This is a genomic window from Streptomyces sp. NPDC047974 (genome assembly GCF_040653375.1).
In the GTDB taxonomy this organism is placed as follows: Bacteria; Actinomycetota; Actinomycetes; order Streptomycetales; family Streptomycetaceae; genus Streptomyces.
The window spans coordinates 281,735-397,077 of sequence record NZ_JBEZNU010000001.1; the positions used below are offsets into that span (position 1 = coordinate 281,735).

Genomic DNA, 115,343 nt, shown 5'->3' on the forward strand with positions numbered 1-115,343 from the left:
CGCTACCTCACCGACACGTACCGGGAGTTGTACACCCGGACCATCACGGAACCCGGCATGGTCTTCCCCGGTTACCTGACGGTCTTCCTGGGGTTGCGCCGGCCCTTCCCGGACGGCGAGCCCTGCACCACGTACCTCCTGGAGGACGCGGTCGCGCAGCGGCTCACCGGCATCCGGCACCCCAGCGTCAACGTGCAGTTCCGCAGCCGCCACTACCCGGAGCTGTCGCCGCCGGGCACCTCCGTGGTGTACGCCACGTACTTCTGCGACATCGCGCCGTGGCGGGAGCTGAGCACCGGTCCGGAGCGGTCCACCCGGAACCGCCGGGGCGAGGAGCTGCACACGCTGCCGGTCGGGCGCGGACGCGAGTACCAGCGGGCCAAGCGGCAGGTGCGGGACACGATCGTGGACTTCCTCGACGAGCGGCACCCCGGGCTGCGGGACGCGATCGTGGTGCGGGACGTGTCCACCCCGCTCACCCAGGTCCGCTACACCGGCAACCACGACGGCACGGTGCTCGGCTGGCAGCCGTTCGTGGACAGCGGCGAGACCGTGGAGAAGGAGGTCAAGCGGCACGGCCCGGGGCTGCCGGGGCTCGCGGACTTCTATCTGTCCGGCGTCTGGGCCACCACCGGCGGCCTGATCCGGGCCGCGGCCTCGGGACGGCACGTCATGCACTTCGTCTGCCGCGACGACGGGCGGTCGTTCACCGCCTCCGTCGACGACAGCGCCCCTCTCCCCGTCCAACTCATCGAACCCGCAGGAGCGACCCCGTGAAGACCGAGAAGTGGATCGTCAGCGAGCACAACGACGGCGTGCCGGACGTGGACCGGATGTACGTGAAGGTGGTGGAGGAGCTCGACACCGACCTGGCCGAGGACGAGATGCTGCTGCGCACGCGGTACGTCTCCGTCGACCCGTACCTTCAGGGGATCGCCCTGGACACCCCGGTGGGCGACCACATGGGCGCCGACTCGATCATGGAGGTGCTGGCGGCCGGACCGCGGGCGATGTTCGGCGTCGGGGACCTCGTGCAGGGCTTCGGCGGCTGGCGCACCCACCTGGTCGGCAACGGCACCGAGGCGCTGTGGCAGACCGGCACGTTCCCGATGGTCTTCCCCGCGTACCGAAAGCTGGACCCGGCCCACTACGACGAGGCGCTGCCGCTGAGCACCGCGCTCGGCATCCTCGGGGGCGCCGGGATGACCGCGTGGGGCACCCTCACCACCTTCCTGGCCGTCCGGCCAGGCGACACGGTCCTGATCAGCGGCGCGTCCGGCGCGATCGGCACGCTGGTCGGGCAGCTGGCGAAGCGGGCGGGCGCGCGGGTCGTGGGCACGACCGGTTCGCCGGAGAAGGCGGCGCGGCTGACGGCGCTCGGCTTCGACGCCGTCGTCGTCTTCCGGCACGGCGGGGACCCGGCGCAGCTCCGCGAGGACCTGGCGAAGGCGGCTCCCGGCGGCGTGGACCGGTACTTCGACAACCTCGGCGGGGTCATGACCGACACCGTCTTCACGATGCTCACCGTGGACAGCCGGGTCGCGGTGTGCTGGCAGTGGTCGAGCCAGGTCGGCGGCGAGTGGAACGGGCCCCGGCTGCTGCCGTACATCATGTTCCCGCGCACGACGATCCGCGGGATCTTCGCGCTGGAGTGGTTCACCGAGGACAACTGGGCGGCGCTGCACGCCGAGCTGGGGCCGCTCGTGCGCGCCGGCGAGATCCGCTACCAGCAGACCGTGCACCGCGGCTTCGACTCCATCCCCGCCGCCTACCGCAGCCTGTACACCGACCGCGCGGCGTCCTTCGGCAAGGTGCTGGTCGAGCTGTGAGGCGCGGCCACACCCGGGCGCTCACGGAGGGCCCGAGCCCGGCCGACGCGCACGAGCCGGTCCTGCCGTACCCCGACGGCTGGTTCTCGGTGGCGTTCTCCACGGAGGTGGTGCGGGGGGCGCTGCTGACCCGGCCGCTCCAGGGCGAGGACGTGGTGCTCTACCGGCTCCGCGACGGCGAGGTGCGGGCGGTCCGCCCGTACTGCCCGCACCTGGGGGCACACCTCGGGCTCGGTGCGCTGGAGGGCGACGAGCTGCTGTGCCCCTTCCACCGCTTCGCCTTCGGCCCGGACGGCGCCTGCACGCGGACCGGGTACGGAACGCCCCCGCCGCCGTCCTCGGGCCTGAGCCTGCTGCCGGTGCGCGAGGTCGACGGCGCCGTCTTCGTGTGGCGGCACCACGACGGGCGGGCGCCGGACTGGGAGCTCACGCCCTGGCACACGCTCGGGACACGGGCGCCGCGGCTGGCGGCGTGGGAGATGGCGGGGCACAGCCAGGACGTGGTCGAGAACACGGTGGACATCGGGCACTTCACGCCGCTGCACGGTTGGGGCGCGTCGGAAGTGGCCGAACCGGCGGTCTTCGAGGGGCGGTCCTTCCGGATCTCGGTGCGCTCCGAGGAGCGGGTGCCGCTGCTGGGCGCGAGTCCGCTGGAGGTGACGCTGGAGGGCAACGGGATCAGCCGGGTGCACGTGTGCACGGCGCTCCCCCGGTTCGGGGTGCGCACCTGTGCCGTATACACGACCACGATGATCGCGCCCGCGGCTTTCCAGCTGCGCCAGACGAGCCGCTTCGAGGTGGCCGAGCCGGCCTCCCTCGCGGCCCCTCTGGCCCGCTGGGTGAGCGGCTCGGCACACCGGCTGCTGGCGGGTGTGATGTTCCGGGGCAACTGCGCTTTCGTGTCCCAGGACTTCCCGGTCTGGTCGACGAAGCGGTACGTGTCCCCGCCCCGGCTGGCCCGCGGCGACGGCCCGATCGGCCCGTTCCGCCACTGGGCCCGGCAGTTCTATCCGCCGGACCGGCTGCGGACACAGGTGCCGTCGTCTGTGGTGCGGAGAGCGGCGGGGGAAGCGGAGAGCAGGGTGACGTAGTCCGGCCACTCCGAGAAGCGGGTGCGGGGGCTTCGCCGGACGGGAGGACGGGGCGTTCGGGCGCGGCGGCGAGGTGCCGGGCGCTCCGCCGCGCCTGCTGCTCGGCGTGGAGCTCGCGCGCGTTGCCGAGGGTGCCGTCGTCCGTGTGGGCGCACAGGGTGGCGTCGGAGCGTGGACCACCGTGTGGGGCCCGTCCGTCGGCGACCCGCATACGGTGGTGCGCCGTGCGGTTCGTCGCGGGTGTCCGGCAGGCCCCGAGGTCCTGCCGGACGCCCCGGTCGCCCATGGCGCCCGGCTCCTCGCCGTTGTCCACCACCTGGCCTTTAAGATGTGGCCCTGTGCGAGACCTGACCGTGGCCGCGGTGGTGTCGGGAGTCAGGGCCGAGGGCCCTCCGGCCGTCACGGGGGCGAGCCTGAACGCGGCGGTGCCGCCGGCGGGCAGGCCGCCGGCCGTGGGGCTCACCGTCTGGCCGTACACGGCCGCCGTCAGCGTCACCGACAGGCCCCCGGCGTCCCGCTGCCCCCGCCCCTCCACGGGTGTCGCAAGCCCGAAGGGCAGATGACACAGGGCGAGCAGTACGACGAGCCGGGGCTCGCCGCGCGGGAAGCACGCCCACGCCCACGGCAACGCCCTGCCCGACGTCTTCGTCACCGCCGGGCAGCGTGATGGCCGGCACCGCACTGCCGCCGGCACGGCCGGACGCCGGGGTTCCTGGGCACAGCCCGGCGCTGAGCGGTGAACCGGCACCTCTCCGGGGGTCACCCGAAAGGGCCCCCGCCGACCGTGTCCTCACGGCGTCGACCTGTGAACGTCCTTAGATTCGGAGCACATGCACCGCCCGTGCGAAGCGAAGGACCGATCATGACGCGTCGCCCCAACATCCTCCTGATCGTCACGGATGAGGAACGTCTCCGCCTCCCGCGCCCTCAAGGGTTCTCGTTGCCCGCCCGGGAGCGTATCGCCGCCCGGGGCACGACCTTCGACCGGTACTACACGGCCTCGGCGCAGTGCAGCTCCGCACGTTCCGTGATCTACACCGGGCAGCACGTGCCCCTCACCGAGATCTACGACAACGACAACATCCCGTACGTCCGCCCACTCGCCCCCGCGCTCGGAACGATCGGCACCATGCTCCGCTCAGCGGGCTACTACACCACCTACCAGGGCAAGTGGCACCTCTCCAACGCCTACATCACCCCGAGAACCCCGGGCCCACCACCGATGCCCTGGAGCCCTACGGGTTCAGTGAGTTCAACGACTGGGGCGACATCGACGGCGGTGCCTGGGCCGGGCTCAAGATCGACCCTGTGATCGCCGGGCAGGCCGTGAAGTGGCTGCGCAACCGCGCCCCGGTCGTCTCCGAGGACAAGCCCTGGTTCATGGCCGTCAACTTCGTGAATCCCCACGACATCATGAGCTTCGACTACGGCGGCCGCCCCCAGGTTCAGCTCCCCCCGGGCCTCGCGCATGCCGTCGTGGCCAAGGCCGCCGCCGACATCCCGGTGTACCGGCGGCGCTGGGACTTCGACCTGCCGGACAGCCTTCATGACGACCTCTCAGGTGCCGCCCCGGCGGTGACCGAGTACGCGCGGATGAGCGACACGGCGTTCGGCCCCGTCGCCGATGACCAGCACTGGTACGACGGCATGAACTTCTACCTCAACGCGATCCGCGACGTGGACCGCAGCATCGAGGTCGTCCTCGACGCCCTGGAGGCCTCCGGGCAAGCCGACCGCACTGTGGTCGTCTTCACCTCCGACCACGGGGAGATGGCAGGCTCGCACGGTCTGCGCCAGAAGGGAAACCTCGTCTACGACGAGAACGTCCATGTCCCCTTCATCATGACCCACCCCGACCTGCCGGGAGGCGCACGCACCGACGCGCTCGCCTCCGCCGTCGACATCGCTCCCACCCTGCTCGCCATCGCCGGTCTGGACCCTTCCACCACGGCCGCCCGTCACCCGTCGCTCAAGGGTCGGTCGCTCCTGCCGACCCTGCACGGGCAGTCCGTGCGCGACGGAGTACTGACCGCCATCGAGTCGATCGTGACGCTGGACGCCTCCTTCTGGTTCGAGTTCGCCGATCCCGAGGCTCCCCAGCGCATCGCGTCCGGTGACCTGCGACCGGACTGGAACAAGCGTGGCTTCCTGCGGGGCTACATGGACGACCGCTACACGTTCGGCCGCTACTTCTCCCCGCTGAGCCCCAACCGCCCGGGGAGCACGGAAGCGCTTCTCGCCGAGAACGACGTCGTGCTCTACGACCGCGAGCAGGACCCATCCGAAATGCACAACCTGGCCGCCGACCCCGCGAACCGCGACCTCGTCGAGCGCTACCGGGTCCTGCTGGAGGACCTCATCGACACCGAGATCGGCGCCGACACCCGCGCCTGGGTCACCGAACGCCCCCGCCTGCTGGGCTGGCCCACCTGGCACGGAGACACCGCCGAACCTGCCGGCCTCGCGGGTTCCCAGCGGAGCTGAACACCGGCGCAGCAGCGCGGAGACAGAAACGCGGTCCCCAAGGTTCGCCGCCCACACGTCAACTGGGTTCGGTTCAGAACCGGGCTCGATCCGCTGCAACTCGGACAGCAGGACCGGCGGTCGACAGGCCTAGTCGATCTCGTCCAAAGAGGCAGTCCCCGCATCAACCTCATGACGGCGAGTTCGACCTCGCCGTGTTCGAGGGTTCCGTGCCCGGGCTCCTCGGACAGGACGACCTCAGCGAGCCAGGGACGGCCCTCGAGCCCAGCGGTTCGGCCGCCGCCCTGGTCTACGAGAACCCCTGGGCCGCTCCTCTCGCGAGAGCCCCGCGGCGCGCGGGGGCGGTCCAGGAGTTCCACGCCTTGATCGGTGCGGCCGACCTGGCAGCCCGCTCGATCCTCGCGCGGTAGGCCGCGCGGGCTTCCTCGTCGATGGGCTTCTCGTCTTCGGGGCGCAGCCCGGTCCGGCCGTCGAGGCCCTCGCGCAGGATGTCGGCGTGCGATTGGGGGGAACCTCCCGCGATCCGCCCCATGAGCACCAGTGACCCCCGCGGGACCACGGCCGGCCGCCGAGGCCGCCCGACGTCCGAGCCTGCCGGATTACGGGTCCCGCGGCCTACCGGCTCCCGTATGCGACCGTCACGCACCTCCCTGCCCCCGAAGCGCCCTGACAGCTTCCCTTCACACTCCCGGCCCGACGGGCACGGGCCTCGACGGACGCCTACGCTGGTACGGCAACCCGTCGGCACCTCCAGCCCCGCGGGCTGGGACGCGGGAGGCTCCGATCAGCAGGGAAAGGCGGTTCCGACATGGCCACCAGGTCCGACGCTCCCGTTCTGGACACGCTCGCGGCGATGACCATCGACTCCATCGAGCACTGCAACATGGATGAGAAGACACTCATCACCACCCGCATCGCCGCCCTCGTGGCCATGGACGCCCCGGCAATCTCCTACATGGCCCACATGAGCCCCGCCGTCAAGGCCGACTTCACCGTCGAAGAGCTGCAGGACGTGCTCGTCGCGATCGCCCCGGTCGTGGGCACCGCTCGCGTCATGTCTGCCGCCGGCCACATCTCCCAGGCATTCGGGGTCGCCATAGCGATGGCGGAAGCCGAAGCCGAAGCCATCGCCAACGCCGAAAGCCGGGGCGCGTCCTGAACGGCTGACGCTGGAGCACTACCGGCAGACGAAGAAACCGCTGGTCAGCTACTCGCCAGGCCAGTGGCCGGCCCGCCCCCGATGGTCGACGGCAGGCCGATGCACGGCAGTCGGACCGCGCGGGTGAGGGCGGCCGGGGTCGCGCAACCGGCCGCCTTCCCGTGGGGGGGGGAACGTCAGCGCACGCGCCAGGTCAGCGAGTTGCTCGTCGCCGCGCGGACCGCGGGATCGCGGACGGCCGCCGTGGTGTCGGTGACCGTGGCCGTGACCCGCTGGCCGCTGCGGACAGCGCCGAGCTCGGCGGGGGTCACCGACAGATCGCCGGTGGCCCGGGCGACCTGCTTCCCGTCGACGTTCCAGGTCAGGACCGGGCTCGCCAGGCCGGACACCGGGGCGATCCGGACGGTGAGCGCCTGGGTCGCGCCGACCCGCGTGCCGGTCGGCACGGTCGAGGTCATGGCGTCCGCGTGGGTGTAGAAGCCCTTGATCATCGCCTCGCGCCCGACGTTGTTGAACTGCGTGGAGGCCAGGGTCCGCATGAGGGAGGTGCCGGTCGGGCGGTAGACGCCCGTCTCGTAGTAGTCGCCGCCCTCGTAGGTGCCGATCGCGGAGCCGGTCGGGTCCTGCTCGCCCAGCCAGCGGTACCACTTGCTCGTGCCGAGGTCCGCGATGGCGGAGATGTTGGCGGCGTCGGACGAGGGGTACGGGTAGGCGCCGTACCCGGCGTACTGGTACTCGTCGGCCAGCAGGCCTATCGAGTGGCCGAGTTCATGGGCGCCTATGAGGTACGACTGCGGGTTGCCGGAGGACATGGTCGCGATGCCGTGGTACGACGCTCCGGTCGGCGGGGGGGGAGAAGCTGTAGCCCGCGCCGCCGTACTTGGTGGAGTTGGCGATGACGAAGACGATGTCGGAGGCCGGCGCCTGGTTGGCGTACGTGGTGACCTTGGACGTGTCGAGGCAGAGCAGTCGCTCGGTGCCGTCGCAGAAGAATGAGGAGCTGACGGCGGTGTTCTTCACGACCTCCGCGGTCGGATCGCCGGAGACACCGGACTCGGCGGAGACGCTGTCCACCAGCCAGATGTTGAAGAGGCCGCGGTAGCTGGCGTAGGGCTCGATGGCGAAGACCGCGTCGAGCGTGGCCTGCGCGTCCGCGTGGAAGTCGGCCTGCTGCCCGGCGGTGTAGCCGTCACCCATGACGACCAGGTCGAGCCGCCCGGAGACCGGTCCGGTCGACTGGACGGGCGTGACCTCGGCGGCGGTCGGGGCGGGGACGGTCGCCGACCGGTGGCCGGTGATCCTCGCCGGAGCCTGGGCCGGGACCCTCTTGCGCCGGGGCTCGGCTCCGGGGCCGTCGAAGTACTCGACCTCGTGCGTCGCCACCGCGCCGGAGCCGGCGACGGGACCGGGCTCCGTTCCGGCCGCGTTCGCGCTGACGGTGTTCACGCCGGCGAGCAGGGCGGCGGCGGTGACGGCGGCGCCGACGGAGACGATCCAGCGGGTTCGGGTGGATCCGTGTCTGAGCACGAAGACCTCTCTCAAGCATCGAGTTAACTATGCTTAACCAGCCGCTTAAGCTAGGGGGTTGGGAGTGCGGGGCACAAGGCCCCCGGCCGGGCGGACAGGGAGAGCGGGCGATGCGGATGCCGCCCTGGCCGCGCTCCCGGCGGCGGCGACAGGGGGAGGAACTGGCATGATGGAGCGCATGGCGAAGCGGGACGACCCCGAGACCATCGGCCGCAGAGTGCAGCGGCTGCGGCACGAACGGGGGCTGACACAGCGACAGTTGGCCGAGCCCTCCTACACGCCCGCCTATGTGTCCACCCTGGAGGCCGGCCGGGTGCGCCCCTCCGACGAGGCGCTGCGCCACATCGCCGACCGTCTCGGCGTCGGTTTCGAGGAACTCGCCACCGGACGGCCCGCCCACCTCGCGACCGAACTGCGGCTCCGGCTCACCGAGGCGCAACGCGTCCTCGCCGTCGGCGAGGCCGAGCAGGCAGCCGTCCAGTACGCCGAGCTGCTCGCGGAGGCCGTGACGCACGGGCTCGTCGAGGAACAGGCCACCGCGCGGCTCGGACTCGGCGAGTGCGATCTCGACAACGGGGACCTCGTGGCCGCACGCGAGCACTTCGAGCACGCCGAGCGACTCCTCGTCGAGGCCTCGCTGCCCGCCCGCGTCCCGGCCCGGCGGGGCCGCGCCGTCACGCACTACCTGGCCGGTGAACTCCGCTACGCCGTCTACCTCATGGAGTCCACGCTCGACGAGATCAACCGCGCCCAGCTGCACGACCCGAACGCACTGCTCCTGCTGCACACCGCCTTGATCGGCCCCTACATGGACATGGGTGCGCAGGCCCGCGCGGCCCAGGCCGCCGAGCTGGCGCTCGCTCTCGCGCCGCAGGCCGGGGACCCCGCGCTGATCGCCCGGATGCACCGCTCGGTCGCCCGCACCCTGCTCGCCGAGGGCCGGGTCGCCGAGGCCGACGCCTCACTCGCCAAGGCCGCCGAGATGTACCAGCAGCTGCAGATCCGTACAGAGCTCGCCAACTGCCGCTGGATGCGGGGGTACGTCTACGCACAGAACGGCGAACTCTCGCGCGCCGAGGAGGAGTTGCGCGCGGCCTTGGCCATGCTCACCTCCCACCGCGCCACCCTCTACAGCAGTCAGGTCGCCGTCGAGCTCGCCGACGTGCTGCACCGGCGCGGCGCGTCCGAAGAGGCATCGGACCTCCTCCGCGGGGTGCTCGGGAGCCTCTCCCCCGAACGCGGCGCGGTCCACGCGGCCGCCGCACACCGGCTGCTGGGCATCATCGCCGAGGACGCCCACGACACCGAGGCGGCCGAGCAGCACTACGTCCGCGCACTGGGCCTCCTGGAGCGGGCGGGAGCCGCGGGCGACCTCGCCGACCTGTGCCGCCTCCTCGGGGACCTGCTGCGCCGCACGGGCCGGGTGGAGGCGGCCCTGGACGCGTACCGCACGGGCCTCGGTCACCGCACGGCCGGCACCACCACGCTCGGTCCGGCACCCGCGCAGCCATTCCTGTAATGCCGTACCGGGCCTTCCCCCGCGGGAGGACCGGAATCCCTCGGGTCCCCTCCCCGGGGACGAGGGATGTGCGATCGAGCGTGTCCTCACATGGCCGCGCACACATGCGGGTGACGCCGTCCGATTAGTCCGTTCGACGTGCGGCACGGCCCCTGACCTGGACGGGGACCCAGAACGCTCCCCCGCGTGACACCCGCCGATCAGCTCAGTCCACGAGTTGCCTCCGCAAAAAACCCTACGTATGCCCATATTCTCGCTCTACGTCTTCCGAGAGACCCCGCTTTTCGGATCGTCGAGCGATTCCGTCATTCGATGGTCCATGCGAACGGAGCCTCCGGTTATCCCGCTTCTCATTCCTGGAGAAACACATGCGCGTTGCCGTAACCGGTGGCGGTGGTTTCCTTGGGTCACACCTGTGCGAGGCGCTTCTGCGGCGCGGTGACTCCGTGGTGTGCCTCGACGACTTCTCGACGGGCGACCCCGAGAACATCGCCCCTCTCCTGGCCCACCCGGCCTTCGAGTTCCAGCACTGCGACATCAGCGCGTCCGCGGAGGTCACCGGCCCCCTCGACGCCGTCGCCCACCTGGCGTCCCCGGCCTCCCCGCCCGACTACCTGCGCCGGCCCCTGGAGACTCTCGCGGTCGGGAGCCGCGGCACCGAGAACGCCCTGCTCCTGGCCCTGCGTCACGGCGCACGCTTCATCCTCGCCTCGACGAGCGAGATCTACGGCGATCCGCTGGTCCACCCTCAGGAGGAGACGTACTGGGGCAACGTCAACTCCATCGGCCCGCGCAGCGTCTACGACGAGGCGAAACGATACGCCGAGGCGGTCTCCGTCGCCTACCACCGCACGCACGGGGTCGACGTCGGCATCGCCCGGATCTTCAACACCTACGGTCCCCGGATGCGCGCGCACGACGGACGCGTGGTGTCCAGCTTCATCACCCAGGCCCTGACCGGCGAACCGCTCACCATCTACGGCGACGGCGGGCAGACCCGCAGCTTCTGCTACGTCGACGACCTGGTCCGCGGCCTGGTCGCGCTCCTCGACTCATCCGAGCTGGGCCCCTTCAACCTCGGGAACCCCGTCGAGCGCACGGTCTCCGAACTCGCCACGCTCGTACTGGAGATGACCGGCTCCGCCTCAAAGGTGAAACACCACCCACTGCCGGTCGACGACCCGGTCCGCCGCCGCCCGGTCATCACCCGCGCCCGTGAGGTCCTCGGCTGGGAGCCGGAGATCGACATCACCGAGGGCCTGCGCCGCACCGTGGCGTACTTCGGCGCCCGCGCGGATCGCCTCGGCGCCTCCGCCGCGGCGATCCGCGGCGGTCAGAACGAGACGGTCCCGCTGACCGCGGTGGCCGCGGAACCCCTCACGCCGCAGACGATCCCCGGTCCCGCCGCCGCGGACGTGGCGTCCGCCGCGTCCGGAGCCGGCGTCGCGGGCGGCTGAACGACACGCCGCGGCGGACCGTCCACCGGTCCGCCGGGGCCTCGGCCTCCCACAGCCTCTTCCCCGGATCCCTCCCTCAGTCGCACCGTCTGGAGAACCCGCCGCCATGACGTCGTTGGAGCAAGGTCCCGTTCACGGGACCGGCGCCATCCAGGAACCCCCGCTCTCCCCACCGGCTCCCGGCTCGCCGGAGGAGTGGGAGGCACTGGGCGCGGCGATCCGCGCCCAGTCGAACGGCGCGGTGGCCTCCATCGGCCCGGACGGCCCCGTCCTCGCACGCCCGCCACGCCGCCTCGGCGCCTCCCCGTCCAGCTTCGTCCGGGCCTTCTCACGCTCCGACCGCTTCCTGGTCGCGCTGCTGTCCCTCGGCTGGGCGGCGTGCCTGGTCTGGTTCTGGGTCTGGTGGCTCGAACCGTCCCACCGGATCGGCTGGACGGGCCTCGTCGTCAACAGCGCACTCCTGCTGTACTTGACCTATCTGCCGGTGCACTTCCTCGTCGCGCTGCTGCGGATCCGCCGCTTCGACCCGGCTGTCGGCGTACCCGCACTCCGCACGGCGTTCGTGGTGACCCGCGCCCCCTCCGAGGGCTGGGACATCGCCCGCCGCACCCTCGAGGCCATGCTCGCACAGGACTTCCCGCACGGCTACGACGTGTGGCTCTGCGACGAGGACCCCACCGAGGAGATCCTCCACTGGTGCCGCACCCACGAGGTGCACGTCTCCTGCCGGCGCGGCCGCGCCGACTACCACCGGGCCGACTGGCCCCGGCGCACGCGGTGCAAGGAGGGCAACCTCGCCTTCTTCTACGACCACTGGGGCTACGACCGGTACGACGTGGTCGCCCAGCTCGACTGCGACCACGTCCCCGCGCCCACGTACCTCGCCGAGGTCGTCCGCCCCTTCGCCGACCCGGCCGTCGGTTACGTCGCGGCCCCCAGCGTCTGCGACTCCAACGCCGAGGAGTCCTGGGCGGCCCGCGGCCGGCTGCACCGCGAGGCCATGTTCCACGGGCCCGTGCAGCTGGGCCACTCCGCCGGCCTCGCCCCGGTCTGCATCGGCTCGCACTACGCCGTCAGGACGGAAGCGCTGCGGGACATCGGCGGCCTGGGCCCCGAGCTCGCCGAGGACTTCTCCACCTCGTTCCTGCTGACCTCGGCCGGCTGGGAGGGCGCCTTCGCGATCGACGCGGACGCGCACGGCGAAGGTCCCCTCACCTTCGGCGCGATGATCACCCAGGAGTTCCAGTGGTCCCGCAGCCTGGCCGTCATGCTCCTGGGCATGCTGCCGCGCCACCTGGGCCGGATGCCCCTGAAGCTGAGGGTGCGCTTCGCGGCCGCGCTGCTGTACTACCCGCTGCTCGCCGGCGCCACGATCACGGGCATCCTGCTGCCGCCGATCGCCGCGGTCACCGGAGCTCCCTGGATCGACGTCAACTACTTCTCCTTCCTCGCGCACTTCTGGAGCATGTCCGTCTGGCTGATCCTGCTGACGTTGCTCTGCCGGCGCCGGGGCCTGCTGCGCCCCAAGGACTCCCCGATCCTCAGCTGGGAGATCTGGCTCTTCGGCCTCTCCCGGTGGCCGTACGTGACCTGGGGCGTGCTGGCCGCCGTGGTCCAGAAGCTGCGCCCCCGCCAGATCACCTTCAAGGTCACCCCGAAGAAGCGTGACGGCCTGGAGCCGCTCCCCCTGCGCTCCGTCGCCCCGTACGTGCTGATCACGGTCTTCCTCTCGGGCGCGGCTCTCGTCGGCCAGTTCACCGGCCCCGCCGTCGGCTACGTCTTCCTGTGCCTCCTGGGCTCCGCCTCGTACGCCGCGGTGACGCTGGCGATCGGCGCACTGCACGTCAGGGAGACCGCGCGGGCCGCCGGGATCCCCGGCGTCCGGGCGCTGCGCACGGCTGCGCTGCCGCTCGTCGCGGGCCTGTTGTCGCTGCTTCCGCTGGGGCTCGCGGTCGTCGTGTTCCCCACCTATCTCACCGGCTTCTACGCCTGGTGACGGCCCCCTCGGGCCGATCGAGAAATGAGGTTCCCGTGCCCCAGACCGTCCTGGTCACCGGCGGCGCCGGTTTCATCGGCAGCCACACCTGCGTCGAGCTCCTGCAGGCCGGCCACGAGGTCGTCGTGCTCGACGACCACTCCAACAGTTCCCCCGAGGTCCTCGAACGGGTCGCGAAGGTCGCGGGCCGCCCCATCGCGGCGACCCACGTCGTGGACGTACGCGACCGGCGGGCCCTCGACACCGTCTTCACGAGCCACCCGATCGACGCGGTGATCCACTTCGCCGCGAAGAAGGCCGTCGGCGAGTCGGTGCAGATCCCGCTCGCGTACTACGACATCAACGTCGGCGGCACCACGGCCCTGGTCTCGGCCATGCACGACCACGGCGTGCACCGCCTGGTGTTCTCGTCCTCCTGCTCGATCTACGGAGACGCCACGACCGTCCCGCTGACCGAGGAATCCCCCGCGGCACCGACCAACCCGTACGCCACCACCAAGTGGAGCTGCGAGCGGATCCTCGCGGACGTCTGCCGGCACGTGCCCGAGCTCCGCGTGCTGGCCCTGCGGTACTTCAACCCCGCCGGCGCCCACCCCACCGGACTCCTCGGCGAGGACCCGAGCGGCGTGCCGAACAACATCATGCCCTTCCTCACCCAGATCGCCGTGGGCCGCCGTGACCGCCTCAGCGTCTTCGGCGACGACTTCCCCACCCGTGACGGCACCGGGATCCGCGACTACGTCCACGTCGTCGACGTCGCCGAGGGGCACCGCACCGCCCTGGACCACATCGACGACGAGCCGGGCATGCGGGTCTTCAACCTCGGCACCGGAAGCGGCGCGTCCGTCCTGGAGCTCGTGCGCACCTTCGAGGAGGTGTCGGGACGGGCGATCCCGTACCGCGTCACCGAGCGCCGCCCCGGCGACGTCGCAGAACTCGTCGCCGACCCCTCGAAGGTCGCCTCGGCATGGAACTGGACCGCACGGCGGGACCTGGCCGCCATGTGCCGTGACGCGTGGACCTTCCAGCAGCAGAACCCGTACGGCTACGCGCCCTGACCCGTCGCCCACCCCCGCCTTCGCGTACAGACAGGAGAACACCGCATGCGGTTGACCGTCATCGGAACGGGCTACCTCGGCGCTGTGCACGCCGCGTGCATGGCCGACATCGGACACGACGTCCTCGGCGTCGACGTCGACCCCGACAAGATCGCGGCCCTCGCGGAGGGCCGGCCCCCCTTCTACGAACCGGGCTTCGACGAAGTCCTCACCCGGGCCCTGGCCTCCGGACGCCTGCGCTTCGGCACCAGCCTGCGCGAGGCCGCGGCACACGGCGAGGTCCACTTCATCTGCGTGGGCACGCCCCAGCGGGCCGACTCCCGCGCGGCCGACCTGCGCTACGTCGACGCCGTCATCGACGGGCTCGTGCCCCACCTGCCCGCCTCGTGCCTGGTGGTCGGCAAGTCGACCGTGCCGGTGGGCACCACCGCGCGCCTGACCGAGCGCATCGCGGGGCTCGTCCCGGCGGGCGTGCGGGCCGAGGTGGCGTGGAACCCCGAGTTCCTGCGTGAGGGCTTCGCCGTCGAGGACACCTTGCGACCGGACCGCATCGTCGCCGGCACCCTCGGCCGGGAGGCGGACCGGACGCTGCGCCGACTGTACGCCCCGATGCTCGACGCGGGCGTCCCGTACATCGCCACCGACCCGAACACGGCCGAACTGGTGAAGTCCGCGGCCAACGCCTTCCTCGCCACCAAGATCTCCTTCATCAACGCGATGGCCGAGGTCTGCGACGCCGCGCAAGCGGACGTCGTCACCCTCGCCGACGCTCTCGGCCACGACACCCGGATCGGCCGGCGCTTCCTCAACGCCGGCCTCGGCTTCGGCGGCGGCTGCCTGCCCAAGGACATCCGGGCCTTCACCACCCGCGCCCAGGAGCTCGGCGTCGGCCCCGCGGTGGCCTTCCTCGACCAGGTCGACGAGATCAACCAGCGGCAGCGGACGCGGACCGTCGCCCTCGCCCGTCAGCTGGCCGGAGGCGACCTCGGCGGCCGCCGGGTGACCGTCCTGGGCGCCACGTTCAAGCCGAACAGCGACGACGTGCGCGACTCCCCGGCGCTGGCGGTGGCATCGGCCCTGCACCGGGAGGGCGCCGACGTCCGCGTACACGACCCGGAAGGCACCGAGAACGCGCGCCGGGCCCACCCGGAGCTGCGCTGCGAGGCCGACCTCCTGACGGCCTGCCAGGGAGCGGAACTGGTGCTGCACCTCACCGAGTGGGGGCAGTACCGCGAAGTGGACCCGGTGAAGCTGGCCCGGGTGGTCCGCGAGCCGATCCTCGTCGACGCGCGCAACGCGCTCCCGCACAAGGAGTGGCGGGCCGCCGGCTGGACCGTCAAGGCGCTCGGCCGCCCCTCGGGCTCGGACCGGCGGGCCACCGCCCCGGCCACGGAGCAGCTGCGGGCCACGATCGTCTCGCCTGCCGCCAAGGCCGACTGCGCCACCGCCCTGTCCCCGGCGCTGCCGACCGGCAGGCCCTGGAACCGGTGACCCGCAGGGGGTGTCGACACGGCTGATGCGCGGGGTCCGTCCAGCGGGGCAGCGCCGGTGACCGCGGCTGGTCTCCGCGAGTCGTCTCCGCGGGTCGTCTCCGCGAGTCGTCTCCGCGAGTGTCGACAACGCCCGTGCCCTGTACCGCCGGAACGCCCTCGGGAGAGCGCGGGGAGCCGGGTTTTCCCGGCTCCCCGCAGCGTCGGTGTCCGGCTCAGCGGGCGGGGCGCGACTGCGCGGCGCCGGGTCGCGGGGCGTCCGGGACCTGGTTGCCGAAGTAGTCGACGGGGCCCACGTCGACGCCCGAGGCCTGCGGCCCCATGCTCGTGGACGCCTCGTCCTGGCAGCGTGGCACGAGGTTCTCGGCCCCGGCCGGGTCGGTGACGGCCACGGTCATGGCGCGCAGGCAGGGGTCGTCGCCGGTGCCGGTGGGCTCGCCGTCGAGGAGCTCCTGGCGGGAGGCGGTGCGCCATTCGGCGAGCGCGGTGAAGCGCCGACTGCCCCAGCCCAGCGACCAGGGGCCCGTGCTGTGGTAGACGTTGCCCTGCAGCCGGTGCGTGCCGGGGAGGTACGGCGACTCTGCCTCGATCAGGGGCCCGCCGTCCGTGGCGAAGATGTTGTCGTGGACGCTCACGCCCTTCATGCCGTCGCGCAGCCGCAGCGCCGGGGGCCGGGCTCCCGCCGCCTTCGCGGAGGCGAGGCCCCGCGTGCGCATCACCACCGTGTTGTTGTAGATGTCCAGGTCCTTCATGCGGGAGCCGTAGGCGACGATGCCGCCGTACTCGGGAAGCTTCCGCGCGTCGTCCCAGCTCATGTTGAAACGGACGACGTTGTTCCGGTGAGCCCCGGTCGCCCGTCCGGAGTAGACGAGGAACCCCGGCCCGTCGTTGCCGTAGGCGAGGTTGTACTGCACGACCGAGTGGGACACGTTGTTGTCGAGGCCGAAACCCCCGCCGTCCACGCGAGAGCCGGTCCGGTTCCGGTAGGAGCGGTTGTTCTCCAGGACCACGCCGGTCGAGTCGTACACCCAGATGCCCTCGGGGCCCTCTTGGGCGTCGGTCGCGGAGCGTGCGCCGTTGTCGTGGGCCACCGAGCGCGACACCTTCGCGTCCCGGACACTGCCCAGGGCGATGCCGCTGCCGGTGTTGCGCCCGTCGCTGTCCGGGTCGCCGGTGTTGGAGTACGCCGTGACCCGCTCGATCCGCAGCCCGGAGTGCGCGTAGGCCGGGCGGTCCTCCTCGAACTCCGGCCCGTAGAAGACGAGCCCGGCCTCCAGGTTGTGGTGCACGGAGACATCGCTGACGCGCACGTCGCTGTAGCCCGTGACGGCGTCGTCCTCCGTGCCGACGCTGATGCCGTTCTGGAAGCCCCGCGCCTCCACGTTCGCGATCCTCACATGGGCGAGCCTCCGTGCCCCGGGGCGGGTGGCGCGGAGGGCGATCCCGACTCCTTCGCGCAGCGCCTTGCGGTCGCCGACCAGCGCGATGTTCCTGATCTCCACGCCCGCGGTGTCGTGCACCGTGATGCCGGATGTGCCGCGGGGCTCGATGGTGGCCCGGCCCGTGCCGTACGCCTCGATCACCACGGGCCGCGCGGCGCTGCCCGCCTCGCCCTCCTCCAGGGTGATGGTGCCTCGGAACCGTTCGCCGCCCTTGAGCCGAAGCCTGTCACCCGGCCGGAAGTTCGCGGTGTTCGCGTGGTCGAGGGTCCGCCAGGGCTTCTCCGGCGACATGCCGTCGTTCCCGTCGTCGCCGTCCGGACTCACGTAGAAGGTGAACGGACCGCCGCTCGCGGGGCGGGCGGGCCGGTAGACCCCCGGCACGTCGCACCCCGTCAGCAACAGGAGCACCGCGGCCGAGACCCCCGCCGCGGCCCTCGTGGTCCGGCTCCGCTTCACCGCGTTCACGTGTACCCCCTGGGGGACGTTCCGGTGCCGTATTTGGCACATGAAGCAGCAGAGTGCCAGAAAAGGTACATATGAAACGCCGACGAACGTGCGGCATCCGAGTCACGTACGGCCGAAAGGGCCGTTCACGTCGGGGGCCGGCCCGGTTAACCGGTTGCGGGCCTCTCGGGACGGCGTGTCTGATCCCGGCTATGACGATTGCGCTGAATACGCCGACGGTCGACGGGGTCGGCGAGGCCATGGCCGCGCTGCGGGAGTGGCAGGACGACGAGGCGCCCATGCAGTTGCACTCCGGGGACCTCGGCTGGAACCACCGGTTCGGAACGGCCGAGACGACCGCGGTGGTCCGGATCTGGAGTCGGGACGGGCGGATCCTCGCGGTCGGGATGCTCGACTCGCCGACGCTGGTGCGGATGACGGTCGCTCCGGACGCCTTCCAGGACGCGGACTTGGCGCGGCGGCTCGTCGAGGACCTCTCGCTGCCTGAGCGCGGCGTGCTGCCGGAAGGAGCGGTGTCCGTCGAGGCGCCGCTGGGCCTGCGGCTCCACGAGCTGCTGAGCGAGGAGGGCTGGGGCGTCGACGAGCCGTGGACGCCGCTCTTCCGCGACCTCACCGAGCCGGTGGAGGTCCCCGGGGTGCGGATCAGCTCGATCGGCCCGGAGCAGGCGCAGGACTTCGCCGACGTCCTGCGGTCGGCGTTCGACACCTCGCGGCCCACACCCGCATACTGGCGGGCGATGTCGGCGGGGCCGTTCTACGCCGACGCCCGCTGCCTGGGCGCCTACGACGACCAGGGCAGGGCGGCGGCGGTGGTGACGGTGTGGTCGGCCGGCCCGGGCAAGCCGGGGCTGGTCGAGCCGATGGGCGTCCACGAGGACCACCGCGGTCGCGGCTACGGCCGGGCGATCACCCTGGCCGGAGCGGCCGCGCTACGGGAGATGGGCTCGTCGAGCGTACGTGTGTGCACGCCGAGCACCAACGTCGGCGCCGTCGCCACGTACAAGGCGGCGGGGTTCGAGGTGCGTCCGGAGGTGCGGGACCGGGTTCGGACGGCATGACGCCGGGGGTGCTCGGCGGGGCGCTCGGAGTCGTCAGCGGGGGCCCGTTCCGGGCTCCCTCCGCTTCGATCACCCTCGCCGCGGCCGGCATCGTCCTGAGCGGCCGAAATCACCCGGTCGTGCCGCTCGGCATGGACACGCACCTTCCAGCGGGCCATAGAGCTCGTCCTGGCGGTGATGCTGTTCACCGACACCACCGAGGCCCGGGACTACGCGCGCCTGCGGGGACCGGTCGGGGACGGCAGGTTGCTCGGCACCACCCTGCCCGCTTCGCTCGTGCTCGCCACACTGGCCGGCGCACTCGATTCCGATGGGCACGTGTGACCCGCTGGCTCGCACGGCGTCCCCGCTCCCAGGAGCGGGTGCCGCCGCCTGGCACCGGGCCGTAGCCGGCCACCGTCGGGGATCGCCGCTTCGCAGCTCGACGCCGTCCTCGCGGCGATCTCCGGTCGAGGCATGCCGGGGTTGCTCCAGGACATGCGTGGGGGTGCGCAGGAGCAGGTCAGGCGAGGGGGCGGCAGAGCAGGGCGTCGGGGACGCCGCCGTGGGTCCACTTCCAGGTGTAGGCGACGCCGGCGAGGTACTCGTCGTCGGCGCACTGGCCCTTGTAGGAGCCGGGTGCCCAGTCGCTGGCGTTCGATCCGCCGGTGGCGGGCCGGTTGTCACCGTGGTCGAACCAGAGCACGCGGTCGGTGGTGGGCAGGGAGGCCGTCGCGGGGGCGCAGAGGAGCGCGGCCATCGCGTTGCGGTGCACGCTGTACCCGACGGCGAACGTGTTCCTGGGGCACTCCAGCTTGTTGTAGCCGGACGCCCAGTCGCCGTTCGTCACGTACCGCTCGTCGGTGACGACGGTCCAGGCGCCGCTGGCCTTCGCCGGCCGGCCGGCGTCGGTGCACAGGCCTCGGCTGTCGCCGCGGCCGAGGCCGACCAGGCGCTGGGTGTCGGGGCAGTTGCCCTTGCGGTTGCCGGGCGACCAGTCCGGCTTCGCCAGCATCGTGGCGGAGACGTTGTAGTCGGCGTGGTCCAGGTTGAGCATGTTCCAGCGCGGGGTCCGCGCGACCTGGCCGGTCTTGCCGGGGGCGTCGACCAGCTTGTTCCAGTCGGTGGTCCGCCAGTCGCCGGAGTCCATGACACCGAGCCGGGTGCCGTCGGTGGCGTAGGTGACCATGGCCCAGCTGTCCTGCGGCCTGCCGTTCGCGTCGGTCCAGCCGACCAGGGGCCAGATGGCGAAGTCGGTGTCGTTCCTCACCATGATGTCGGTGAAGTGGGTGAACCAGGCGCGCTCCTTGGCGTCGAGGTCGCCGCGGCCGCCGGCGCCGAACTCGCTGATCCAGACGGGTGCGGTGAAGTGCTGGCCGGACCGGGTGACGAACAGGGCCTGGTCGTCGACGACCTGGGCGAGCTGCGCCGGGGTGAGGTCCTCGTAGCGCGGGTCGGTGGTCTCGCCCATGCCGGTGGCCCCGGTGTGGTGGGGGCCGGTGTAGCCGTAGAAGTGCGCGGCGTACACGAGCTTGTCGGAGTGGATCAGCGTGTTGGAGAGGGTCGCGACCGGGGTGAGCGTGGGACGGCCGTGGGGGGTCAGGTCGGTGGGGATGCCCTGCCAGTTGATCCCCTCCATCACGATCAGCAGGTCGGGGACGGCCTGGAGGATCTTGTTCCCGGCTTCTTCCAGGGCCTTGTTCAGGTCGTGGTCGTTGCCCCAGCCCCAGTTGGGGTCGTTCCAGGTGTCGCGGCGGACCTCGTTGCGCAGGTCGGCTCCGACGACGCGCTTGTTGTTCTGGTAGCGCTTCGCCAGGAACACCCAGTCGTCGATCCACTGCTGGGTCGACTGGCCGCTGTTCCAGCGCTCGTTGCCGTCCAGACCGCAGCAGAAGCGGTAGCTGGTGGTGTGGTTGTTGAGGATGACGGCGAACCCGTCGGCGGTGAGGGCCTCGACCACGGCGTCGAGGACCTGGAGCGGGGTCTTGCCCTTGAGCTGCGGGTTGGCCGTGACGGCCGCGTCGGGGACCGGGGTCGTGTCGTGCACCAGGGCGTTGGCGAACGGCAGGCGGATGCTGTTCAGGCCCATGGCGTGGAAGTCGCCCAGGATCTGGGCCATCGGCTTCCGGTCCAGGCCGAGGGGGATGTTGTGGGACATCTGGTCGGCTTGATGGTTCGTCACATCGTCGACGTCGCCGCTGCCCTCCCAGGTGCCCTGGGCGCCGGCCCAGTTGCCGGACTCGAGTTTGAACCGGTCGCCGTTCGCGTCGACGACGTACCGGCCCCGGGTGGACAGGGGCGCGGTCCACGAGGCGGCGAGCTGCGCGCCGGTGAGGACCCGGGACGGCACGGCCTCTGGCTCCGCCGCGGTGGCGGCGGTGGGGGCGAGGGTGCCGAGGAGGAGCGCGGACGCCATGGCGAGGGCCGCTGTCGCGTGCCGGAGCACGGTGGTGCGAGGTGTCACGGGGGACTCCTTGCGGATGGGGGACGTGTACCTGCCTGTGCGTGGTGCGGGAGGTGCAGGAGGTGCGGTGGTGCAGGAGGTGCGGTGGTGCGGCGGGTGCGGCGGGGCGGGGGTGCTCCCCGGTCGGCGCCTTCGTGCGCGTTCGCCGGCCGTGGAAGGCGACGGCCAGGAGTGGTACGCGACGGCTGCGGGAATCCTCAGCCGGCGCCGATCGTGGTGGTGGTGGCGGCGGGCTGGGGGAAGAGCGCCTGGATGGCCACGGCGGCTCCGCCCCGGGCCCACTCCTCCCAGGGCAGCGGGCGGAGCGACAGCGGGCACCGGGACGCCGCCCCGAAGGCGTGTGCGGCGTACGCCTCCTGGATGTGGCGGCTGAACAGGTCGTAGGCGTCGACTCCTTCGCCGCTGACGACGACACGCTCCGGTCCGACGAGGTTCACCAGGGTGGAGATGCCGACGCCGATGGCCTGTCCGGCGCGGGCGAAGGCCTCGCGGGCTCCGGGGTGGCCCTCCCGGGCCATGCCGACGACCTCGCGGAAGGTGAGGCGGGGGTTCCCGGCGGCCTCGCGGACCGTCGCGAGGATCACGTCGGTCGAGGCGATCGCCTCGACGCAGCCGCGCGCACCACAGCGGCAGCGCGGTCCGTTCGGGTCGACGCGGATGTGCCCGACCTCGCCGGCGACGCCGTAGGCCCCGCGGAGCAGGTGCCCGTTGACGACGAGGGCGGAGCCGATGCCCGAGCCGATGGTGACCAGCGCGAAGTAGCCGGTGCCGATGCCTTCGCCGAACCAGTGCTCGGCGACGGTGAGAGCCCTGACGTCGTTCTCGACGGTGACCGTCAGGCCGGTGGCGGCGCCGAGCAGTTCCGCGAGCGGGACGTCACGCCAGCCGAGGAGCCCGGAGCGACGGAGCCGGCCGCTGTCGCGGTCCACGTCGCCGTTCACGGCGACACCCAGGTGACGCGTGCGGTCCCGGAACGCGGGTCCGGCGTCGAGCAGTTCGTCGACCAGCTCGGCGGCCTTCGGGGCGACCGCCTCGGGCGTGCACACGTCGAGCGGCCGGGCGGCCGTGGCCCGGATCCCTGCCCTCAGATCGCACACCGCGCCGAAGACCTGGTCGGAGCTGATCTTCAGGCCGATGAAGAACTCCCGGTCGGGGGCGACCGCGAGCGGGTTGACCGGCCGGCCGGCACCGGGTGCGGTGCGCTCCGGCGGGAGTTCGTACAGGTAGCCGTCGTCGATGAGGGGTCTGGCCGCCTTGGTGACGGCCGTGGAGGAGAGCCCGGTCCGCCGCGCCAGTTCCACTCGGCTGAGGGGTCCCTCCGCGAGGAGCAGGGCGAGTACCGCGGTCTCGGCGGGCGCACTGACCAGCGGGCGGGTGGGATGTCGAAACACGGGTGCAACGTAGAGCAAATAAACAACTTCTTCCAGTATTGATTCGGAAGTCGGTGCCGCCCTACGCTCGGGCCCGCCTCCGTTTCCAACTCCCGTTACCTGAGGGCGACTTCGTCGAACCTCCGGCGCGCCTCCCCGGACGGCACCGCGAGGGCGGTGGTCAACTGGTCCGGTCGAGCACGTACGTGAACAGTCTGTCCAGTTGCTGTGCGGCGGTGTGCGTGAGGGGTGCGTCGCGCAGCGCGCGGCCCGCGGTGTCCAGGTGCCGGCGCGCTTCGTCGCGGGTCGCGGTCCGCCCGCCCAGCTCCTCCACGAGTGCCGCGACCCGTGCGGCGGCCTCGTGGTCGAGCGGCCGGGGAGGGTCGAGCAGCGCCGCCAGCTCGTGCGAAGCCCTGCCTCCGGCGGCCAGTGCGGCGATCATCGGGTAGGTCTTCTTGCCCCTGCGCAGGTCCGAGTGGACGGGTTTGCCGGTCACGGCCGGGTCGCCCCAGATGCCGAGGATGTCGTCCACCGCCTGGAAGGCGAGGCCGAGATGGCGGCCCGCGCGTTCGAGCGTGGCCACGGTCCGGTCGGGGGCGCCGCCGAGGACCGCGCCGAGCGCGACGGCGCAGCCCAGCAGGGCGCCCGTCTTGCCTTCGGCCATCGACCGGTACTGCTCCGGTCCCACCGCGCCGGGGCCGTACCACGGACGGTGTTCGAAGCGCAGGTCCTGTGCCTGGCCGGACACCAGCGCGTTCAGTGTCCGGCAGAGGCAGCGGACCGCGGCCGCCGCGTGCCGGCCCGGGGCCTCGGCGAGGGTGGTCACCGCCTGGGCGAGAAGCGCGTCGCCGGTGAGGACGGCCGGGCCGGTCCCGTACGCCTTCCACACCGCGGGCCGCTGCCGGCGCAGGGCGTCGCCGTCCATGATGTCGTCGTGGAGGAGCGAGAAGGTGTGCACGAGTTCGACCGCCACGGCGCCGGGGACGGCCTCCGCGCCGTCCGCCCCGACCGCCTCGGCCCCGAGCACGGCGAGCGCCTGGCGCACCCCCTTGCCCTCGGACCTGCCGGAATCCGGTGTACCTGCCGTGTCGGACCAGCCCAGCGCGTACGCCGCCATCTCACCGGTCCACGGATGGAGGCTGCGCACCGCCTCCACCAGCGCGGGCCGGACGAGTGCACGGCAGCGCTCCAGGACACGGGCCGGCGCCGCCTCGTGATCGGCGTCGTCGTCACGCGAGCGACGCACCGTGGCCACGGCCGTGGCGCCCGGCGGGCACAGGGGCGAAAGCGGCGTCGGGACGGCGCTCACCGCAGGGCCTCCGCATCGACGGCCTGAAGCGCGTCGGTCCCGACCGCCGGCAGCACGGGCCCCTCGGGGCCCCGCCCGGGGCGGCCGTGGTCCGGCAGCGGACCGACCCCCAGTTCGGCGGCTGCCTTGTCCACCATGTCCCGGGCATGCCGCAGCCCGATGCGGTCCAGCGTCGAGCGGAGTTCGGCCAGATCCGCGGCCGTCCGCGCGGCCTCGCGGCCGAGGTGGGCGGAGGCCTTGACCAGGCCCAGTCGCGACAGCGCCGTCCCGCGGGGCTCGTCCATCTCGTGGAACTCCTCAAGGGCCAGCGCGTACATCTCGCGGGCCTGCTCGTAGCTGCCCGCCCGGTACAGCACGTTGCCGCGCATCTTGTGGTTGTAGGCGAGCGCGCTGGACAGCCGCATCTCCCGGCAGGCCTCCTCGGCCTGGGACAGCAGCGACAGGGCGCGCTCCACATCGGCGTCGCGTACGGACACCACGTCCGCGATGCCGCGCAGCGCCCACGCCCAGCCTCGCCGGTCCTCGGCCTTGGACGCCGTGTCGGCCGCCTCCTCGAACAGGGCCAGGGCCTCGTCGTACGCGCCGGTGTTGCGGTGCATCTGCGCGATGCCCTCCAGCGCCCACACGGTGTGCCGGGCCTCGCCGCGGCGGCGGGCCTCGGCGAGCAGCTGCTCGTGCAGCCTCCTCACCGCCGCGTAGTCGCCCTGGATGCGCCCGGTCTCGGCGAGCCCCGCCAGCGAGTAGCCGCGCGCGACGACGTCACCGCCCCGCTCGCCCGCCTCGGCCGCCAGCCTCAGCAACCGGTACGCCAGCCTGAACGCACCGCGCTGTCGGGCCAGCGTGCCTCCGCTCCACAGCGCCCACGCCATGGCCCCCTCGTCACCGGTCGAACGCGCCGCCCGGTAGCTCGCCTTCCACGCCCGGTCGGCCTCCTCGACGCGCCCGAGCCTGCGGCAGGCCTCCGCCACGGCCAGCCCGCAGCGTGCCTCCTCCCGCCGGTCCCCGGCCCGCTCGGCCGTCCGCAGCTCCTCCATGCCCCGGGCCAGCACCTCGGGCAGCGAGGCGTTCACGGACAACGACTCCAGAGCACCCTGGTACTCCGGCGCCGACGCCTTCGCCCGCCTCGTCCCACGCACCTGACCTGCCATCACACCCTCCTCGGTCGACTCGACGATCAAGTCGACACGAGGACCAAGACGGCGTCGGCGGGCCGGGGTTCCCCCTGGGCCGAGAAGTCCGTCTCCGTACGGGCGCGGGGTCATCCTCAAGTGCTACGCGACCGCCGGCGACTCCTCAGCGAGATGTACGCCGGGGCTCCCGGCCGCCCGGCGGGTCCGCCGCACAGGCCGTCGGATCCCGCCCCGTCCTGCCTCACAGGGAGTCGGGCCGGTCCCGCACCAGGGTGTCGAGCAGGGCCGCGATGCGGTCCGACTGCTGGAGGAAGGCCGGAGGGGCCTGCGAGGGATCGACGGGGTGGTGCGCGACGACCCGAGCGCTCTCGTCGAGCGCTTCGGCGGCCTCCTCGTACCGTTCGAGGTGGATGAACCGGACGGCGAGGTTGTTGAGGCTCACGGCGTGGTCGACCCGGGCCCCGTGCAGGGAGCGGTAGAGGTGGACGGCTTCCTCGGCGGCGAACAGCGCCTCCTCGGGCCGCCCGAGTGCGCCGAGGCGGTTGCCGAGGTTGGCGAGGCTCATGGCCAGGCCGTCGCCGGGAGTGGTGGGGTGCGTGGCCCGCAGATCGCGAAGACGCACGACGGCCTCCTCGACCGCCTCGAGTGCCTCCTCGTGCCGCCCCAGTTCGGCGAGCACATTGGAGAGGTTGTTCAGAGTCACCGCGTGACCGCGCTCGATCCCTGGCGCGCCCGAGTCCTGAAGTAGCCGGAACAGCGACTCCGCCTCCGAGGCCGCTACCAAGCTCTCGTCCCGTCGACCGGCCTCGCACAGCTGCACAGCGAGGTTGTTGAGGGTCATGGCCAAGCCCGGATTGTGGGTTTCCGGGTCCCATGAGGCGACCTCTCGATAGACCTTCACGGCTTCCGAGAGGTCGGCGATCGCCTCGGCCGACCGATGGCTCCCGGCATACCGGTTGGCACGCATCCTGAGCGCCTGACCGAGAACTCGGCCGTACACCTCCGGTTCGTCCCGCGCAAGGTCCCGGCTCTGCCGGATGAAGGCGGCGAGGGCCTCACCCCTCGGGGTCCTCGCGTCCGGACCCGCAAGCTCGTCCGCGAAGGCGCGCGCCAACTCGGCCGCCATGGGCCTGCGTTCAGGACGGCGGTTCAAGCAGTTCCAGAGCGTTCCGAGGAGCACGGGGCCGATCCCGGTCGTGGCCGGGGTCCCGTGCAGGGCGTCGACGGCTCTGGGATCGCCCCACCTGCCCGTCAGCAGGGACAACAGCATCGTGCCGAGCGCGTACACGTCCGACTCCGGTGTCGGCGAGGGCTCTTCTCCGCCCGCCGCGAGATACGCCTCCCTGACGGGGAACAGGCCGCGGTGGGGACTGACCGCCCCGTCGATTCCGGCGGTCATCCAGCTCACCAGGTGGACGTCGTCGTGGTCGGTGACGAGGACGGACCTCGGCCCGAGCGCACCGTGGACGACGCCGAGCATGTGCGCGCGGCCGACGGCCTCGGCGAGCCCCCGTCCGATCCGCAGGAAACGCTCCGATGGGACTTCTCCCCCGTGCTCGTCGAGGACGTCGCGGAGGTTCGGCGCGGGCGCCGCGGAGGGGTCGCCCGGACGGCGCTGGACGCGGGCCATCGCGACCCAGTCGGGTTCGGAGGGGTGACGGACCCGCGCGTCGAGGAGTTCCGGCGCGTGCCTTCCCCGCATCCTGCCCAGGCACTCGGCTTCCGTGGTGACCAGGTCCTCGGCGGGTGTCCGGCCCCCCACGTCGCCCGGGGTGGGCACCCGGACCACGGCGCCGGTGCCGTGCTCGTCCTCCCCGAGGTACATCGTCACGTGGCCCCAGCCCCGGCCGCTGCGCGCCGTGAGCCGGAACCGCCCGAGCCGCCGCGGGTCCGCCGGCCGGAGCGGTTCCCAGCCGGCCGGCGGCTCGTCCGGGGGCGGCGGCGGTGGCGTACGCGACGCCCCCGTGACCGGCACGCCGAGACGGGCGAGCAACTGCTCGCGCAGCCAGCCGAAGGAGCGTCCGGTGTCCTCGATCACAGCGGTGCCGTCGGGGTGGCCGACCCAGGCCGGGAAGACCGGGGCGCGCCCGACGGCGGCCTCGACGCGCGCAGTGACGGCTTCCGTCGTCCGCAGCAGTTCGCGCGGCGGCACGGCGCCGAGGAGCACACGGCGGGCGTCGCCCGTGAAGTCGAAGCGGCGGTGGTGGGGCAGCAGGTCGGGGGCGTCGGCGGCGAGCTGGTGCATGAGGCCGCCGAGGAAGACCTCCATGAGGTGGCCGGCGTCGGTGGGCGGCCCCAGTGCGCTCTGGACGAGGCGCATCACCGGCGGCGTGACGGGCGAGACGGCCGCGAGGTGGGCGGCGAGGCGGTACGCCTCCGGGGTCGCCGCGTCCCGGAACCGGAGGACGGCTTCTGCGTCGTCGCCCCGCCGCGCACCCGCGTGCGTGTCGGCCTCGGGGGCGGCGGACCGGCCGGAGCGGGGTCTGCCGCCGTTCCAGAGCGGCAGCAGGGCCGTACCCCCGGATGAGGCGACGACGCGCGCCCAGTCGGCGATGCCGGCGGGAGTGGGTTCGAGGACCGGTACGGGTACGGAGTCGAAGTCGACGAGGCCCGGCGGCAGGTCGGGGTCGGTGACGTGCCAGGCGCGGGTGGGGCCGCCGCGGCGGTGGCTGGTGACCTGCCAGCGCTGGGCGCCGATGCCGGTACTCGCCCACAGGTGCGCGGGGAGGGCGTGGACGATGGCGGTGGGGCCGCACCGTGCCCAGCGCTCCATCGCACGGCGCATCCCGCCGTCCCGCCACGCCTCGCCCACGCCGTCGCTCACGACGAGGACGAGGGTGTGCCCGGTGGGGTCGACGAGGGTGTCGGTGGAGCGGGGGCGCCCGTCGGCGCGGTACGGACCGGGGCGGAGGTACGGGCCACCGGCGCGCGTGTGGAGCCCGTACACGCGGACGTCGCGGAAGGCGCCGGCCCGTTCCATGAGCGTGCGGATCTCGGCGGCGAGCCGGTGCCAGAGGACCATGGAGACGCCGTCGTCGACGACGAGGGCGAGGGAGAGCCAGCGGGTCCTGGCGGGCCGGGTGACGATCTCGGGCAGTCCGCTGTCCGCGATGGCGGCGACGGTCCCGGCGATGTCGAGTTCGTGGCGGGCGCGGTCGGGATGGCGCCGGCGCAATGGCCGCAGCGACTTGCCGAGCCGGAGTTGGCCGGCCTCGATGAGGCGGCTGTCGGGGGCGCGGACGGCGACGGCCGGGGAGGGGCGGGCGTCCGTCCCGGCCGCCGCCCCGAGCGGGTCGTCCTCGGGGGGACGCGGCCGCGCCGCCGCGAGGAGCGGGCTCGCGGCGTGCGGGACGGCCGTCGCCGGTGCGGGCCGCTCGCCGGGACCGCCGGCGGGTGCGGCGGGCGGCTCCGGGAGCTCCGCGGGGGCGTCGTCCCGGGGGGTGCCGGAGGGCGCCGGGCCGGCCGTGGCCGTGACGGCCCGGGCCAGGGGCGTGGTGCCAGGCGGCAGTTTCCCGGCGAGCCAGAGGGCGTCGAGGAGCTCCTCGTGGGAGAGCTCGGCCCCGCTCTCGGCCAGGACCTTGGCCACGCGCCCGATCATCACGTCACACGGCTCCGCCGAGCCGGTGGAGCACGGCATCGAGGAGAGCTCCCGCGTCGAGGCCGATGCCGCCCTTGCGGAGGAAGACCGCGTTGAGCAGCTGGTCGGTGGCGAGTTCGCCGGAGACACGGCGGCCGAGGAACTCGCTCAGCAGGTCGTCGACGCCGCTGAGGGCCTCGGGGCCCAGGTGGGCGGCGACGATCTCGCGCAGCCGCGCCTCGTCCGGTTCGGGCAGGTCGAGGCGGACGCAGCGGCGGAGGAAGGCGGGCGGGAAGTCGCGCTCGCCGTTGCTGGTGATGATCACGACGGGGAACTCGTGGCAGCGGACGCGTCCGCGCGCCACCGGGGCGGGCGCGTCCGGATCGTCGGTCTGGACGTACACGGGCCCGTGGTCCTCGGGAAGGCGGGTGAGCTCGGGGATGGCGAACTCGCCCTCCTCGAAGACGGTCAGGAGGTCGTTCGGCAGGTCGACGTCGCCCTTGTCGAGCTCGTCGACGAGCAGGACGCGCGGGCGGTCCCGGGGCACGAGGGCGTTGCCGAGCGGGCCGAGGCGTACGTACTGGCCGATGTCCGGCTCGGCACCGTGGGCGGGCCCGTCGGTGTCGCGGCGCAGAGTGGCCTCGCGCAGCCGGCCGACGGCGTCGTACCGGTAGAGGGCGTCGTGGAGCGTGGAACGGCTGTTCACGGGCCACTGGAGGACGCGGCCGAGCGCGAGTTCATGGGCGACGGCGTGCGCGAGCGAGGACTTCCCGGTGCCGGGGTGCCCGGTCACGAGAAGGGGCCGGCGCAGGTGCAGGGCCGCGTTGACGACGTCGGCCTCCGCCGGACCGATGAGGTACGGCCGCGGGAACGGAGTCGTACGTCCCCGCTCCTCCTCGCCCGCCGGCTCCCCCGGCTGCCCGGAGGTGTCCGCCCGGCCGAACCGGCGCCACGGGGGCGCCTCCGGGAAGGGGACGTCCCGGCGCTGCCCGTTCCCGCGGAAGAGGCGCCAGTCGTCCTCGGTGGACGGCAGGTCTCCGGTGGCCGTGTCGGCTCCGTGCTCCGCGGTCGTCATGACGCCTGGGTTCCTTTCAACGGGTCCCTCAGTTCCAGGGGTTCGGGCTCGGGATACCGGCCGTCCGGCTCCCACACGAGGGAGGGGCGGGCCCGCGCCGGTCCCGGATGGGCATGGGACCTGCTCCGGAAGTTCCGCACGCGTTCGGGGAGTTCGTCCGGGGGGCCGGAGGGACGCAGGGTGTGGAGCTTGTCGGCGTCCTCGTAGGTGACGGCGTCGCGGTCCCAGAGGACGACGGGGACGCCCAGCGCGAGGCAGAGCAGCAGCCAGGAGGCGCGCTGGTCGGCGGGGCCGTGCAGGACGACCTGGGCGGTGTCGCGATGGTCGTTCTGGAGCAGGTGCGCCAGCTGCGTCGAGTTCCCGCACGTCGGGTCGGTGACCAGGGCCACCGACCCGCCGTGCTTCCAGCGGTGCTGTTGCGCGTCCGCTCGGTCCGTCACGTACTCGCTCAGCTCGGGGCAGCTCAAGGTGACCCGGTACTCCGCCCCGATGGGTTGTCCCGGAACGAAGTCGTTCGGCGCTCCCGGTTCCCATTCGTCGACGGCCAGGTGGAGCCCTGCCCGGTCCACGACGACGGTCACCCACGGCACGTGGTACCCCTGTCCGGGTTCCTTCCTCGCCGCGGCGACGGTCGCGCGCAGGCAGCGCGCCGCCTCCTCCGGGGTCTTCGACGTCGAGTCCGCCTCGTGGATCACGCTCGGGGTGCCGTCCATGCGGACGAGGACGATCCGGCACCGGTACCGTTCGTCCGCCGCGGACTCGTCCTGCCGGAGCTCCATCACCACGCGGGACACGGGCGAGGCCGGTAGGCTCGCCCACTCCACGGCGTCCGCGCGTCGTTCGCCGAGGGCACCGAGGTGGATGCCGAGCCGATCGGCGGTCGCCGTGGACCAGGCGCGGAGTCCGGCTCCGACGGCGGCGTCCGAGGCGGCCGCCACGTACTCGACGACCCGCAGCAACGCCGGAACCGGTGGCGTGCTATCCGGGACGCCCTTGCTGTCGGTGAGCGCCTCCAGTCCCTCGATCACCCCGTCGAGGTCGTCCTCCACGAGGTGGGGGCGGGCGAGGGCCTCGGGCAGGACGCCGTACCGCAGCGCCGCGCGGGCGGCGCGGGACAGCAGGGTGGGCTGCTCCTTGCACAGGCCGCGCAGCAGGTCGAGCAGTGCCTCGTACTCGTGCAGGGAGAGCAGGAAGCCGCAGCCGAGCACCCGGGCCTGGAGGAACAGGGCGGTGAGCCGGGCACGGAAGGACGAGCCCTCCGCGGCCTGCGGGGCGAGGGAGGCGCCGAGCGAGGCGAGGGCGCGGGGATGGGCCACGAGGAGCGCGGCGAGGTCGGCCAGCGACGGCGCGTAGCCGTCCGTGTCGTACCCGAGTTCCCGCGCGAGCTCGCGCGCATGGGCGACGCGGGCGATCGGGTCGGGGAGCAACTGCACGAGCAGCGGGACGAGTTCCGCCTCTACGGGGGCGCGCTCGCCGAGGGGTCCCGCCTCGGGCGGCCGAACCCTGCCGAGGGGGGCGAGCTCGGGGGGCGTGCCCGTGTGCTCGGTGAGGTGGTCCGTGAACGCGGCGTCGCCGAGGAACGACCGGGCGGGAAGGGCGTGCAGCCGCCGGGCCCCGTAGGCCAGGGCCTCCTGGACCACGATACCGACGAGGAGGTCGTCGTCGCAGAAGATCGCGGTCCCGGAGGCGCCGCCCCAGGCGTTCTTGCCGTCGGCGCCGGGGGCCGGTGCGGCGTCCTGGTCGAGGACGTAGCGGTTCATGGCGCCGGAGAGGGGCGGCAGGAAGCCCCGCAGGTGCTCGACGTCGCGGGTCTCTCCGGCGGCGGCCCGGGGGAAGCCGAGCCCTTCGTAGGGCAGGGGGGCCTTGCCCGTGGGGCTGCCCCAGCGGACCGTGCCGGGCAGCTCCGACGGCTCCTCCAGGAGCAGGAGGGCGACATCCAGGCCCTCCGGGTGCTCCCAGAGAAGCTTGGCGGACGTACGGGTCGTGTCACCCTCGACCGGATGCCCGAGGCGTACGGATGTCACGGGCCACAGCGCGTCCGTGGCGTGTTCCACCAGGACATGACGAGCAGTCAGGACGAGCTGTGGGGCGATCAGGTAGCCGGTTCCCGTGCTCCGGACCTGGCGGTCCGTCCCGCTGCGGATCAGCGCCAGTCTGCGCGGATCCACGTCACTCCTCGTCCCACGACCCGGCTTCGTCGTCGCTGATGTCGGGGCTGTCGCCGCCGGCGGCCCGGTCCTTGACCTTGAGCCGCAGCGTCAGCCTGTGGGTGCGCACGTTCTCGTGCCCGCCGCCGGCACCGACGGAGACCACGCCGAAGCCAAGCTTGCCTTCGCCGTTCACGTTGTTGCGGAGTTCGAGGAGCAGTTCGAGTTCCGCCTCCTCGACAGTGAAGGCGAACTGCTGACCGGAGCCGCTGTCCTGTGCCTGGTACAGCTCCTGCCGCAGCTCCTCGATGGCCGCGGCCAGCCCGATCGTCGACACCCTTGCCCCCACCCACGGTTCACTCGAGACGCTCCGTCGCCGTTACGTTACAGCGCCCCGGGGCCGCCTCAAAGCCCGGTCGTGGACAATCGCCGACATGGAACCACTGGAACTGTGGGGCCCTTCGGACGGCCACCGCGCCGACCGGGCGGCACCGCTCGACGATGCCGGAGCAGAGAAGGCCGACGCCTTCCTGTGGCGCGTGGCCGACCTCCTGCGCGGCGACCTCGACGCCTCCGACTACCAGGAGTTCGTCCTCGGCCTGATCTTCCTCAGGTACGTGTCGGAGGCCTTCGACGAGCACCAGCGTGAGCTGGCCGCGCACCTCGCGGCGGAGGGCGTACCCGACGAACTCATAGGCGAACGCGGCCAGGAGCGCGCCGCGTTCGACCTCGCCGGGGCCCTGTGGGTGCCCGAGTACGCCCGTTGGTCCTGGATCGTCGGCCGCTCCGGGAGCCGGAGCCTCGCGCTGCTCCTCGACGAGGCGATGGAGGGGCTGATGAGGTCGAACCGCGCGCTGACGGACGCCCTCCCGGTCGTCTACCGGCGCGGGGGCATGGACGAGCGACGCCTTGCCGAACTCGTCGGGCTGATCGGCGACATCCGCTTCGGCGACGCGCGCAGGTCGCCCAAGGAGGCGCTCGGTGACGCCTACGAGTACTTCCTGGACAAGTTCGCGCGGATGAGTATCACTCCTGGCGGCGGGTTCCATACACCTCGCTCGGTGGTCCGCCTGATGGTGGCGCTCGTGGAACCGGGAGCGGGTCTGCTGTACGACCCGGCGTGCGGGGCCGGCGGCATGTTCGTGGAGGCCACCATGTACGCACGCGCCACCAGGGGCCCCGACACCGATCTCCGCTTCCGGGGGCACGAGTCGGACCAACGGACGTGGCGCCTGGCCCGGATGAACCTCGCCGTCCACGGCATCGGGGGCCGGGCGGACGTTCGGTGGCGGGCCACGCCGAAGGTCGAGCGGTCGCCCCGGCGCAAGTCCGACTTCGTGATGTCAGCGGCGCCGCAGGACGTCTCCCCCGCCGTCTGGCTCCGTCACGCGTACGAGAGCCTCGACGCGCGGGGAACCGCCTGCCTCCTGCTTCCGAACCGGTTCCTCGACTCCGACTCGAACGTCCGCGCCAATCTGTTGGAGTCGGACCTGGTCGCGGGCGTGATCGCTCTCCCGGGTCGGCTGTTCGGGTCGCCGAAGACGTCGGCGAGCCTGTGGGTCCTCACCCAGGACAAAGGTCGGCAGGGGGAGCGGCGACTGGCCGAACGGCGCGGCGAGATCCTGTTCGTGGACGCCCGCGAGGCGGGCGCCCTGGTGGACCGGTCGCAGCGCGTCCTGACCCAGGCGGACATCACGAGCATCTCGGAGACCTACCACGCCTGGCGGGGTACCGCCTCGGCGCAGGCGAAGCGACTGGCGTACGCGGACGTACCGCGTTTCTGCGCCTCGGCGGGCCTCGCTCAGGTACGGCAGCACGACTACGTGCTCACGCCCTCGCATTACACGCACCCGGAGGCGGCGGCCCGCCCCGCGCCGAGGGGCGTGCAGGTCGAACTCGCCCCTTTGACGAGGAACTTGTTCGCGATGTTCGAATGAGCGCGGCTAACCCTTGGGGGTCAGCACCACGTAGGTGACGGCCGTTCCGTCGTCCATCACACCCCTGAAGAACTGTTCGTTCAGCAAGGGCGAGGTGGTCAGGACGGATGCCAGCACGCCCGCGGCCGAGGCGAGGAACTCCAGGACCGCGGGGGCTCCGACGAGGAGCGCGTCCTCGATGGCCTTCTGGCCCGTTTCCGTGAGGATCTCCGAGAGCAGCTCGGTGATGGACTCTTCGACGTCGCCCGGCGGGTCGGGCGGGCCGTTGTAGATCTGTACGTAGTAGCCACGCTCCTGGCGTGGACCGACCGTGATCCGGGCATCGTCGCGAATCGGACTGCCCTGAGGCGCCTGCGACGGGATCGGGATCAACGTGCCGTCCGGGTCGGGCGCGGATTCGAAGCGGGTCGTGTTGTCGCTCGCCGGGTTGGGAAGTGTGTCCGCCATGTCGGACCCTCCGTCACAGAGGCCGTTCGATCATCACATCGCACGGGAGAGGGAGAGGCTCCGGCAGCAGGCATGCCGGAAGGGAACCACTTCGAACCTACACCCGAGGTCCGAGAGCCGCGCGGTGCGGTTCGCCCGCCGTGTTCGGAGCTCCATGGGACCGGTCCATCAGTCGCGTGTGGGCGATCGGTCAAGTCTTCGGCACGTCGTGAAGTGGGTGCACTCCGGTCAACTACGCCACGGTGTGTAACGAATCGATCACGTGTCGCGCAGGCCGGCCTCGTCGTCGGGGAGGCTCGCCGGCGCCGGTGCCGCTCCGCGTGCCGGCGCACCTGCCGGCAGACGCCGAGAACCGAGCGTCCTCGCCGCCGGCTCCGGACCAACGGAGGACCGACGTTGACCCACAGACGCCGCAAGACCGTTCGCGCGCTCCTCACGGGGGCCGTCGCCCTCGGACTCGCCACCACCACGGCGACGACCGTCCATGCCGGGGCACCCCGTGCCGTCGCGAGCCCGAGCACCGTGCGCGCCGCCGCGGCGGACGCCGACTGCTCCGGTTCGGTGTCCCTCTACGGCGCCCTCGCCGACGGCCGCCTGACGTACTCCCTGATCGACCCCTCCACCGGCGACCGCGTCAAGACCCACATAGGGCCCGAACTCGGTTTCGAGCCCAAGGCGCTGGCGACGCTGAACTTCAACACCGTCCTCGCCACCGACGCCTCCGGGACCCTCTACCGGATCGACGTCAAGACCAACAACCTCTCCCTCGCCCTGATGAGCCCGCCCACACCGATCGGGACGGGCTGGACGCATGACAAGCTCGTCTACGACGGTCATGGACACCTCTACGGCACCGCCGGCGGCGTGCTGCTGCAGTACCTGGTCTCGCAGCCCAAGCCGGCCGGGTCCCAGCACATCGGCCAGCGGCGTGAGATCGGCAGCGGCTTCGTCCTGAAGGCGCTCACCTCCACCGGGGACGACCGGCTCCTCGCGAACACCGCCGACGGGCGGCTGCTGGAGTACCGGATCGACGACGCGGGGAACTGGACCGGGAAGCAGCTCGTCGCGTCCGGCTGGTCCGGCTTCGGCAAGCTCGTCTCGCCCGGCGGCGGCCTCTACTACGGGGTCACCTCCGCGGGAGGCATGTACTGGTACCAGGACCTCGACCCCCATGACGGCTCGGGCGGCGACATCGTCTACCACAACGACGATCCGGTCGACGTCTCCGGCTGGACGCAGACCCTGCTCTCCGCCGAGCCGGAGACCGCCGACTGCGTCGGCCGGCAGTACTCCTACGTCCTCCCCCGGTCGGCCGTCCCCCGCGGTGAACTGGACGACCCGCACCACGACTACGCGGCGATCGACATCCAGGTCCCCATCGGCACGCCCGTCTACGCCGTCACCCGCGGCACCGTCGGGCACGTCGACGGCGGCTTCGGAAACGGCATCACCCTCACCGACGCCGACGGCGTGACGTACATCTACGGCCACCTGGACTCGCGGGCCGTCGGCGCCGGGACCACGGTCACCCCCGGCCAGTACCTCGGCGAGTCCGGCAACACGGGCCAGTCCACCGGACCGCACCTGCACTTCGAGATCCGTACCGGTGGTGTCAAGCGCTGCCCGCAGCCCCTGCTCCTCGCGCTCTACGACGGCACCACGCCGCCTGCCCCGGCCTCCCTGCCCACCAGCGGCTGCTCCTACTGACCCATCCGGGCCTCCGGGGGCCTCACCGGCCCCGGAGGCCCGCTCCGCGGTGCAGGAAGAGGGCTTCGGTCAGGGCCACGCCGGCGATCTCCTCGGGGGCGACGCTCTCGTCGGGTGCGTGGATCAGGCACTGCGGTTCCTCGACGCCCATCAGGACGATCTCGGCATCGGGGTAGAGCTCGGCGAAGACGGTGCACAGGGGGATGGACCCGCCGAGGCCCAGCAGGGACATGTCGCGGTCGTACGCGTCGCGCATGGCCCCGGCCATCGCGGTGAAGGCGGGTCCGTCGGTGGCGGCGAGGAAGGGCATCGCGGCGGGGCCGCGCTCCACGCTCAGGCGCGCGCCCCAGGGGGCGGCGCGTTCCAGGTGGGCGGCCAGGGCGTCCTGGGCCCGCAGCGGGTCGACTCCCGGTGGCACCCGCAGGCTCAGCCGGGCCGCCGCGCGCGGCTGGACGGCGGCGGCCGCCCCGTCCACCGGGGGGCTGTCGATGCCGAGCACGGTGAGCGCCGGGCGGGCCCAGATCCGGTCGCCGACCGTGCCCCGGCCCGGCAGTTCGACGCCGTCCAGCACCTGGGCGTCCCGTCGGAACCGTTCGGTGTCGTAGGGCCGGCCGGACCAGGTGCCGCCGTGGTCGAGACCGTCGATCACGGTCTGCCCCCGGTCGTCCCACAAGGTGGACAGGACGTGGATGAGGGCGACCAGCGCGTCCGGGGCCGCTCCGCCGAACGCCCCGGAGTGCAGCTCCGACGCGAGCGTCTCGACGCGGACGACCAGGTCGGTGACGCCCCGCAGGCTGACGGTGGCCGCCGGCTCCCCCACGGCCGCGTTGCCCGCGTCGCACACCAGGATCACGTCGGCGCGCAGCTCTTCCGGGTGGCGGCGGAGGTGGTCCTCCAGTCCGCCGGTGCCTTGCTCCTCGGAGCCTTCGACGACGAGTTTGAGGTGGACCGGAAGATCACCGCCCAGCGTGCGCAGGGCCCTGAGCGCGGTCAGGTGGGCGAGGATGTTGCCCTTGCAGTCCGCGGCCCCGCGCCCGTACCAGCGGCCGTCGCGCTCGGTGAGGGTGAAGGGCGGGGACGTCCACGCCGTCTCGTCGAGGGGAGGCTGCACGTCGTAGTGGGCGTAGAGGAGCACGGTCGGCGCGCCGGGCGGGCCGGGGCGTTCGCCCAGCACGGCGTGCGTGCCGTCGCTCGTCTCGACGAGCCGCGCGTCGTCGAATCCGAGCTCGGCGAAGGCGTCGCGGACCCATCGGGCGGCCCTGTGGCACTCTTCCAGCGGGTACCGGGCGGGGTCCGCGACCGAGGGGATGGCGACGAGGTCGGCCAGGTCGCCCCACACCCGGTCCCTTTCCGCGTCGACGGCGGCGGCGAGCCGCTCCCGCACGGGTTCCGCCGTGCCCTCGCGACCCCGCACCACCGTCACGGCCGGACCGCCAGCGCGTCCACCTCGACGAGCGCGCCGGGCGCGAGGACGACGGTGACGGTGGTGCGGGGCGGGAACGGCTCGGAGACGACTTCGCGGTAGGCGGCGTCCATGGCCTCGAAGTCCTCGTCGCGGGCGAGGTGGACGCGGACCATCAGCACGTCCTGCCAGCCGGCTCCGTCGGCGGCGAGGATCGTCCCGACCTGCTCCAGTGCGCGCCGGGTCTGACCGGCGACGTCGGCGTCGAGGACGTCGCCCGTGGCGGGGTCCGTGGCCACCTGGCCGCAGACCTGGAGGAAGGGTCCGATGCGGCGGCCCTGGCTGTAGGCGCCGACGGCGGCCGGGGCGTCCGGCGTGCTGATGGTGGTGAACGACATCGTCTCTCCGGAATTGGGGTTCAGTTGCCGACGAGCGGCTGCGTCCAGGGCAGTTCCCACAGCTCGGACGGGACGGCGTCCGGTCCGTGCTCGGCCTGCCACGGGGCGAGGTCGACGGGGGCCGGGTGCGGGGTGTCCGCCGCACGGTCGGCGAGCGCCACGGTCCACAGCGGGGACAGCAGCGCTCCCCGGTTGACCTTGGCGCCGTACGCCCCGATGCCCAGGTGGAGCCGGTCCAGTCCGCGGCCGCTCATGTAGTCGATGGGCGTGTAGTAGCAGATCCCGTAGTACTCGTAGGCGTCCCGCAGCGCCTCGTAGTCGAATCCGGCCGCACGGGCGTAGAGCGTGCCCTTCCACTCGTACATCACGGATACGGCGACGAGGCGGCCGCGGCTGCGCGCGGTGAAGACCACGGAGTGGTCGTCGAGGCAGGCGGCCTGATCGGCGAACATGCGGACCGTGTCGGCCGCGGTGGTCGCGTGACCGTACTTGCTCTGCAGGTTGGCCAGCAGGGGCGCCGCCTCCTCCAGGCAGGAGCCGAGGCGCTCCGTGCCCAGCTCGTAGCCGGCCGCCAGGAACCGCTGGTACTCGCGCCTGAGGCTGATGCGATGGCGGCTGCGCAGGCCGGCGCAGTAGTCCGCGAAGGTCGCGCCCCCGGTGACGAGGGACGCGTCGCCGCAGTCGAAGTCGACCGCGGCACCGCGCCGGTGGAGCGCGGACGCGGTGCGGCTCGTGGCGAAGAGGAACAGCGAGCCGCTCCGGGAGGCGGGCTGCCGCTCGCGTCGGGCGTCGAGCAGGGCGTCGAGGACGGCGTCCTCCGCGTCGGGCGCCCGGAGGATGCCGCTGCTGTATCCCCGGTGCGCCCCCGCCACCCCCCAGTCGCCCGACGCTCCCATCTGCTTGAGCCGGGGCTCCAGCGAGTAGAAGACGTTGTGCTCCCGCTCGATCTCGTACAGCGGCAGTCCGCCGACCAGCCGGTCCGCGTCGTACGCCAGCAGGTACGACACCGAGGCGCCGCTCTCGCGCTCGACGGAGCGGAGCCAGCCGTGGGACATGTAGAAGCCCTCGGGCTCCGCGAGAGCGTCCCAGGCCTGTGCCGGCACCTGGTCCAGGGTGGCCGCGGTCTCTGTGCGCAGCCCGACGGGAGAACCGTCCATCGTGTCGTCCGCCTCAGTGCTGTCGTGACTCGGTGGTCGTGACTCGGTGGTCGTGGCGCGCCGCTTCGATGTGCTCGCGCACCGCCGCCACGACGGTCTCGGCGGCACGGACGACATCGCCCCCCGACCGGGCGAGGGCGAGCCTCACCTGACGCCGGCCGTCCTCCTGACGCGCCCAGTGGAAAGGACCGCAGGGCAGGACGTGGGTGCCGTCGCGCACCAGCGTCTCGTAGAGGGCGGCCGCGTCCGGTCCGTCCTCCGGCAGGGTGATCCGGGCGACGCTGATCCGGGCGTCGGGGTCGGTGAGCTCGACGGGGCTGCCGTCGAGGATGCCGGCCAGGGCTTCGCGGTTGCTCCGGATCAGGCCCGAGAGCTGTGTGTAGCCCTCCCGCGCGGCGTCCTCGGCGAGCTTCGTGATCATCAGGAGGATCAGCGGGGACACGGACAGCAGGACGTCGCTGAAGTACTCCGTCAGTGGAAGGTCGGTGTTCTCGCCCCAGGCCAGGAACCCGGCCTTGAGCTCCAGCGTGGGCCACAGCTTGCCGGTGTCCTCGATGACCACCCACTCCGTGCCGGACTCCTCCAGGATCCGGTAGGTGTCGTACTGCGCCCGGGTGTCCTGGGCCCGGAAGCAGGTGTCCATGGCCAGCACCCGGCCCGTACGGGCGCAGAAGGCGGCGAGCCGGCGCAGCCCGTCCTCGGACAGCACCCAGCCCGTCGGGTTGTTGGGGGTGGTGACGAAGACGGCACCGACCTCGTCCGGCAGGTCGGGTTCGCCGCGCTCCAGGTCGGCTTCGGGCACCGGCAGCAGGGTGAGTCCGCGTCCCTTGAGGAGGTCCGGGATGTTGTCGAAGGTGGGGTGCACCAGGGCGATGTGTCCGGTCCGCTGCGCCAGGGCGCGGGCCGTGATGTCCATGGCCACCGACGAGGAGTAGCAGCTGACGAGCCGTCCGGTGCCGACCGGGGCGCCGTGCTGGCCTATGCCGTGCAGGAAGGCGGCCTGGGCCTCGGCCTCGATCTCCTCGAAGACGCGCTTCTCGGCCTCGTCGAAGAGGAGGGGAAGGCTGTTCACGATCTCGCGCTGCGTGTCGGTCAGGGCCATGCGCGGGTGCCCGTCGGAGACGTTGAGGCCGCCGAGGAGCGCGTCGGTCTCCATGGAGGTCAGGTTCCGGGCGAGCTCGTCGGCCGCGGTCGGCCCGGTGGATGCGGAAGTCATGGGGTTCCCTTCGTCGTCCCGGCCGCCGGAAGCGCCTGAGACCGTAGTGCGACCTGCCCGAGGAGCTCGAACGCGACCACGGACGCGGCGTGGCTGGTGATGTCCGCGTGGTCGTAGGGGGGCGCGACCTCGACGATGTCCAGGCTGCGGTAGTTCAGCGGTCCCAGGGCCCTGAGGTACTGCAGGGTCTGGTAGGAGGTGGGTCCGCCGACCTCCGGGGTCCCGGTCCCCGGGGCGTAGGCCGGGTCGATGAAGTCGATGTCGAACGACACCATGACCGGGCGGTCGCCGACCCGCTCGCGCACGCGTCTGCCGAACTCCCGCGGTGTCGTCTCCGCCAGCTCCGGCCACCCGATCACGTCGTAGCCGAGCGCCTCGCCCGAGCCGACGTCGTCGGGGTGCACGGATCCGCGCATGCCGACCTGCACGCTGTGGTGGGGGTCCACGACCCCCTCCTCCACCCCGCGGCGGAACATGGTGCCGTGGAAGTGCTTGACTCCGTAGTAGTCGTCGAGCACGTCGCCGTGGGCGTCGAAGTGGACGACGCTCACCGGGCCGAACACCCGGGCCATGGCCCGCATCTCCGCCATGACCAGGCTGTGGTCGCCCCCCAGCAGAAGGGGGATGACGCCGTGTTCGTAGAGCGGCGTCAGGAACTCCTCCAGCCGCTCCAGGGTCAGCTCGTGGTAGCCGGGGACGACGGGGGCGTCGCCCGCGTCCACCATCGAGAGCGTCCTGGTGACGTCCACCCCGGTCGCCGGATTGTGATCGCGCAGGAGGATGCTGGCGGATCTGATCGCCTCGGGTCCGAAGCGCGCTCCGGAGCGGTAGGAGACCGCGGAGTCGGTGGGTACGCCGACGACCGCCACGTCGACCCGGCCGGCCGCCGTGAGGGGGTCGTCCACCCACGGCAGGCGCATGAAGGTGCGGGGGCCCGAAGCGATGCGCGGTTTGGTCATGCTGTCGCGCGGGCGATAGTGCTCGGTCACACGGAGGCCTTCCGGAGCAGCCAGCCGACCGCGAACCCGGTGGAGTCCATGGAGGGGTCGGTGGTGTCGAAGGCGTCGACGCGCAGGCCGCAGTCGGCGAAGAGCTTCTCCCACCAGTCCTTGGTCTCCAGCCGCTGGCTGGTGAAGGGGTGCATGAGGAGGTAGGCGTTGTAGTAGGCCTGCGCGAGCGGCTGGGCCATCGCCCGGCGGTCGGAGGACTTGAGGTCGATGTCGATGATGGCCAGGGTGAGGTCGGGCGATTCCGTGAAGAGCTTGGCGAGCATCCGGCGCACGCCCTCCTCGCCCTCCTGGCCGAGCACCTCGTGGATGACGAAGCCGAGTACGGCGAGGTCGGGCTTCTCGCTCGTGTTCTCGATCCACTGCACCGCGTCGACCTGCTCGATGGTCACCCGGTCCGCGGTCGGCTGCGTGGCGACCCACGCGCGCGCGGCCGCGGCCCCGTCGACGTGGGGTTCGATGCCCACGGCGGTCATCTCCGGGTAGTCGGCGCACAGTTCGGTCAGATAGACGCCGCTGCCGCAGCCGAGGTCCACCAGGCGGCGGTAGGTGCGGCCGTCCTCCGCCAGGAGCCCCCGCAGCAGCGGGATGGAGTCGTGCATGCTGATGCCACAGCTTCCGCTGCCCACGTAGCCGCCGCGTCGCGGGGTCGGCCCGGTGCCCTGCGCCAGGTGGTCGCCGAGGGCCAGGAACGTACCGCCGTAGCCGCCGACCATCATCTCGTACCAGGGGCGCGCCTCCTCGTAGCGGTGGGCGAGCTCGGTGAGGGTGAGGACGCCCGACTCGGACCGGTCGAGCAGGTCCGCGGCGACCCAGTAGTCGACCATGGCGGTGATGCGGGCCCGGTCGAGCTTCTTCTCCTGGACGAGCGCGTCGACCGTGGTGCCGGCCGCGAACGACTCCTGGAGGCCGGACTGCTGGAGCGTGAAGATCATGGTGCTGAGCACGAATCCCTTGAACGGTTCAAGGGCGCGCACCAGGTGGGACTCGTTGATGGGCATGACGATTCCTTCACTGTGGGTGGTGAGCGGGACGAGGCCGGCGGCCGGTGACCGGAGTCAGCGGTCGAGGTCGTCCAGAACGGATTCCCTGCTGTCCCTGTGCTGGGTGAAGAGGTCGTAGAACTTGGCCTGGAAGGCGTCCGGGGGGCCCAGGAAGAGCCGCTCGTACAGCACCTGCCGGGTGCCGAAGCGGTTCATGGTGAGGTCCGCGGCGGCGCGCAGCAGCCGGCCGTGCGCCAGGCCGTCGACGCCCGCTCCGGCGAAGTACGTCCGCATGAACGCGTGGGCTGCCGAGCCGGGGTCCTCGTCGGCGGCCACGGGGTGCATCACCAGTCCGCTGCTGACGATCTGCTGGAGCAGTTCGACGGCCCGGGGGTAGAGCCGCGCGTGCAGCATCCCGGACGCGGCGAGCGGCACGGACTGGCAGGTGTGGTGGCCGAACTCGTCCTGATGGGCCCCGGCTTCCGCGGCGACGACCAGTCCGCGCAGGGTCTCGGCGATGCCCGCGAGCTCGCCCAGCTGCTGGCGGACCACCTGCTGCCGGTCCCGGCCGGAGGCCTTGGCGCACCGGTCGGCGAGGTCGAAGACCGTCTCGGCCTTGATCCAGGCACGGACCGCCGACTGGTGCCAGGCGTAGGCCGTCATGCCGGTGCCGGGCCTGAGGTTGTTGGCCGTCTCGACGTCGCCGTGGATGAAGACCCTGTTCCAGGGGATGAGGACGTCGTCGAACCGGCAGACGGCGTCGAGCTCGTCGAAGCGGCTCGCCAGCGGGCCGTCGTCGGCGGGGGTAGCGGCGTAGGAGGGCCGTGAGTACAGGGTGAGTCCGGGTGTGGCGACCGGGATGGCGAAGCACAGCGCCTGGTCCGCCTCGGCTTCCGTCAGCGGGCGGAAGGGGTAGACCACCAGTTCGTCGGCGAAGGGCGAGAGCGTGGCCAGCATCTTGGCGCCGCGCACCACCACCCCCTCGGCGGTGGTGCGGACACTGCGCAGGGTCTGGGTCTCCCCGCGCGCGTCGGGTCCCAGGTGGCGGTCGCCGGGCGGGTCGCTGATGGCGTGCGTCAGAACGAGGTTCGCGTCCCGCGCGAGCTTCCAGTACGCACGGACGTTGTCCTGGAAGGCGCCGAAGTGGCCGGCCGCACCCGCCCAGGCGGTGAGCACGGTGGCGACGAAGTCCGGGCTCCGGCCCAGCAGGCCGCCGCTGAGCCGCGCTATGCGGGCGAAGGCCCGGCCCCGTGCGTGGACCGCCGCGGGCGAGTCGGCCAGCGAGTAGGCGAGCGGCTGCCCGTCGTCCGCCGCGAGCCCTTCGCCGGGTCGGTGGGCGTCCAGGAGGTCCGCCAGGAACCCGGCCATCCCCTCGGTCGCCGGGTCGTGCGCCAGGTCGTCGACGAGACGGCCGGCCAGGTGCACCCGCCTGCCGTCCGCCAGACCGGCCAAGTACTCCTTGCCGGTGCGTATGCGGTCGTGTGCCGTGGTGTTCGCGGTCATGTGCCTTCCCTGCCGATCGCTGTCCGTGCCGCCGATGGCCCCGCCCCGCTCAGGCACCACACCACTCGGCGGTGGCCGCGACGTCGACGTCGGCCGCCAGGGCGGAGGGGTCGGTGCTCCACAGCAGGGCCGAGACCCCGAGCGCGCCCGACGTCCCCGTGTGGGTCTCCTGGGCCGCCTTCCTGACGTGTACGCGCCGCTCGCTGCGCATCGGCGGCGTGCCGCGGTAGCGCTCCCCCGGCATGACCGGCACCCAGACCCAGGCGGCCTGCACGCCGGTGGGCTCCGGCTCCGGTACCGGCAGACCGGCCTGGAGCGCGAGGTTGACCTCTTCGAGGTTCACACCGGCGTGCAGCCGGGCGAGTTCGGACACGAGGGCGCCCGGGGCCCGGGCGGCGACCTCGACCACCACGAGTTCGTCCTTGGCGTCGACGGCGAACTCGGTGTGCACCACGAACGCGCCCTCTCCGCCGAGCGCGGCGACCACGGCGACGTTGAGGTCCTGGGCGCGACGGGCCAGCGTGCTGTCGTCGGGGACGGTCCAGCCTCCCAGGCGGCGCCCGGAGGGCAGGTCGAGCAGCGGTCCGAGGTAGCTGCCCGTCTGGACCGGGGTCGTCGTGCCCCCGGTCACCACGCTGTTCACATGGTGGAAGGTTCCGTCGAGGTACTCCTCGACCTGCCAGCCGGGCTCTCCCTGGTGCTGTGCCAGCCAGCCGCGGAGCTCCGCCTCGGTCCGCAGGATGCTCACCCCCCTGGAGTTCGCCTCCCTGCGCGGCTTGGCCACGACGGGCAGGCCCAGACGGGCCACGACCGCCTCGTACGCGGCGCCCGGCTCTCCGTCGGGGAGGGGCAGGAACCTCGGCACGCGGACCCCGGCCGCGTCGAGGCGCGCCTTCATGAGGACCTTGTCGATGTAGTGCTCGGGACGGTCCGGGTGCCGGGCGGCCAGTCCGAACTCCCGGCGCAGCTCCGCGCAGGAGATAAGGCAGTACTCGTCGTTGGTGACGATCTCCACCGGGCGCGTGCCGGCGCCGTCCCTGATCGCCTCGGCCCACGCGGTGCGCGGGACGCGGCGCACCCGTGGGGCCCGTCCCGGGGCGTCCTCGCGCAGCACCGCGTCGTCCTCGGCGTCGGTGAGGACCATCGTGTCCCACTCCTCCGCCGGAAAGACGGTCGCGATGTCGGTGGTGAGCGGCTGGCGCGAGTGCAGGATCACCGCGAGGGGACGTGCGGGGGCCGGTGCCGCCGGCAGGGGGGAGTCGGTGCCTGTCATGCCTTGCCCCTCGTGGATGCGCCGCTGACTGCGGCTCGTGCGCGGATGTCTTCCGTGGGCGCGACGGCCCCTGGTGTGGTTCTGCCGGGTTCCCGCAGGGCCTGCCAGATCGCCACGAAGTCGTCGATGAAGGCGGCGTCGCTGCCGCGGCTGCGCCAGGCGACATGGGGCGAGAGCCGGACGGTGGGGAGGTGGCGCAGCGGGTGGTCCTCGGGCAGCGGCTCCGGGTCCGTGACGTCGAGCGTCGCGAACATCCTTTCCGCGGCGCAGAGTTCGGTGAGCGCTTCCTGGTCGAGGATGTCCGCGCGGGAGATGTTGACGAGGTGGAGACCGGGGCGGGCCCGGGAGAGGGCCGGTCGGTCGAAGAGGCGGACGGTGTCGCCGGTCAGCGGCAGTGCCGTGATCAGGTGGTCGACGTCCAGCACCCTGTCGAGGTCGGTGGTCTGCGCGATGCGCGCGCGGGCGACGCCGTCCGGCCGGCGGCGCAGGACGGTCACGTCCGCCCCCAACGCGGCGAAGGTGTGCGCCAGGCGCTGCCCCACGGCGCCCCAGCCCGCGACGCCCACTCTGGCGCCCCACAGGCCGGCGCCCCCGCCGGTGCTTCCGCCGGCCGGCACGGGCGGGGCGTCGGGAGCCGGTGCGGCCCGGGTGTCCCGTTCGCCCCAGGGGGCTCCCCCGCGCCACTCGTGGCTCAGCACCGCGTGGAGGGAGTATTCGGCGAGCGGTGCCGCGTAGCACTGCCAACTGCGGGTGAGGAGCGTGGCCTTCGGCCACGCGCCGAGGTCGATGAAGTCCGTGCCGGCCGAAGTCAGGTGCACCCAGGACCAGTTCGCGGCGGCCAGGATCGTGTTCCGCCGGGCCGCGGAGAGTTCGTGGGGGGCCATCAGCAGGATGGCGCCGTCGTGCGGGGCGCTGCGCCAGGAGCGGTGCCGGAACGACGCACCGAACAGCCGTCTGAGGGCGGGCAGGGTCAGCCGCCGTAACTCGTCGGACAGCGCCTCGTACATCGCCGGCCGAGGAGCGGGGGCGGGGAGGTCGGCTAAGGACGTCGGCAAGTGGTCGACGTTGATGATTCCCCCTCAACCAGTACCCGAGCGCCCGATCGGCGCATCCTCCGACTTTCGCTCCGGAAAACACCGGGAGCAGTAGAACACCCGCTCCGGCCGGAGGCAAGCAAATCGATCCACCCGAGCACCGGACGCGTCGTGCGTATTTCCGGTCCCCGAGGAGGGGATCTCGCGACCGCGACAACAACACGCGGAACACAGCAGAGATCTGGCAAACCCGGACATTCGAGCACTCCGGCCGGCGGATCGCCCCAGGTGGCCACTGGCAGTGTGGATCTACTTTCCCCCAGAGGCAACGGAAGTGCGATGTGGCGTGGATCACTGCGCAAGATCATGCGGATTTGCTTAACTGATACGGCACCTGGGGAGGGTTCCCCTGTCATGGAGCACGAAATCTCGCAGCGAACCCTGAATGAGATCTCACACCCCCCTTTGTGTTTTCCCTCGCGAGCAGAAGGGGCTACGACGTCGTGCCGAACGAGTTAGAAGTCTGCAAACGCCTGTTAGCGAACACCGTGGGCGCACCCGTGCGGTTCGTCCCCCCAGGCGTGGCGGGTCGCGGACAACTCGGGCATGTACCGCCCTTTGCGGTCACGACCACAGCAAAGCCGCGGCGGGAACACGCCACCACGACGGTCGCGGGTAAACGGAGAACCGCAGTCACATACGAATGCCGCACCTTTCCGGCAGCGCAAGGAGCATATCCGAGAGCACGGAGCGAAACGCTCCGGCACCCCTCGGTCGTCTTCACCGCGAGGCGCGCGCGAAAACTCACCGGCCGCCCGTCGGAACACGAATTCAGTGACACCGCGCAGATAAAGGCCGGCAGATTAGCCGATGACCGCACGGACCGCTCGTTCGATTCCTCCGCGCTCGTCCTGCACCGGCCCCACGCATTCATGCAGCGCCGGAGGCCCTGCGAACTCCCTCTCGGCATGGAGACCTCCGCCACGGAAGTCGCCACGCCGAATGGGCGTACGGCCGACGGCGGCGGCGAGCCCCGACCGGAGGTCGTGCAGTGACCCGTCCCGCCCTCCTCGTCGACGGGGTCGGCCGCGACTACGCCGACAAGAAGAACGTCGTCACCGCCCTGTCGGAGGTGTCCTTCCGCGTCGGCCCCGGTGAGGTCGTCGGCCTGCTGGGGATCAACGGAGCCGGCAAGACGACCTTGCTCCGCATCATCGCCACCCTCCTGACGCCCACGCGTGGCCGGGTCCTGGTGGACGGCGTCGACGTGGAGGCCGATCCACGCGCAGCGCGCAGGCATCTGTCCGTGGTCTTCGGCGGGGACCGCGGCCTCTATCCGAGACTGTCCGCGCTCGACAACGCCCTGCTGTTCGGGTCCCTCGGCGGCGTGCCCACCAGGGACCTGGAGAAGTCCGCGCGAGGCGCGCTGACTTCGGTGGGACTGCTCGACGTGGCCGGCCGTCCGGTGAACACCTTCAGCAAGGGCATGAAGCAGCGGCTGCACCTCGCGGTGGGGCTCATGGCCAGGCCGAGCCTGGTCATGCTGGACGAACCGACCGTGGGCGTCGATCCGCTGGAGACCGAACGGCTCCGCTCGGCCGTCGCGAAACTGCCGGGCGAAGGCATCGGCGTGCTGCTCACGAGCCACAACCTGCAGGACATCGAGCGGCTCGCCTCCCGTGTCGTCATGCTGCGGGACGGACGGGTGACCCACGATCTTCCCCTCCACGACCTCGTGGAGCAGAACGGGGGCGGAACCGTCGTGACGGTGCTGTCCAGCGAACCCTGTCCCATCGCCGCGGGAACGGCGCAGGCGTCGGGCATTCGCGTGCTGGCCGGCGCGTACACGCCCGAAGACGGCGTCTGGCGCACGGAGTTCGAAGTCGCCGAATGGACCGCGGGCTCCCTTCGGGCCCTGGCCGAGTGGTGGCCGCCGGGCGCCGTCAAGGACGTCCGCGTACAGCCCGTCGGACTGGAGCAGGTGTTCGGCCGTCTCGCCGGGGCCACCGCGGGAGAGTCCCGATGACCGGCCTCACCGGGCGGCGCGCGGCGCCTCCCGGCCCGGCCGGGGGCGGACTCCGCGCGTGGCTCTCGGCCCTCGGGCACAGCATGCGCTTCCAGCTCAGGCAGCAGCACATCCTCAGCGCCGTCATCCCCGGATGCGTCGTCCCGGCGACCCTCTGCGTCGCGACGCTGCTCGCCCGCACCCCGGACTCCCTGCTGAGCGCCGAGGAGATCCAGTTGGGCTGCGGCGTGCTGGCCCTGTGGAGCTGTGCCATCTGGCAGACCGGCCTGATCCTGCGCGAGGAGCTGCGGCACGGAACGCTGCCCGGCATCCTCACCCGGCCGACCGGCCTGGGCACGGTGCTCGCCGGCAAGACCATCGGCACCGCCGTCCGGTGCGCCCTGCTGATCGTCGTGACCATCGGGACCGTCGGCCTGCTGGTGGGCACCCCCCTGCGGATCGCGCATCCCGTCGCCTTCGTCCTGGCCGCCGTCGCCACGTTCGGCTCGGCGCTGGTGCTCGGCATGCTGCTCAGCTGCCTCTTCCTGCTGACGCCGGCCGCGATGCGGATCGCCGAAGCCCTCGTCTACCCGATGTCCCTGCTCGGCGGAATGATCGTCCCGGTGGACATGCTGCCCGGCTGGCTGCGCCACGTGCCGGACGTCGTCTCGCTGCGCTGGGCGACCGAGCTGCTGACCGCGGCCGCGACGGGCCGGTCCCAGAGCATGGCCGCGTGGGGGCTGCTGTGCGCCACCACCGCCGGATACGCGCTGCTGGCCCGGTGGTCCTTCAGGACCGTTCTGCTGCGGGCGCGAGAGCGAGGCACCCTTGCCCTCTCGTGAGCGCTTCGCGGGGATCCCGATGGTGGCGCGAGCCGCCCGACGGGACTACTTCGCCGTGTACCCGGTCAGGACCCTGCTGACGTCCAGCGTGCCGCGGGTGGTGCTGCAGCCGCTGTTCCTCGCCTACTTGGGATATGTGACCGGCGGCCTCGCAGGGCGGCGGTTCGCCCTCGTCGGCGCCTGCGCCTACATCGTGTCGCTGGCCACCGTGGTCAAGGCGGCCGACGCCCTGACCGACGATCTGGCCGAGGGCACCCTGTACCGCGTCCGGATGAGCCGTCCGGGGCTGCCCCTCGTCCAGCTGACGAGGTGCTGGATCTACTTCGTGGAGGCGGTGGCCTCCGCGGTGGTGGCGGTCGTCGGCGTGTGCGCCTTCTTCGGAGAGTGGGGCCTGATGGCGTCGCTGCTCCAGGGCACGCCGATCCTGGTCGTCACGGCGCTGAGCACCACCGCGTTCGGACTCGCGGTCACCGCCGTGGCCGCCCTGCATCCGGCGTCGGCCGTGCTGACCAACCTCGCGGTGTACGTGCTGCTGGTCATGGCCGGCGTCATCGCGCCGCTCGACCGGCTGCCGTGGCCCCTGCGGTGGGTGTCGGAGGTCCTGCCCGTGACGCACGGCGCGGACGCCCTGCGCGCCTTCGCCGACGGCCGGAGCTGGGCGGCGGGCGCGCTGCTGGAGCTGCTGGTCGCGGGCGGCTGGCTCGTCGTCGGCCTGACGCTGCTGAAGCGCAACGACAGCAGGGCGAGGAGGCTGGCGAGCGATGGCGGTTGAGGCCCCGCTCCGGCGGCCGTCCGGCCCGCCTCGTACCACCCTTCCCGAGCTCGTCGCTCCGCACTGCCGCGTGACCTCACCGAAAGGACTGTGATGGCCGGCTCGACGTCCGCCGCACGGGGCGCGATCCTCCGCGGCCCCGTCCGGGACCGCCCCGCCCCCTCGGGCGTACCCGGACTGATCCGGGACGTCTCCACCGCGCGGCCGGACGCCGTCGCGCTCGTCGACGGCCAGGGTGCCGTCACCTACGCGGAGCTGGAGACGGCGTCCGACACGGTGGCCCGGCGCCTCGTCGAGGCCGGCGGCCGCCCCGGTGACGTCGTCGCCGTCTGCGTGCCCCGCGGCCGGCACCTGGTCTTCGCCCTGCTCGGTGCGCTGAAGGCCGGGATGCCCTACCTGCCGCTGGCCCCCGAGGACCCCGAGGAGCGGCGGGCGCGCCTTCTGCGCAGTTCCCGGGCCGGCCTGGTGCTGGTCGCCGGGCGGAGCGCGGACGGCCCCGGGCCGTGGCAGGACGCGGGCGCGAGGGTCCTGCGGGTGGACACCCCGGCCTCCCCGCACGGCGCCGTACCACCGGAGCGGTGGCTGCCCCTGCGTCAGGTCGCCGACGACCACCCGGCCTATGTGCTGTACACCTCGGGGTCGACCGGAGAGCCGAAGGGCGTCGTCGTCCCCTCGCTGGCGCTCTGCAACCGGCTGGTGTGGATGCGCGAGACGTACGGGTTCGCGCCGGGCGACCGCGTCCTTCAGAAGACCCCCGCCACCTTCGACGTCTCGGGGTGGGAGTTCTTCGGTCCGCTCGTGTCCGGAGCCACCGAGGTGCTCATGGCCCCGGAGGCCCACCGCGATCCCGGTGAGGTCATCGACTGCGTCCGCGGCCACCGGGTGACGGTCTGCCACTTCGTCCCGTCCATGCTGGAGGAGTTCCTCCGCTGGCCGGGAGCGGATCGGTGCGACTCGCTGCGCGCCGTCATGTGCAGCGGAGAGGCGCTGACCCCCGGTCTGGTACGCCGCTTCCGGTCGGTCCTCGACGCCGATCTGCACAACCTCTACGGACCGACCGAAGCGGCGATCGACGTCACGGCCTGGGAGTGCCCGCGGCACGCCGAGGACCTGGAGACGGTCCTGATCGGCGGTCCGATCGACAACTGCACGCTCGTCGTCCTCGACGACGAGATGCGGCCGGTGGCCGAGGGGGACGTCGGCCAGCTGGCGATCGGCGGGCTGCCGCTCGCGCTCGGCTACCTGCACCGGCCCGACCTGACCGACGCGTCCTTCGTCGACGCCCCGGACTGGTGCCCCGTGCCCCGGCTCTATCTGACCGGAGACCTGGTGCGCCGCCACGGCGACGCCCTGGAATACCTGGGGCGCAAGGACCACCAGGTGAAGATCCGCGGCCAGCGGGTCGAACTACGCGAGACGGAGGACGTGCTGCGCGACCTCGACACGGTCCGTGACGCCGCCGTGGTCGCCGCACCCGGTCCGGACGGCGCCCTGGTCGTGTGCGCGTTCATCGTCCCGGCACCGGGAACCACCGTGGACGAGGAGCTCTCCCGCGCGGTGCGCGAGCGCGCGGCACGGGCGCTGCCCGAGGCGTTCGTACCGACCCTGGTCCTCGGTGCCGAGTCCCTGCCCCTCACGAGCAGTGGCAAGCAGGACCAGCGGGCCCTGAAGGCGCGCGCCCAGGAGCGGCTGGCCGGCCTGTCCGGACCGGTTCCGGAGACGGCGTCCGACGAACTCGCCGGGTTCTGGCAGGAGGCCGTCGGCGGCGGAGACGGCGCGGCGGGGTTCCTCGATGCCGGCGGGCACAGCCTGGCCGCGGCCCGGCTCGCCGGGAGGATCCTGGGCCGGTGGGCCGTCCGGCTCCCGCTGTCGGTGTTCCTGCGCGACAACGTGTCGCTGGAGGGGCTGCGCGCCCGGATCCCCGAGACCCCCCCACCGCGGTCCCCGAAGCGCGCGGTCCGGGCGTCCGGCGACACCCTGCCGGTCTCACCCGAGCAGCGGCGCCTGTGGCTGTGGCAGCAGGTCCATCCCCGCTCCCCCGCCTACAACGTGGTGGGCGTGCTCCACGTGGCGGGACGGATCGATCCGGCGGCCCTGCGGGAGGCCTGCGCCGACCTGGTCGCCCGGCACGAGTCCTTGCGCACCGTCGTCGAGCCGTCCCCCTCGGGTGCCCTGTCGCAGCGCGTGATGCCGCCGTCGGGCCCGCCGTCGTTCACGGAACGGGTGATCGGAGGGGACGACCCCGCCGCCGTGCGGGCGTTCGTCGACGAGGTCGCGGGGATCCCGTTCCCCGCCGAGAGGCTGCCTCGCCTGGCCGTCGGGCTGCTGCACTGCGAGGGCGACGGCCCGGGGCCGCGGACCTCACGGCTCGTGCTCTCCGTCGACCACCTCTTCTCCGACCAGCGGTCCCTGGACCTTCTCCAGCGGGATCTCGCCGGCCTGTACGCGGCCAGGGTCGCCGGCACCGAGGCGGAACTGCCGCCGGTCGTGCAGTTCCGCGACGCACTCGCCGTGGAGCCGGTCGAGAGCGAAGGGCCGGCCGCGCGGAAGGCCCTCGACCTGGCTTTCTGGAGCGAGCGGCTGGCCGGCGCACCCCAGCGGCTGGATCTGCCGCACCGCAAGCCGCGCCCCGGCCTGCCCGGGCACCGCGGAGCCGAGGCCGTCGTCGACCTGGAACGGCGGACGAGCCTGGAGCTGGACCGGGTGTGCCGGGAGGAACGCGTCACCGTCGCCACGCTGTTCCTGAGCGCGTACGCGCGGGTCCTCGCCGCCTGGAGTGCGCGGGCCAGTGTGGTCGTGGGTGTCCCGATGTCGGGGCGGGAGACGGACGAGCAGCACGAGGCGGTCGGCTTCTTCATGCGGACGGCCCCCGTCCGCCTCGATGTCCCCTCCGGTGCGGACACCCGGGAGGTGCTGTCCTCGGTGGCCGAGGCCGTCGTCACCGCGTCCGAGCACCTGGCGCCGACGTTCGAGGAGATCGTCGCGCGGATGGCCGTGGACCGGTCTCCTGACACCCATCCGCTGTTCCAGGTCTGGTTCAACGACCTGACGCAGGCCGCGCCTCCCACCGGCTTCGCGGGCCTGCCCGCCGTTCCCGAGGAGCCGGAGACGCACTGGTCCCTGTTCGATCTGGGGCTGTACCTCTCCCGCCGGCCGGACGGCGGCTACCGCCTGCGCCTCGCCTACGCCGAGGACTTCTGGGACGCCGAGACGGCACAGGACTTCCTGGCGGGCTGCCGGGACGCCGTGCTGTCCCTGCCGACCCCGGCGCCGCCGGCCCCCGCGTCCGTCTCCGAGCCTCCGCCGCCGCTCGAACCGTCCCCCGTCAGGCGGACCTGCGCCGATCTGGTGCGCGCCGTGCTGAGCCGGGCGGAGAGCACCCCTCGGCGGCCGGCCCTGGTGAGCGGCGGCAGTACCGTCACCTACGGCGCGCTCGCGTCCCGGGTGCGCCGGGTCGGTGCCCTGGTGCGTACGCGTACCGAGCCCGGACGACCGGTCGCCGTGCTGGCACGGCGTGACGCGGGGCTGGCGGCGGCGGTCCTGGGGAGCTGGCACGCCGGACGACCGGTGCTCCTGGTCGACGCCGAGGCGCCCGCCGCGTGGCGGGACCGGGTGCTCTCGACGGCGGACGTCTCGCTGGTGCTCACCACGGACGCCTCCGCCGTGCCCGGGTTCGCCTGCGAGCAGGTCGACGGGCCCGCCGTGTCGGAAGGCGAACCCTCTCCCGTACAGGAGGAGTTCGCCCCGGACTCGCCCGGACACCTGCTGGTCACCTCGGGCACGTCGGGGCGGCCCGCGGTGGTCGTCCTGCCGGCCGACGCCCTTCCCGAGGCGCTGGACTGGTACGGCCGCGAACTGGGGCTCGGCGGCGACGACGTGTTCTGCCTCAGCACACCGCCGGCCCACGATCCCGTCCTGCGGTCCCTGCTGCTGCCCCTGACACTCGGGGCGAGCGTCCACGTCCCGCGGCCCGGTCAGGCCGAGCGGCCCGAGGAACTGCTGGACCTGCTGGAGCACTCGGGGACCACCGTCCTGCACCTGACGCCCTCTCAGGCGACGATCCTCGCGGCCTTCGCGGGCGAGCGCACCCTGCCCGACCTGCGCTCCGTGGTCTTCCACGGCGAGCCGCTCCATGGCACCTGTGCCGAGAGGACGTCCGTCCTGGCGCCCGGCGCCGGCCTCTTCAACCTGTACGGAAGCACGGAGACCCCGCAGGCCAGCAGCCTCCACCGGTGGTCCAGGACCGCCCGGTCGGCGACCGCCGGGGCACGCGGCGGCGTGCCGATCGGACGCGGCGTGCCGCACCGGCACCTGGACGTCGTCTCCCCGGCGGGGCGCCCGGCGCTCACCGGCGAGGCCGGCGAGCTCGTCGTCACCGGACGCGGACTCGCCCTGGGGTACCTGGGCGATCCCGGCCGACTCGCCGGGCCCGCGCCCGTCGCCGACGGCGTCAGGCGCTACGCCACCGGGGACCTGGCCCGGCGGGACCGCCACGGCGTGGTGACGATCCTGGGCCGGACGGACCGTCGGATCTCGCTCGGTGGATACCGGATCGAGCTCGACGAGGTGGAGGGGGCGATCGCGCGGCTGCGCGGCGTACAGCGCTGCGCCGTGGCCACCGACCCCGCACGGCCCGACAGCCTGATCGCCTGGGTCGTGGGAGAGCAGCTGGGGACGGACGACGAACTCGGCGCCGCTCTCGCCCGCCTCGTGCCACGGTGGCAGCAGCCGTCGCGCTGGATCCGCGTGCCCGGACTCCCGTCGACCCCGAACGGCAAGGCGGACATCGCCGCGCTGCTCCGACAGGCCGCCGAAGAACGCGCCGACCGGTCCACGGACGTGGCCGCGCTGCCGGCGGAGGAGCTGACCCGGCTGATCGTCGACAGGGCGCGCGCCCTGTGCCCCGACGGTGAACTCCTCACCGCCGACACCGTGTTCTTCGACGCGGGCATGGTCTCGATGACGCTGTTCCGCCTGTTCCACACCCTGACCACGGCGGACGGCCTCGGCCTCACGCTGGCCGATGTGTTCCGCTTCCCCACCCCCCGGTCCCTCGCCGCGCACCTCGGCTCAGGGGCCCCCTCCCCCGCAGTCGCTCCGTCGCCCCGTCGCCCCGCGTCCGCGGCATCGGCCGCGTCGGCCGCCGCGGAGCGGGCCGCACGCCGGGCCGCACGCCGGGCACTGCCCAGATCCGGCCGGGCTTCCGTGGACGAGACGGCCGCCACGCCCCACCGCATGAAGAGGACACCGAACCATGAGCAGTGAGGCCATCGCGATCATCGGCCTGTCCGTACGCGTGCCCGACGCCGGTGACGCCGAGGCGTTCTGGGACAACCTCCTGTCGGGCAGGGACAGCATCCACCGGCTCGGCGAGGCACAGCTGCTGGCCGCGGGCGAGGACCCGGAACTGCTCAAGGACCCGCACTACATCAGGGCGCGGCCGCTCCTCGACGACGTGGGGGGCTTCGACCACCGCTTCTTCGGCATCTCGCCGCGCGAGAGCGAGCTGCGCAATCCGCAGCACCGGCTGTTCCTCGAACTGTGCTCGACCGCCCTGCAGCACGCGGGCGTGGAGCCCTCCCTGTACGACGGGGAGATCGGCGTGTACGGCGGTTGCGCCAGCGACCGGTACGTGGACGACCACATCAAGGCCGACCCGGAACTCCTCGCCCAGGTCGGCGAGATGGTGGCCCTGGTCTCCAACAACATCGACTATCTCGCCACGTACACCTCCTACCGCCTCGGCCTGGGCGGCCCGAGCCTGTCGGTCCGCACGGCCTGCTCCACGTCCCTGGTCGCCACCCACCTGGCGTGTCAGGCCCTGCGGCTCGGGGACTGCGACATCGCGCTGGCCGGCGGGGTCGAGATCGAGACCCCGTACGGCCGCGGCTACCGGCACGTGGGCGGTGGCATCGACTCGGCCGACGGGCACTGCCGCCCGCTGGACTCCGAGGCGAGCGGCACCGTCTTCGGCAGCGGCGGCGGGGTGGTGGTGCTCAAACGGCTCGCCGACGCGCTGGAGGACGGGGACCCGGTCTACGCGGTGATCAGGGGTTCCGCGATCAACAACGACGGTGCCGAGCGCCCCGGGTTCACCGCTCCGAGCTCCCAGGGCCAGAGCCGGGCGATCGCGGAGGCGCTCGCGGTCGCGGACGTGGACCCGGCCACGGTGTCGTACGTGGAACTGCACGGCACGGGCACGCAGATGGGCGATCCGATCGAGATCCACGGGCTCGACGAGGCCATGCGGGCGGTCGCCGAGGGCGAACTCCCGCCCGGCAGCTGCGCGATCGGCTCGGTGAAGTCGAACCTGGGCCATCTCGGGCCCGCGTCCGGCATCGTCGGCGTGATCAAGACGGTGCTCGCCCTGCACCGGGAGAAGATCCCGCCCACCATCAACGTGCGGACCCCCAACCCCCGGCTCCACCTGGAGAGGACGCCCTTCAGGATCGCCGACTCCGTACTCGACTGGCCGCGGCGGGACGGAGCGCCGCGCCGCGCCGGGGTGAGCTCCTTCGGCTTCGGTGGCACCAACGCCCATGTGGTGCTGGAGGAAGGCCCGCTGCCCGCCCCCGCCGAGCCGCGTGCGGAGCGCGCGGAGCTGGTGGTGTGGAGCGCGGTCGACGAGACGGCCGGCGGGGAGCTGCGCGCGCGGCTGGCGGCGACGCTCGACACCCTGCCCGACGGGTCCGCCGCCGACGTCGCGTTCACCTCGCAGGTCGGGCGGCGCGCGCTTCCCGTCCGGGCGGCGCTGCGCTTCTCGCGGACGGGCGAGGCCGCGCGGGTCCTCGCCGATCCGGCGGCGCCGCTCACGGCCCGGTCGGACGGCACCCGCCGCCTCCCGGTGTTCGCGTTCCCGGGCCAGGGTTCCCAGCATCCGCGGGCCGCCGTCGGTCTCGCCGCCGCGGTTCCCGCCTTCGACCACCACATCCGCGAGTGCCTGGCCCTGTTCTCCGAGGCCCTGGGCATCGACATGGTGCGGGTGTGGCGGGACGAGTCCGATCCCGAGGTCATCGCGCGTACCGTCCACGCCCAGCCGCTGCTGTTCTCGGTCGAGTACGCCCTGGCCAAGACGCTCGGCACGTTCGGCGTCGAGCCCTCGGCCCTGATCGGGCACAGCGTGGGCGAGGTCGTCGCGGCGACGCTGGGCGGTGTCTTCTCGCTGCCGGACGCGGTGCGGTTCATCGCCCGCCGCGGGGAACTCATGCAGAGCATGCCGTCCGGCCGGATGCTCGCCGTGGCGGCGACCGAGGACGCGGTGCGCGCACTGCTCACCGCGGACGTCGCGGTCGCGGCCGTCAACGGTCACCAGCAGGTGGTCGTGGGAGGACCGGCCGACGCCGTCGACGGATTCCGGACCCTCCTGGGCGAGCACGGCATCCAGGCGCGGCCGCTGCCCACCTCCCATGCCTTCCACACGCCGATGATGGCGCCCGCGGTGGACGAACTCACCGCCCTGCTGTCGGAGTTCACGCTGCGCGCGCCCCGTATTCCGGTGATCTCCGCCGCCTCGGGACGTGCGCTCGACACGGCCGACGCCACCTCGCCCCGCTTCTGGGCCGAGCAGCTGGTCGAGCCGGTCCTGTTCGGCCACGCCCTGGACGCCCTGGCCGAGCGGGCCCCCACGTGTGTGGTGGAGGTGGGTCCGGGACAGACCCTGACCAGTCTGATCCGGCGGAGCGCGGCCATGCGCGAGGGCGGGCACCGCGGCACCGCCTGCCTGCCGCGCCCCACCGGGCAGGGGGAGCGGGACGAGGACTGGCCCACGCTGCTCGGGGCGCTCGCCGAGCTGTGGTGCCACGGGACGGACCTCGCGTGGGACGGACTGCCTCGTCCGGCGGACACGCACCGCGTGGCCCTGCCCGCCTATCCGTACCAGCGCAAGGACTTCTGGCTCCCCTACGTGGGCCAGGGGCAGCGCCCGGCCCCGGCCGCGGACGAGCGCGCACCCGTCGTCGGCGGCCCTGCGCCGGCGACCGCCGTCGAGCCCGCGTCCGCGTCCGCGTCCGAGTCCGAGTCCGAGTCCGAAGCGCCGACCCCGCCCGGCGGCCCGGTGCTCGCACTGCCCGGCTGGCGTCCGGACGGCGTCGTGACCGCCGCCGCGCGCACGACACCGGGGAGCAGGGGGACCGCGGTGGTGCTGACGCCGGCCGATCCGGTCATGGCCCGGCAGCTGTCGACGGCCGTCCAGCTCGCGGGGTTCCGGACGGTCGCGGTGGACGTGGGCGAGGCGTACCAGGCGGCCGACTACCGGGGAAGCGTGCGTCACGGCCGACCGGAGGACCTCACCGCCTTCCTCGACCATCTGGCCGCGCGGTCGGTCGAGGTGAGCATGCTGGTGCACGGCCGCGCGTACGCCGCCGTCGAGGCCGGACAGCCGTCCGACGCCCCGGCGGCGTTCGACGACGCGGTGTGGTCGTTCGTCGAGCTGTTCCAGGCCGCGGCACCACGCAGGGGCACGGACGGCCGGGCTCTCCCCGTGGTGGCGGTGACCCGGTCCGCGGTCGGCGTCACGGGGGCCGAGCCCCTGTCCCCCGCGCGGGCCGCCGCCACCGCCCTGGTGCGCTCGGCGGCGCTGGAGTCGGGCGCGGGGCAGGTGCGTCTGATCGACGCCGACGGAGTGACGACGGGCACCCTCGCCGCCGAACTCGCCGGCCCGGCCTCGCGGGACACGGTCGTGGCGCTGCGCGGCAACCGCCGGTGGCTGCCGGACCGGTCGGAGATCGCGTTCGACGGCCCGGTGGGAACCCTCCTGGAGGAGCGGGGCGTCTACCTGGTCACCGGCGGGTTCGGCGCGATCGGTCTCGCCGTGGCGGAAGCGCTGGCCCACAGCGGGCTGTCGCCGCGCCTCGCGCTGCTGAGCAGGAAGGCCGACGACGCCCACGCGGTCGAACGCGTGGCTCCGCGTCTGGCGGCCATGGAGGCCGCCGGTGCCGAGATCACCCTGCACGCCGCCGACGTCTCCGACGCCGCGGCCGTACGGCGGGTCTTCGACGACCTGCGGAGCCGGTACGGAGCCGTGCACGGGATCCTGCACACGGCGGGCATCGCGGGCGGCGGGCTGCTGCGCTCCCGGCGGCGGGCGGACATGGAGGGCGTGCTGCGGGCCAAGGTGACCGGCACGCTGGTCCTCCAGGAGCTCGCGGCCCGGTCGCCGGGCGTGCGGTTCTTGATGCTCTTCTCCAGCAGGGCCGCGCTCAACGGTCTGCTGGGCAGCGCCGACTACGCGGCGGCCAACGCGTTCATGGACGCGGTGGCCCTCACCTCCCCGCCGGACGCGCCGCTGACCGTCAGCGTCGACTGGCCGGCGTGGCACGGCGTGGGCATGGCCGCTGCGCCGGCGGCCCCCGAGCCGGGCCGGGACGGGCCGGCGACGGACGGCGTCCTCTGGAACACCGTCGTCACCCCCGGCGACTGGGTGGTCGACGAGCACCGTCTGGCGGGCAGGCCGCTGCTGCCCGGGGCCGCCTACTTCGACCTGCTCGTGCGGGCGGTGCGCGAGGCGGCCGGCGCGGACGATCTCGATCCCGTCGTCATCGAGGACCTGGTCCTGAGCGAGCCGCTGTACGTGGAGCGCGCGGCCCGGCTGACCGTCGAACTGGTGCCCGTCGGCGCGGACGGCTGGCAGGCCACGGTGCGTTCCTCGTACCCCGCCGAGGACGGCGCGCGGAACGCCCCGCGCGAGACGGCGCACGCGCACGCCCGCGTGAGGGTCGACCCCGCGCTGAGCGACACCCGGCAGGTCGCGGACCTGGCCGAGGCCAGCAGGGGGTGGCCCGCCGTCCCGCCCGGTGCTCCTGACGGGGCGGAGACGGACTTCGCCTTCGGCGAGCGCTTCGCCTGCGTGCGCGAGGCGCTCCGGGAGACGGACGTCACGGTGGGACGGCTCGCACTGGCCGCCCGGCACCTGGAGGACCTCCACGTGCACGCGGTCCATCCGGCGCTCCTCGACCGGGCCCTGGCGCTGAACCTCCCGGCCGGTGACCACGTGCCCTTCACCTGCCGCAGGGCGGTCGTGTACGGCGAGGTCCCCGGCGAGCTGATGGTCCGCATGGTGCGCCGGCCCGAGCGGTCCGGCCGCTCCACGGTCGACGCCGAGCTGTACGACATGCTGGGCCGGGCCGTCGTCACCGTGGACGGCTACACGAAGATCAAGGCGGAGTCCGGCCGGGGCGCCGGCGCACCGACCGCCGTGCCGGGTCCGGCGCGGGGCCGGGAAGCCGACGGCGCGCGGGACGAGGCTCCGGCGATCGGCCTGACCTCGGGCGTCACCCTGGACGAGGGCATCGCCACTCTCCTGCGCCTGCTGACCGACTCCGTGCCGTCCCAGGTCGCGGTCGTCCCCGCCGTGGAGTGGACTCCCGCGGACCGGGGCACTGCCGCACGCCCCGCCCCGGGGCCGGTGGAGCCCGCTCCCGCCCCGCGCCCGGCGGCGGTGACGCGTCCGGAGGCGGCGGCGCGCCCGGCGGCGCACGACGGCGCGCCCACGACCGGCACGCCCGCGACCGGTGCGGGCGCACCGGTGGAGTCGGCGGCGGGGGCGGACGACGCGCTGGCCCAGACGGTGCGCCTGTTCGCCGAGACGCTCGGGCTCTCCGAGATCAAGCCCGACGACGACTTCTTCGGCGTGGGCGGTGACTCCCTCACGGCGGTGCAGTTCGTCTCCAGGATCCAGGACAGGTTCGGCGTGCGCATGGGCGTCGCCGACCTCTTCGACGCCCCCACTCCCCAGGCGCTGGCCGCGGTGATCGCGGCCGCGTCGGAGCAGCGAGGTACCACGTCATGAACCGGTCCCCCCGCACCGACGCCCCCGCGGGGAGCGTCTCCGCATCGACCTGGCGGGCGTCCCTGGGCCAGGAGCGCCACTGGGCCTACCAACAGCGCTTCCCGCTGTCGGCGGCGTTCAACGTACCGATCGCCGTGCTCCTGCGCGGCCCCGTGCACCTGGATCTCCTGGAACGCGCCCTGCGGTCCGTGGTGTCCCGGCACGAGTCGCTGCGTGCTTCCTTCCGGCAGTCCGGCGGCGGGTTGCTCGCCCGGCTGCTGCCGCCGGACGCCGTGCCGGTGCACCGGCACGACCTGCGCCATCTGCCGCCGGGCGAGCGGCTGTCGCGGCTTCGGGAGGTCGGGTCCGCGGAGGCCGCCAGGCCCTTCGACCTGTCGGCGGAGCCCACGACCCGCGCCCATGTCGTGGTCCTGGGCGCGGAGGAGACGGTGGTCGTGGTGAACTTCCACCACATCGCCTTCGACGGCTGGTCGTCCCCGGTGTTCTTCAACGATCTGGACGCGCAGTACCGGGCGCTGTCCGCCGGCTCCGCGCACCCCCCTCTCCCGCGCGACCGGTACGTGGACTTCGCGCTCTGGCAGCGCCGGAGGATCGAGCGAGGCGTCCATCAGGGCCAGCTCGACCACTGGCGCGAGACTCTGGCCTCTCCGCCGGACGCCTTGCCCTGGCCCGACGACGACCGGGATCCGGAGGCTCCGTGGTGGGCGGGTGACATGGCCTGGCTCGGGCTGCCGCAGCAGTTGGCCGACGATGCCCGGACGGCGGCCCGCGCCTGCGGCACCTCCTTCTTCGTCCTGGGACTCGCGGTCTACCAGCTGGCGCTGCGGCGGCTGACCGGCCGCGACCGGCTGGCCGTCGGCACGCCGTTCGCGGGGCGCACCGCGTCGCGGTGGAACGACGTGGTGGGCTTCTTCGTGAACACCATGGTCATGCCCTACGTGTTCGAGCCCGGGGTGACGGTGGGACAGCTGATCCGGGACACGCACAGGAAGGTGATGCTGGCCCACGAGAACCAGGACCTTCCCTACGGCGTGCTCCTCGACCGGCTGGCACCGCCGGTGGAGCCCGAGCGCACGCCCTACTTCCAGACGATGTTCATCCTGCAGAACACCCCCGGGCCGACGCGGAGCCTCGGTGACGCGACGCTGGCCACCAACAAGCTGGTGACCGGCTCCGCGCGGTACGACGTCACGTTCTCGCTGGGGTGGCGCCGCGGCGAGCTGGCCCTGGAGCTGGAGAACCGGCCGCGGCTCGTGGGCCAGGACACCGCGATCCGGCTCGCGCGGGACTTCTTCGGGCTGCTGGCCGCGGCGACGACCGATCTCACCACCCCCGTGGGTGAGTTGGAGCCGATCGCCGTGCCGCTGACGGTCCATCGGCGGGGCGACCTGCGGCCGGGAGTGGACGGACTGTTCCACGGCATCATCGGGGACTGGAGGGCGGAGCGGTGAGTGACGCAGGGGACGGGCAGTCGCCCGGGCACTTCGAGGGGAAGGTCGTCCTGGTCACCGGAGGGGCTTCCGGGATCGGGCTGGCCACGGCCCGGGCCTTCGCCCGGCGGGGAGCGTCCGTCGTCGTGGCCGGCCGCACCCCGGAGACGCTGGACCGGGCCGCGCGGACCATCGGAGCGGAGGGGGGCGAGGTCACGGCGGTCCCCTGCGACGTCCGGTCCGAGGAGCAGGTGGACCTGCTGATCGCGCGGACCGTGTCCGTCTACGGCGGCCTCGACGTCGCGTTCAACAACGCCGGAGTGTCACTGGTCGGCTCCCTCACCACCATGACACCCGCCGAGTGGGACGACGTCATCTCCACCAATCTGACCGGCACCTATCTGCTGATGCGCGGGGAGATCGGCGCGATGGTCGGACGGGGCGGCGGCGTCATCGTCAACAACGCGTCGAACGCGGCCCACATGACCCTTCCGACGATGGCCGCCTACTCCGCTTCCAAAGCCGCCGTGCTGTCCCTGACCCGGGCCGCGGCCAAGGAGTTCGTCGCGCGGGGAGTGCGCGTCAACGCGATCTCGCCGGGCCCGGTCGACACCCCGATGTGGTCGACGCGTCCCGGCGAGAGCCGGGAGGACAGGCACCGGCGCATGGCCGCGGCCGGCCCCTCCGGGAAGGTGGGGACCGCCGAGGAGATCGCCGAGCTGGTCGTCTGGCTCGCCTCCCCCCACGCCGGCTACATCGCGGGACACGACCTTGTCGTCGACGGCGCGATGAGCTCCTGACACCCCACCGAATCACGCGACAACAGAGCGGGAATCATGAACGCGACGGGTGAATCTCCCATCCTTCTCATCGGCAGCGGATCGCGCGGCTGGCGCGAGTACCTCCTGCGTGCCATGTCCACGTCGTCCGAGGTGTGGCTCTTCGACTCCCGGGAGGTCACCTGGGAGGCGCCGTACATCGTCGGCTCGACCCGGGTGAACGCCCTGGACGTGGAAGCCACCCTTGAGGCCGCCGCCGAACTGGACCGGCGGGTCGGCATCGCGGGTGTGCTGTCCTACGACGAGTTCCTGGTCCCGACCGCCGCGGCGGTGGCCGCGTCGCTCGGACTGCCCGGCGGTGGCGTCGAGGCCGTCCAGGCCTGCCGGGACAAGAACCTCACCCGGCGGACCTTCGCGGACGCCGGTGTCCCACAGCCGGGTTCGTACGCCGTCCGCACGTACGAGGAGGCCGCGGAGCGGGCTGCCTCCCTCGGGTATCCCGTGGTGGTCAAACCGCGTGCGCTGGGCGGGAGCATCGGCGTCACGCTCGTGGCGGACGCGGAGGAACTGCCCGCCGCCTACGCGGCGACGCGCGGCGCGGAACTGTTCGCCCTTCCGACCCTGGAGGACGGCGTTCTCGTCGAGTCCTTCGCGGACGGGCCGGAGGTGAGCATCGATTCCGCCTGCTTCGAGGGCAAGGTCCATCCCCTGTTCCTCGCGCGGAAGGAGGTGGGGTTCGCCCCGCACTTCGAGGAGGTCGGGCACGTGGTCAGTGCCCGCGACCCGCTCCTGGAGGATCCCGCGCTCCTGGAGGTCCTGCAGGCCGCGCACACCGCCCTCGGGCTCTCCACGCTCGTCACGCACACGGAGATCAAGCTCACCTCCCAGGGTCCCCAGGTCATCGAGGTGAACGCCCGCCTGGGCGGCGGACTCCTTCCCTACATCGCCGGCATGGCCACCGGAATCGACTGCGGCGCGGTGGCGGTCGCCCTCGCGAAGGGGACCCCGCCCGTCGTCGAAGGAGCGCGCGAGCTCACCGCTCGGATCGACTTCCTCTATCCCGGAACCGATCTCCTGCTCGACGCGCTGAAGGTGACCGAGGAGGGGCTGCCGCCGGAGGTGCGCGAGATCATGCCGCTGGTCGAGCCGGGGGCCGCCCTGCGCCTCCCTCCCCGGGGCCATGTCAGCAGCCGGTACGCCGCCGTCATCACGGTGGCCGACACCCCTGCCGCCTGTGCCGCGGCGAGCAGGGCGGCGGAGCGGCACGTCGAGATCCTCGGCACTCCGCTGACCGGCTGACCGGGGCGGCGCGGTGCGTCACGGGTGGTCCGCGCCGCCGCTCGCGGCGCGGTCGTCCTCGATGCGCCGGCTCCTCCGGTCGCGCCGGCCGAGGAGTGCGGTGAGGAGGACCGCGGTCAGGGTGCCGGCGACGACGCCGCTGCCCAGGATCGTGCGGGCCCACCCGGGCAGCCCCGCGTACAGGTCCGGGCTGAGCAGCGGCAGCAGTCCCGCGGTGAGCGCGAGCGCGGCCGTCAGGTTTCCCGTTCCCGTGCCGGACAGGTCGGCGCGGCGGAGCATCTCGACGCCCATCACCGCGATGACGGCGTAGACGACGAGGGCGGAGCCGCCCACGACGGCCTCCGGTATCCCGGCCAGCGCCCGGGTCACCGGGGTCGCGAGGCCGAGGGCGACCAGGAGCGCTCCGGCGCCGGCGGTGACGAAGCGGCTGCGGACACCGGTGAGCCGGCCGATGCCGATGTTCTCGGCGCTGGTGACCATGAGGGAGGTGCCGAACAGTCCGCCGGCCAGGGAGACCAGGGCGTCGGCGCGGGCGACGCGCGGGACGTCCCGTCCCGGCGCGGGAGCACGGCCGACGGTCTCGCTGTTGAGCACGGTCTGCCCGGTGATCTCGGCCAGCGTGGTGAGGCTGAACACGAGCAGCGGAAGGGCGGCCACCAGGTCGAACCGCGGCGTCCCGAAGGGGAGGAGGGCGGGCAGCGCGAAGCCGCCGCCCGCGGCGGGAGTGAAGGCCCCGAGCCCGGTGGTGACCGCCACGACGGTGCCCGCCGCCATCCCGACGAGGACGGAGGTCTGGCGCCAGACGCCGCGCAGGAGGACGTACGCGGCGACGGTGGCGGCGACCGTGAGCGCGGCGAGCAGCACCGTGCGCGGCTCGCCCGTGCCGTCGGGGCCGGTGACGAGCCGGGCGGCGACCCGGATCATCGCGATCCCGATGAGGAGCACGGTGACGCCCATGACGAGCGGGGGGAAGAGTCGTACGACACGGGCGTACAGGGGCAGTACGGCCAGGAGCAGGGCGGCCGCCAGGAGGACGGCGCCGGTGGCGGTCGGCGCGCCGTGCTCCTGGGCGATCTGGAGGAAGAGCGCGGTCGCGGCGCCGCCGGGCAGCATGACGAACGGGAGGCGGCCGCCGATCCGCCACACGCCGAGCGACTGGAGGAGGGCGCCGGCCCCGCAGAGCAGGAGGACGGCGCTGAGCAGGGAGGCGGTGGCCCCGGGCGGCATCCGCAGGGTGCCGGCGACGAGGAAGACGGTGGAGACGGGGGCGGCGATCATCGCCAGGACGTGCTGGGCCGACAGCGGCACGAGACGCCGCAGCGGCACCCGTTCGTCGACGGCGTCGGGGGCGACGCCGGCTTCGGTGGCGTCGCCGGCCGTGGGTGTCCGGGTGGTCGTCATACCGTCGCCTCCAGCCACGGGATGTCCGCGGCGGCGTAACGGTAGGCGCGGAAGACGGCGTTGGGCTCGGACGGGAAGAGGCCCCGCACCTCGCTCTCGTCGTAGCCGGCGAAGTGCGGGACGACGTACTCCCAGCACAGGTAGCCGTCCTTCGTCACTTCGAAGAGCCGACCGGACGGAGAGTCGGTGACGAGCGTGTTGCCGTTCGGCAGGCGCTGGGCGGAGCCCATGAACGGCGCGAAGAAGAACTCCCGGGCCGGGTCGTGGTACTCCCACACGATGTCCCCGCCGGCCGGATCGATCTCGACGACGCGGGAGTACGGCACGTCGTGGCCGGGCCGGAAGACGCCGTTGTCGAAGACCAGCAGCCGGCCGTCGTCCAGTCGGCTGGGGGCGTGCTGCTGGCTGACCGTGCCGGGGCGGCTGCGCCAGAGGATCTCGCCGGTGTCGCGGCCGATGACGACGACGGCCGAGACGCTCCGCAGGCTGGCGAGGATGTTGCCGTCCCCCAGGGGCGTGACGCTGTTGATCAGGGGCCAGTGCTCGCGGGCGTACGCCTCGTGCAGGGCGAACTCGTCGCGGTCGAGGTGTTCCGCGGCGCGCCAGGACCACAGGAGTTCGCCGTCGGGGCCGACCTCCTTGATGGTGTCCGCCCAGACGATGCCGCCCGCGGCCTCCGAGTCGGGTGCTCCGCCCCGTATCGCGGCGGCCTCGTCGCCTGCCAGGGGTTCCAGGGCGGTGTAGACGATCCGGCCGTCGTCGAGGTGGTGTGCGTCGTGGTGCTGAAGGGGGTCGCGGTGCTCCCGCAGCACCGTTCCGTCGGGTGCCGCGTGGAGCATCACGCCGCCCCGGTACTTGTGCCACATCGGGAAGAGGGCCTTCTCGCCCGGGAGGACGCCGTTGTAGGCGAGGGTTCCGTCGGCGAGCAGCCGGGCGTGGCGGCCGGGCCGGTAGGGCAGGTCCCAGCGGTGGACGGTCCGGCCGTGGAGGTCGACGAGGTAGACCTCGCCGGTGCCGGTGAGGGGCGCGTAGAGGGTGAGGCCGTCGTACGCGGCCGTCTCGTCGAGGGCGATGAGGCCGGTGGGGCGCCGGCGGCGTGAGTTCTGGTCGATGGGGGGCACGTCGGGACTCTCCTCGCGTCAAACTTTCTTTGATGGGAACAACCGACTTTGACGGTAGAGACGTGGTGTGACGGGCGTGTGTCAGGAGTACGAAACCGTCTTCGGGCTTCCGGCGCGGGCGGCGTAAGGTGCCGTCAGGCGCCGTCGACCAGGGAGAACGGCGCCACGGGGCGGCGGAAGGACGGAACGGCCATGGAAGCCGCGCACACACCGCGGGTGGGCGCCGCCGTACGCCGTCGACGGCGGGCGCTCGGTCTGACGCTCGCCGAGCTCGCGGGGCGCAGCGGGCTCTCCTCCCCGTTCCTGAGCCAGATCGAGAACGACCGGGCGCGCCCCAGCATGCGGTCGCTGCAGCGGATCGCGGACGCGCTGGGCACCACCGCCGTCCGGCTGCTGGCCGCCTCGGACGAGACCCGGACGGTCGACGTGGTGCGCGCCGGCGACACGGGCGGCCTCGACCGCGCGGCGCGCGTCCGGCCGGTGGTGCGCGGTCGTCACCAGCTGCACGCGCTGGAGTTCGTCGGCGCGCACGAGGCGGACCGGGAGTTCCGGCACCGCAACGACGAGCTCATGTACGTGGCGGACGGCGCGGTCGAGGTGGAGGCCGACGGCCGGATCCACCGGCTGGGCCGCGGCGACACCCTGCTGCTGTCCGGCGGCGTCCGCCACCGCTGGCGCTCCACCGAACCGGGCTCGCGGGTCCTGGTGGTCGCGATCGGCGACCACGTGGAGGTGCTGGAGCCGTAAGGGGGCACGGCCGCCCGTCTGCCGAGCCGGCGCGGGCAAGCCTGTCCGGCGCGGGCAAGCCTGTCCGCCGCGGCCCGCGCGACCGGCTCAGTCCCGCGACAGTTCGCCGAGCAGCTTCCAGGTGCGGCGCCGGTCGTCCTCGCCGCTGAGGTCCGTCGCGGTGAACACGACCTCCGTCGCCCCCGCGTCACGGTAGCGTCGCACCTCGGCGGCGACGGCCTCCTCGTCTCCGAGGACGGCCAGGTCGGCGGCCCGGTCGGCGCCGGAGAGTCCGATGACGCGCTGGTAGGAGGGCACGCGCTCGTAGAGGGCGAGCGCTTCCGCCGCGCGCCGCCGCACGCCCTCGGCGTCGGCGGTCACCGCGCCGGGCACGAGCGCCACGATCCGGGGCGCGGGGCGGCCCGCCGCCTGTGCCGCGGCGGTGACGGCGGGCACGATGTGCTCGGCGAGCGCCCGCGGCCCGGCCAGGAACGGCAGGATGCCGTCGGCGAGTTCACCGCTCACCCGCAGGGCCTGCGGCCCCATGGCCGCGACCAGCACGGGCACCGGCGGGTGGGCTCCCGGGACGGCCGCCGAGTAGGGCGTCGTCGCGGTCAGCAGCTCGCCGTGGAAGTCGGCCTCGCCCGTTTCGAGGAGCGGCCGCAGGGCGGTGAGGAACTCCCTGAGCAGACCGATGGGCCGCTGGTACGGCAGCCCGAACGCGCCCTCGGTGAGGTGCCGCGTTCCGAGGGCGAGCCCGAGGTGGTACCGGCCGCCGGTGGCCGCCTGCGCCGTCTGGGCCTGGCTGGAGACGAGCAGCGGATGACGGCCGAAGACCGGGAGCGCGGCGGTGCCCACGTGCAGGCCCGGCACCTCGCGGCCGACGATCGCGGCCAGCGAGGGCGAGTCGTACGCGAAGGACTGGCCGAACCACCCCGAGTGCAGTCCGGCGTCCCGCGCCTCGCGCGCGAGGGCGACGGTGCTGTCGAGGGGGAGCTGCCGGGAGGTCGAGCTGAGCGTTACTCCGAGATTCATGTACGCCACAACAGGCGGCTAAGGGTCCGGCATTCCTGGCCAACCGCCTTGGTGCGCAAGGTGGTTGCCCGGCCCCTTGGACGCCGCCAACGGCACGCTCGTCCAGCTCTGCTCCTGCTGGAACGGCAGCAACCAGCGCTGGACCCGTACCTGACCCGATGCGGCGAAGGCCGCGCCATGGAGGGGGCCGGGGTGACCCTGACCCCGGCTCCCCTCGGCGCGGTCAGACGGAGGCGGGGTTGCCGTAGTACGCATCCGGTCCGTGCTTGCGTGTGAAGTGGCGGTCCAGGAGGTGCTGCGGGGGTTCGACCGGGCCCAGGGCGAGGGTGCGGAGGGCCATCTCGGCCACCGCCTCGCAGACGACGGCGTGCTCCAGGGACGCGGTGGCGTCCGCGCCCCAGGTGAAGGGGCCGTGGTGGGCGACCAGGGCGCCGGGGACCTCCCGGGCGCGCGTGTCGTCGCGGTCGAGGAGGTCCACGATGACCTGGCCGGTGTTGTACTCGTAGTCCGTGGCGCACTGCTCGGGCGTGAGGGGCTCGGTGACGGGCACGGGACCGTTGAACGTGTCCGCGTGGGTCGTGCCCAGCACCGGGATCGGGCGCCGGGCCTGGGCGAAGGCGACGGCGTGGGTGGAGTGCGTGTGGGTTACGCCCCCGATGGAGGGGAAGGCCAGGTAGAGGCTCCGGTGGGTCTCCGTGTCGGTGGAAGGCCGCAGACGGCCCTCCACGACGCTCCCGTCGGCCAGGGAGACGACGACGAGGTCCTCCTCGGTGAGCACGTCGTAGGTCACGCCCGAGGGCTTGATGACGAAGACGCCGGCCCGTCGGTCCACTCCGCTCACGTTGCCCCAGGTGAGGGTGGCGAGGCCGGCGCGGGGGATGCGGAGGTTGGCCTCCAGCACCTCGCGCCGCAGTTCCTCGGAAACGGTCCTGCTCACGGCGGACTCCGTCCTGGTGGGGGTGTTCACAGGGCCTGGGCCAGACGGTGGTACGCCTGGTTCCAGCGCAGCTCGCGCGTGAAGCGCCGGACGGTGGTGTCCTCGTCGATGACGGCGAGTTCGGTCCGCAGCATCTCGGCGAGGTCGTCGAGCTCCTCGCCCACGAGGGCGGTGGTGAGGACGGTGTGGTGCGGCGCTCCGGCCGTCAGCCACGCCTCGGTGGAGGTGCGCAGGTCGGGGCGGGGCCGCCAGACGGCCCGGGCGACGGGGAGCCGGGGCAGCGGCTCGGGCGGGGCGACGACGTCGACGCGGTTGGCGACGAGGCGGAACCGGTCGCCCATGTCGGCGAGGCCGACGACGACGGCCGGGCCGGGGTCCGCGTCGAAGACCAGGCGGACCGGGTCCTCCCGCCCGCCGATCCCGAGCGGATGGATCTCACAGCGGGGCGCCGCCGTCGTGAGCGAGGGGCAGACCTCCAGCATGTGGGCGCCGAGGATGAGCTCCTGACCGGGCGTCAGGTCGTAGGTGTAGTCCTCCATGAAGGAGGTTCCGCCGGGCAGGCCGTGCGCCATCGCCTTCAGGGTGCGCAGCAGGGTGGAGGTCTTCCAGTCGCCTTCGCCGCCGAAGCCGTACCCGTCCGCCATCAGGCGCTGCACGGCGAGCCCGGGCAGCTGGCGCAGGCCCCCGAGGTCCTCGAAGTTGGTGGTGAAGGCGCGGAACCCGCCCTCCGTGAGGAAGGTGCGCAGCCCGGCCTCGACGCGGGCGGCGTAGCGCAGGGAGTCGTGGCGCTCGCCCCCGGGGCGCAGCTCGGGAGCGACGGCGTAGAGGTCCTGGTACTCCTTGACGAGGGCCGTGACGGTGGACTCGTCGGCGGCGTCGACCGCGGCGACGAGGTCGTTGACGCCGTACGTGTTGACCGAGACCCCGAACCGCAGCTGCGCCTCGACTTTGTCGCCCTCGGTGACGGCGACGTCGCGCATGTTGTCGCCGAACCGGGCGAGTCCGAGGGTGGTGAGTTCGGCGCGGCCGACGGCGGCGCGGGCCCATCCGGCGATGCGGTCGACGACGTCGGGGGTGGTGACGTGGCCGGCCACGGTCTTGCGCGGGACGCCGAGGCGGGTCTGGACGAAGCCGAACTCGCGGTCGCCGTGGGCCGCCTGGTTCAGGTTCATGAAGTCCATGTCGATGGTGGACCAGGGCAGTTCGCGGTTGGCCTGGGTGTGCAGGTGGAGGAGGGGCTTGCGCAGGGCGTCGAGGCCGGCGATCCACATCTTGGCCGGGGAGAAGGTGTGCATCCAGGCGATCAGGCCGATGCACCGGTCGTCGGCATTGGCCTCCAGGCAGAGCGCGCGGATGGCTGCCGCGTCGGTGAGGACCGGCTTCCACATCAGGCGGACGGTCATCCCGGGCTGCCCGGCGAGGGTGGCGCAGAGGGTGCGGGACTGGTCGGCGACCTGGGCCAGGGTGTCGTCGCCGTAGAGGGCCTGGCTGCCGGTGAGGAACCAGATCTCACGGTCGGGCTGGGCGAGCGTCATGTCGGGTGTGCTCCTCGGAGGTGCTGGGGCGGGGAGGTCGGGGCGGTCAGCCGGTGGCGCCGGCGACGCGTGCGGTGTTGCGGATCCGTCGCAGGCGGTGGAGGAGGTGCGTGCCGGTGCCGAAGTGGTCGTGCAGGGCGCGGTATTCGCGGAACAGGGCGTCGTAGGCGTCCGCCCGTGCGGGGTCGGGCAGGTACGCGTGGCGCTGGACGCCGCCCATGACGGAGGCCGCCGAGCGGACGTCGGGGTGGGCGCCCGCGGCGACGGCCGCGTGGATGGCCGAGCCGAGCGCCGGGCCCTGTTCGGAGGTGCCGAGGGAGACGGGGCGGCGGAGCACGTCGGCGTAGATCTGCATGAGCAGCCCGTTCTTCCGCAGTCCTCCGGTGACGATGAACTCCTCGACGGGGATCCCGCCGTCCTCGAAGTTCTCGACGATCAGCCGGGTGCCGTAGGCGGTGGATTCGAGCAGGGCCCGGTAGACGTCCTCGGGCCGGGTGTCGAGGGTGAGGCCGGCGATGAGGCCGGAGAGGTGGTGGTCGACCAGCGGCGAGCGGTTGCCGTTCATCCAGTCCAGGGCGACGAGGCCGTGCGCGCCGACCGGCTGGTCCGCGGCCTTGCGGGTCAGGAGCCGGTGGAGGTCCTCGCCCGACGCCTCGGCCTCGGCGCGGTAGTGGTCCGGGACGCCCTGGCGGAGCCACCAGGCGAAGATGTCGCCGACCGCGCTCTGGCCGGCCTCGTAGCCGTAGGCGCCCTCGACGACGCCGCCGGCGACGACCCCGCAGATGCCTGGCACCTCGGCGAGGGTGGCGCCGTTGAGGACGTGGCAGGTGGAGGTGCCCATGATGGCGAGCATCCGGCCGTTCTCCACGGCGCCGGCCGCGGGCGCGGCGACGTGGGCGTCGACGTTGCCGGCGGCGACGGCGATGCCCTCCGGGAGACCGGTCCAGCGGGCGGCCCGGGCGCTCAGTCCGCCGACGCGGGAGCCCAGGGGGGACAGCGGGTGCTCCAGGCGGGTGGCGGGGAAGTCGGCGAAGTCCGGGTGGAGCCCGGCGAGGAAGGCGGGCGAGGGGTACGTGCCGTCCTGGTGGATGCCCTTGTAACCGGCGGTGCAGGTGTTGCGGGACTCGGTTCCGGTGAGCTGCCAGACGATCCAGTCCGCCGCCTCGATCCAGCGCGCGCAGGCGGCGTAGACGGCGGGGTCCTCCTCCAGGACCTGCAGGGCCTTCGCGTACTGCCACTCGGCGGAGATCCTGCCTCCGTACCGGGCGATCCACTTCTCGCCCCGGGCATGGGCGAGCGCGTTGATGCGGTCGGCCTGGTCCTGGGCCGCGTGGTGCTTCCACAGTTTGGGCCAGGCGTGCGGGCGGTCGGCCCACTCGGGCGTCAGGGCGAGCGGGGTGCCGTCCGGGGTGGTCGGCAGGACCGTGCACGCGGTGAAGTCGGTGGCGATGCCGACGACATGGGCGGGGTCGGCTCCGGCGTCGGCGAGCGCCGCGGGCACGGCGGTGCGCAGGACGTCGCGCCAGTCCTCGGGGTGCTGCAGGGCCCAGTCGGGGGGCAGCGGGGTTCCGGTGGAGGGGAGGCGGTCCTCGATGACGGCGTGGCGGTACGCGTGGACCGCCGAACCGAGCTCGGCGCCGTCCCGGACCCTGACCACGACGGCGCGCCCCGAGAGGGTGCCGAAGTCGACTCCGACGGTGCATGCCTCGGGAAGAACGTGTGGGCTCACGATGCGGTCTCTCTCGTCGGGAGCGGGAGTCAGAGGAGCACCCTGATTGTTAGCGCTCACAATTGCGGGGGACAAGAGCCGGGTGCACTTCGCTCGAACATCGGGCGAGAAATCGGGCGCCTGAAGTGAGCACTCACTCACGCGGTCAGGCGGAACGGCAGAACGGCAGAACGGCGGGCCCGACCCGCCCGCGAGGGCGCGGCAAGTGAGGGGTGGCGGTGGCCGCGAAGCGGCCGACGCACGGTGCCCCGCGCGGCCCACGTCGCCGAAGACCGAACAACCGAAGACGGAACGGCCGAAGACGGAACGGCCGAAAGCGGAACGGCCGACAGGAGCGACGTCAGCGGCCGCCGGGACGCCCGTCGCCGGCCGACGGCGAGAGGCCCCGCCACCCGCCACCCCACCCGCCGCGGGCCGGCGCGCGACTCCGGGAGCCCGCGCCCTCCCCGTCAGGCCTCGCCCGCGGGCCGCGTGCTCGCCCGCATGATGAGCTGCGGTTCCACCAGGAGGTGTTCGGTCTTCGTGGCGCGCCCCTCGATGTGGTCCACCAGAAGTCCGATGCTCCGGCGCCCGATGGCGGCGAAGTCCTGCCGGACCGTCGTCAGGGGCGGCGGGAAGTACTCGGCTTCGGGGATGTCGTCGAAGCCGGCGACGGCCACCTGGGCGGGGGTGCGGATCCCGCCCTCGCGCAGCGCCCGCAGGACGCCGAGCGCCATCTGGTCGTTGGCGACGAAGACGGCCGTGACCGGGGTCGCCCCGCGGCGGGCCATGGCGAGTCCCGCGAGTTCCTGCCCGGCCCGGTAGCCGGACAGCGGGCTCCAGTCCCCCGTCAGGACCCGCGGGGGCCGGATGCCGCTCTCCTCCAGGACGGCGCGCCATCCCGCCGTACGGGCCTCGCTCTCCAGCCAGTCGCCGGGCCCCGCCACGTGCCAGACGTTGCGGTGCCCGGCGGCGAGCAGGTGCTCGGTGACCATGCGGGCGCCGAGTTCCTGGTCGAGGGAGACGCCGGGCAGGTCGAGCTGGTGGCCGCCCTCCACGGTCACCACGGGGAAGGGCGCGTCCAGTTCGGCGAGCGCCTGGACGTGGGAGCGCTGCGGGGTGATGGCGACGACGCCCTCCACGCCCCAGGCCGCGAGGTGGTCGATGGCGTCCTTGAGGCCCTGCCCGCCTCCGCTGCGCAGGCTGACGGTCGAGACGAGGTACCCCTCTTCCCGTGCCGCCTCCTCCAGTCCGGTCAGGGTGCTGGCGGGGCCGTACAGGGCGGTGTTGACGGCGATGACACCCAGCGTCCTCGTGCGGCGCGTGACCAGGGCGCGGGCGGCGGAGTTGCGGCGGTAGCCGAGCCGCTCGATCGCCTCGGTGACGTGCTCGCGGGTGGCGGCGCGCACGTTGGGGTGACCGCTGAGCACCCGGGAGACGGTCTGGTGGGAGACCCCCGCCTCCCGTGCGACGTCGGCCATCGTCGGCGGGCGGACGTCCTCCGCGGGGTGCGCCACGTTCGCCTCCCTTCTCCGTGCTCACGGCTGGGCATCGATACGGGAAAAACCTTAGCGCCTCTTGTAACACGCCTTTGTGAGCGCTAACAATCTAGCTCGACCGGGGCCGACGCCCCGGCAACCCAGCCGGAACGGTGCCGTCCCCGGTGGTGCGTGGACCCGCGCCGCCGTCGATCCCGTTCCCGGTCGGAGCCGCCCTCGACGACGGGATGGGTAACGCCCATGAAGAAGTTCCGATCCGCATCCGCTCTCCTGGCCGTGACCGCCGGCTGCGCCCTGCTGCTGACCGCCTGCGGGCAGTCCGCCGAGGGAGGCAGCCAGGAGTCGAAGGACGAGAAGCAGCGCACCATCGGCATCGCCATGCCCACCAAGTCCTCCGAGCGGTGGATCGCCGACGGCCGCAACATGACCGAGAGCCTGAAGAAGGCCGGCTTCGCCACGACCCTGCAGTACGGCGAGGACGACCCCGACCAGCAGGTCGCCCAGATCGAGAACATGATCACCCAGGGCGTCGACGCCCTGGTCGTGGCGGCCATCAACGGCGAGGCCCTGTCCAACGTCCTGCAACAGGCGGCCGACGCCGACATCCCGGTGATCTCCTACGACCGGCTCATCCTGGGCTCCCCCCACATCGACTACTACGCCTCCTTCGACAACGAGAAGGTCGGCGAGCTCCAGGCCACGTACATCGTGGACAAGCTGGGTCTGACGTCCGGCGCGAAGAAGGGCCCCTTCAACATCGAGCTCTTCGCCGGCTCCAACGACGACAACAACACCAAGTACTTCTTCGACGGCGCCATGAAGGTGCTGAAGCCCTACCTCGACAGGAAGCAGCTGGTCGTACGCTCCCAGCAGACCCGGCTCAACCAGGTCACCACCCTGCGCTGGGACGGCGGCACGGCGCAGAAGCGCATGGACGACCTGCTGACCTCCGCGTACTCCACGGCCCGGGTCGACGCGGTCCTCTCCCCCTACGACGGCATCTCCATCGGCATCCTCTCCGCCCTGAAGTCCGACGACTACGGAAGCGCCGCCAAGCCGCTGCCGGTCGTCACCGGCCAGGACGCGGAGGTCGCCTCCGTGAAGTCGATCATCGCGGGCGAGCAGACGCAGACCGTCTACAAGGACACGCGCGCGCTCGCGGAGGTCGCCTCGGACATGGTGGCCGCCGTCCTCGACGGCAAGAAGCCCGAGATCAACGACGACAGCACCTACGACAACGGCGAGAAGGTGGTTCCGGCCTACCTGCTCGACCCGGTCAGCGTCGACAAGTCGAACTACCGGAAGGTCCTGGTCGACTCCGGCTACATCGACGCCGGGGCGCTGAAGTGACCTCCCCGGTGACGCCCCTGCTCCGGATGCGGTCCATCGTGAAGACCTTCCCCGGAGTCCGGGCCCTGTCCGAGGTGACCCTGACCGTGGAACGCGGCGAGGTGCACGCCCTGTGCGGAGAGAACGGTGCCGGGAAGTCGACCCTGATGAAGGTCCTGTCCGGCGTCCACCCGCACGGGACGTACGAGGGCGAGATCCTCTTCGACGGCGAGCCGTGCCGCTTCAAGGACATCAGGGCCAGCGAGCGCCGCGGCATCGTCATCATCCACCAGGAGCTCGCGCTCGTCCCCCACCTGTCCATCGCCGAGAACATCTTCCTCGGCAACGAACCGGCCCGGCGCGGGATCGTCGACTGGCGACGGGTGCTGCGCCGCGCCTCCGAACTGCTCCGGCGGGTCGGGCTCGACGAACACCCCGAGACGCGGATCGCCGACCTCGGGGTCGGCAAGCAGCAGCTCGTGGAGATCGCGAAGGCGCTGGCGAAGGACGTCCGCCTGCTGATCCTCGACGAACCCACCGCCGCCCTCAACGACGAGGACAGCGAACAACTGCTGCGGCTGATGCGGGAGTTGAAGGGCCAGGGCATCACCTCGATCCTCATCTCGCACAAGCTGAACGAGATCGCCAGGATCGCCGACTCCGTCACGATCCTGCGGGACGGGCGCTCGATCGAGACCCTCGACGTCAGGGACCCGGCCACCACCGAGGAGCGCGTCATCCGCGGCATGGTGGGGCGGGACCTCGACAGCCGCTTCCCCGACCGCACGCCGTACGAGGGCCCGGCCGACGCGGCCCCCGTCCTGGAGATCCGGGACTGGACCGTACGCCACCCGCTCGACCGCGCCCGCAAGGTCGTCGACGGCGTGTCGCTCCGCGTCCGCCGCGGCGAGATCGTCGGGGTGGCGGGACTCATGGGGGCCGGCCGGACCGAGCTCGCCATGAGCGTCTTCGGCCGTTCCTACGGCCGCTACGAGCGGGGCACCGTCCTCAAGGACGGCCGCGAGGTGCGGACGCGTACGGTCCCCGAGGCGGTCGCCCACGGCATCGCGTACGTCACCGAGGACCGCAAGCACTACGGTCTCGACCTCGGGGACTCCGTGAGCCGGAACATCTCGCTCGCGTCCCTCGGCGCCCTCGCCCGCCGCGGGATCGTCGACGCTCACGAGGAGCGCAGGGTGGCCGAACGGTACCGGCGGATCCTGAACATCAAGGCCCCGAACGTCCTCGAACCGGTCGGCCGCCTCTCCGGCGGCAACCAGCAGAAGGTCGTGCTCGGCAAGTGGATCCTCGCCGGGCCCGACGTCCTCATCCTCGACGAACCCACCCGCGGCGTCGACGTGGGAGCCAAGTACGAGATCTACACCGTGATCGACCGGCTCGCCTCCGAGGGGAAGGCGATCCTGCTCATCTCCTCCGAGCTGCCCGAACTGCTCGGCATGTGCGACCGCGTCTACGCCATGGCCGCCGGACGGCTGACCGGCGAGGTCGCCCGCGCGGACGCGACGCAGGAAGTGCTGATGCGGCACATGACGCGGGACTCCCCCGCGTGATGCGGCACATGACGCGGGACTCCCCCGCACCGTCGGCCGCCACCACAGACTCCGCCCCCAGCGAAGGACACCAGGCATGAGCACCGAAGCCGACACGAAGACGACCGCCCCGGCGCCTCCCGGCGGCGGGTCCCCCGCCACCGGGACACCGGTGCTCCGGGTGCTCCTCGACGGCGTCCGGCGGAACATGCGCCAGTACGGCATGCTGTTCGCGCTCGGGCTGATCGTGCTGCTGTTCCAGATCTGGACGGGTGGCGACCTCCTGCTGCCGCGCAACGTCTCCAATCTTGTCCTGCAGAACAGCTACATCCTCATCCTGGCCATCGGCATGATGATCGTCATCATCTCCGGGCACATCGACCTGTCGGTGGGCTCGCTGATGGCCCTGGTGGGCGGCGTCGGGGCCGTCCTCATGGTCGAGCACCACGTCTCCTGGCCCGTCGCGGTGCTCCTCACCCTGCTCCTCGGAGCGGTCGCCGGCGCGTTGCAGGGATTCTTCGTCGCGTACGTCGGCATCCCCTCGTTCATCGTGACCCTCGCGGGCATGCTGCTGTTCCGGGGGCTCACGGAGATCTTCCTCAAGGGGCAGACGCTCGGCCCGTTCCCGGACGGACTGCAGAAGGTCGCCAACGGCTTCCTGCCCGCGGTGGGGCCCCGGACCGACTACCACAACCTGACCCTGCTCCTCGGCCTCGGACTGATCGTCTACGTGGTCCTCCAGGAGGTGCGGGACCGCCGCCGTCAGCGGGAGTTCACCCTGGAGACGCTCCCGGCGGGCCTGTTCGCGCTGAAGGTGACGGCACTGGTCGCCGCGGTCCTGGTCACCACCCTGCTGCTCGCCAGCTACAAGGGCGCGCCCGTGGTCCTCCTCATCCTGGCCGTGCTGCTGGTCGGCTTCGGGTACGTGATGCGCAACGCGGTGATCGGCCGCCACGTGTACGCGATCGGGGGGAACCTGCCCGCCGCGCAGCTGTCCGGGGTCAAGGACAGGAAGGTGACCTTCGCGGTCTTCCTCAACATGGGGATGCTCGCGGCGCTCGCCGGGCTGGTTTTCGCGGCGCGCTTCAACGCGGCCTCGCCGAAGGCGGGCGTGAACTTCGAACTGGAGGCCATCGCCGCCGCGTTCATCGGCGGGGCGTCGATGAGCGGCGGTGTCGGGACCGTCCTGGGAGCCATCATCGGCGGCCTGGTCCTCGGCGTGCTCAACAACGGCATGAACCTCGTCGGCGTGGGCACCGACTGGCAGCAGGTCATCAAGGGCCTGGTACTGCTCGCGGCGGTCGGGTTCGACGTGTGGAACAAGCGGAGGGCGGGCGCCTGACGCCGCGCTGGGACACGGCCGCGCCCGCCGGTGCTCCGCCGGCGGGCACAGCCGTTCTCGTACGCGGTCGGTCCCGCGTGCCTCACCGCAAGGCCGCCCTGGCCGAGCGCGGCGAGGACGGCGGGACCGGGCAGGGGCCGCCGTCACGACCGTTGACGGTGCCGGCGCGCCGTCGTTAGTCTCCGCTCCAGATCCCGGCCTGACGACGCCGGCTCTCCGCGACGCCATTTGGGAGCGCTCCCATGGCATCACTCCCCCTACCCCATCGTCCAGGACGAGCCACGGCTTCCCCACCGCCTCCCGCCGCCTCACGCCCACTCCCACCGGCTCACGACGCACCCGCACTTCCTGACGCCACCCCACGACCACCCGTAGGAGCCGCACATGCCCCCCACCACGTCGTCCTTAGTCCGCCGCCCCGCGCGCCTCTCCGCCGTGCTCCTGACGGGCGCCCTCCTCCTCGGCGGCCTCGTGACCGCACCGTCCGCCGCGGGCGCGTCGACCGCCGCGGCCGCGACCACGGCCGTGCGCGTCAACCAGGTCGGCTACCTGCCCGACGGGCCGAAGCGCGCGACCGTCGTCACCACGGCGACGCAGGCGCTCGGCTGGCAGTTGCGGAACGCGGCCGGGACGGTCGTCGCCTCCGGTACGACCGTCCCGCGCGGCGCCGACGCCCCCTCCGGACAGTCCGCCCAGGTGGCGGACTTCTCCTCGCACCGGGAGACGGGCACCGGATACGTCCTGACCGTGGACGGCAGCAGCAGCGCCCCCTTCGACATCCGCGCGGACCTCTACGACGCGCTGCGCTCCGACACGATGGCGTTCTTCCACCACCAGCGCAGCGGCATCGCGATCGACGCCTCCCTGGTGGGCTCCGCCTACGCGCGCCCGGCCGGACACCTCGGCGTCGCACCCAACAGGGGCGACACCGCCGTCCCCTGTCAGGCGGGCGTGTGCGACTACACCCAGGACGTCAGGGGCGGTTGGTACGACGCGGGCGACCACGGCAAGTACGTGGTCAACGGCGGCCTCTCCACCTGGCTGCTCGTCAACTCCTTCGAGCGGGCCGAACGGGCGGGCACGGAGGCTGCGTTGGGCGACTCCACCCTGCGCGTCCCCGAGCGCGGCAACGGCATGCCCGACGTCCTCGACGAGGCGCGGTGGGAGCTCGACTTCCTGATGCGGATGCAGGTCCCCGCCGGCAGGCCGAACGCGGGCATGGCGTTCCACAAGATCCATGACGCGGCATGGACCGGCATGCCGATGCGGCCCGAGCAGGACCCTCAGCCGCGCGAGCTCCACCGCCCCTCCACGGCGGCCACCCTCAACCTCGCGGCGGCCGCCGCGCAGTGCGCCCGCGTCTTCCGGCCCTACGACTCCGCCTACGCCGACCGCTGCCTGTCGGCCGCCCGCCGGGCATGGAGCGCGGCACAGGCCGACCCGGCGCTCTACGCCCCGGATTCCGACGGCACGGGCGGCGGCGCCTACGGGGACACACGGGTCACCGACGAGTTCTACTGGGCCGCCGCCGAGCTGTACGCGGCGACCGGCGAGAGCTCCTACCGGGACGCGGTCACCTCCTCGTCCTGGCACACCTCCGCCGACGCGTTCAGCCCGTACGGCTTCGGCTGGGCGGACACCGCCGCGCTCGGCCGGCTCGTCCTGGCCACCGTCCCCAACGGGCTGCCCGCCGCCGACACGGCCCGGATCCGCTCCTCGGTGACCGCCGCGGCCGACGGCTACCTGTCCAGGATGGCCGCCCAGGGGTACGCCGTGCCCGTCCCCGCGGACGGCTACTTCTGGGGGTCGAACGGCGCGGTCGCCAACGACGCCGTCGTCATGGCCGTCGCCGGGGAACTGACGGGCGACGCGCGCTTCCGCGCCGGCGCCCTGGAGACCATGGACTACCTGCTCGGGCGCAACGCCCTGGGCGTGTCGTACGTGACCGGCTACGGCGAGACGTCCGCCCGGAACCAGCACCACCGCTTCTGGGCGCACCAGCTGGACGCCTCGCTGCCCCATCCGCCGGCCGGTTCGCTCGCGGGCGGCCCCAACAGCGCGCTCCAGGACCCCGTCGCGCAGGAGAGGCTGCGCGGCTGCGCCCCCGCGGCCTGCTACGTCGACCACATCGACTCGTACTCGACCAACGAGGTGGCGGTCAACTGGAACGCCCCGCTGGCCTGGCTCGCCGCCTATGCCGCCGAGCGGACCTCCACCGGCGGCGAGCCGCCCGCCGCGGCCTGCGTGGTGACGTACGCGGTGAGCAACGTCTGGAGCACCGGCTTCACCGCGAACGTCACCGTCGAGAACACCGGCCCGACGGCCGTGGACGGCTGGCAGCTGACCTGGGCCTACCCGGGCGGGCAGAACGTCACGAGCGCGTGGAACGCCACCGTCACCCAGAGCGGCACCGCCGTCAGCGCCCGCAACACCGACTGGAACCGGACGATCGCCCCCGGCGCGTCGGTGAGCTTCGGAGTCCAGGGGACCCACACCGGCTCGACCCCCTCCCCCACGGCCTTCACGCTCGGCACGAGCGCCTGCGCCTGACCCGACCGCCCGGCGGTCGCCCTGCCGGTCGGACCGGAAGGGCGACCGCCGGGCGCACCGGACCCGGAAGACGACGCGGCCGGCGGTCGGCTCATCGGGTGGACCGGCACCTCGCCGTCCGCGGCGGGGCGACGCCCCGTCGTCCCACGGTCCTCCTCACGCGCCGGGCGCGGGACGGACCGTGACGCCGTTCCGTTCGAGCAGGGCCGCGGTGACCCCGTCGCCCGCCGTCAACCGCCCGGTGAACGAGCCGTCGTGAACCGTGCCGCGGCCGCACGACGGGCTGCGCGGCATCAGCAGGGCCTCCCGGCAGCCACTGCGCCGGGCCGCGTCGAGCGCGAGACGGGCTCCGGCGACGAACTCCGCCGTCACGTCGCGGCCCGTGTCGTCGACCACGCGTGCCGTGCCGTCGAGCACGGCGCCCCCGTCGCCGCCGACCAGCTCGGCGGGGCGCCTCGGGGTCGCGAGGCCGCCCGCGGTCTCCGGGCAGAAGGGGACGGGCTCGCGGCCCGCGAGCGCGGCCTCGATCTCCGGCGACGCCTTGTGCCGTCCGTCGAACCGGCACGGAACTCCGCGCAGACACGCGCTCACCAGGACAGCTTCCATACCGGCAGGCTATCCGCCACCCATCCGCGCGAGAGGGCGGTACGGCACGGAGGGGGCGTCAGGTCCCTTCGGCAGCGGCCCGGCCGCGCGCACCGGGCAGGTGCACGACGAGGAGCGTGAAGGCGGCGAGCGCGACGTTGCGGGCGGCGGCGTCCAGACCGTTCCAGTCGGACGACTGCCACATGGCGAACCACTCGCCGCCGATCGCGAGGAACCCCGCCCCGAAGAGCAGCAGCACCATCACCAGACCCACCGTGCTCGCCGCCCGGGCGCGGTCGTACGCGTCCCGGCGCAGTCCCGTGATCCAGAGCCAGGTGGCGGCGAGGAGGACCAGCGCGGCCAGCGTCTCCCAGACGATGACGGCGACGTACACGGCGTTCTGGAGGGCGGGCGATTCGACCGCCCTCCACATCAGGTCGGGGTCCTTGAACGTGGTGTCCATGCTCAGGACGTGCTGGACGAACTGCTGGTTGGTGCCGAAGTCCGTGATGTTCCCGAAGGCGACCAGGGTCATGTAGAGCGCGACGGTCCCGGTGAGCGCGGCCGCCGCGACGGGCGGCGCGCCCAGCCGCAGCAGCGGGTTCCGCCGGGTGGCCGGGGCGTCGGCCGGGGTAGGGGCGCCGGGGTCGGTGCCGGTCGGCCGATGGGCCTGTCCCATGGGGGGATCCTCCTCGTCGTGACACGGGTCCCGCGCTCGGACCGCGGGCCGCCTACGGTCTCCTCCCCACCCGGACGGCCTTCCAGCCGCGCGGGCTCAGGCGGCGGTGGTGAGTTTCACCGGCTCGGTGCCGGCCGCGCTGTGCCGCTCGGCCCAGCCCTCCAGCGCCGTACGGCAGGCGTGGTCGAGGTGGTGCAGGCGCGACAGGTCGAGTTCGACCGGTCGGTCCTGCGGAAGCGACTCCAGGCTGTCGAGGATCTTCGGCAGGCGGAGGAAGGTGGCGTTGCCGGCGAGGTACGCCCGGATCGGGCCGGCGCCCTTGTCGACGACCTCCAGTCTCACGTGCGAGGCCTCCCACGCGGTCTTGGCGACCGCCAGGCCGAGGCCGATCAGGACGCCCTCGAACATGTTCACCACGACGATGGCGACGGCCGTGACCACCAGGACCACGGCCTCTCCCTTGTGTCCCCGCCACAGCCCCGCGAGCTGGCGGAACGGAATCAGCTTCCAGCCCGCGTGGACCAGGATTCCGGCCAGGGCGGCGAGGGGGATCAGGGCGAGGGCGAAGGGCAGCACGGCGGCGAACAGCAGGAGCCATCCACCGTGCAGGACGCGCGACGCCCTGGTCCTGGCGCCGGCCTCGACGTTGGCGGAGCTGCGTACGATCACCGCGGTCATGGGCAGCGCGCCGAGCAGGCCGCACACCGTGTTGCCGGTCCCCTGGGCGACCAGCTCCTTGTCGTACTCGGTGCGCGGACCGTCGTGCAGCCGGTCCACGGCCGCCGCGCTGAACAGGCTCTCCGCCGACGCGATCAGCGCGAACGCGACGACCGTGCCCCAGACGGCCGGATCGGCGAGCTCGGCGAAGGCCTGGGCGCCGGGCAGCTGGACGACACCGAGCAGTCCCTCCACCTCGACCGTGGCGACGGGCAGGCCGAGACCGAGCGAGGCGGCCGTCGCCAGCACCACCGCCACGAGGGCCCCGGGCACGGACCGCACCCGCCCCGGCAGCTTCTTCCAGAGCACGATGACGGCGATGGTGCCGGCACCGGTCGCGAGCGAGGCCAGGGCCTCCGTGCTCCCGAGCGCGTCGGCGAAGGCCCGGGGCAGGCCCACGATCTTGCCGATGCCGGTCTCCGGGGCCTTGAGCCCCGCCGCCGCGTAGAGCTGACCGGCGATGATCACCAGGCCGATGCCGCAGAGCATGCCCTCGACGACGGCGACGGAGATCGCCCGGAACCAGCGGCCGATCTTGAGGAGGCCCATGGCGAGCTGGAGCAGGCCGGCGGCGAGCACGATCACCCCGAGCGCGCCCACTCCGTACGCGCTGACCGCCTCGAAGACGATCACCGTCAGACCCGCCGCGGGCCCGGAGACCTGGAGGCTGCTGCCGGCCATGCATCCGGTGACGAGGCCGCCCACGATGCCGGTGACGAGACCGAGTTCGGCCGGGACGCCGGAGGCGACGGCCACGCCGACGCACAGCGGTACGGCGACGAGGAAGACGACGACGGACGCGAGGAAGTCCTCGCGCAGGTGGGGGAAGCGGCGAGGCGTGCCGACCGTCGCGCCGCTCACAGCGCCTCGAACGCGTCGGTGTCCGGGCGGTGTTCGCGCACGGCGCCGGTGCCGACCTCGTAGTACCAGCCGTGCAGGCGGAGCCGGCCCTCCGCGAGGCGCCTCTCGACGCACGGATAGGAGCGCAGCCGCAGCAGCTGGGTCAGGACGTGGTTCTGGACGGCCTCGGTCACCGCCGGGTCGGCCGGGTCGGAGGACCGGGGCTCGTCCGCCGCGTGCGCGAGCCAGTCCCGTACGGCCGGCACGGCGGTCAGGTCCTCGCCGCGTACGAGCGCGCCGACGGCGCCGCAGTGGGAGTGCCCGCAGACCACGACGTCGGCGACGCCGAGGACCTCCACGGCGTACTCGATGGTGGCCGCCTCACCGGTGGGGGTGCCGGAGGCGTAGGGAGGAACGATGTTGCCCGCCGTGCGCAGCTCGAAGAGCTCGCCGGGACGGGCGCCGGTGATCAGGGCGGGGACGACCCGGGAGTCGGAACAGGTGATGAAGAGGACCGCCGGGGACTGGCCTGCGGCGAGGCCGGTGAACTCCTCCGGGCGCCGTCCGAACGAGCGCGCGTGGTCGATGAGGGGTTGCATGGCGTGGTGATTCCTCCTGGCGCGCGTCGGATGCGCGTCGGGTGCGGGACGGGTGCGGGACGGCGAAGTGGGGGGACTACGGGGGGACTTACGGGGGTGGGACGCCTCTACGCGTCTGCGAAGGGCGCGGTGGCGGCGAGGAGCGGCGACACGAACGGCACAACGGTGAGGAGCGTCAGCACGCACCGTGTCGTCGTGTCTCATGCCTCGTGACGTGCGGCTTCTGATTCCCTTTTGGGTGGTTCAGATGTATAGCGAGACTCAAAGATTGGTCAAGGGAGGGTCAAGAAGCATGTTAATCCAGCAAAGTTGCATGCGGGGTCAACGTGGGGCGTCCACCGCGGGAGCGCCCTAAATGCGAGGGGGATTGGCCGGATCGGGTCGATCGCGAAAGCGATTTCGACGAGACGGAGGCGATCCGACGACGGGCGACGAGGCCGCCCGCAGGGGAAAGACCGAGGCGCCCGACCTGGGCCACGGCCCGTCGGACGCCTCTCGTTCGCCGTGTGCACAGGGAGGGCACGGCGGACACGCACGCGCGGGCCGGCGGCCCGCTCACCCGGAACCGGGAGGGACTGCTCAGTCTCGGCCGGAGACCGGCCGCCCCATCCACCAGTTGCCGGCGGCCTCGGGGTCCGGGCTGGTCCAGAACTCCACGACGGCGTCGGTGAATTCGGCGGGCGACAGCGTGCCGTCACCGTCGATGTCGAGGTGCCGGAAGGCCTCGGCCGCTTCCTCCTCGGTGAAGCCGGGGAAGTGCCCGCGCTGGAAGGCGAGGAACTCGGCGGGGCCGACCCGCCCGTCCTGGTCGATGTCCGCGATCCGCAGGTAGGTCTCGGCGATCCCGCCGAGGGCGGCCCGGGCAGCCCCGGGGTCGTCGGCCAGCGACCGGGTCGAGGCGACGAACCGGTCCTTCGGGATCCCCTGCCCCCCGGCCGGCAGGAACGGCAGGTGCACCTCGCGCCAGATGCCCAGGTAGGCGTCGACGATCCCCCGCGCCTCGGGGGAGTCCTCGGCGTGCCCGAGGGAGGACGCCACCCGGCGGCCCATCGTCACGTGGTCGTCCTCGGTCAGTACGCCGTTGCCGTTCACGTCGAGCCGGTCGAAACCGCGCTCGATCTTCGCCGTCAGAAAGTCCCGACCGGCCATCACCGCTCCTCTTCGTCGCGTGCCCCGCGGCAGGACGCGGGGACGCGCCTGCCACGCGGGGCAACGAGGGGCCGCCCGCAAAGGAAACGCCCTCGCCCAGGACGCCGAGGTCCGGTTCGGCCGCCGTCGGCCGCTGCCGGGTCGCGCATCCGCTGCCCCGTCACGAGGCGTTCACTCCCCGCCCCACCCCCCGTCGGCCGCTCCCGGTCTCGCGCACACCATTGCCAAGACATGTGACATGTGCCATTTTACTGCGCATCCCGTCGCCGACGGGCCCCCAACTCGTCTTCCAGGAGCCGACCTTGCGCGCCTTGGCCATCGCCACCGCCCTGTTGATCGCCGTCGCCACCCCCGCTGCCGCCGCTCACGCGGCGCCGGCCGACCGGGGCGAGCCCACCCCGGACCACGTCTTCGCCGACGCGGGACAGCGCCCGGCCCACGGCACGGGCAAGAACACGCCGGGCCTGGCCTCGGGCGGCGGCGGCAGACTCGAATCCCGGATCCTGCCCGTCGTCCACGACTGCAGCCCTGCCCTGCGCATTCGCGCCCAGGAGATGACCGCCGCCCAACTGGCCGCCACCTGCGCGAGCCTCGCCGACCAGGACGCCTACTTCCACAACGTGGTCAAGGACCCGGGCCCCGTCGCCGACGACCACAACACCACGCTGGAGGTCGACGTCTTCAACTCGAGCGCGGACTACAAGGCGTACGCCGGGCGGATCTACGGCATCGACACCAACAACGGCGGCATGTACCTGGAGGGGGACCCGGCCCGGACCGGGAACCAGCCCCGGTTCATATGCTACGAACGCACCGACGTGAGCCCCGGCTGGCAGATCTGGAACCTCAACCACGAGTACACCCACTACCTCGACGGCCGCTACGACCTCCACGGCGATTTCGCCGACAGCCAGACCACCCCCACCGTCTGGTGGGGCGAGGGCATCGCCGAGTACGTCTCCTACTCGTACCGGGGCGTCCCCTACACCAACGCGCTGGCCGAGGCCGGCAAGCACACGTACGCGCTGCGCACGCTGTTCGACACCACCTACGCCAACAGCGACGTCAACCGCACCTACAACTGGGGCTACCTCGCCACCCGCTACATGATCGAGCGGCACCCCGCCGACGTCGCCACCGTCCTCGGCCACTACCGCACCGGGAACTGGAACGCCGCGCGCGCGTTCCTCACCTCGCTGGACTACGAGAGCGACTGGAACGCCTGGCTGACGGACGTGTCCGCCGGCGCCTGATCGCCCCCGGCGGGGCGGGGCGGCGCCCGCGCGGGCGTCCTGGGGTGCCGCGAGAAGCCCGGCTCACCGCCCGGCGGTGACGCCCGCATGTCACCTGCCGTGTCACCCGGCGTCCGCCTCCGCCGGGGCGGTGGTGCCGGGGCGGACGATGACGACCGGGCAGGAGGCGTGCAGGGCGCACTGCTGGCCGACGGACCCCAGAAGGAGGCTCGCGAAGCCCCCGCGGCCCCGGCTGCCGACGACCAGCAGGTCCGCGCCTTCCGAGGCTTCGGTCAGGACGCCGGCCGGGTTGCCTCGGGCCACGTGTTCTTCGAGCGGCACGTCGCCGGTCGCGCCGAGCACGTCGCGTATCTCCTCGGTCATCGCCTGTCTGGCGTGGTCCGCGTCGAAGGCGGCGTCCACCGCCGGCGCGGACCGGCCCGCCGCTCCGGGCACGTCGTACGCGCCCCAGACCTCCAGCCTCGCCCCCGTCACGCGCGCCTGCCCCGCCGCCCAGCGCAGGGCTTCGTACGAGGCCGTGGAGCCGTCCACTCCGACGACGATGCGCCGGGCGTTCCCGGAGTGCCTGCCGGTGTTCATGGCACACTCCCTTCACAGCGAGCCGACCGTGCGAGCCGGCCCCCTCAACCGACCGGTACCCGGGCTCGCGTCCGCTACGCGCGTCCGTCGACGCGGATGCCGCCCGTGCCGTCGCGATCCGTCGCGCGGTCACGGGGACTGCGCGGGCGCGGGCCGGGTACACGCGGTGCGAGAACGGAGAGGCGGAATGGTCCCCATGGTCACGTACGCGGAGCACCGAGGGCACACCGACGGGCGCCCGCACGGCCCGAGGCTGACGGACGTCGAGTTCCGGGCCCTGATGCGGGAGGCCCGCGCGGAGACCCGTCGCCGCTCCCTGGGCGACCCGCCGACGGGAGAGGCCGACTTCGCGCTGCGCACGCAGCACGCCGAGTTCGGGGCGGGGGCGCACTGAAGGACGCGTGAGGGCCGTCACCGCGAGGTGACCGCGCCGTCTCTCGGGCGCGGCGCATCTGCGACATCCGCGTCGCCCTGACCCACTTCTCGCCCGTCCCCGACACCCTGGCCGGTGAGCCCGTCGAGATCTATCCCTTCCTCGGCAGCTACCTCCTCGCGGAGGCGATCGACTCCATGGGCGCGGACCTCGCCGTCCACGGCCACGCCCACCTCGGGACGGAGCACGGCATGACGGCCGGCGGGGTCCGCGTGCGCAACGTCGCCCAGCCGGTCATCGACCGCGCGTTCGCGCTCTACGAGGTGCCGGTCTCCCCCGGGACCACTGCCCCTTGACGTCTCTAGTGGCCGAGCTTCCGCTTGAGCTCCGCCTTGTCCATCCGGGACCGTCCGTGGAGGTTGCGCCGCTGGGCCTCGGCGTACAGCTGGTCGTACGTGGGCCCCTCGGAGCCGCTGTGCGACCGCTTGCCGCCGCGGCGCGAGGACGACATGTCCTGCGTGGAGCTCTTGCTCGCCGTCCTGGACTCGCCCGAGCGTGCCCGCTCCTTGTTCACGGTGCGGGCGGCGATCTCCTTCGCGCGCTTCTCGCTCTCGCCCCGGTCCAGGGCGCTCTCCTTGATGTGCTCGTACTGCCGCTCCCGCTTGGCACTGGATCCACGAGGCATGGCGGGTTCCTTCCCCACGCGCCCTGCCCGGGCGGCAGGGCCTTCCCTGCGCGGCTGCCCCTTCCACCGGGCTTCATGCGGGCGGCGCGGGTGCGGATGGGAGGACCCCGGCCGGGTAGTCGCGTGACCGGACCGGGGCGACGGGGCCCGGCGTGAGGAGGACACCATGACTGCGCGTGCGGCACGAGCGTCCCGGGGCGCCGCCCTGTTCGACGTCGACGGGACCCTGGTGGACACCACCTACCTCCACACCGTCACCTGGTGGCAGGCGCTGCGCCGGCACGGTCACGACGTACCGATGTCCCGCATCCACCACGCCATCGGCATGGGCGCGGACCGCCTCCTCGACGCGGTCCTCGGCGAGCGGCGCCGACGCTCCGAGGACGGGGCGATCGCCGACGCGCACGGCGCCCTCTATGCCGCCTGGTACGAGAATCTCCGCCCCTTCGAGGGCGCGACGGAGCTGCTGCGCGCCGTGGCCGCACGGGGATGGAGGATCGTGCTCGCGAGCTCGGCCTCCGAGGAGGAGGTCGCCGCCGTCCGCGGGCTGCTGGACGCCGACGACGTGATCGAGGCGGCCACCTCGGGCGGGGACGTGGACGCCACCAAGCCGGCGCCCGACCTCGTCGAGGCCGCCCTGGAGGCGGTGGGGGCCGAGCCCGAGGACGCCGTCTTCGTCGGCGACACCGTGTGGGACGTCGAGGCCGCCGGGCGGGCCGGGCTGCCGTGCGTCGGCCTGCTGACGGGCGGCGCGACGCGCGCCGAGCTGGAGGAGGCGGGCGCGGTGCTCGTCTGCGAGGACGTCGCGACCCTGCTGCGGCGGATCGACACCAGCCCGCTGTCCCGGCCCCCGGAGTGACCGTCGGGCCGGCCGGGGGCACCGGGGCTCAGCCGCCGGCGTCCTCCCGCCGGCTTCCTCCGGCGCGCGGGCTCAGGCGCGGGACCTGGCCTCGGCCAGGGCGTCCTTGACCTGCTGCACCACGCGGGCGGCGTCGTCGGGGACGTTCACGACGTCGGTGCGGTTCATGTCGATGACCAGGACCTCGCTGGCCGAGTAGTGCTTGTGCACCCAGTCGTCGTAGCCGGACCACAGGGTCCGGTAGTACTCCACGAGGGCCTCGTCCTGCTCGAAGTCGCGGCCGCGCAGTCCGATGCGCTTCATCACCGTCTCGAAGTCCGCCTGCAGGTAGACCATGAGGTCGGGTGCCTTGCGGTACGGCAGGCCGTCGATCTCGCGCATCATCTCGTCCAGGAGGCCCTCGTAGACCTGCATCTCGAGGGAGCTGATGCGGCCCAGGTCGTGGTTGACCTTGGCGAAGTACCAGTCCTCGTAGATGGACCGGTCGAGGACGTTGTCACCCTGCTTGTACGCCTCCTTGATCGACGCGAAGCGCGTCTGCAGGAAGTAGAGCTGGAGCAGGAAGGGGTACCGCTTGGCCTGGATCTCCTCGGGGCTCGCCGTGTAGAAGAGCGGCAGGATCGGGTTGTCGTCCACGCTCTCGTAGAAGACGTCGCTGCCCAGCTCCTTCGCCAGAAGCTCGGCCACACTCGTCTTGCCGATCCCGATCATGCCTCCGACGCAGATCACCGACATACCTCACTTCTCCCTGGGATTCCTGTTCACGGCGAGAGCCGGGTGCCCCCCCTCCGCCCCGGACACGTCACGGCGGTCAGTCGGTTCCCCAGGATCTTCATGATCGATGTCACGCGGTCCCCGCCCGGGCCTCACAAGCCGCTGCGCGGGTGCCGCCCAGAAGCATAGTTGACCCGGGCGGACCGGCGTCCTGGTCAGGCCAGGACGCGGAGGGCCGCCGGCATCGTCCTGAGGGTGACCGGCAGGGTGGCGTCGACCTCGCCGTCCGCGCCGTACGGCAGGGGGCGGTCGGCTTCGATGCGGACCTCCTTGCCGCGGAGGATCTCGATCTCGGGGCGGTTCACGTGGGCGCCCGTCTTGAGCTCGTTCATCATGGCGAAGAAGAGGCGCTTGGGCGCCTCCTTGATGACGACGACGTCGAGGAGGCCGTCGTCGACGCGGGCGCCCGGGGCGATGTTCCGGCCGAATCCGTAGAAGCCGGAGTTGGCCGCGACCACGGAGTAGCCGCGGTGTTCGTGCCGGATCCCGTCGATCGTGACCCGGTACGCGGCGGGCTTCCAGGCGAGGACGGCCCGGAGGCCTCCGGCGTAGTAGGAGGCCGCTCCGCGCAGGAGACGGGAGGCGTTGGCGTGGTGGTTGGCCACCGCGTCGACGCCCGCGTACACGCTGCCGAGGACGCAGACGCCGGCGTGCCGGGCCGACCGCACCTCGATGGTGTCGACGGCGCGCGGTTCCCCGTCGAGGAGGATCTTGACGAGGCCCGGGGCGTCGGTGGGGAGGCCCAGGGCGCGGGCGAAGTCGTTGCCGCGGCCCGCGGGGACCAGGCCGAAGACGGTGTCCGTGCCGCTGAGCGCGCCGCCGACGGTGCCGGCCATGCCGTCACCGCCGACGGCGAGCACGACGTGCCCCTTCTCCCCGGCCTCCCGGGCGACTTCCCGCGCGTGTTCCAGGCTGCGGCTGTACACGGTGTCGAGCCGCGCGCCCGCCTCCCGCAGCAGCCGGGCCACCGGGAGCAGGCTCGCCGTGCCGCTGGATCCCCCTGCGGTGGGGTTGACGACGGCGGTGAACTGTCGCATGGAACTGGCCTCCGGGCGGCGCGATGAGAGGGTCGGGAAGGGGCGGGACGGGGTGGTGCTCAGCGGACGGGGATGAGGACCCCGGGGCTGAGCACGCCGGTCGGGTCGACCTCGGCCTTGACCGCCTGGAGCATACGGATGCCGAGCGGGCCGACCTCGCGGGCGTACCAGTCGCGATGGTCGGTGCCGACGCCGTGGTGGTGGCTGATGGTGCCGCCCGCGGCCAGGATCGCGTCGTTCGCCGCCCGCTTCACCGGCGCCCAGTGCGCGACGGCGTCCTCGCCCTGCGCGGAGACGACGGTGAAGTACAGCGAGGCGCCGTTCTCGTAGGTGTGCGAGATGTGGCACATGACGAGGGGCGGGGTGCCGGCCTCGGTGAGGGTGGCGGTCAGCGCGTCGCGCACGGCCGTGTAGAGGCCCGGGATCGCGGACCAGAAGGCGGCCGTCTCCAGCGTCTCGGCGAACGCACCGGCGTCGAGGAGCGCGTCGCGCAGATAGGGGGCGTTGTAGCGGCCGTGCTCCCACTTGTCGCCCGCCTCCTCGCCGATGAACTCGCCGTCGCAGGCGAGGAGGACCTCGCGCGCGGCGGCGCGGCGGGCGGCCGTGTCGGCCTCGGTGCCCTCGAAGCCGACGATGGCCATGCAGCCGGGGTTCTCGGGGAGCGCGGTGGAGCCGATGGCGTCCGGCTGGGCCAGGCCGATGAAGGTCTCGGACTCGTCGGAGAGCCGCAGCACGGTGGGCCGGGGACCGTCCTGGGCGAGGCGGCGCAGGGCGGCCGTGCCGGCCTCGAAGGAGGCGAAGCGCCAGCCTTCGTAGATCCGCTTCTGCGGCAGCGGGCGGATGCGCACGGTCACCGAGGTGATCACGCCGAGGGCGCCCTCGGAGCCGAGGATCAGCTGGCGCAGGTCGGGGCCTGCGGCGGAGCGCGGGGCGCGGCCGGTGGACAGGGTGCCCTCGGGGGTCGCGACCTCCAGGCCGAGGACCATCTCGTCGAAGCGGCCGTAGCCGGCGGAGGCCTGGCCGCTGGAGCGGGCCGCGGCGAATCCGCCGAGGGTCGCCCACTCGAAGGACTGGGGGAAGTGGCCGAGGGTCCAGCCCCGCTCGTTGAGGAGCGCCTCGGCCTGCGGGCCGCGCAGGCCGGGGTGGAGGGTGGCGGTGCGCGAGATCTCGTCGAGGGCGAGCAGCCGGTCGAGGCGCCGCAGGTCGAGGGCGACGAAGGGGCGCTTCGTGGTGGGGGCGAGGCCGCCGACGACGGAGGTGCCGCCGCCGAAGGGGACGGCGGAGAGGCCGTGGTCCGCGCAGGCGCGCAGGACGGCGAGGACCTCGTCGTGGCTTCCCGGGAGGACGACGGCGGCGGGGATGTCGTCGACCTCGCCGGCGCGGATGCGCAGGAGGTCGGGGGTGGACTTGCCGCGGGTGTGCCGGATGCGGCTCTCGGCGTCGTCCCGTACGCCGTCGGGCGCCGCGACGGCGGCGCGCAGGGCGCCGCTCGCCTGCTCGGTGAGTGCCGGGGCGGGCACGTCGATGTCGGTGAGGGCGGAGGGTCCGCTCTCACGGGGCGTGACGCCGAGCAGGTCCCGCAGCAGTCCGGTCACCGATTCGGGCAGGGGCGCCGCCTTGGCCGGGTCGCCCCAGCCGCTCCACAACATGTCCACTTCGAGAGGTTCCTCACGGTCTGTTTCAGGGACGGCGCTGCCGCTCGGCCCTCACTGCATTACACTGTGACAGATGACGCCCATTCGTCACAACCATGCGGACGCAGATCCCGTCCTCGACGCGGCACGGGACTGCGTGCTCGCCGTCGGCGTACGGCGAACCACCCTCACCGACGTCGCCCGGCGGGCCGGCGTGTCCCGGATGACCCTCTACCGGCGCTGGCCCGACGTCCGGAGCCTCGTCGGCGACCTGATGACCCGCGAGTGGATCGCGGTCGCCGCCGGCGCCATGCCGCCCGTCGACGACGACCGGCCCGAACGGGAGCGGATCGTCGAAGGGCTCGTGGCAGGCGTCGCCGCCTTCCGGTCCCATCCGCTGTTCCAGAAGATCCTCGACGTCGACCCCGAGCTGCTGCTGCCGTACGTCCTCGACCGGCGGGGCGCCAGCCAGGACGCCCTGCTCGGGCTGCTCGTCACGGCCCTGGAGGAGGGGCACGAGGACGGTTCCGTCCGCCTCGCCCACCCCGACCTGCAGGCCCGGTCCCTGCTGCTCGTCGTCCAGTCCTTCACGCTCTCGCTGCGCACCATGGCCGACGCGGGCGATCCCGAACTGAGCGAAGCCGCCTTCCTCGACGAGCTGCGCACCCTGCTGGAGAGGAACCTCGCCCCGTGAACCCCACGAGCACTCCCCCGAGCGGCACCGCCCTGCCCGGCTCCTCGCTCGACGCCGAGCGGCGCCGGCGCGAACTGGACCGGCTCGCCGACGGCGAGACCGTCGACGTCCTCGTCGTCGGGCTCGGCGCCACCGGAGCCGGAGCCGCGCTCGACGCCGCCACCCGCGGGCTGAGCGTCGCCGCGATCGACGCCCACGACCTGGCGTTCGGCACCTCCCGCTGGAGCTCCAAGCTGATCCACGGCGGACTGCGCTACCTCGCCACCGGGCAGCTCGACGTCGCCCACGAGAGCGCCGTCGAGCGCGGCATCCTCATGGAACGCACCGCCCCGCACCTGGTCCGCGCCCAGCCCTTCGTGCTCCCGCTCACCCCGCTCGTGAGCCGCGGCCAGGCGGCCCTCGCCCGGGCCGGGTTCGTCGCGGGCGACCTGCTGCGGGTCGGCGCGCGCACCTCGCGGCGCACGCTGCCGCAGCCGCGCACGCTGTCGGCCGTCGAGACCCGCCACCTCGCCCCCGCCCTGCGCCCGGTCGGCCTGCGCGGCGGACTGCTCTCCTGGGACGGCAAGCTCTCCGACGACGCGCGCCTGGTGACCGCGATCGCCCGCACCGCCGCCGCCTACGGCGCGCGGATCCTCACCCGCGCCCGGGCCCTGGAGCTGCGCGGCGACGGCGCGCTGGTACGCGACGAGACCACCGGGCAGGAGCTGCGCATCCGCGCCCGCACCGTCGTCAACGCGACCGGCGTCTGGGCGGGCGGTCTCGTCGACGACGTACGGCTCCGGCCCTCGCGCGGCACGCACCTGGTCCTGCGCTCCGAGACCCTCGGCCGGCTCTCCGCCGGACTGCACATCCCGATCCCCGGCGAGACGAACCGCTTCGTCCTGGTACTGCCGCAGGGCGACGGCCGGGTGTACGTCGGCCTCACCGACGAGCCCGTCGACGGCGACGTCCCCGACGTGCCGGAGGTCCCGGAGACCGACATCGGCTTCCTCCTCGACGTCCTCGGCTCCGCCCTCGACGTCACCGTCCGCCGCTCCGACGTGGTCGGGGCCTTCGCCGGGCTGCGGCCCCTGCTCGACACCCGGGACCCGGAAGGCCGCACCGCCGACATCTCGCGCAAGCACGCGGTGCTGACCTCGCCCGACGGCGTCGTGACGGTCGTCGGCGGGAAGCTGACCACCTACCGCCGCATGGCCCAGGACGCCGTCGACGCGGCCGTCGCCGTCCGCGACCTGCCCGCCGGCCCCTGCCGCACCGCCTCCGTCCCGCTCGTCGGCGCGGCCCGCCCGGCGGTCCTCGCCGGACTCGACGTGCCGCCCCGCCTCGTCCAGCGGTACGGCTCCGAGGCCCCGGCCGTCCACGCCCTCGGGACCGAGGACCCCGCCCTCGCCGAGCCCGTCGTGCCCGGGCACCCCGTGACCGGCGCCGAACTCGTGTGGGCGGTCCGCCACGAGGGCGCCCTCGACACCTCCGACCTCCTCGACCGCCGCACCCGGGTCGGCGTGGTCCCGGAGGACCGCGCCCTCGCGGAGGAGGCGGCCCGCGACGCCCTCGCCCGCGCGACCCCGGCCCGGCTGGGGCACGGCACGGGCACCGGCGCCGGGTGACCGGCGGCCGGGGCGGTCGACCCGGGTTACTTGTGTCCGCGCGATATCCGCATCCGCCGATATTTGCTCCACCGGCGTATCCTGGGCGTCGACAGCCCGCGGAAGGAGACCGGAACCCATGACCGCCACGGACCCCGCGCTCACCGCGCTCGCCAGCCGCTGGGGCGCGCTCTCCCTGCTGCACGACCGGATCGAGTCGCACGTCGAGCGGGCCCTGCAGTCGGGCCACGGACTGAGCGCGCGGGAGTACTCCCTGCTCGACGTGCTCGGCCGGCAGCACGACGGCGAAGGCGGCCACCTGCAGATGAAGCAGGTCGCCGACGCCGTCGTCCTGAGCCAGAGCGCCACGACGCGCCTGGTCACCCGCCTGGAGGACCGCGGACTGCTGGCGCGGTACCTGTGCCCGACCGACCGGCGCGGCATCTACACCGAGGTGACCCCGGCCGGCCGGGAGCTCCTCGGCGCGGCCCGGCCGACCAACGACGCCGCGCTGCGGCAGGCGCTGGACGAGGCGGCCGGGAACCCCGAGCTGGCCCCGCTGGTCGCGGCCGTCGAGGCCGTCGACGTACCGGCGCCGCGCGCGTAGCCCCCCCGCCCGCCACACCCCACCCCCGACCGGGCTTCACGCCCGGGCGGGGGTTCTTCATTGCACCCGCCCACACCACGCAGACGCCCACACCTCCAACCCGACACTTGCCCGCGTTTGCAATTAACGCGCGTCTGCAATTATTGTGAGAGCACGCAAGGAGCTCGCTCAAGCAACAAGGAAGGGTTGGGCCCAATGCCGCTCGCACTACTCGCCCTGGCCGTGGGGGCCTTCGGAATCGGCACGACCGAGTTCGTCATCATGGGGCTGCTGCCCCAGATCGCCGGCGACTACGGCGTCTCCATCCCCACCGCCGGTCTCCTCGTCACCGGCTACGCACTCGGCGTCGTCATCGGAGCCCCGCTCCTCACCGTGCTCGGCGGCCGGGTCAGCCGCAAACGCATGCTCATGGTGCTGATGGGCCTGTTCGTGGCCGGGAACCTGGTCTCCGCCCTCGCCCCCACCTTCGAGGTCATGCTCGCCGGGCGCGTGGTCGCCTCCCTCGCCCACGGCTCCTTCTTCGGCATCGGGTCCGTCGTCGCGGCCGGCCTCGTCGCCCCCGACAAGAAGGCCGGCGCCATCGCCACCATGTTCACCGGCCTCACCGTCGCCAACATCGTCGGCGTCCCCCTGGGCACCTACATCGGGCAGGCCGTCGGCTGGCGCACCACCTTCGTCCTCGTCGCCGCCCTCGGCGTCGTCGGACTCGCCGGCATCGCCCGTCTCGTCCCCGCCATGCCCCGCCCCGCGAGCGCGAACCTGGGCCGCGAGCTCACCGCCTTCCGCAACCCCCAGGTCCTGCTCGCCATGGCGATGACCGTCCTCGGCTTCGGCGGCGTCTTCGCCGCCATCACCTACATCGCGCCGATGATGACCGAGACCGCCGGGTACTCGGAGGGCGCCGTCACCTGGCTGCTGGTCCTCTTCGGGGTCGGCATGTTCCTCGGCAACCTGCTCGGCGGACGCTACGCCGACCGCGCCCTGATGCCCCTGCTCTACACGACCCTCGGCGGACTCGCCGTCGTCCTAGGCCTGTTCACCTTCGCCGCGCACGACAAGATCCTCGCCGCGATCGCCGTCTTCCTCGTCGGAGCACTCGGCTTCGCCACCGTCCCGCCCCTCCAGAAGCGCGTCCTCGACCAGGCCCACGGCGCCCCCACCCTCGCCTCCGCGGTCAACATCGGCGCCTTCAACCTCGGCAACGCCCTCGCCGCCTGGCTCGGCGGCCTCGTCATCGCCGCGGGGCTCGGCTACACCGCCCCGAACTGGGTCGGCGCCGTCCTCGCCGCCACCGCACTCGCCCTCGCCCTCTGGTCCGCCGCGCTCGAACGCCGCACCACCAGGACCAGCACCGTCGTGGCCCAGGCCACCCCGGCCCGCACCACCGAGCCCACCGCGCTCACCAAGTGAAGGAACACGTACCCACCATGGCACCGTCCACCACCCCCGTCGTCCCCACCGTCACGCTGAACAACGGCGTCGAGATCCCCCAGCTCGGCTTCGGCGTCTTCCAGGTCGCCGACGACGCGACCACCGCCGCCGTCACGGCCGCCCTCGACGCCGGATACCGCAGCATCGACACCGCCGCCGTCTACGGCAACGAGGCGGGCGTCGGCCGGGCCCTCGCCGACTCCGGGATCGCCCGCGAGGAGCTCTTCGTCACCACCAAGCTGTGGAACGCCGACCAGGGCCACGACGCCACCCTCCGGGCCTTCGACGCCAGCCTCGCCAAGCTCGGCCTGGACTACGTCGACCTGTACCTGATCCACTGGCCGACCCCGGCACGCGACCTGTACCGCGACTCCTGGCGCGCCCTCGAACGGCTCGCCGCGGAGGGCCGGATCCGCGCCGCCGGCGTCTCCAACTTCCAGCCCGAGCACCTGCGCCGCCTGCTCGACGGCGCCACGCTGACCCCGGCCGTCAACCAGGTCGAACTGCACCCCGCGCTCCAGCAGTCCGAGCTGCGCGCCTTCCACGGCGAGCACGGGATCGCCACCGAGGCCTGGAGCCCGCTGGCCCAGGGCGCGGTCCTCGACGACCCGGCGATCGAAGCGATCGCCGCCGCGCACGGCACGTCGCCCGCCCAGGTCGTCATCCGCTGGCACCTCCAGCTCGGCAACGTGGTCATCCCGAAGTCGGTCACCCCGGCCCGGATCCGGGCCAACTTCGACGTCTTCGGCTTCGTCCTGACGGACGAGGAGATGGCGGTGATCGCCGGTCTCGACCGCGGCCTGCGCACCGGCCCGCACCCCGACGAGCTGAACTGACCCGCGCGGCCGGTGGGGCCTCAGGCCGTGCCGGTCGCCGTGGCGAGGGCGTCCAGGGATTCGGGGACCGTCTGGCCGCCGTCGACGGTGAGGGTCTGGCCGGTGATGAAGGCGGCCTCGTCCGAGGCGAGGAAGCCGACGGCGTGGGCGATGTCGGCGGTCTCCCCCAGCCGGCCCAGCGGGATCGACGCGGCCATCCGCCGCAGGTACTCCTCGCCCAGCGCGTCCAGGCCCTCGGTGCGGACGTTCCCGGGGAGCACCGCGTTGACGGTGATGCCCAGCGGGGCCAGTTCGAGCGCCGCCCCGCGCAGGAAGCCCAGCTGGCCCGCCTTGCTCGCGCCGTAGTGGGACCAGCCGGTGTAGCCGGTGGTCGGTCCGGTGATGGACGAGGTCAGGACGACGCGGCCGTGCCCGGCGCGTTCCATCGCCGGCAGGCACGCCCGTACGGCGAGGATCGTGCCCCGGAGATTGACGGCGAGGACGTCGTCGACGTCGGCCGCGGTCATCTCGCGCAGCGGCTTCTCGGGGAAGACCCCGGCGTTCGCGCAGAGGACGTCGACGTGTCCGTGGAGGCGTTCCGCCTCGGCCGCCATCGCCTCGACCACGGCCGGGTCGCGGAGGTCCACACCGGTCCCCGCGACCCGCCCGCCGGTGGCGCGGGCGACCTCCCCGGCCACCGCGCGCGCCACGGCCGCGTCCCGGCCGGTCAGGAGCACGGCCGCGCCCCGGCGGGCGAAGAGTTCCGCGATGCCCCGTCCGATACCGCGCGTCCCTCCCGTCACGACGACGGACCGCTCTCGCCAAGGGGTGCTGGTCATGGGCCGCCCCGTCCTCTCCACGTCACTCACCGGTCGGTGCCCTCACCGTAGGCGACCGGCTCGCGCGCCCGTGAGACCGTTTTCGGGCCACCCGCTCAGGCGGCGCGGATCTCACCCGTACGAGTCATCCGACGCGCGCCGGCTGGCATATCCTTCCCGCCATCGCACGTCGACTCGAAGGACCCAGAGCATTGACCGGCTTCACCGCTTTCCCCCTGCCCTTCCACTCCACCCGTACGCTCCCGTTCACTCCGCCGCGGACCCTGCGGGAGCTGGAGATGATGGAGTGCAGCGCCCATGTCCGGGCGAAATCGGGGTGGTTCGAGAAGAGGAACGACGCCGACATCGTGGCCCGGTGGACGCGGGAGGCGGTCGCTCAGGGGCTCACCGAGGCGCAGGTGGCGTACGTGCTCGCCGAACTCGCGCACTACGCCGCGCTGAGGGACGAGGCGACCGGTGCCGAGGTGTCCGCGGTCGACGGCGTGTGGCAGTCGGACGCGCTCGTCGACGAGTCTCTGAGGGCCCGGCTGCGGGACGCGGTGCGGGTCCTGGAGGAGGTGCCCGAGGCGGAGAAGGACTGGCATCCCGGCTCCGACGGCCAGGTGCTCGACCTCGTGCACCCCTCCCTGTTCTGCCTGGTGCGGGAGGTGAGCGGCGCGCCCGTGGAGGCGTGGCGCAACCCGACGGACCGGTACTCGACGTACGAGTTCTCGGAGCGGTTCCAGTGGCTGCCCACGGACGTCGAGGTCGACGACGAGGGCGAGGTCGCCCTCCTCTCGTACGTCAACAACGTCCACCCCGAGGCCCATCGCGAACTCGGCGCCGTGCTCCCTGAGCTGTTCGGAAGGATGCGTCCGCTGTTCGAGCGGGTGCTCACCGATCTGCGCCATCCCCGGCCGCTGCGCATCGAGGCCGATCCCTACGGGTGGTACGGCGCGGAGCCGAAGTATCCGGCCAAGTCCGCCTACGCCGACGCCACGGCGTACCAGGAGGCCTACGAGGCGTGGGTGGAGGCCCACGACGACTGGTACGACAACCGCACCCCGGTCGTCCCGGACGCCCCGGAGTTCACCGCGCCCGAGGGGCCCGCCGAGGCCGACCGGGTCGATCTGCGCGGTCGCCGGCTCCAGGTGATCGTCAAGCTCGCCACCATCCACCTGACCCCGGAGAAGCCCGAGTACGCCGGCGGCTCCTGGCACGTCGAGGGGATGGTGAACGAGCGCATCGTCTCGACCGGGCTCTACTACTGGGACAGCGAGAACATCACCGAGAGCCGTCTCGGCTTCCGGGCGGCGCTCGACGATCCGGAGTACCAGCAGAGCGACGACACCGGTGTGCGCGAGGTCTACGGCCTGGAGAACGAGGAGGCGCTGAACCAGGTGCTGGGGTCGGCGTCGACGCCGCAGGGCCGGTGCCTGGCCTTCCCGAACGTCCTCCAGCACCGCGTCGACGCGTTCCGGCTCGCGGACCCCACCCGTCCGGGGCACCGCAAGATCCTCGCGTTCTTCCTGGTCGACCCCTCGCAGCGGATCGTCTCGACGGCCGACGTGCCGCCGCAGCAGCCGTGGTCCGCCACCTCGACCATGACGCTGGAACAGGCCAAGACCTTCCGCGAAGAGCTCATGAAGGAACGGAAGTTCTTCGTCGACGAGCACAACGAGCAGCTCTACGAGCGGGAGTTCTCCCTCTGCGAGCACTGAGCCGTGGCGCGCGCCGCCCCGGCACCCCTGTGAAGGGGGTGCCGGGGCGGCGCGCCCGTCTCGCTCAGTCGCAGCAGCAGTCGCAGCACTTGCACGGGTTGCAGCAGCCCCCGCCACCGTCGCCGCAGCCACCACCGCCCGAGCCGCCGCCCGAACCGCCGGAGCCGCCGGAGCCGCTGCCGAAACCGCCCGACCCGCCTGAACCACCCGACGAGCCACCGGAGTTGCCGCCGCCTCCGCGTCCGCCGAACCAGCCGTCGCCACCGGAGCCACCGGAGCCGCTGGAGCCGCCGGAGCCGCCGCTCCCGCCGCCGTCGCCGAACCGCACGGACTCCAGGTCCTCGCCCTCGATCCCGTCGTCGCAGCGGCAGCATTCGTAGCACAGCTTGCAGTCGGGGCACTGGCGGCGCCACTGGCCGCACCGACCGCACTCCCGGTCCGGCGGCCGGTTCGCCGCCGTCACGCCGTCCTCCAGCGCCGCGAGTGTCTCCGTGCGACGACCCGGCAGGGGCAGCAGGCCGAGCAGCCGCGGCCGGCTCTCGTGCCGATGGGTGTGGTGACGGTGCCGAGGGTCGAAGGCGCGATCGACGGCGCGCTCCAACTCGCCGCCGAGCAGGGTGCGTACGAGTCGCCCGTCGACGAAGTCGGCCTCGGCCAGGGCCAGTCGGATGCCGTGGACGGCGTCGTCGCAGAGCCGTCGCACCTCGGCGCGGTCCGTGCCGGTCACGGCGATCGGGTTCCACGCGCCCGAGGCCGCGTCCGTGTCCAGGTCCTCCACCGCGTCCAGCAGATGGGCCAGCCGACCGAAGAGCCGCCCCGCCTCCGCGAGGGGTCCGGCGTTGCCGGGGCGGTCGGTGAGGACCGCCGTGTAGGCGAAGGCGGCCGCGGTCGCCGTCTCCGTCGGCTCGGTCACCGTCAGCAGCGAGCCGCCGAGGCCGGTGACCCGCTCGATCTCCGGCTGACGTTCGACCGCGTCGACCAGCACCGCCGTGTCGAAGCCGAGCCGTTCGCCGCCCGCCGCGCCCGCGCGGTCCCAGCCGCGCGCGATCCGACGGGCCGCCAGCGCCACCGGGCGGCGGGCCACCAGGCCGTCGCCGTCGGCGACGTGGTCGCGTATCTTCGCCGCGGCGAGCACCAGCGACACCGTCGCCGCGAGCCGCGCGCCCTCGCCCTGGGCCACGTCCGCCGACCGCATCCCGCGCAGCGGGCAGGGACCGGCGGCCCGCCGCCAGTCCCCGGTGCGCTCCGACTGCGCCTCGGTCAGCACCGAGACGATCAGGCCGTCGTAGTTGGTCGCCACCCGCGCGAACTGCCCGTACTCGCCGCGCAGCGCCAGGCACAGACCGCACAGGTGCGCCATCCACTCCGTACGCAGGCCCTCGCCCAGCCGATGACGGCATGGCCTGATGATTCCGAACACCGTAGTTCTCCCCCCGTGGAAAGCGACCGCCGTCCGGGCACCTCGCGTCGGACGGCTCACGGGTACAGGATCCTAGAGGGTCCCCTTCCGCGGAACGCCCCCGGTGATCCGGCGCGTCAGGTGGTGGGGAACGAGGGTGCCGGGTCAGCGGGTCAGCTGGTCAGCCGGGCGACTGCGGCGAGGACCGGCGCCACGCCGTCCTCCGTGGCCAGGCGGTCGGCCAGGGCGCGGGCGCGGACCCGGTGGGAGGGGTCCCGCGTCGCCCTGCGCAGGGCCGGCGCCAGGGTCCCGGCGGTGAGACGGCGCAGGGGTACGGCCCCGGGGGCGGTGCCCAGGGCGGTCAGGCGGGACGCCCAGAACGCCGCGTCGAACTGGACCGGCACCGGCACGGTCGGCACCCCGGCCCGCAGGACGGCGCCGGTCGTACCCGCCCCCGCGTGGTGGACGACGGCCGCCGTGCGCGGGAAGAGCAGGGAGTGCGGCACCTCGTCGACGGTCAGGATGTCGTCGCCCCGGGCGGCCAGCCCGGCCCAGCCCTTCTGCACGACTCCGCGCACCTTCGCCGCGCGCAGCGCCGCGACGATCTCGCCGCTCACCCGCTCGGGATCGGGCACGGTGGCGCTGCCGAGCCCGACGAAGACCGGTGGGGGCCCGGCGGCGAGGAAGTCCTCCAGCTCCCGGGGCAGCCGCCCGGTCTCGTGAGGCCACCAGTATCCGGAGACCTCCAGGCCGGCGGGCCAGTCCCGGGGGCGGGGGACGACGAGTTCGCTGTAGCCGTGCAGCACCGGTCGCGCCCGGCGCACCCGGGACCCGGCGAGCCCGTACCGCCGCGGCAGCGACCGTACGGCGTCGTGGAACATCAGCTCCACCGACGCCATGACGGCCCGTCCGCTCAGCCGGTTCCCCACCGCGCCGAGGGAGCGCGTGCCCAGCACGGGGGCGGGGAACTCGGCGGTCGGGTGCAGCGGTTGGAGGTGCAACCCCAGGGCGGGCACGGACAGGCCCTCGGCGATGGCGTACCCGAGCGGCCCCAACGCCCCGCCGACCAGCAGGACTTCACCCTCCCGTGCGACCTCCACCAGGGCGGCGGTCATCTCGTCGACCGCTCCGCGGGCCATGGACGCCAGCCGTACGAGCTTCCCGGCGCCGGTGTGCGCGTCGTGGAGCCGCCGGCCCCGCGCGGAGTGCAGCTCGGCACGCGGGTCCACGGGCAGCGGACGGAACCGCACCCCGGACCCCGCCACCAGCGGCTCGAACACCGCGTGCGCGGCCAGCGTCACCTCGTGGCCGGCCCGTACGAGACCGGCGCCCAGACCCGTGTACGGCGCGACGTCGCCCCGCGAACCCGCCGTCATCATCACGATGCGCACGCCCGCCAGTGTGCCCCACCGGCGGGCGGGACACGAACAGGCTCGCATCGGATCAGACCCTCCCGCTTCGCGCCCGACGGGTTGTCAGCTACGCCCCCGGCTCCTACAGTGCGTCCAGCACCATCGCATGGGAGCGCTCCCAATCATCTCACATCCACATCTTCCGGGAACTCTTCCCTGCCGTCCGCCCCTCCCCCTGACAGGTCTCCCCTCCCCAGGAGGTCCCCCGTGCGAGCGTCCCCCCACCGCCCCCGTGCCGCACTCGGCGCGCTGCTCCTCGCCTTCGCCGGCGTCGTGGCGATGCTCGTGGGCACCGCGCCGGCGGCCACGGCCGACACCCTGATCTGCGAGCAGTACGGCACGGCCACCGTCCAGGGCCGGTACATCGTCCAGAACAACCGCTGGGGCACCGGCGCGACCCAGTGCGTCACCGCCACCGACACGGGCTTCCGGCTGACCCGCGCCGACGGCTCCGTGCCGACCGACGGCCCTCCGAAGGCCTACCCGTCGCTCTTCAACGGCTGTCACTACACGCGCTGTTCGCCCGGCACCGCCCTGCCCGCGCGCATCGACGGCATCGCCGGGGCCCCGAGCGCCATCTCGTACGGCTTCGTCGGCGACGCCGTCTACAACGCCTCGTACGACATCTGGCTGGACCCGGCGCCCCGGACCGACGGGGTGAACCGGACCGAGATCATGATCTGGTTCCACAGGAACGGCCCGGTCCAGCCGATCGGCTCGCCGGTCGGCACCGCGACCGTCGGCGGGCGGTCGTGGCAGGTGTGGACGGGCGGCAACGGCTCCAACGACGTCATCTCCTTCGTCGCCCCCACCGCCCTCGCGGAGTGGAACTTCGACGTCATGGACTTCGTCCGGGAGACCGTCTCCCGGGGCATGGCCCGCGGCGACTGGTACCTGACGAGCGTCCAGGCCGGCTTCGAGCCCTGGCAGAACGGCGCCGGACTCGCCGTGCACTCCTTCTCCTCGGCGGTGAACCTCGGCACCCCGCCCACCGGACCGGAGGAGCCGGGCCCGGAGGAGCCCGGCCCCGGTGAGCCGGGGTCCGCGACGACCTGCCGGGTGACGGTCACGCCGAACGTCTGGACCGGCGGCTTCACCGCGGACGTCACCGTCGCCAACACCGGCCCGACGGCCGTCGAGCCCTGGGAACTGGCCTTCACCCTCCCGGCCGGTCACCGGATCACCCAGTCCTGGAACGCCGCCGTCTCCCCGTCCTCGGGCACGGTGACGGCGACCGCCCTCGCCCACAACGCACGGATCCCGGCCGGGGGCAGCCAGTCCTTCGGCTTCCAGGGGACGTACAGCGGCACGTTCGCCCCGCCGTCCGGTTTCGCCCTCGGCGGGGTGCCCTGCTCGTGACCCGAGGCGCGAGCCTCCCCCACCCACGTACAGGAGACACGATGGCTGGACGCAAGAAGCGGTTCGCCTCCCTCGCGGCGGTGCTCGCGACCCTGCTCGCCGGAATCGGCCTGACCCTGCTGGGCCAGGGCAACGCACAGGCACACGGCGTCGCCATGACGCCCGGATCACGCACGTACCTCTGCTGGCTGGACGCCAGGACCGGCACCGGCAGCCTCGACCCGACCAACCCCGCGTGCGAGGCGGCGCTCGCCGAGAGCGGACCGAACTCGCTGTACAACTGGTTCGCCGTCCTCGACTCCAACGCGGGCGGACGCGGCGCCGGTTACGTCCCCGACGGCACCCTGTGCAGCGCCGGCGACCGCTCGCCGTACGACTTCACCGGCTACAACGCGGCCCGCGCCGACTGGCCCCGCACGCATCTGACCTCCGGACGGACGATCCAGGTCAAGCACAGCAACTGGGCCGCGCACCCGGGCTCCTTCCGGGTGTACCTCTCCAAGCCGGGATACTCCCCCACGACCGAACTCGGCTGGGACGACCTGGAGTTGATACAGACCGTCACCGACCCGCCGCAGACGGGCTCCCCGGGCACCGACGGCGGACACTACTACTGGGACCTCGCGCTGCCCTCGGGGCGCTCGGGTGACGCGGTGCTCTTCATCCAGTGGGTCCGCTCGGACAGCCAGGAGAACTTCTTCTCCTGCTCCGACATCGTCTTCGACGGCGGCAACGGCGAGGTGACCGGCATCCGAGGCTCGGGCAGCACCCCGACGCCCACGCCCACGCCCACTCCTACACCCACACCGACCCCCACGCCCACGCCCACTCCCACGCAGCCGACCCCGACGCCGACCGACCCGCACACCGGCTGCATGGCCGTCTACACCGTGGTCAACGCCTGGGCCGGCGGCTTCCAGGGTTCCGTCGAGGTGATGAACCACGCCACGACGGCGCGCGACGGCTGGGCGGTGCGCTGGACACCGGGCGCCGGCACCCGGATCAGCAACCTGTGGAACGGCGCCCTGACCACCGGAACCGACGGCACGGTCACCGTCGGGAACGTCGACTACAACCGGACCATCCCGGCGGACGGCAGCGTCACCTTCGGCTTCACGGCGACGTCGACCGGCAACGACCACCCGGTCGGATCGATCGTCTGCGTCACACCGTGACCGTCGTCGCGGTACGTCGCCCCTGAGGACGACCGAGGGGCTGCCTCCCGTCGCGCATCGCGCGGGGGCAGCCCCTCTCCCGTCCCGTCCCACCGGTGCTTCGGGTCAGGCGTCGGGGTCGCCGTACCCGCCGTGCGGCCCCTCGCCTCCGCCGTCCAGGAGGGCGCAGACGAAACGCTCCTCCGTCGCCCGCAGGCGGGCGAGCAGCGCCGGGTCGTTCGTGACCTGGCTGGTGACGGAGACGGTGACGGCGCGGCGGCCGTCGCGGGTGGCGGCGGCGAACTGGGTGTAGCCGGGGGTGTTCCCGGTGTGCCCGTAGACGGTGCCGCAGCGGGTCTCGTACCGGAAGAGGGCGAGCCCGGCGGCGTTCTCGCCGGGGCCGGCGGGCTCGGACGCCCCGGGCACGAACCGCTGCTGGGCGTGGCGGGTGCGCGGCGACAGCAGGGCGGGCCCGGCGTAGCCGCCGATGAAGGCGTTCAGGTCGGCCGGGGTGGACACGATCCCGCCCGAGGCCCACGCGCCGGAGGCGCTGATCGCCTCGCTGACGTCCTCGGGCGGTTCGCCGGGCGTCGTGTCGTAGCCGTGGAGGAAGGGGCGCGGCAGCCGGAACCCGGAGGGGAGGCTGGTGTCGCGGAGGCCGAGCGGGCGGTACACCAGCTCCCGCAGCAGCTCCTCGTAACGCTGTCCGGTGGCCTGTTCGGCCATCAGGGCGACGGCGATGTTGTCCGAGTTGGAGTAGGCGTAGCGGCTGCCGGGAGGGAAGGCGAGGCCCTCGCCCGCGACGAACTCCAGGAGGCGCCGGGAGTCGAAGCGGTGGCGCGGATCGGCGCGGACGATCGCCTGGAAGCGCGCGCTGCGGCTGAAGTCGGGCAGGCCGCTGGTGTGCTGGAGGAGCTGGCGCAGGGTGACGGCGTGCCAGGCCTCCGGCAGGTGCGGCAGGCGCTTCCCCAGGGTGTCGTCGAGGGCGAGCGCGCCACGGTCCACCAGGGCGAGGGAGACGGCCCCGCTGAACGCCTTGGCGACGCTCGCGATCCGCATGTGGTCGTCCGCGCGGGGCGGCCGGGAGCCGCCGGTCCCGGCCTTCGGGCGGGTCCCGGTTCTCGTGGCGCTGCCCAGTTCGGCGGTTCCGGCACGGTAGACGCGGCGTTCGCCGTCGCGGGTGAGGACGGCGATGGCGCCGGGCGGCCCGCCGGGGGCGGCGACGAGCTCGGCGAGGGCGCGGCGCAGCTCCCGCTCCTCTGCGCTCTCCTTCCCGCCGCCGCTCCCTCCGCCGTTGCCCTGCGTCCCGGAGGGGGGTCGCTCGCCGGCCGTCGCGTACGGAAGGGCGGGAGCGGTCAGCGCGGCGGCGAGGAGCAGCGCGGCGACGGCGGCCCGGCGCGGGCGGCGTGCACGGTGCGGGCTGCGGGCGGGGGCGGAACGGGGCATGCGTGACCTCCTGGACGGGCCGTCGGCCGGGTGCGGCGCACCGGCCCGTCCAGCTTCGGCACACGGCTCCGTGCCCGTCGGCCGGGGCTGCGCCACCCGGCCGTGCGGATCCCCCCGGCAGGAGGCTCCGGCGCGTCCCGCGCCTGGGCCGATCGAGGGAGTACGTGCCACGTGCTGCGGACAGGTCTCAGGGGAAGTACAGGGCGGCCTTCTCCAGCACGTGCCGCGTGAACAGGCCTCCCCACTGCACCTGCCCCCGGTACATCGTCGTACGCACGCCGTCGGGTGCGGTCTCGACCGTCAGGGGCCGGCCGATCAGCGTCGTGCCGAGGAGCCGGGCGTCCTCAGCGGCCCACCGCGCGGCGTCCGGCCGGACGCGCGCGCTCACCAGGGCGGGCAGCACCGTGGCCGCGTTGCGGGCGCCGGGTATGCCGCTCCGCAGGCTCTTCGCGTAGCCCATGGCCCAGGTGGTGAACCCGGCCAGGTCGCCCGCGTCGACCTCGGGCACGGCGGCCGCGAAGACGAACAGTTCGGTCTTGGTCCCGAACCATCGCGCCTTCCGGTCGGCGCGGGAGCCGGTGACCACCGAGTGGCCGTTCCACTCCGGCGTGGTCACCGTGCAGCCGTCTCCGGCCAGCCGTTCCCGGAGGGCCGCAAGGTACGTGGCCGCCGCGTCGGCGGTCGGCCCGGAAGCATTCGGATTCATGCGGGAATCCTCCAACACCCTTGATACGTAAGGGAAGTGGGGAAGGGCGTGGTGGCGTGCCCCGTCCGGCCCTCGTCCGGCCCTCGTTCGGCCCTCGTTCGGCCCGCGTTCGGCCCGCGTCCGGTCCCCGTTCGGCTCTCGTCGGACCGGGCCGGTTTCCGGCCGCTCGGGCGGCGCGGGAGCGGCCCGGGGCGGGGCGGTGGTGGGAGAGTGGTCGTATGTGCGGCCGTTACGCTTCCACCCGCAGCCCCCAGGAGCTGACCCGGCTCTTCCGGGTGACCGACTGGCAGCCGGAGGAGACGCTGGAGCCCAGCTGGAACGTCGCGCCCACCGACCAGGTGTACGCCGTCCTGGAGCGGGCCGGGCGGGACGGCGGCGGGGAGGTGCGCCGCGAGCTGCGGACCCTGCGCTGGGGGCTGGTGCCGTCGTGGTCGAAGGACCCCGGGTCGGCGGCCCGCATGATCAACGCGCGAGTCGAGACCGTGCACGAGAAGCCCGCCTACCGCCGCGCCTTCGCGAAGCGCCGCTGCCTGCTGCCCGCCGACGGCTTCTACGAGTGGGACCCGGTGAAGGACGAGTCGACGGGCAGGACCCGCAAGCAGCCCTACTTCATCCACCCGGCCGACGGCGGCCCGATGGCCATGGCGGGCCTGTACGAGTTCTGGCGCGACCCCGACGTCGCCGCCGACGACGACGCGGCCGCCTGGCTGATCACCTGCACGATCATCACGACCGAGGCCACCGACGCCGCCGGCCGCGTCCACCCCCGCATGCCGCTCACCCTCTCCCCCGACCACTACGACGCCTGGCTCGACCCGCACCACCAGGACACCGGCGACCTCCGCGCGCTGCTCACCCAGCCCGCCGACGGACACCTCGACGCCCGCGCGGTCTCCCCCGCCGTGAACAACGTGCGCAACAACGGCCCCCACCTGCTGGACGCCCCGAGCTGACCCCGGCGGGGCCGGCGTTCAGCCGACGAACTCCTCGTCGCCGTACCGCGTCTCGACCGTGTTCCAGTCGACGCCCAGGTCCTTCGTGAACTTCCGGGCCAGCGCCAGATCGGCGAGCGGGGCCACGAGGATCAGCTGGTCGTCGAGGGTGGTCGAGCCGCCGCCGAGCCGTTCGCGGGCCTGGGGATCGGCGAGGAGCGCGTCGTGCAGACGGGTCGAGGTGACGCCGTCGGCCCGGATCCGCACCGCGTCGGTCTCCGGGTCCGTCCTCGGCAGGCAGCGGAAGGTGAGCACCGATTCCTGCCGGTACCGCTTGGCGATGACGCCGGCGACGTGCCGGAGCCCGTCGCGGCCGACCCCGTCGACGTCGAACTCGCGCGAGCGCTCGTACGTGGCCCGCTGGAGGTCCGACGACCAGAAGACCCCTTCCAGGAGCGTGGAGGCGCCGGGCCGGGCCCCGTGGGCGCGGAGGATGCGGCGCACCTCGTGCCCGAAGCGGACGAGGCGGGTGTCGAGGCGGGGATCCGCCGGATCCGTGATGATCGCGGTGTTGTCGGTGGCGAAGATCTCCGCCTCGGCCGGGCAGGCACCGTCGGCCGCGCCTGCCGCCGCGCCTGCCTCCGGGCCCGCCGCCGCGGCGTTCGCCGGGCCGGAGAGGCCGGAGAGGCCCAGCGCGAGGGCTCCGACCGTGACCAGGACGCAGGTGCGCCCGCGCATGATGATGTCGATGTCGTTCACACCGCGCTCAACGAGCGGGGGGCGCGGTGGTGGCAGGCGGTCGGCCGAACGGGTCGGTCGACAGGGCTACGCCTCGCCCGCGCCGTCGGCGTGGGCGCCGCCGAAAAGACGGGAGGACTTGTCCTCCTGGGCCAGTCGCCGCAGCGCGAGCAGGGCCGGTTCGAGGAGGACGGTGACGAGGACGGCCCTCTCCGCCTGGGCCAGGGGGTCGCCCCCGCCGTCCAGCTGCCGCAGGTCCAGCTCGGCCATGTCGTCGGCGAGGCGGGCGTACGGCAGGAGGGTGCGCCAGTCGACGTCGGTTCCCAGGTGGTCGAGGGCGGTGAGGACCTCGGCGAGGGTGCGCGTGGCGGGGTTGCCCGGGGAGACGTCCCAGCCCATCGCGCCGATCAGGCCGCGCGCCGCGGCGAGCCCTTCCGGATCGGGATCGGAGGCCTCCGGGTCCGGCGCCGGTGCGGGCTCCGCGCCCTTCGCCGGACGGACGCCCAGCACGATGCCGAGGACCTGGTGCAGGTCCTCCTGTCCGCCGGTGATCGCGTCGAGGATCTCCTTCGTCGCACCGGCCGAGAGCCCTCGCGTCCCGATGAGGGTGCGGATCAGCCGGAGGCGGCGGACGTGGTCCTCACCGTAGTCGGCCTGGTTGGCGGCGGTGGCCCGGCCCGGAGGGAGCATCCCCTCGCGCAGGTAGTACTTGATCAGCGGCACCCGCACGCCGGTGCGGCGGCTCAGCTCGGAGACCTTCATCGGCTCTTCCCCTCGATAACGGATAATGGATAGCGCTATTATCTATTCTGCGACTGTCACGGTGTCGCACGAGCTCCGCCCGAACACCCTCCACCGGAAGGACACCCCTCCCATGTTCGGCACCCTCATGCTCCTCGCCGTCCCCACCCTCCTCTTCCGGCTGCTCGGAGCGCTGGGCGTCGCGCGGTTCGCGACCTGGCGGGTCTCCGTGCTGCACGGCCTCGCCGTGATGCTGGTCTTCACGGCGAGCGCCCACTTCGCCCCGTCGGCCCTCGGCCCGATGCCCGGCCATCAGGACCTGGTCGCGATGGTCCCGTCGTTCGTGCCGTTCCCCCGCTTCGCGGTCTACGCGACCGGCGTCCTGGAGCTCGCCGGCGCGGCGGGGCTGGTCAGAGAGGCGACCCGCCCGGCCGCCGGCGTCGGCCTCGCCGTGCTGTTCGTCCTGATGCTCCCGGCCAACGTCCACGCGGCCGTCTCCGACATCGACTTCAACGGCGAACCGGCGACGCCGCTCTGGTTCCGGATCCCGGAGCAGCTGCTGTTCATCGCGATAGCGCTCTGGGCGGCGTACGTCCCTCAGGGCGCCCGCCGGGGACGCGTCACCGCAGGGCGCGGGTGAGCCACACCACCTCGCCCGCGCCCTCCTCCCGGGAGACGCGGTCGCGCTCGAAGTCGAGCTTCTCCAGGACGCGGAGGGACGGCGCGTTCCAGGAGCCGACGGTCGACCAGAGTCGCTTGCGCCCGGTGGCGGCCGCCGCGTCGAGCACGGCGCGGGCCGCCTCCGTGGCGTAGCCCCGCCCGTGCGCGTGCCGGAACAGCTCGTACGCGATCTCCGGCTCCTCCACGGAGGCCCGTCCGACGATCAGCCCGCAGTAGCCGATGACGTCCCCCTCCTCCCGCCGCTGGATCGGCAGCAGGGCGAAGCCCGTGGTCTCCGTCTCGGCGAGCAGCTTCACGATCCCGGCCCGGGCGCGCTCGACGGTGAACGTGTCCGTGCCTCGTTCGTCGAGGAGAGCACGGAACCAGTCGGCGTCCGACTCGGCCCACGGACGCAGGACCAGCCGCTCGGTCTCCAGGTGGAACGCCATCGTCTCGTATGCAGCCATGGCCCCCACTCTGCCCCACGCCCCCGCCCGAGCACGCGGCGCCGTGTCCCGCCGTCCGGTGTCGCCCCGCTTATCCGGTGTCCCCTCCGGCAGCCCCGGTGCGAGACTCCGGGCCATGACCGCACCCGAGCCGACGGAGTCGGACCACCTCCGGGAGATCGAACGCCTCGCCCACCGCGTCACCCTGGAGGCCTCCTCCGAGGGCTGGCTCTCGCACCGGGGCGACCCGGAGGAGGCGACGCCCCTCCAGCGCAGCGTCAACGCGCTCGCCCGGGCGCTGCGCCACTACCACTTCGAAGGCGACGGCTGCCTGGAGGACCGGCCGCCGGTCCGACTCGTCGGCGCCTCGGTCCTGAAGCCCGGGGTCATGCCGGCCGGGGTCGACGAGTCGTACGAGGCGGTGTGCGCGCGGATCGGGGTCGAGCCCAGGGAGGAGGGGTGGGCGCTGTGGAACACGTGGGACCGTGACGGGCACGTCAAGGTGACGATGGTGGTGTCCGCCGTGGCGACGACCGAGGGGCTGGTCGCGAACTGGGCGCGCGGGAGGGCGGTGGACCCGGTGACGCCGCTGCCGTCGCAAGTGGCCCTCGTCCGCCACGGATGGATCGGCGCGATGACGTTCTCTCCGCGCGGCGTCGGCCGCACCGGACGCGGCGGCCTTCCATCGGCCTGACGTTGCCCGATGATCCGTCAGGATCCTTGCAACAGGGCGAGTTGACGGGAGACGGCCGCGTCGACTCGTCGTTCGTCCTCCGTGGCCAGGAGGTCGAGCAGGGCGCCCCGGAGGACGGCCAGGGTCAGGGTGCGGAGGGTCGCACCCCGGTCGGTGCCGCGTTCGGAGGGGGGCTGGCAGGACGCGAGGGCGGCGAGCCAGTCCTCGACGGTCGCGCGGGCGAAGCCGGCCCAGGCCCCGTCCGGTTCGACCAGGGAGCGGGCGTACGCCTCGGCCCACAGGCGCAGCAGGGGGCGGTGTTCACGCGCCGCGAGCCAGCCCCAGACCTGCTCCGCGGCCGCCACCAGGCCGATGGGTGCGTCCGGCTGCCGGGCGCGGTCGAGGAGCGCCACCTCGTCGGCGCGGGCACGGGCCAGGAGGGCCCGGACCAGGCCGTCCTTGCTGCCGAAGAGGAAGAGCAGGACCCGCGGGCTGGAGCCGATGGCCTCGGCGAGCGGGCGCAGCGACAGGTCGCTGAGGCCGTGGGCGAGGGCGTACGCGTACGCCGCCTCCAGCAGCTCGGTCCGGCGGGCGGACGGGGTTGGCGCTTTCTGGGACACGTGGCTAGCCTAACGTAACTGAAACGAGTGTTTCAGTGCGAGAGGGTGGTCACGGTGCGTCAGGAAGAGGAACGGGTGGTCGTGCGTCGCGCGGACCGCCCCGGCGACCTGGGATGGGTCGTGATGGCCCACGGCGAGGGCTACGACGAGCAGTTCGGCTGGGACACCGACTTCGAGGTCCTGGTCGCCCGGATCGTCGCCGACTACGGGACGCGCCACGATCCCGCCCGGGAGGCCGCTTGGATCGCCGAGCTCGACGGCCGGCGCGTGGGCTGCGTCTTCCTGGTCGACGGCGGACGGCCCGGCCTGGCCAAACTGCGGCTCCTCCTGGTGACGCCGGAGGGGCGGGGGCACGGCCTCGGGACCCGGCTGGTCGCAGACTGTCTGGCCTTCGCCCGCGAGGCGGGGTACGAGCGGGTGACCCTGTGGACCAACGACGTCCTGGTCTCGGCCCGCAGGATCTACCAGGGCCTCGGCTTTACCCTCGCCGACGAGGAGCCCCACCACAGCTTCGGCCACGACCTCGTGGGCCAGAACTGGATCCTCGACCTGCCGCGCGCGTGACGCACACCCCTCGGCCGTCCGCCGGTCCCCCGTCCGCCCTCCCTCAGGCGGAGCGGCGCGCCGCCGATGCCGCCGCCAGGCCGGCGCCCGCCCCCGCGCTCACACCGGCGCCCGCGGCGTACTCGCGGCGGGCGGCCTGGAGGAGGCCGGCCCAGTCCCGAACCGTGGGGCGGCGCTTCAGGAGGGCGCGGCGCTCGCGCTCCGTCATGCCGCCCCAGACACCGTGCTCGATCCTCCGGTCCAGCGCGTACGCGAGGCATTCGGAGCGTGCGGGACAGCCCACGCACAGCTCCTTGGCCTGGTTCTGGGCCGCCCCCTCGACGAACAGGTCCTCGGCGTCCGCCTCCCGGCACCGACCCGACGCCATCCAACTACCTTCCACGCACTCCCCCTTGAGCCACGGGCTGTCGATCTCCGCGGACCGGCCCTCGTCGGCCGGCCCTCGTTGATCAGGCACGCTACGTAGGCATGTGCTGCGGGTCTACACCTCGCCCCGTCCTTCGCTCCAACGGGTGACGACCGCACACAGTTCCGGCCACTCTCCGTGGTCTCCCCGGCCTCCGTGGCCGGATCCGTGGCCAAAGCTCAGCAGATGAGCCGGAAGGGGCCGTAGTCGCCGACGGGGGCGGGAGGGGCGGCACGCGCGCTCGGGACGACGGGGCGGCCGCAGGAGACGAAGAGGTCGTCGTAGCGGGTACGGGACCGGTCCCGGTAGTCCGTCGTGGCACGCGCCAGCATCTTGACCACCTCCTCCGCCAGCATCAACTGGTACTGACACGACTCGGTGTTGAGGGTGTTCAGGTCTCCGGTGGCCACGTGGTTCTCCTGCCGGCAGCCTCCCCCGCACAGGTAGCGGGCCCAGCAGCCCCCGCAGACCGGGTGCTCGTCGACCGAGCGGCGCCACTCGGGGTGCTCGCGGGTGATGCCCCGCTCGCCGGTCCCGACGTCGAAGCCCTCGTCGCCGACGAGGCGGTGGCAGGGGCTGACGCTGCCGTCCGGGGAGTGGGTGTAGTAGGTGCGGCCGCCGGAGCAGAAGGCGAGGGCCGCCGCGCCCTCGCTGATCATCTGCACGGTCCGCTCGTACTCCAGGACCCCCTGGAAGCGGTTGCCGGGGTCGAAGAGGTGGGGGTAGTCGGCGAGGAACTCCTTGAACTGCTCGACGATGCCCGGCTGGAGGAAGTGGTTGATGTACCGGATCCCGCCCTGCGGTTCGGAGAGCGTCCGGTCGCCCAGGGTGAGGGCGACGGGGACCGTCGTACCCGTGCGGACCGGGTAGACGCCCGGGTAGATCTGGAAGTGGTCGAAGAGGTCGAGGCGCCAGAGGTCCCGCACGCTGTCCTTGAGGCGGGGCTCGGCGGTCGCGATGGTCATCCGCGCGACGAGCGTCACCGCGTCGCCGCACTCCGCGCGGACCCGCCGGAGGTTGCGCAGGATCCGGTCGTAGGAGCCCTTGCCGTTCTTCGAGGGCCGGTTGGCGTCCTGGACCTGGCGGCCGCCGTCGATCGAGACGGAGACGATGAAGCCGTACTCGCGGAAGAGGTCCGTGGTGCCCGGGGGCAGGAGTGTCAGGTTGGTGGAGACGCGGTGCAGGAAACGCGTGCCGTCCCGCTCCGCGATGCCCCGCGCGCGCTCGCAAATGGTCCGGATGACTGGGAGGTTGGCCAGCGGTTCGCCGCCGAAGAACTCGAAGCGGACGCGCTGTCCCGGCGCCGCGTGCGTCGCGATGAAGTCGAAGATCCAGGCGACCGAGTGCTCCCCCATGGCCTCGGTGATCCGGCCGTAGTCGCCGCCTTCCGCGAAGCAGTAGGCGCAGGCGAGGTTGCAGACGTTGGTGAGGTTGACGTTGACCGCGAAGTCGGCGCCGTCGGAGAGCGCGCTCTCGGCCAGCAGGGTCCTGTGGGTGTCGTCGCCGACGCCGGCCTCGGCCCGGAGGCGCTCCCAGGCCGTTCGCTCGTCCGGCAGGAGGTGGTCCTCCCCGGCTTCGAGGCGGCGGGCGGTCGCGGCGGGGGCGAGCAGGAGGCGGTGGTTGCCGGTGATGAGGACGGCGGCGGTCCCGGAGCGGTCGCCACCACCGCTCCCGTCACCGTCACCGTCACCGTCGCCCAAGGGGAGGACCCGGTAGTCCGTGCCGTGGCGCAGGGCGGCCGTCCCCGCCCGGGAGCCGTCGCCCCGGTCCCCGGTCACGGTCGCACGCCCGGGCGGAAGAGGGGCAGCGGGGAGACGTCGGCGTTGAGCGTGCCCGCCGTCGCCTCCACCGTGGGGAAGTGGGCCCGGTCGAAGACCTGGTGGAGGGTGGATTCGCAGCCCGCCGGCACGGCGACCTGCACGCCCGTCTCTCCGGGGGTGCTCTTGGCGGCGATGGAGCGGAAGCTCTCGTGCGGCGCCAGGTCGATGACCTCCCACGCCGGGTCGGCTCCCGCGTCGCCGCGACGGCGGGCGTAGGCCCGCAGCGGTACGGAGGAGCTGTTGCGGAGCTGGAAGTGCAGCGCCCGCACGTCCCCGTGCCAGTCGAATCCGGCGACGGAGAGCGACTCCCCGGGCGGGAGGTCGCGGAGCCGGGCGCGCGGCCGGGAGTCCGGGAGGAGGGTGAAGCCGGCGTCGTCGCCGCAGCCGGTGCAGCGGGCGTCGGCGTCCAGGCCGACGAGGTCGGCGTTCAGGCCGTAGCGGGTGACCTGGAGTCGTCCGCACCGGCGGCAGCGGGTGTGCGTCGACTCGGTGTCGT

General features: G+C 73.1%; 91 protein-coding genes and 4 pseudogenes (2 of these 95 running past the window's edge). 44 read left to right on the forward strand and 51 right to left on the reverse strand.

Annotated features, from left to right (window positions below; genetic code table 11):
* From AB0E19_RS01250 to AB0E19_RS01270, 5 genes and pseudogenes are all read left to right on the forward strand, one after another.
* A protein-coding gene (locus tag AB0E19_RS01250; protein WP_362172289.1) for an NAD(P)/FAD-dependent oxidoreductase crosses the window boundary here: on the forward strand, positions 1 to 777 show its end. 867 nt of this gene lie to the left of the window's left edge; 777 of the gene's 1,644 nt are visible here — the last part of the coding sequence; its start codon lies beyond the left edge, outside the window; its stop codon occupies positions 775 to 777.
* On the forward strand, positions 774 to 1,829 hold the full coding sequence (locus tag AB0E19_RS01255) for an NADP-dependent oxidoreductase (RefSeq protein WP_362171227.1): 1,056 nt from the start codon (positions 774 to 776) through the stop codon (positions 1,827 to 1,829). Before AB0E19_RS01250 ends, AB0E19_RS01255 begins: the two co-directional genes overlap by 4 nt.
* The gene (locus AB0E19_RS01260; protein WP_362171229.1) at positions 1,826 to 2,920 is read left to right on the forward strand and encodes a Rieske 2Fe-2S domain-containing protein; all 1,095 of its coding nucleotides are present in this window, start codon (positions 1,826 to 1,828) and stop codon (positions 2,918 to 2,920) included. The genes AB0E19_RS01255 and AB0E19_RS01260 overlap by 4 nt, the downstream gene beginning before the upstream one ends.
* A gap of 862 nt (positions 2,921 to 3,782) precedes the next feature.
* A pseudogene (locus AB0E19_RS01265) lies at positions 3,783 to 4,046 on the forward strand (sulfatase); the annotation flags it as partial.
* Positions 4,047 to 4,090: 44 nt separating this feature from the next.
* Positions 4,091 to 5,404: a sulfatase-like hydrolase/transferase gene (locus AB0E19_RS01270; RefSeq protein WP_362171232.1), complete on the forward strand. Its 1,314-nt coding sequence runs from the start codon at positions 4,091 to 4,093 to the stop codon at positions 5,402 to 5,404.
* Positions 5,405 to 5,693: 289 nt separating this feature from the next.
* Here AB0E19_RS01270 and AB0E19_RS01275 read toward each other — a convergent pair.
* Positions 5,694 to 5,903, reverse strand: a pseudogene (locus AB0E19_RS01275) (hypothetical protein); the annotation flags it as partial.
* A 309-nt stretch (positions 5,904 to 6,212) separates the two neighbouring features.
* Here AB0E19_RS01275 and AB0E19_RS01280 point away from each other — a divergent pair.
* Positions 6,213 to 6,563 carry a carboxymuconolactone decarboxylase gene (locus AB0E19_RS01280; RefSeq protein ID WP_362171235.1) on the forward strand — a complete coding sequence of 117 codons (351 nt, stop codon included), beginning with the start codon at positions 6,213 to 6,215 and terminating at the stop codon, positions 6,561 to 6,563.
* A 176-nt stretch (positions 6,564 to 6,739) separates the two neighbouring features.
* Here the strand turns inward: AB0E19_RS01280 and AB0E19_RS01285 are convergent, their stop codons facing one another.
* Together AB0E19_RS01285 and AB0E19_RS01290 are read right to left on the reverse strand one after the other, a co-directional pair.
* The gene (locus AB0E19_RS01285; RefSeq protein ID WP_362171238.1) at positions 6,740 to 7,375 is read right to left on the reverse strand and encodes a M64 family metallopeptidase; all 636 of its coding nucleotides are present in this window, start codon (positions 7,373 to 7,375) and stop codon (positions 6,740 to 6,742) included.
* On the reverse strand, positions 7,332 to 8,090 hold the full coding sequence (locus AB0E19_RS01290) for a M64 family metallopeptidase (RefSeq protein ID WP_362171241.1): 759 nt from the start codon (positions 8,088 to 8,090) through the stop codon (positions 7,332 to 7,334). Before AB0E19_RS01290 ends, AB0E19_RS01285 begins: the two co-directional genes overlap by 44 nt.
* A gap of 178 nt (positions 8,091 to 8,268) precedes the next feature.
* On the opposite strand from AB0E19_RS01290, the gene AB0E19_RS01295 reads away from it, so the two are divergent.
* From AB0E19_RS01295 to AB0E19_RS01315, 5 genes are all read left to right on the forward strand, one after another.
* Positions 8,269 to 9,609 carry a helix-turn-helix domain-containing protein gene (locus AB0E19_RS01295; protein ID WP_362172292.1) on the forward strand — a complete coding sequence of 447 codons (1,341 nt, stop codon included), beginning with the start codon at positions 8,269 to 8,271 and terminating at the stop codon, positions 9,607 to 9,609.
* Positions 9,610 to 9,977: 368 nt separating this feature from the next.
* Entirely contained in the window at positions 9,978 to 11,066 is a 1,089-nt protein-coding gene (locus AB0E19_RS01300; RefSeq protein WP_362171244.1) for a UDP-glucuronic acid decarboxylase family protein, read from the forward strand.
* A gap of 106 nt (positions 11,067 to 11,172) precedes the next feature.
* Positions 11,173 to 13,062 carry a glycosyltransferase family 2 protein gene (locus tag AB0E19_RS01305; RefSeq protein ID WP_362171247.1) on the forward strand — a complete coding sequence of 630 codons (1,890 nt, stop codon included), beginning with the start codon at positions 11,173 to 11,175 and terminating at the stop codon, positions 13,060 to 13,062.
* A 35-nt stretch (positions 13,063 to 13,097) separates the two neighbouring features.
* Entirely contained in the window at positions 13,098 to 14,120 is a 1,023-nt protein-coding gene (galE, locus tag AB0E19_RS01310) for a UDP-glucose 4-epimerase GalE (RefSeq protein ID WP_362171250.1), read from the forward strand.
* 45 nt (positions 14,121 to 14,165) lie between these two features.
* A complete protein-coding gene (locus tag AB0E19_RS01315) occupies positions 14,166 to 15,611 on the forward strand; it encodes a UDP-glucose/GDP-mannose dehydrogenase family protein (RefSeq protein ID WP_362171253.1) in 1,446 nt (481 codons plus the stop codon).
* Positions 15,612 to 15,825: 214 nt separating this feature from the next.
* Here the strand turns inward: AB0E19_RS01315 and AB0E19_RS01320 are convergent, their stop codons facing one another.
* Positions 15,826 to 17,517, reverse strand: coding sequence for a right-handed parallel beta-helix repeat-containing protein (locus AB0E19_RS01320; protein WP_362171256.1), 1,692 nt, complete (start codon positions 17,515 to 17,517; stop codon positions 15,826 to 15,828).
* 191 nt (positions 17,518 to 17,708) lie between these two features.
* Here AB0E19_RS01320 and AB0E19_RS01325 point away from each other — a divergent pair, with 191 nt between their 5' ends.
* Positions 17,709 to 18,575 carry a GNAT family N-acetyltransferase gene (locus tag AB0E19_RS01325; protein WP_362171259.1) on the forward strand — a complete coding sequence of 289 codons (867 nt, stop codon included), beginning with the start codon at positions 17,709 to 17,711 and terminating at the stop codon, positions 18,573 to 18,575.
* A gap of 177 nt (positions 18,576 to 18,752) precedes the next feature.
* Positions 18,753 to 18,899, forward strand: coding sequence for a hypothetical protein (locus AB0E19_RS01330; RefSeq protein WP_362171262.1), 147 nt, complete (start codon positions 18,753 to 18,755; stop codon positions 18,897 to 18,899).
* A 178-nt stretch (positions 18,900 to 19,077) separates the two neighbouring features.
* Here AB0E19_RS01330 and AB0E19_RS01335 read toward each other — a convergent pair whose 3' ends face one another.
* From AB0E19_RS01335 to AB0E19_RS01370, 8 genes are all read right to left on the reverse strand, one after another.
* A complete protein-coding gene (locus tag AB0E19_RS01335) occupies positions 19,078 to 21,018 on the reverse strand; it encodes a cellulase family glycosylhydrolase (protein ID WP_362171265.1) in 1,941 nt (646 codons plus the stop codon).
* Positions 21,019 to 21,215: 197 nt separating this feature from the next.
* Positions 21,216 to 22,409, reverse strand: coding sequence for an ROK family transcriptional regulator (locus AB0E19_RS01340; protein ID WP_362171268.1), 1,194 nt, complete (start codon positions 22,407 to 22,409; stop codon positions 21,216 to 21,218).
* A gap of 160 nt (positions 22,410 to 22,569) precedes the next feature.
* Positions 22,570 to 23,634, reverse strand: coding sequence for a polyprenyl synthetase family protein (locus AB0E19_RS01345; protein ID WP_362172295.1), 1,065 nt, complete (start codon positions 23,632 to 23,634; stop codon positions 22,570 to 22,572).
* A 59-nt stretch (positions 23,635 to 23,693) separates the two neighbouring features.
* On the reverse strand, positions 23,694 to 24,845 hold the full coding sequence (locus AB0E19_RS01350) for a tetratricopeptide repeat protein (protein WP_362171271.1): 1,152 nt from the start codon (positions 24,843 to 24,845) through the stop codon (positions 23,694 to 23,696).
* Positions 24,846 to 25,068: 223 nt separating this feature from the next.
* A complete protein-coding gene (locus AB0E19_RS01355; RefSeq protein ID WP_362171274.1) occupies positions 25,069 to 28,413 on the reverse strand; it encodes an SAV_2336 N-terminal domain-related protein in 3,345 nt (1,114 codons plus the stop codon).
* 16 nt (positions 28,414 to 28,429) lie between these two features.
* Positions 28,430 to 29,479, reverse strand: coding sequence for a MoxR family ATPase (locus AB0E19_RS01360; RefSeq protein ID WP_362171277.1), 1,050 nt, complete (start codon positions 29,477 to 29,479; stop codon positions 28,430 to 28,432).
* Positions 29,476 to 31,647, reverse strand: coding sequence for a trypsin-like peptidase domain-containing protein (locus AB0E19_RS01365; RefSeq protein WP_362171280.1), 2,172 nt, complete (start codon positions 31,645 to 31,647; stop codon positions 29,476 to 29,478). The genes AB0E19_RS01360 and AB0E19_RS01365 overlap by 4 nt, the downstream gene beginning before the upstream one ends.
* Position 31,648: 1 nt before the next feature.
* Positions 31,649 to 31,963, reverse strand: a complete 315-nt coding sequence (locus tag AB0E19_RS01370) for a trypco2 family protein (protein ID WP_362171283.1) — start codon at positions 31,961 to 31,963, stop codon at positions 31,649 to 31,651.
* A gap of 97 nt (positions 31,964 to 32,060) precedes the next feature.
* On the opposite strand from AB0E19_RS01370, the gene AB0E19_RS01375 reads away from it, so the two are divergent.
* A complete protein-coding gene (locus AB0E19_RS01375; protein WP_362171286.1) occupies positions 32,061 to 33,563 on the forward strand; it encodes a class I SAM-dependent DNA methyltransferase in 1,503 nt (500 codons plus the stop codon).
* 6 nt (positions 33,564 to 33,569) lie between these two features.
* On the opposite strand, the gene AB0E19_RS01380 is transcribed toward AB0E19_RS01375, so the two are convergent.
* On the reverse strand, positions 33,570 to 34,010 hold the full coding sequence (locus tag AB0E19_RS01380) for a hypothetical protein (RefSeq protein ID WP_362171289.1): 441 nt from the start codon (positions 34,008 to 34,010) through the stop codon (positions 33,570 to 33,572).
* A 396-nt stretch (positions 34,011 to 34,406) separates the two neighbouring features.
* On the opposite strand from AB0E19_RS01380, the gene AB0E19_RS01385 reads away from it, so the two are divergent.
* Positions 34,407 to 35,717, forward strand: a complete 1,311-nt coding sequence (locus AB0E19_RS01385; RefSeq protein WP_362171293.1) for a peptidoglycan DD-metalloendopeptidase family protein — start codon at positions 34,407 to 34,409, stop codon at positions 35,715 to 35,717.
* Between the two features lie 22 nt (positions 35,718 to 35,739).
* Here the strand turns inward: AB0E19_RS01385 and AB0E19_RS01390 are convergent, their stop codons facing one another.
* From AB0E19_RS01390 to AB0E19_RS01430, 9 genes are read right to left on the reverse strand one after another with little or no spacing between them, the layout of a single operon-like run.
* The gene (locus AB0E19_RS01390) at positions 35,740 to 37,101 is read right to left on the reverse strand and encodes a dipeptidase (protein ID WP_362172298.1); all 1,362 of its coding nucleotides are present in this window, start codon (positions 37,099 to 37,101) and stop codon (positions 35,740 to 35,742) included.
* Positions 37,102 to 37,136: 35 nt separating this feature from the next.
* Positions 37,137 to 37,517 (reverse strand): Rid family hydrolase, encoded by a 381-nt coding sequence (locus AB0E19_RS01395; RefSeq protein WP_362171296.1) that lies wholly within the window; start codon positions 37,515 to 37,517, stop codon positions 37,137 to 37,139.
* Between the two features lie 20 nt (positions 37,518 to 37,537).
* Complete coding sequence (locus AB0E19_RS01400) at positions 37,538 to 38,674, reverse strand: GNAT family N-acetyltransferase (protein WP_362171299.1); 1,137 nt, start codon at positions 38,672 to 38,674, stop codon at positions 37,538 to 37,540.
* Between the two features lie 13 nt (positions 38,675 to 38,687).
* The gene (locus AB0E19_RS01405) at positions 38,688 to 39,890 is read right to left on the reverse strand and encodes an aminotransferase class I/II-fold pyridoxal phosphate-dependent enzyme (RefSeq protein WP_362171302.1); all 1,203 of its coding nucleotides are present in this window, start codon (positions 39,888 to 39,890) and stop codon (positions 38,688 to 38,690) included.
* Positions 39,887 to 40,879, reverse strand: a complete 993-nt coding sequence (gene speB / locus AB0E19_RS01410; protein ID WP_362171305.1) for an agmatinase — start codon at positions 40,877 to 40,879, stop codon at positions 39,887 to 39,889. Before speB ends, AB0E19_RS01405 begins: the two co-directional genes overlap by 4 nt.
* Entirely contained in the window at positions 40,876 to 41,898 is a 1,023-nt protein-coding gene (locus AB0E19_RS01415) for a hypothetical protein (protein WP_362171308.1), read from the reverse strand. The genes speB and AB0E19_RS01415 overlap by 4 nt, the downstream gene beginning before the upstream one ends.
* A gap of 57 nt (positions 41,899 to 41,955) precedes the next feature.
* Positions 41,956 to 43,383: a 4-hydroxyphenylacetate 3-hydroxylase N-terminal domain-containing protein gene (locus AB0E19_RS01420; protein ID WP_362171311.1), complete on the reverse strand. Its 1,428-nt coding sequence runs from the start codon at positions 43,381 to 43,383 to the stop codon at positions 41,956 to 41,958.
* A gap of 49 nt (positions 43,384 to 43,432) precedes the next feature.
* Positions 43,433 to 44,656: a hypothetical protein gene (locus tag AB0E19_RS01425; protein WP_362171314.1), complete on the reverse strand. Its 1,224-nt coding sequence runs from the start codon at positions 44,654 to 44,656 to the stop codon at positions 43,433 to 43,435.
* The gene (locus tag AB0E19_RS01430) at positions 44,653 to 45,711 is read right to left on the reverse strand and encodes an NAD(P)-dependent oxidoreductase (RefSeq protein WP_362171316.1); all 1,059 of its coding nucleotides are present in this window, start codon (positions 45,709 to 45,711) and stop codon (positions 44,653 to 44,655) included. The genes AB0E19_RS01425 and AB0E19_RS01430 overlap by 4 nt, the downstream gene beginning before the upstream one ends.
* Before the next feature lie 1,030 nt (positions 45,712 to 46,741).
* Between AB0E19_RS01430 and AB0E19_RS01435 the strand changes: the two genes are divergently transcribed.
* The 8 genes from AB0E19_RS01435 to AB0E19_RS01470 all read left to right on the forward strand — a co-directional run bounded on the left by AB0E19_RS01435 (position 46,742) and on the right by AB0E19_RS01470 (position 63,603).
* On the forward strand, positions 46,742 to 47,716 hold the full coding sequence (locus AB0E19_RS01435; RefSeq protein ID WP_362171319.1) for an ABC transporter ATP-binding protein: 975 nt from the start codon (positions 46,742 to 46,744) through the stop codon (positions 47,714 to 47,716).
* Positions 47,713 to 48,537 carry an ABC transporter permease gene (locus AB0E19_RS01440; protein ID WP_362171322.1) on the forward strand — a complete coding sequence of 275 codons (825 nt, stop codon included), beginning with the start codon at positions 47,713 to 47,715 and terminating at the stop codon, positions 48,535 to 48,537. Before AB0E19_RS01435 ends, AB0E19_RS01440 begins: the two co-directional genes overlap by 4 nt.
* A gap of 19 nt (positions 48,538 to 48,556) precedes the next feature.
* Positions 48,557 to 49,309 (forward strand): ABC transporter permease, encoded by a 753-nt coding sequence (locus AB0E19_RS01445; protein ID WP_362171325.1) that lies wholly within the window; start codon positions 48,557 to 48,559, stop codon positions 49,307 to 49,309.
* A gap of 93 nt (positions 49,310 to 49,402) precedes the next feature.
* Positions 49,403 to 54,574, forward strand: coding sequence for an amino acid adenylation domain-containing protein (locus tag AB0E19_RS01450; protein WP_362171328.1), 5,172 nt, complete (start codon positions 49,403 to 49,405; stop codon positions 54,572 to 54,574).
* The gene (locus tag AB0E19_RS01455) at positions 54,564 to 60,095 is read left to right on the forward strand and encodes an SDR family oxidoreductase (protein ID WP_362171331.1); all 5,532 of its coding nucleotides are present in this window, start codon (positions 54,564 to 54,566) and stop codon (positions 60,093 to 60,095) included. The genes AB0E19_RS01450 and AB0E19_RS01455 overlap by 11 nt, the downstream gene beginning before the upstream one ends.
* The gene (locus AB0E19_RS01460) at positions 60,092 to 61,546 is read left to right on the forward strand and encodes a condensation domain-containing protein (protein WP_362171334.1); all 1,455 of its coding nucleotides are present in this window, start codon (positions 60,092 to 60,094) and stop codon (positions 61,544 to 61,546) included. The genes AB0E19_RS01455 and AB0E19_RS01460 overlap by 4 nt, the downstream gene beginning before the upstream one ends.
* Positions 61,543 to 62,325, forward strand: coding sequence for an SDR family NAD(P)-dependent oxidoreductase (locus AB0E19_RS01465; RefSeq protein ID WP_362171337.1), 783 nt, complete (start codon positions 61,543 to 61,545; stop codon positions 62,323 to 62,325). Before AB0E19_RS01460 ends, AB0E19_RS01465 begins: the two co-directional genes overlap by 4 nt.
* Positions 62,326 to 62,439: 114 nt before the next feature.
* Positions 62,440 to 63,603, forward strand: coding sequence for an ATP-grasp domain-containing protein (locus AB0E19_RS01470; protein ID WP_362171340.1), 1,164 nt, complete (start codon positions 62,440 to 62,442; stop codon positions 63,601 to 63,603).
* A gap of 18 nt (positions 63,604 to 63,621) precedes the next feature.
* Here the strand turns inward: AB0E19_RS01470 and AB0E19_RS01475 are convergent, their stop codons facing one another.
* Both AB0E19_RS01475 and AB0E19_RS01480 read right to left on the reverse strand, forming a co-directional pair.
* Positions 63,622 to 65,004 carry a solute carrier family 23 protein gene (locus AB0E19_RS01475; protein WP_362171343.1) on the reverse strand — a complete coding sequence of 461 codons (1,383 nt, stop codon included), beginning with the start codon at positions 65,002 to 65,004 and terminating at the stop codon, positions 63,622 to 63,624.
* A complete protein-coding gene (locus AB0E19_RS01480; protein ID WP_362171346.1) occupies positions 65,001 to 66,125 on the reverse strand; it encodes an aryl-sulfate sulfotransferase in 1,125 nt (374 codons plus the stop codon). Before AB0E19_RS01480 ends, AB0E19_RS01475 begins: the two co-directional genes overlap by 4 nt.
* Before the next feature lie 192 nt (positions 66,126 to 66,317).
* Between AB0E19_RS01480 and AB0E19_RS01485 the strand changes: the two genes are divergently transcribed.
* Entirely contained in the window at positions 66,318 to 66,872 is a 555-nt protein-coding gene (locus AB0E19_RS01485) for an XRE family transcriptional regulator (RefSeq protein ID WP_362171349.1), read from the forward strand.
* 87 nt (positions 66,873 to 66,959) lie between these two features.
* On the opposite strand, the gene AB0E19_RS01490 is transcribed toward AB0E19_RS01485, so the two are convergent.
* From AB0E19_RS01490 to AB0E19_RS01510, 5 genes are all read right to left on the reverse strand, one after another.
* The gene (locus AB0E19_RS01490; RefSeq protein WP_362171352.1) at positions 66,960 to 67,886 is read right to left on the reverse strand and encodes an LLM class F420-dependent oxidoreductase; all 927 of its coding nucleotides are present in this window, start codon (positions 67,884 to 67,886) and stop codon (positions 66,960 to 66,962) included.
* 223 nt (positions 67,887 to 68,109) lie between these two features.
* Entirely contained in the window at positions 68,110 to 68,823 is a 714-nt protein-coding gene (gene araD / locus AB0E19_RS01495) for an L-ribulose-5-phosphate 4-epimerase AraD (protein ID WP_362171355.1), read from the reverse strand.
* Between the two features lie 26 nt (positions 68,824 to 68,849).
* On the reverse strand, positions 68,850 to 70,358 hold the full coding sequence (gene araA / locus AB0E19_RS01500) for an L-arabinose isomerase (RefSeq protein WP_362171358.1): 1,509 nt from the start codon (positions 70,356 to 70,358) through the stop codon (positions 68,850 to 68,852).
* Positions 70,359 to 70,404: 46 nt separating this feature from the next.
* A complete protein-coding gene (araB, locus tag AB0E19_RS01505; RefSeq protein ID WP_362171361.1) occupies positions 70,405 to 72,087 on the reverse strand; it encodes a ribulokinase in 1,683 nt (560 codons plus the stop codon).
* Positions 72,088 to 72,536: 449 nt separating this feature from the next.
* The gene (locus AB0E19_RS01510; RefSeq protein ID WP_362171364.1) at positions 72,537 to 73,583 is read right to left on the reverse strand and encodes a LacI family DNA-binding transcriptional regulator; all 1,047 of its coding nucleotides are present in this window, start codon (positions 73,581 to 73,583) and stop codon (positions 72,537 to 72,539) included.
* A gap of 222 nt (positions 73,584 to 73,805) precedes the next feature.
* On the opposite strand from AB0E19_RS01510, the gene chvE reads away from it, so the two are divergent.
* From chvE to AB0E19_RS01530, 4 genes are all read left to right on the forward strand, one after another.
* Complete coding sequence (gene chvE, locus AB0E19_RS01515) at positions 73,806 to 74,915, forward strand: multiple monosaccharide ABC transporter substrate-binding protein (protein ID WP_362171367.1); 1,110 nt, start codon at positions 73,806 to 73,808, stop codon at positions 74,913 to 74,915.
* A 26-nt stretch (positions 74,916 to 74,941) separates the two neighbouring features.
* Positions 74,942 to 76,465, forward strand: coding sequence for a multiple monosaccharide ABC transporter ATP-binding protein (gene mmsA, locus AB0E19_RS01520; RefSeq protein ID WP_362171370.1), 1,524 nt, complete (start codon positions 74,942 to 74,944; stop codon positions 76,463 to 76,465).
* A gap of 76 nt (positions 76,466 to 76,541) precedes the next feature.
* Positions 76,542 to 77,786, forward strand: a complete 1,245-nt coding sequence (gene mmsB / locus AB0E19_RS01525) for a multiple monosaccharide ABC transporter permease (protein WP_362171373.1) — start codon at positions 76,542 to 76,544, stop codon at positions 77,784 to 77,786.
* Positions 77,787 to 78,170: 384 nt separating this feature from the next.
* Positions 78,171 to 80,336, forward strand: a complete 2,166-nt coding sequence (locus tag AB0E19_RS01530) for a glycoside hydrolase family 9 protein (RefSeq protein ID WP_362171376.1) — start codon at positions 78,171 to 78,173, stop codon at positions 80,334 to 80,336.
* Positions 80,337 to 80,492: 156 nt separating this feature from the next.
* Here the strand turns inward: AB0E19_RS01530 and AB0E19_RS01535 are convergent, their stop codons facing one another.
* The 5 genes from AB0E19_RS01535 to AB0E19_RS01555 form a co-directional block, all read right to left on the reverse strand.
* On the reverse strand, positions 80,493 to 80,942 hold the full coding sequence (locus tag AB0E19_RS01535; protein WP_362171379.1) for a DUF523 domain-containing protein: 450 nt from the start codon (positions 80,940 to 80,942) through the stop codon (positions 80,493 to 80,495).
* A 58-nt stretch (positions 80,943 to 81,000) separates the two neighbouring features.
* Positions 81,001 to 81,600 carry a DUF2165 domain-containing protein gene (locus tag AB0E19_RS01540; protein WP_362171382.1) on the reverse strand — a complete coding sequence of 200 codons (600 nt, stop codon included), beginning with the start codon at positions 81,598 to 81,600 and terminating at the stop codon, positions 81,001 to 81,003.
* A gap of 96 nt (positions 81,601 to 81,696) precedes the next feature.
* Positions 81,697 to 83,178, reverse strand: a complete 1,482-nt coding sequence (locus AB0E19_RS01545; protein WP_362171385.1) for a SulP family inorganic anion transporter — start codon at positions 83,176 to 83,178, stop codon at positions 81,697 to 81,699.
* Positions 83,175 to 83,756 (reverse strand): carbonic anhydrase, encoded by a 582-nt coding sequence (locus AB0E19_RS01550; protein WP_362171388.1) that lies wholly within the window; start codon positions 83,754 to 83,756, stop codon positions 83,175 to 83,177. The genes AB0E19_RS01545 and AB0E19_RS01550 overlap by 4 nt, the downstream gene beginning before the upstream one ends.
* 579 nt (positions 83,757 to 84,335) lie before the next feature.
* Entirely contained in the window at positions 84,336 to 84,905 is a 570-nt protein-coding gene (locus tag AB0E19_RS01555) for an EF-hand domain-containing protein (RefSeq protein ID WP_362171391.1), read from the reverse strand.
* 485 nt (positions 84,906 to 85,390) lie between these two features.
* On the opposite strand from AB0E19_RS01555, the pseudogene AB0E19_RS01560 reads away from it, so the two are divergent.
* Positions 85,391 to 86,152, forward strand: a pseudogene (locus tag AB0E19_RS01560) (collagenase); the annotation flags it as partial.
* A 108-nt stretch (positions 86,153 to 86,260) separates the two neighbouring features.
* Here AB0E19_RS01560 and AB0E19_RS01565 read toward each other — a convergent pair.
* Positions 86,261 to 86,737 carry a universal stress protein gene (locus AB0E19_RS01565; protein ID WP_362171394.1) on the reverse strand — a complete coding sequence of 159 codons (477 nt, stop codon included), beginning with the start codon at positions 86,735 to 86,737 and terminating at the stop codon, positions 86,261 to 86,263.
* A gap of 187 nt (positions 86,738 to 86,924) precedes the next feature.
* On the opposite strand from AB0E19_RS01565, the gene AB0E19_RS01570 reads away from it, so the two are divergent.
* Together AB0E19_RS01570 and AB0E19_RS01575 are read left to right on the forward strand one after the other, a co-directional pair.
* Entirely contained in the window at positions 86,925 to 87,131 is a 207-nt protein-coding gene (locus AB0E19_RS01570) for a hypothetical protein (protein WP_362171397.1), read from the forward strand.
* Positions 87,132 to 87,190: 59 nt separating this feature from the next.
* Positions 87,191 to 87,466, forward strand: a pseudogene (locus AB0E19_RS01575) (metallophosphoesterase family protein); the annotation flags it as partial.
* 5 nt (positions 87,467 to 87,471) lie between these two features.
* On the opposite strand, the gene AB0E19_RS01580 reads toward AB0E19_RS01575, so the two are convergent.
* Positions 87,472 to 87,795: a plasmid stabilization protein gene (locus AB0E19_RS01580; protein WP_362171400.1), complete on the reverse strand. Its 324-nt coding sequence runs from the start codon at positions 87,793 to 87,795 to the stop codon at positions 87,472 to 87,474.
* Between the two features lie 166 nt (positions 87,796 to 87,961).
* Here AB0E19_RS01580 and AB0E19_RS01585 point away from each other — a divergent pair, with 166 nt between their 5' ends.
* Entirely contained in the window at positions 87,962 to 88,654 is a 693-nt protein-coding gene (locus tag AB0E19_RS01585) for an HAD family hydrolase (protein ID WP_362171403.1), read from the forward strand.
* A gap of 72 nt (positions 88,655 to 88,726) precedes the next feature.
* Here AB0E19_RS01585 and AB0E19_RS01590 read toward each other — a convergent pair whose 3' ends face one another.
* The 3 genes from AB0E19_RS01590 to AB0E19_RS01600 all read right to left on the reverse strand — a co-directional run bounded on the left by AB0E19_RS01590 (position 88,727) and on the right by AB0E19_RS01600 (position 92,120).
* Positions 88,727 to 89,389 carry a deoxynucleoside kinase gene (locus AB0E19_RS01590; RefSeq protein ID WP_362171406.1) on the reverse strand — a complete coding sequence of 221 codons (663 nt, stop codon included), beginning with the start codon at positions 89,387 to 89,389 and terminating at the stop codon, positions 88,727 to 88,729.
* 194 nt (positions 89,390 to 89,583) lie between these two features.
* A complete protein-coding gene (locus AB0E19_RS01595) occupies positions 89,584 to 90,465 on the reverse strand; it encodes a YegS/Rv2252/BmrU family lipid kinase (protein WP_362171409.1) in 882 nt (293 codons plus the stop codon).
* Positions 90,466 to 90,524: 59 nt separating this feature from the next.
* On the reverse strand, positions 90,525 to 92,120 hold the full coding sequence (locus AB0E19_RS01600) for an FAD-binding oxidoreductase (protein ID WP_362171412.1): 1,596 nt from the start codon (positions 92,118 to 92,120) through the stop codon (positions 90,525 to 90,527).
* A gap of 73 nt (positions 92,121 to 92,193) precedes the next feature.
* Here AB0E19_RS01600 and AB0E19_RS01605 point away from each other — a divergent pair, with 73 nt between their 5' ends.
* The 5 genes from AB0E19_RS01605 (at position 92,194) to AB0E19_RS01625 (ending at position 97,253) form a co-directional block, all read left to right on the forward strand.
* Positions 92,194 to 92,793 (forward strand): TetR/AcrR family transcriptional regulator, encoded by a 600-nt coding sequence (locus AB0E19_RS01605; RefSeq protein WP_362171415.1) that lies wholly within the window; start codon positions 92,194 to 92,196, stop codon positions 92,791 to 92,793.
* Positions 92,790 to 94,400 carry a glycerol-3-phosphate dehydrogenase/oxidase gene (locus AB0E19_RS01610; RefSeq protein ID WP_362171418.1) on the forward strand — a complete coding sequence of 537 codons (1,611 nt, stop codon included), beginning with the start codon at positions 92,790 to 92,792 and terminating at the stop codon, positions 94,398 to 94,400. Before AB0E19_RS01605 ends, AB0E19_RS01610 begins: the two co-directional genes overlap by 4 nt.
* 118 nt (positions 94,401 to 94,518) lie before the next feature.
* Positions 94,519 to 94,986: a MarR family transcriptional regulator gene (locus tag AB0E19_RS01615; protein ID WP_362171421.1), complete on the forward strand. Its 468-nt coding sequence runs from the start codon at positions 94,519 to 94,521 to the stop codon at positions 94,984 to 94,986.
* 195 nt (positions 94,987 to 95,181) lie between these two features.
* Positions 95,182 to 96,396, forward strand: coding sequence for an MFS transporter (locus AB0E19_RS01620; RefSeq protein WP_362171424.1), 1,215 nt, complete (start codon positions 95,182 to 95,184; stop codon positions 96,394 to 96,396).
* A 17-nt stretch (positions 96,397 to 96,413) separates the two neighbouring features.
* On the forward strand, positions 96,414 to 97,253 hold the full coding sequence (locus AB0E19_RS01625) for an aldo/keto reductase (RefSeq protein WP_362171427.1): 840 nt from the start codon (positions 96,414 to 96,416) through the stop codon (positions 97,251 to 97,253).
* A gap of 20 nt (positions 97,254 to 97,273) precedes the next feature.
* Here AB0E19_RS01625 and fabG read toward each other — a convergent pair whose 3' ends face one another.
* Complete coding sequence (fabG, locus tag AB0E19_RS01630; RefSeq protein WP_362171431.1) at positions 97,274 to 98,071, reverse strand: 3-oxoacyl-ACP reductase FabG; 798 nt, start codon at positions 98,069 to 98,071, stop codon at positions 97,274 to 97,276.
* Positions 98,072 to 98,262: 191 nt separating this feature from the next.
* Here fabG and AB0E19_RS01635 point away from each other — a divergent pair, with 191 nt between their 5' ends.
* The gene (locus tag AB0E19_RS01635) at positions 98,263 to 99,771 is read left to right on the forward strand and encodes a DUF4246 domain-containing protein (protein ID WP_362171434.1); all 1,509 of its coding nucleotides are present in this window, start codon (positions 98,263 to 98,265) and stop codon (positions 99,769 to 99,771) included.
* A 64-nt stretch (positions 99,772 to 99,835) separates the two neighbouring features.
* On the opposite strand, the gene AB0E19_RS01640 is transcribed toward AB0E19_RS01635, so the two are convergent.
* On the reverse strand, positions 99,836 to 101,191 hold the full coding sequence (locus tag AB0E19_RS01640; RefSeq protein WP_362171437.1) for a DUF5685 family protein: 1,356 nt from the start codon (positions 101,189 to 101,191) through the stop codon (positions 99,836 to 99,838).
* Between the two features lie 152 nt (positions 101,192 to 101,343).
* Positions 101,344 to 102,546 carry a glycosyltransferase gene (locus AB0E19_RS01645; RefSeq protein WP_362172301.1) on the reverse strand — a complete coding sequence of 401 codons (1,203 nt, stop codon included), beginning with the start codon at positions 102,544 to 102,546 and terminating at the stop codon, positions 101,344 to 101,346.
* A 243-nt stretch (positions 102,547 to 102,789) separates the two neighbouring features.
* On the opposite strand from AB0E19_RS01645, the gene AB0E19_RS01650 reads away from it, so the two are divergent.
* Together AB0E19_RS01650 and AB0E19_RS01655 are read left to right on the forward strand one after the other, a co-directional pair.
* A complete protein-coding gene (locus tag AB0E19_RS01650) occupies positions 102,790 to 103,941 on the forward strand; it encodes a cellulose binding domain-containing protein (protein ID WP_362171439.1) in 1,152 nt (383 codons plus the stop codon).
* A 41-nt stretch (positions 103,942 to 103,982) separates the two neighbouring features.
* Positions 103,983 to 105,116 carry a lytic polysaccharide monooxygenase gene (locus AB0E19_RS01655; RefSeq protein ID WP_362171442.1) on the forward strand — a complete coding sequence of 378 codons (1,134 nt, stop codon included), beginning with the start codon at positions 103,983 to 103,985 and terminating at the stop codon, positions 105,114 to 105,116.
* A 105-nt stretch (positions 105,117 to 105,221) separates the two neighbouring features.
* Here AB0E19_RS01655 and AB0E19_RS01660 read toward each other — a convergent pair whose 3' ends face one another.
* Together AB0E19_RS01660 and AB0E19_RS01665 are read right to left on the reverse strand one after the other, a co-directional pair.
* Positions 105,222 to 106,541 carry a serine hydrolase domain-containing protein gene (locus AB0E19_RS01660; RefSeq protein ID WP_362171445.1) on the reverse strand — a complete coding sequence of 440 codons (1,320 nt, stop codon included), beginning with the start codon at positions 106,539 to 106,541 and terminating at the stop codon, positions 105,222 to 105,224.
* Positions 106,542 to 106,728: 187 nt separating this feature from the next.
* Positions 106,729 to 107,247, reverse strand: a complete 519-nt coding sequence (locus AB0E19_RS01665; protein ID WP_362171448.1) for a hypothetical protein — start codon at positions 107,245 to 107,247, stop codon at positions 106,729 to 106,731.
* Between the two features lie 218 nt (positions 107,248 to 107,465).
* Between AB0E19_RS01665 and AB0E19_RS01670 the strand changes: the two genes are divergently transcribed.
* Complete coding sequence (locus tag AB0E19_RS01670) at positions 107,466 to 108,200, forward strand: SOS response-associated peptidase (RefSeq protein ID WP_362171451.1); 735 nt, start codon at positions 107,466 to 107,468, stop codon at positions 108,198 to 108,200.
* Between the two features lie 18 nt (positions 108,201 to 108,218).
* Here AB0E19_RS01670 and AB0E19_RS01675 read toward each other — a convergent pair whose 3' ends face one another.
* The gene (locus AB0E19_RS01675; RefSeq protein WP_362171454.1) at positions 108,219 to 108,938 is read right to left on the reverse strand and encodes a hypothetical protein; all 720 of its coding nucleotides are present in this window, start codon (positions 108,936 to 108,938) and stop codon (positions 108,219 to 108,221) included.
* A gap of 66 nt (positions 108,939 to 109,004) precedes the next feature.
* Entirely contained in the window at positions 109,005 to 109,679 is a 675-nt protein-coding gene (locus tag AB0E19_RS01680; RefSeq protein WP_362171457.1) for a MerR family transcriptional regulator, read from the reverse strand.
* 112 nt (positions 109,680 to 109,791) lie between these two features.
* Between AB0E19_RS01680 and AB0E19_RS01685 the strand changes: the two genes are divergently transcribed.
* Complete coding sequence (locus tag AB0E19_RS01685) at positions 109,792 to 110,298, forward strand: hypothetical protein (RefSeq protein WP_362171460.1); 507 nt, start codon at positions 109,792 to 109,794, stop codon at positions 110,296 to 110,298.
* Here the strand turns inward: AB0E19_RS01685 and AB0E19_RS01690 are convergent.
* Complete coding sequence (locus tag AB0E19_RS01690; protein ID WP_362171462.1) at positions 110,279 to 110,785, reverse strand: GNAT family N-acetyltransferase; 507 nt, start codon at positions 110,783 to 110,785, stop codon at positions 110,279 to 110,281. The two genes, AB0E19_RS01685 and AB0E19_RS01690, sit on opposite strands and share 20 nt — an antisense overlap.
* Positions 110,786 to 110,900: 115 nt before the next feature.
* Here AB0E19_RS01690 and AB0E19_RS01695 point away from each other — a divergent pair, with 115 nt between their 5' ends.
* The gene (locus tag AB0E19_RS01695) at positions 110,901 to 111,458 is read left to right on the forward strand and encodes a hypothetical protein (RefSeq protein WP_362171465.1); all 558 of its coding nucleotides are present in this window, start codon (positions 110,901 to 110,903) and stop codon (positions 111,456 to 111,458) included.
* A 17-nt stretch (positions 111,459 to 111,475) separates the two neighbouring features.
* Here the strand turns inward: AB0E19_RS01695 and AB0E19_RS01700 are convergent, their stop codons facing one another.
* The gene (locus AB0E19_RS01700) at positions 111,476 to 112,057 is read right to left on the reverse strand and encodes a TetR family transcriptional regulator (RefSeq protein ID WP_362171468.1); all 582 of its coding nucleotides are present in this window, start codon (positions 112,055 to 112,057) and stop codon (positions 111,476 to 111,478) included.
* 54 nt (positions 112,058 to 112,111) lie between these two features.
* Here AB0E19_RS01700 and AB0E19_RS01705 point away from each other — a divergent pair, with 54 nt between their 5' ends.
* A complete protein-coding gene (locus tag AB0E19_RS01705; RefSeq protein WP_362171471.1) occupies positions 112,112 to 112,621 on the forward strand; it encodes a GNAT family N-acetyltransferase in 510 nt (169 codons plus the stop codon).
* 43 nt (positions 112,622 to 112,664) lie between these two features.
* Here the strand turns inward: AB0E19_RS01705 and AB0E19_RS01710 are convergent, their stop codons facing one another.
* The 3 genes from AB0E19_RS01710 to amrS all read right to left on the reverse strand — a co-directional run.
* On the reverse strand, positions 112,665 to 112,988 hold the full coding sequence (locus AB0E19_RS01710) for a WhiB family transcriptional regulator (protein ID WP_362171474.1): 324 nt from the start codon (positions 112,986 to 112,988) through the stop codon (positions 112,665 to 112,667).
* Between the two features lie 218 nt (positions 112,989 to 113,206).
* Positions 113,207 to 114,805: a radical SAM protein gene (locus AB0E19_RS01715; protein ID WP_362171476.1), complete on the reverse strand. Its 1,599-nt coding sequence runs from the start codon at positions 114,803 to 114,805 to the stop codon at positions 113,207 to 113,209.
* On the reverse strand, positions 114,802 to 115,343 hold the final stretch of the coding sequence (amrS, locus tag AB0E19_RS01720) for an AmmeMemoRadiSam system radical SAM enzyme (RefSeq protein WP_362171478.1). 895 nt of this gene lie beyond the right edge of the window; 542 of the gene's 1,437 nt are visible here — the last part of the coding sequence; the start codon falls outside the window, past its right edge; the stop codon is at positions 114,802 to 114,804. The genes AB0E19_RS01715 and amrS overlap by 4 nt, the downstream gene beginning before the upstream one ends.

Bases quoted from the DNA above. Each gene is read 5' to 3' on its own strand.
- AB0E19_RS01280 (WP_362171235.1), top strand. From the start codon at position 6,213: ATGGCCACCAGGTCCGACGCTCCCGTTCTGGACACGCTCGCGGCGATG.
- AB0E19_RS01285 (WP_362171238.1), bottom strand. From the start codon at position 7,375: ATGTCCTCCGGCAACCCGCAGTCGTACCTCATAGGCGCCCATGAACTC.
- AB0E19_RS01295 (WP_362172292.1), top strand. From the start codon at position 8,269: ATGGCGAAGCGGGACGACCCCGAGACCATCGGCCGCAGAGTGCAGCGG.
- AB0E19_RS01300 (WP_362171244.1), top strand. From the start codon at position 9,978: ATGCGCGTTGCCGTAACCGGTGGCGGTGGTTTCCTTGGGTCACACCTG.
- AB0E19_RS01305 (WP_362171247.1), top strand. From the start codon at position 11,173: ATGACGTCGTTGGAGCAAGGTCCCGTTCACGGGACCGGCGCCATCCAG.
- AB0E19_RS01315 (WP_362171253.1), top strand. From the start codon at position 14,166: ATGCGGTTGACCGTCATCGGAACGGGCTACCTCGGCGCTGTGCACGCC.
- AB0E19_RS01325 (WP_362171259.1), top strand. From the start codon at position 17,709: ATGACGATTGCGCTGAATACGCCGACGGTCGACGGGGTCGGCGAGGCC.
- AB0E19_RS01330 (WP_362171262.1), top strand. From the start codon at position 18,753: ATGCTGTTCACCGACACCACCGAGGCCCGGGACTACGCGCGCCTGCGG.
- AB0E19_RS01350 (WP_362171271.1), bottom strand. From the start codon at position 24,845: ATGGCAGGTCAGGTGCGTGGGACGAGGCGGGCGAAGGCGTCGGCGCCG.
- AB0E19_RS01360 (WP_362171277.1), bottom strand. From the start codon at position 29,479: ATGACGACCGCGGAGCACGGAGCCGACACGGCCACCGGAGACCTGCCG.
- AB0E19_RS01375 (WP_362171286.1), top strand. From the start codon at position 32,061: ATGGAACCACTGGAACTGTGGGGCCCTTCGGACGGCCACCGCGCCGAC.
- AB0E19_RS01380 (WP_362171289.1), bottom strand. From the start codon at position 34,010: ATGGCGGACACACTTCCCAACCCGGCGAGCGACAACACGACCCGCTTC.
- AB0E19_RS01395 (WP_362171296.1), bottom strand. From the start codon at position 37,517: ATGTCGTTCACCACCATCAGCACGCCGGACGCCCCGGCCGCCGTCGGC.
- AB0E19_RS01400 (WP_362171299.1), bottom strand. From the start codon at position 38,674: ATGGACGGTTCTCCCGTCGGGCTGCGCACAGAGACCGCGGCCACCCTG.
- AB0E19_RS01405 (WP_362171302.1), bottom strand. From the start codon at position 39,890: ATGACTTCCGCATCCACCGGGCCGACCGCGGCCGACGAGCTCGCCCGG.
- AB0E19_RS01415 (WP_362171308.1), bottom strand. From the start codon at position 41,898: ATGCCCATCAACGAGTCCCACCTGGTGCGCGCCCTTGAACCGTTCAAG.
- AB0E19_RS01420 (WP_362171311.1), bottom strand. From the start codon at position 43,383: ATGACCGCGAACACCACGGCACACGACCGCATACGCACCGGCAAGGAG.
- AB0E19_RS01425 (WP_362171314.1), bottom strand. From the start codon at position 44,656: ATGACAGGCACCGACTCCCCCCTGCCGGCGGCACCGGCCCCCGCACGT.
- AB0E19_RS01440 (WP_362171322.1), top strand. From the start codon at position 47,713: ATGACCGGCCTCACCGGGCGGCGCGCGGCGCCTCCCGGCCCGGCCGGG.
- AB0E19_RS01445 (WP_362171325.1), top strand. From the start codon at position 48,557: ATGGTGGCGCGAGCCGCCCGACGGGACTACTTCGCCGTGTACCCGGTC.
- AB0E19_RS01450 (WP_362171328.1), top strand. From the start codon at position 49,403: ATGGCCGGCTCGACGTCCGCCGCACGGGGCGCGATCCTCCGCGGCCCC.
- AB0E19_RS01455 (WP_362171331.1), top strand. From the start codon at position 54,564: ATGAGCAGTGAGGCCATCGCGATCATCGGCCTGTCCGTACGCGTGCCC.
- AB0E19_RS01460 (WP_362171334.1), top strand. From the start codon at position 60,092: ATGAACCGGTCCCCCCGCACCGACGCCCCCGCGGGGAGCGTCTCCGCA.
- AB0E19_RS01470 (WP_362171340.1), top strand. From the start codon at position 62,440: ATGTCCACGTCGTCCGAGGTGTGGCTCTTCGACTCCCGGGAGGTCACC.
- AB0E19_RS01475 (WP_362171343.1), bottom strand. From the start codon at position 65,004: ATGACGACCACCCGGACACCCACGGCCGGCGACGCCACCGAAGCCGGC.
- AB0E19_RS01485 (WP_362171349.1), top strand. From the start codon at position 66,318: ATGGAAGCCGCGCACACACCGCGGGTGGGCGCCGCCGTACGCCGTCGA.
- AB0E19_RS01490 (WP_362171352.1), bottom strand. From the start codon at position 67,886: ATGAATCTCGGAGTAACGCTCAGCTCGACCTCCCGGCAGCTCCCCCTC.
- araA (WP_362171358.1), bottom strand. From the start codon at position 70,358: ATGACGCTCGCCCAGCCCGACCGTGAGATCTGGTTCCTCACCGGCAGC.
- chvE (WP_362171367.1), top strand. From the start codon at position 73,806: ATGAAGAAGTTCCGATCCGCATCCGCTCTCCTGGCCGTGACCGCCGGC.
- mmsA (WP_362171370.1), top strand. From the start codon at position 74,942: ATGCGGTCCATCGTGAAGACCTTCCCCGGAGTCCGGGCCCTGTCCGAG.
- mmsB (WP_362171373.1), top strand. From the start codon at position 76,542: ATGAGCACCGAAGCCGACACGAAGACGACCGCCCCGGCGCCTCCCGGC.
- AB0E19_RS01530 (WP_362171376.1), top strand. From the start codon at position 78,171: ATGCCCCCCACCACGTCGTCCTTAGTCCGCCGCCCCGCGCGCCTCTCC.
- AB0E19_RS01535 (WP_362171379.1), bottom strand. From the start codon at position 80,942: ATGGAAGCTGTCCTGGTGAGCGCGTGTCTGCGCGGAGTTCCGTGCCGG.
- AB0E19_RS01540 (WP_362171382.1), bottom strand. From the start codon at position 81,600: ATGGGACAGGCCCATCGGCCGACCGGCACCGACCCCGGCGCCCCTACC.
- AB0E19_RS01550 (WP_362171388.1), bottom strand. From the start codon at position 83,756: ATGCAACCCCTCATCGACCACGCGCGCTCGTTCGGACGGCGCCCGGAG.
- AB0E19_RS01555 (WP_362171391.1), bottom strand. From the start codon at position 84,905: ATGGCCGGTCGGGACTTTCTGACGGCGAAGATCGAGCGCGGTTTCGAC.
- AB0E19_RS01565 (WP_362171394.1), bottom strand. From the start codon at position 86,737: ATGAACACCGGCAGGCACTCCGGGAACGCCCGGCGCATCGTCGTCGGA.
- AB0E19_RS01570 (WP_362171397.1), top strand. From the start codon at position 86,925: ATGGTCCCCATGGTCACGTACGCGGAGCACCGAGGGCACACCGACGGG.
- AB0E19_RS01580 (WP_362171400.1), bottom strand. From the start codon at position 87,795: ATGCCTCGTGGATCCAGTGCCAAGCGGGAGCGGCAGTACGAGCACATC.
- AB0E19_RS01585 (WP_362171403.1), top strand. From the start codon at position 87,962: ATGACTGCGCGTGCGGCACGAGCGTCCCGGGGCGCCGCCCTGTTCGAC.
- AB0E19_RS01590 (WP_362171406.1), bottom strand. From the start codon at position 89,389: ATGTCGGTGATCTGCGTCGGAGGCATGATCGGGATCGGCAAGACGAGT.
- AB0E19_RS01595 (WP_362171409.1), bottom strand. From the start codon at position 90,465: ATGCGACAGTTCACCGCCGTCGTCAACCCCACCGCAGGGGGATCCAGC.
- AB0E19_RS01605 (WP_362171415.1), top strand. From the start codon at position 92,194: ATGACGCCCATTCGTCACAACCATGCGGACGCAGATCCCGTCCTCGAC.
- AB0E19_RS01615 (WP_362171421.1), top strand. From the start codon at position 94,519: ATGACCGCCACGGACCCCGCGCTCACCGCGCTCGCCAGCCGCTGGGGC.
- AB0E19_RS01620 (WP_362171424.1), top strand. From the start codon at position 95,182: ATGCCGCTCGCACTACTCGCCCTGGCCGTGGGGGCCTTCGGAATCGGC.
- AB0E19_RS01625 (WP_362171427.1), top strand. From the start codon at position 96,414: ATGGCACCGTCCACCACCCCCGTCGTCCCCACCGTCACGCTGAACAAC.
- fabG (WP_362171431.1), bottom strand. From the start codon at position 98,071: ATGACCAGCACCCCTTGGCGAGAGCGGTCCGTCGTCGTGACGGGAGGG.
- AB0E19_RS01645 (WP_362172301.1), bottom strand. From the start codon at position 102,546: ATGACGGCGGGTTCGCGGGGCGACGTCGCGCCGTACACGGGTCTGGGC.
- AB0E19_RS01655 (WP_362171442.1), top strand. From the start codon at position 103,983: ATGGCTGGACGCAAGAAGCGGTTCGCCTCCCTCGCGGCGGTGCTCGCG.
- AB0E19_RS01660 (WP_362171445.1), bottom strand. From the start codon at position 106,541: ATGCCCCGTTCCGCCCCCGCCCGCAGCCCGCACCGTGCACGCCGCCCG.
- AB0E19_RS01665 (WP_362171448.1), bottom strand. From the start codon at position 107,247: ATGAATCCGAATGCTTCCGGGCCGACCGCCGACGCGGCGGCCACGTAC.
- AB0E19_RS01670 (WP_362171451.1), top strand. From the start codon at position 107,466: ATGTGCGGCCGTTACGCTTCCACCCGCAGCCCCCAGGAGCTGACCCGG.
- AB0E19_RS01680 (WP_362171457.1), bottom strand. From the start codon at position 109,679: ATGAAGGTCTCCGAGCTGAGCCGCCGCACCGGCGTGCGGGTGCCGCTG.
- AB0E19_RS01685 (WP_362171460.1), top strand. From the start codon at position 109,792: ATGTTCGGCACCCTCATGCTCCTCGCCGTCCCCACCCTCCTCTTCCGG.
- AB0E19_RS01690 (WP_362171462.1), bottom strand. From the start codon at position 110,785: ATGGCTGCATACGAGACGATGGCGTTCCACCTGGAGACCGAGCGGCTG.
- AB0E19_RS01695 (WP_362171465.1), top strand. From the start codon at position 110,901: ATGACCGCACCCGAGCCGACGGAGTCGGACCACCTCCGGGAGATCGAA.
- AB0E19_RS01710 (WP_362171474.1), bottom strand. From the start codon at position 112,988: ATGGCGTCGGGTCGGTGCCGGGAGGCGGACGCCGAGGACCTGTTCGTC.